This window comes from Halioglobus sp. D3-4, from assembly GCF_055809315.1.
In genome coordinates, this window is record NZ_CM147907.1 from 3,575,634 (window position 1) to 3,690,976 (window position 115,343).

The 115,343-nt window shown below is 57.0% G+C and carries 108 protein-coding genes and 1 tRNA gene (2 of these 109 cut by a window edge); 66 read left to right on the top strand and 43 right to left on the bottom strand.

Annotation, left to right across the window (positions count from 1 at the left end; translation table 11 throughout):
* The 3 genes in view from AC0L6S_RS15550 to AC0L6S_RS15560 are tightly spaced (at most 32 nt apart) and all read left to right on the top strand, a layout consistent with a single transcriptional unit that may run on beyond the window.
* Positions 1–508: the end of an acyl-CoA carboxylase subunit beta gene (locus AC0L6S_RS15550; protein WP_473425021.1), read on the top strand. 1,115 nt of this gene lie to the left of the window's left edge; only the last 508 of its 1,623 coding nucleotides appear in the window; the start codon falls outside the window, past its left edge; the stop codon is at positions 506–508.
* A 32-nt stretch (positions 509–540) separates the two neighbouring features.
* Positions 541–1,350: an enoyl-CoA hydratase/isomerase family protein gene (locus tag AC0L6S_RS15555; RefSeq protein WP_473425022.1), complete on the top strand. Its 810-nt coding sequence runs from the start codon at positions 541–543 to the stop codon at positions 1,348–1,350.
* Between the two features lie 15 nt (positions 1,351–1,365).
* On the top strand, positions 1,366–3,357 hold the full coding sequence (locus AC0L6S_RS15560) for an acetyl/propionyl/methylcrotonyl-CoA carboxylase subunit alpha (protein WP_473425023.1): 1,992 nt from the start codon (positions 1,366–1,368) through the stop codon (positions 3,355–3,357).
* Between the two features lie 14 nt (positions 3,358–3,371).
* Here the strand turns inward: AC0L6S_RS15560 and AC0L6S_RS15565 are convergent, their stop codons facing one another.
* The 3 genes from AC0L6S_RS15565 to AC0L6S_RS15575 all read right to left on the bottom strand — a co-directional run bounded on the left by AC0L6S_RS15565 (position 3,372) and on the right by AC0L6S_RS15575 (position 4,437).
* A complete protein-coding gene (locus AC0L6S_RS15565; RefSeq protein ID WP_473425024.1) occupies positions 3,372–3,536 on the bottom strand; it encodes a hypothetical protein in 165 nt (54 codons plus the stop codon).
* Positions 3,537–3,683: 147 nt separating this feature from the next.
* Positions 3,684–3,983 carry a putative signal transducing protein gene (locus tag AC0L6S_RS15570; protein WP_473428620.1) on the bottom strand — a complete coding sequence of 100 codons (300 nt, stop codon included), beginning with the start codon at positions 3,981–3,983 and terminating at the stop codon, positions 3,684–3,686.
* Between the two features lie 52 nt (positions 3,984–4,035).
* Complete coding sequence (locus AC0L6S_RS15575; RefSeq protein WP_473425025.1) at positions 4,036–4,437, bottom strand: DUF1761 domain-containing protein; 402 nt, start codon at positions 4,435–4,437, stop codon at positions 4,036–4,038.
* Positions 4,438–4,727: 290 nt separating this feature from the next.
* Between AC0L6S_RS15575 and AC0L6S_RS15580 the strand changes: the two genes are divergently transcribed.
* The 4 genes from AC0L6S_RS15580 (at position 4,728) to AC0L6S_RS15595 (ending at position 6,404) form a co-directional block, all read left to right on the top strand.
* Positions 4,728–5,000 carry a TMEM165/GDT1 family protein gene (locus tag AC0L6S_RS15580; protein ID WP_473425026.1) on the top strand — a complete coding sequence of 91 codons (273 nt, stop codon included), beginning with the start codon at positions 4,728–4,730 and terminating at the stop codon, positions 4,998–5,000.
* A gap of 100 nt (positions 5,001–5,100) precedes the next feature.
* Positions 5,101–5,454: a hypothetical protein gene (locus AC0L6S_RS15585; protein ID WP_473425027.1), complete on the top strand. Its 354-nt coding sequence runs from the start codon at positions 5,101–5,103 to the stop codon at positions 5,452–5,454.
* A complete protein-coding gene (locus AC0L6S_RS15590; protein ID WP_473425028.1) occupies positions 5,441–5,827 on the top strand; it encodes a cupin domain-containing protein in 387 nt (128 codons plus the stop codon). The genes AC0L6S_RS15585 and AC0L6S_RS15590 overlap by 14 nt, the downstream gene beginning before the upstream one ends.
* A gap of 16 nt (positions 5,828–5,843) precedes the next feature.
* Positions 5,844–6,404, top strand: coding sequence for a DedA family protein (locus AC0L6S_RS15595; protein WP_473425029.1), 561 nt, complete (start codon positions 5,844–5,846; stop codon positions 6,402–6,404).
* Here the strand turns inward: AC0L6S_RS15595 and AC0L6S_RS15600 are convergent.
* Entirely contained in the window at positions 6,401–8,302 is a 1,902-nt protein-coding gene (locus tag AC0L6S_RS15600) for an N-acyl-D-amino-acid deacylase family protein (RefSeq protein ID WP_473425030.1), read from the bottom strand. The genes AC0L6S_RS15595 and AC0L6S_RS15600 overlap by 4 nt on opposite strands.
* A gap of 431 nt (positions 8,303–8,733) precedes the next feature.
* On the opposite strand from AC0L6S_RS15600, the gene AC0L6S_RS15605 reads away from it, so the two are divergent.
* The 5 genes from AC0L6S_RS15605 (at position 8,734) to AC0L6S_RS15625 (ending at position 16,248) form a co-directional block, all read left to right on the top strand.
* Entirely contained in the window at positions 8,734–10,212 is a 1,479-nt protein-coding gene (locus AC0L6S_RS15605) for a protein adenylyltransferase SelO (protein WP_473425031.1), read from the top strand.
* A gap of 142 nt (positions 10,213–10,354) precedes the next feature.
* Entirely contained in the window at positions 10,355–11,974 is a 1,620-nt protein-coding gene (locus AC0L6S_RS15610) for a tRNA-dihydrouridine synthase (protein WP_473425032.1), read from the top strand.
* 33 nt (positions 11,975–12,007) lie between these two features.
* Positions 12,008–13,369, top strand: a complete 1,362-nt coding sequence (gene nhaA, locus AC0L6S_RS15615; RefSeq protein WP_473425033.1) for a Na+/H+ antiporter NhaA — start codon at positions 12,008–12,010, stop codon at positions 13,367–13,369.
* 66 nt (positions 13,370–13,435) lie between these two features.
* A complete protein-coding gene (locus tag AC0L6S_RS15620; protein ID WP_473425034.1) occupies positions 13,436–15,208 on the top strand; it encodes a hypothetical protein in 1,773 nt (590 codons plus the stop codon).
* 5 nt (positions 15,209–15,213) lie between these two features.
* Positions 15,214–16,248: a glycosyltransferase gene (locus AC0L6S_RS15625; RefSeq protein ID WP_473425035.1), complete on the top strand. Its 1,035-nt coding sequence runs from the start codon at positions 15,214–15,216 to the stop codon at positions 16,246–16,248.
* A gap of 29 nt (positions 16,249–16,277) precedes the next feature.
* Here the strand turns inward: AC0L6S_RS15625 and AC0L6S_RS15630 are convergent, their stop codons facing one another.
* From AC0L6S_RS15630 to AC0L6S_RS15640, 3 genes are all read right to left on the bottom strand, one after another.
* The gene (locus AC0L6S_RS15630) at positions 16,278–17,501 is read right to left on the bottom strand and encodes an OmpP1/FadL family transporter (RefSeq protein ID WP_473425036.1); all 1,224 of its coding nucleotides are present in this window, start codon (positions 17,499–17,501) and stop codon (positions 16,278–16,280) included.
* Positions 17,502–17,803: 302 nt separating this feature from the next.
* On the bottom strand, positions 17,804–19,795 hold the full coding sequence (locus AC0L6S_RS15635; protein ID WP_473425037.1) for an NHL repeat-containing protein: 1,992 nt from the start codon (positions 19,793–19,795) through the stop codon (positions 17,804–17,806).
* Between the two features lie 317 nt (positions 19,796–20,112).
* Positions 20,113–20,189 (bottom strand) — tRNA-Val (locus tag AC0L6S_RS15640).
* Positions 20,190–20,390: 201 nt separating this feature from the next.
* On the opposite strand from AC0L6S_RS15640, the gene AC0L6S_RS15645 reads away from it, so the two are divergent.
* The 3 genes from AC0L6S_RS15645 to AC0L6S_RS15655 all read left to right on the top strand — a co-directional run bounded on the left by AC0L6S_RS15645 (position 20,391) and on the right by AC0L6S_RS15655 (position 23,808).
* Entirely contained in the window at positions 20,391–21,401 is a 1,011-nt protein-coding gene (locus AC0L6S_RS15645) for a TIGR03617 family F420-dependent LLM class oxidoreductase (protein ID WP_473425038.1), read from the top strand.
* A 79-nt stretch (positions 21,402–21,480) separates the two neighbouring features.
* On the top strand, positions 21,481–22,662 hold the full coding sequence (locus AC0L6S_RS15650) for an acyl-CoA dehydrogenase family protein (RefSeq protein WP_473425039.1): 1,182 nt from the start codon (positions 21,481–21,483) through the stop codon (positions 22,660–22,662).
* Positions 22,663–22,674: 12 nt separating this feature from the next.
* Entirely contained in the window at positions 22,675–23,808 is a 1,134-nt protein-coding gene (locus AC0L6S_RS15655; RefSeq protein WP_473425040.1) for an acyl-CoA dehydrogenase family protein, read from the top strand.
* 15 nt (positions 23,809–23,823) lie between these two features.
* On the opposite strand, the gene AC0L6S_RS15660 is transcribed toward AC0L6S_RS15655, so the two are convergent.
* Positions 23,824–24,819 (bottom strand): SDR family oxidoreductase, encoded by a 996-nt coding sequence (locus tag AC0L6S_RS15660; protein ID WP_473425041.1) that lies wholly within the window; start codon positions 24,817–24,819, stop codon positions 23,824–23,826.
* A gap of 193 nt (positions 24,820–25,012) precedes the next feature.
* Between AC0L6S_RS15660 and AC0L6S_RS15665 the strand changes: the two genes are divergently transcribed.
* From AC0L6S_RS15665 to AC0L6S_RS15710, 10 genes are all read left to right on the top strand, one after another.
* Positions 25,013–25,873, top strand: a complete 861-nt coding sequence (locus tag AC0L6S_RS15665; RefSeq protein WP_473425042.1) for a class I SAM-dependent methyltransferase — start codon at positions 25,013–25,015, stop codon at positions 25,871–25,873.
* A 407-nt stretch (positions 25,874–26,280) separates the two neighbouring features.
* Positions 26,281–28,041, top strand: a complete 1,761-nt coding sequence (locus AC0L6S_RS15670) for an HAD-IB family hydrolase (RefSeq protein ID WP_473425043.1) — start codon at positions 26,281–26,283, stop codon at positions 28,039–28,041.
* Positions 28,038–30,392, top strand: a complete 2,355-nt coding sequence (locus AC0L6S_RS15675) for a glycerol-3-phosphate 1-O-acyltransferase (RefSeq protein ID WP_473425044.1) — start codon at positions 28,038–28,040, stop codon at positions 30,390–30,392. Before AC0L6S_RS15670 ends, AC0L6S_RS15675 begins: the two co-directional genes overlap by 4 nt.
* 24 nt (positions 30,393–30,416) lie before the next feature.
* Entirely contained in the window at positions 30,417–31,421 is a 1,005-nt protein-coding gene (locus AC0L6S_RS15680) for an NAD(P)H-dependent glycerol-3-phosphate dehydrogenase (protein ID WP_473425045.1), read from the top strand.
* Between the two features lies 1 nt (position 31,422).
* Positions 31,423–32,256, top strand: a complete 834-nt coding sequence (gene pbpG, locus AC0L6S_RS15685) for a D-alanyl-D-alanine endopeptidase (RefSeq protein ID WP_473425046.1) — start codon at positions 31,423–31,425, stop codon at positions 32,254–32,256.
* Positions 32,257–32,293: 37 nt separating this feature from the next.
* The gene (locus AC0L6S_RS15690; RefSeq protein WP_473425047.1) at positions 32,294–33,223 is read left to right on the top strand and encodes an aldo/keto reductase; all 930 of its coding nucleotides are present in this window, start codon (positions 32,294–32,296) and stop codon (positions 33,221–33,223) included.
* A gap of 1 nt (position 33,224) precedes the next feature.
* Positions 33,225–34,556 carry an NTP/NDP exchange transporter gene (locus AC0L6S_RS15695; RefSeq protein WP_473425048.1) on the top strand — a complete coding sequence of 444 codons (1,332 nt, stop codon included), beginning with the start codon at positions 33,225–33,227 and terminating at the stop codon, positions 34,554–34,556.
* A 100-nt stretch (positions 34,557–34,656) separates the two neighbouring features.
* Entirely contained in the window at positions 34,657–35,745 is a 1,089-nt protein-coding gene (locus tag AC0L6S_RS15700; protein WP_473425049.1) for a Rieske 2Fe-2S domain-containing protein, read from the top strand.
* A 215-nt stretch (positions 35,746–35,960) separates the two neighbouring features.
* On the top strand, positions 35,961–36,773 hold the full coding sequence (locus tag AC0L6S_RS15705) for a M48 family metallopeptidase (protein WP_473425050.1): 813 nt from the start codon (positions 35,961–35,963) through the stop codon (positions 36,771–36,773).
* Positions 36,774–36,795: 22 nt separating this feature from the next.
* Positions 36,796–38,514 carry a sulfatase-like hydrolase/transferase gene (locus AC0L6S_RS15710; RefSeq protein ID WP_473425051.1) on the top strand — a complete coding sequence of 573 codons (1,719 nt, stop codon included), beginning with the start codon at positions 36,796–36,798 and terminating at the stop codon, positions 38,512–38,514.
* 79 nt (positions 38,515–38,593) lie between these two features.
* Here AC0L6S_RS15710 and AC0L6S_RS15715 read toward each other — a convergent pair whose 3' ends face one another.
* From AC0L6S_RS15715 to speB, 3 genes are read right to left on the bottom strand one after another with little or no spacing between them, the layout of a single operon-like run.
* Entirely contained in the window at positions 38,594–38,800 is a 207-nt protein-coding gene (locus AC0L6S_RS15715; RefSeq protein WP_473425052.1) for a hypothetical protein, read from the bottom strand.
* 12 nt (positions 38,801–38,812) lie between these two features.
* Positions 38,813–39,997, bottom strand: coding sequence for an acyl-CoA dehydrogenase (locus AC0L6S_RS15720; RefSeq protein WP_473425053.1), 1,185 nt, complete (start codon positions 39,995–39,997; stop codon positions 38,813–38,815).
* Between the two features lie 32 nt (positions 39,998–40,029).
* Positions 40,030–40,959 carry an agmatinase gene (gene speB, locus AC0L6S_RS15725; protein WP_473425054.1) on the bottom strand — a complete coding sequence of 310 codons (930 nt, stop codon included), beginning with the start codon at positions 40,957–40,959 and terminating at the stop codon, positions 40,030–40,032.
* Positions 40,960–41,146: 187 nt separating this feature from the next.
* On the opposite strand from speB, the gene AC0L6S_RS15730 reads away from it, so the two are divergent.
* The gene (locus tag AC0L6S_RS15730; protein ID WP_473425055.1) at positions 41,147–42,514 is read left to right on the top strand and encodes an aminotransferase; all 1,368 of its coding nucleotides are present in this window, start codon (positions 41,147–41,149) and stop codon (positions 42,512–42,514) included.
* Positions 42,515–42,622: 108 nt separating this feature from the next.
* Here AC0L6S_RS15730 and arsB read toward each other — a convergent pair whose 3' ends face one another.
* The 3 genes from arsB to AC0L6S_RS15745 are packed head-to-tail and all read right to left on the bottom strand — an operon-like array spanning position 42,623 to position 44,588.
* Entirely contained in the window at positions 42,623–43,642 is a 1,020-nt protein-coding gene (gene arsB, locus AC0L6S_RS15735; protein WP_473428622.1) for an ACR3 family arsenite efflux transporter, read from the bottom strand.
* A 20-nt stretch (positions 43,643–43,662) separates the two neighbouring features.
* Entirely contained in the window at positions 43,663–44,136 is a 474-nt protein-coding gene (locus AC0L6S_RS15740; protein ID WP_473425056.1) for an ArsI/CadI family heavy metal resistance metalloenzyme, read from the bottom strand.
* Positions 44,133–44,588, bottom strand: coding sequence for an ArsR/SmtB family transcription factor (locus tag AC0L6S_RS15745; RefSeq protein ID WP_473425057.1), 456 nt, complete (start codon positions 44,586–44,588; stop codon positions 44,133–44,135). Before AC0L6S_RS15745 ends, AC0L6S_RS15740 begins: the two co-directional genes overlap by 4 nt.
* Before the next feature lie 220 nt (positions 44,589–44,808).
* On the opposite strand from AC0L6S_RS15745, the gene AC0L6S_RS15750 reads away from it, so the two are divergent.
* Entirely contained in the window at positions 44,809–45,390 is a 582-nt protein-coding gene (locus tag AC0L6S_RS15750) for a nuclear transport factor 2 family protein (protein WP_473425058.1), read from the top strand.
* A gap of 13 nt (positions 45,391–45,403) precedes the next feature.
* Here the strand turns inward: AC0L6S_RS15750 and AC0L6S_RS15755 are convergent, their stop codons facing one another.
* Both AC0L6S_RS15755 and AC0L6S_RS15760 read right to left on the bottom strand, forming a co-directional pair.
* Positions 45,404–47,014 carry a glycerol-3-phosphate dehydrogenase/oxidase gene (locus tag AC0L6S_RS15755; protein WP_473425059.1) on the bottom strand — a complete coding sequence of 537 codons (1,611 nt, stop codon included), beginning with the start codon at positions 47,012–47,014 and terminating at the stop codon, positions 45,404–45,406.
* A gap of 1 nt (position 47,015) precedes the next feature.
* Positions 47,016–47,903 carry a LysR family transcriptional regulator gene (locus AC0L6S_RS15760; protein ID WP_473425060.1) on the bottom strand — a complete coding sequence of 296 codons (888 nt, stop codon included), beginning with the start codon at positions 47,901–47,903 and terminating at the stop codon, positions 47,016–47,018.
* A gap of 106 nt (positions 47,904–48,009) precedes the next feature.
* Between AC0L6S_RS15760 and AC0L6S_RS15765 the strand changes: the two genes are divergently transcribed.
* From AC0L6S_RS15765 to AC0L6S_RS15810, 10 genes are all read left to right on the top strand, one after another.
* Entirely contained in the window at positions 48,010–49,146 is a 1,137-nt protein-coding gene (locus tag AC0L6S_RS15765; protein ID WP_473425061.1) for a citrate/2-methylcitrate synthase, read from the top strand.
* Positions 49,147–49,316: 170 nt separating this feature from the next.
* Complete coding sequence (locus tag AC0L6S_RS15770; protein WP_473425062.1) at positions 49,317–50,948, top strand: peptide ABC transporter substrate-binding protein; 1,632 nt, start codon at positions 49,317–49,319, stop codon at positions 50,946–50,948.
* A 1-nt stretch (position 50,949) separates the two neighbouring features.
* Positions 50,950–51,882, top strand: coding sequence for an ABC transporter permease (locus AC0L6S_RS15775; protein ID WP_473425063.1), 933 nt, complete (start codon positions 50,950–50,952; stop codon positions 51,880–51,882).
* Positions 51,883–52,770: an ABC transporter permease gene (locus tag AC0L6S_RS15780; protein WP_473425064.1), complete on the top strand. Its 888-nt coding sequence runs from the start codon at positions 51,883–51,885 to the stop codon at positions 52,768–52,770. It abuts the gene before it with no gap.
* A 3-nt stretch (positions 52,771–52,773) separates the two neighbouring features.
* Entirely contained in the window at positions 52,774–54,372 is a 1,599-nt protein-coding gene (locus AC0L6S_RS15785; protein WP_473425065.1) for an ABC transporter ATP-binding protein, read from the top strand.
* A 134-nt stretch (positions 54,373–54,506) separates the two neighbouring features.
* On the top strand, positions 54,507–55,082 hold the full coding sequence (locus tag AC0L6S_RS15790) for a YdeI/OmpD-associated family protein (protein WP_473425066.1): 576 nt from the start codon (positions 54,507–54,509) through the stop codon (positions 55,080–55,082).
* Positions 55,083–55,679: 597 nt separating this feature from the next.
* Complete coding sequence (locus AC0L6S_RS15795; protein ID WP_473425067.1) at positions 55,680–56,171, top strand: GNAT family N-acetyltransferase; 492 nt, start codon at positions 55,680–55,682, stop codon at positions 56,169–56,171.
* 153 nt (positions 56,172–56,324) lie between these two features.
* A complete protein-coding gene (locus AC0L6S_RS15800; RefSeq protein ID WP_473425068.1) occupies positions 56,325–56,924 on the top strand; it encodes a thiamine biosynthesis protein ThiC in 600 nt (199 codons plus the stop codon).
* Between the two features lie 84 nt (positions 56,925–57,008).
* A complete protein-coding gene (locus AC0L6S_RS15805) occupies positions 57,009–57,764 on the top strand; it encodes a class I SAM-dependent methyltransferase (RefSeq protein WP_473425069.1) in 756 nt (251 codons plus the stop codon).
* 132 nt (positions 57,765–57,896) lie between these two features.
* Entirely contained in the window at positions 57,897–58,436 is a 540-nt protein-coding gene (locus AC0L6S_RS15810; RefSeq protein ID WP_473425070.1) for a hypothetical protein, read from the top strand.
* A gap of 92 nt (positions 58,437–58,528) precedes the next feature.
* On the opposite strand, the gene AC0L6S_RS15815 is transcribed toward AC0L6S_RS15810, so the two are convergent.
* Entirely contained in the window at positions 58,529–59,413 is an 885-nt protein-coding gene (locus tag AC0L6S_RS15815; protein WP_473425071.1) for a TAXI family TRAP transporter solute-binding subunit, read from the bottom strand.
* Between the two features lie 100 nt (positions 59,414–59,513).
* On the bottom strand, positions 59,514–59,747 hold the full coding sequence (locus AC0L6S_RS15820; RefSeq protein WP_473425072.1) for a DUF6316 family protein: 234 nt from the start codon (positions 59,745–59,747) through the stop codon (positions 59,514–59,516).
* A 441-nt stretch (positions 59,748–60,188) separates the two neighbouring features.
* Here AC0L6S_RS15820 and AC0L6S_RS15825 point away from each other — a divergent pair, with 441 nt between their 5' ends.
* The 3 genes from AC0L6S_RS15825 (at position 60,189) to AC0L6S_RS15835 (ending at position 63,927) form a co-directional block, all read left to right on the top strand.
* Positions 60,189–61,169: an alpha/beta hydrolase gene (locus tag AC0L6S_RS15825; RefSeq protein WP_473425073.1), complete on the top strand. Its 981-nt coding sequence runs from the start codon at positions 60,189–60,191 to the stop codon at positions 61,167–61,169.
* Positions 61,170–61,186: 17 nt separating this feature from the next.
* Positions 61,187–62,767 carry an AMP-binding protein gene (locus AC0L6S_RS15830; RefSeq protein ID WP_473425074.1) on the top strand — a complete coding sequence of 527 codons (1,581 nt, stop codon included), beginning with the start codon at positions 61,187–61,189 and terminating at the stop codon, positions 62,765–62,767.
* Between the two features lie 83 nt (positions 62,768–62,850).
* On the top strand, positions 62,851–63,927 hold the full coding sequence (locus AC0L6S_RS15835; RefSeq protein ID WP_473425075.1) for an MBL fold metallo-hydrolase: 1,077 nt from the start codon (positions 62,851–62,853) through the stop codon (positions 63,925–63,927).
* Between the two features lie 12 nt (positions 63,928–63,939).
* Here the strand turns inward: AC0L6S_RS15835 and AC0L6S_RS15840 are convergent, their stop codons facing one another.
* From AC0L6S_RS15840 to AC0L6S_RS15870, 7 genes are all read right to left on the bottom strand, one after another.
* Entirely contained in the window at positions 63,940–64,350 is a 411-nt protein-coding gene (locus AC0L6S_RS15840) for a zf-TFIIB domain-containing protein (protein WP_473425076.1), read from the bottom strand.
* Between the two features lie 99 nt (positions 64,351–64,449).
* Positions 64,450–65,655 (bottom strand): iron-containing alcohol dehydrogenase, encoded by a 1,206-nt coding sequence (locus AC0L6S_RS15845; RefSeq protein ID WP_473425077.1) that lies wholly within the window; start codon positions 65,653–65,655, stop codon positions 64,450–64,452.
* An 88-nt stretch (positions 65,656–65,743) separates the two neighbouring features.
* Positions 65,744–66,919 (bottom strand): MFS transporter, encoded by a 1,176-nt coding sequence (locus tag AC0L6S_RS15850; RefSeq protein WP_473425078.1) that lies wholly within the window; start codon positions 66,917–66,919, stop codon positions 65,744–65,746.
* 59 nt (positions 66,920–66,978) lie between these two features.
* Positions 66,979–67,758 carry an acetoacetate decarboxylase family protein gene (locus tag AC0L6S_RS15855; RefSeq protein ID WP_473425079.1) on the bottom strand — a complete coding sequence of 260 codons (780 nt, stop codon included), beginning with the start codon at positions 67,756–67,758 and terminating at the stop codon, positions 66,979–66,981.
* 42 nt (positions 67,759–67,800) lie between these two features.
* A complete protein-coding gene (locus AC0L6S_RS15860; RefSeq protein ID WP_473425080.1) occupies positions 67,801–68,682 on the bottom strand; it encodes an SDR family NAD(P)-dependent oxidoreductase in 882 nt (293 codons plus the stop codon).
* 2 nt (positions 68,683–68,684) lie between these two features.
* Positions 68,685–69,656 (bottom strand): Rieske 2Fe-2S domain-containing protein, encoded by a 972-nt coding sequence (locus AC0L6S_RS15865; protein ID WP_473425081.1) that lies wholly within the window; start codon positions 69,654–69,656, stop codon positions 68,685–68,687.
* Positions 69,657–69,693: 37 nt separating this feature from the next.
* Positions 69,694–70,908: an amidohydrolase family protein gene (locus tag AC0L6S_RS15870; RefSeq protein WP_473425082.1), complete on the bottom strand. Its 1,215-nt coding sequence runs from the start codon at positions 70,906–70,908 to the stop codon at positions 69,694–69,696.
* A 136-nt stretch (positions 70,909–71,044) separates the two neighbouring features.
* On the opposite strand from AC0L6S_RS15870, the gene AC0L6S_RS15875 reads away from it, so the two are divergent.
* The 12 genes from AC0L6S_RS15875 (at position 71,045) to AC0L6S_RS15930 (ending at position 81,935) form a co-directional block, all read left to right on the top strand.
* A complete protein-coding gene (locus AC0L6S_RS15875; protein ID WP_473425083.1) occupies positions 71,045–71,668 on the top strand; it encodes a TetR/AcrR family transcriptional regulator in 624 nt (207 codons plus the stop codon).
* Positions 71,669–71,743: 75 nt separating this feature from the next.
* Positions 71,744–72,898: a CaiB/BaiF CoA transferase family protein gene (locus tag AC0L6S_RS15880; RefSeq protein WP_473425084.1), complete on the top strand. Its 1,155-nt coding sequence runs from the start codon at positions 71,744–71,746 to the stop codon at positions 72,896–72,898.
* Between the two features lie 63 nt (positions 72,899–72,961).
* Complete coding sequence (locus AC0L6S_RS15885; protein WP_473425085.1) at positions 72,962–73,960, top strand: NAD(P)H-quinone oxidoreductase; 999 nt, start codon at positions 72,962–72,964, stop codon at positions 73,958–73,960.
* A gap of 295 nt (positions 73,961–74,255) precedes the next feature.
* Entirely contained in the window at positions 74,256–74,828 is a 573-nt protein-coding gene (locus tag AC0L6S_RS15890; protein WP_473425086.1) for an NAD/FAD-utilizing enzyme, read from the top strand.
* A 77-nt stretch (positions 74,829–74,905) separates the two neighbouring features.
* Positions 74,906–76,258 (top strand): c-type cytochrome, encoded by a 1,353-nt coding sequence (locus AC0L6S_RS15895; RefSeq protein ID WP_473425087.1) that lies wholly within the window; start codon positions 74,906–74,908, stop codon positions 76,256–76,258.
* Positions 76,259–76,305: 47 nt separating this feature from the next.
* Complete coding sequence (locus AC0L6S_RS15900; protein ID WP_473425088.1) at positions 76,306–78,069, top strand: cytochrome c oxidase subunit I; 1,764 nt, start codon at positions 76,306–76,308, stop codon at positions 78,067–78,069.
* Positions 78,066–78,746: a cytochrome c oxidase subunit 3 gene (locus AC0L6S_RS15905; RefSeq protein WP_473425089.1), complete on the top strand. Its 681-nt coding sequence runs from the start codon at positions 78,066–78,068 to the stop codon at positions 78,744–78,746. Before AC0L6S_RS15900 ends, AC0L6S_RS15905 begins: the two co-directional genes overlap by 4 nt.
* A gap of 10 nt (positions 78,747–78,756) precedes the next feature.
* Complete coding sequence (locus tag AC0L6S_RS15910) at positions 78,757–79,437, top strand: heme-copper oxidase subunit III family protein (protein WP_473425090.1); 681 nt, start codon at positions 78,757–78,759, stop codon at positions 79,435–79,437.
* A gap of 9 nt (positions 79,438–79,446) precedes the next feature.
* The gene (locus AC0L6S_RS15915) at positions 79,447–79,764 is read left to right on the top strand and encodes a cytochrome C oxidase subunit IV family protein (RefSeq protein WP_473425091.1); all 318 of its coding nucleotides are present in this window, start codon (positions 79,447–79,449) and stop codon (positions 79,762–79,764) included.
* Between the two features lie 20 nt (positions 79,765–79,784).
* Positions 79,785–80,456: an SCO family protein gene (locus AC0L6S_RS15920; protein WP_473425092.1), complete on the top strand. Its 672-nt coding sequence runs from the start codon at positions 79,785–79,787 to the stop codon at positions 80,454–80,456.
* A 248-nt stretch (positions 80,457–80,704) separates the two neighbouring features.
* Positions 80,705–81,370, top strand: coding sequence for a DsbA family oxidoreductase (locus AC0L6S_RS15925; RefSeq protein ID WP_473425093.1), 666 nt, complete (start codon positions 80,705–80,707; stop codon positions 81,368–81,370).
* 166 nt (positions 81,371–81,536) lie between these two features.
* Entirely contained in the window at positions 81,537–81,935 is a 399-nt protein-coding gene (locus AC0L6S_RS15930; RefSeq protein ID WP_473425094.1) for a zf-TFIIB domain-containing protein, read from the top strand.
* 44 nt (positions 81,936–81,979) lie between these two features.
* Here AC0L6S_RS15930 and AC0L6S_RS15935 read toward each other — a convergent pair whose 3' ends face one another.
* Positions 81,980–83,023 carry a DUF481 domain-containing protein gene (locus AC0L6S_RS15935; RefSeq protein WP_473425095.1) on the bottom strand — a complete coding sequence of 348 codons (1,044 nt, stop codon included), beginning with the start codon at positions 83,021–83,023 and terminating at the stop codon, positions 81,980–81,982.
* A gap of 184 nt (positions 83,024–83,207) precedes the next feature.
* Here AC0L6S_RS15935 and gor point away from each other — a divergent pair, with 184 nt between their 5' ends.
* The 6 genes from gor to AC0L6S_RS15965 all read left to right on the top strand — a co-directional run bounded on the left by gor (position 83,208) and on the right by AC0L6S_RS15965 (position 90,731).
* Positions 83,208–84,566, top strand: a complete 1,359-nt coding sequence (gene gor, locus AC0L6S_RS15940; RefSeq protein ID WP_473425096.1) for a glutathione-disulfide reductase — start codon at positions 83,208–83,210, stop codon at positions 84,564–84,566.
* A 2-nt stretch (positions 84,567–84,568) separates the two neighbouring features.
* Positions 84,569–85,327: a sulfite exporter TauE/SafE family protein gene (locus AC0L6S_RS15945; RefSeq protein WP_473425097.1), complete on the top strand. Its 759-nt coding sequence runs from the start codon at positions 84,569–84,571 to the stop codon at positions 85,325–85,327.
* 67 nt (positions 85,328–85,394) lie between these two features.
* Positions 85,395–86,327 carry an ABC transporter ATP-binding protein gene (locus AC0L6S_RS15950; RefSeq protein WP_473425098.1) on the top strand — a complete coding sequence of 311 codons (933 nt, stop codon included), beginning with the start codon at positions 85,395–85,397 and terminating at the stop codon, positions 86,325–86,327.
* Positions 86,311–89,172, top strand: a complete 2,862-nt coding sequence (locus AC0L6S_RS15955; RefSeq protein WP_473425099.1) for a Gldg family protein — start codon at positions 86,311–86,313, stop codon at positions 89,170–89,172. The genes AC0L6S_RS15950 and AC0L6S_RS15955 overlap by 17 nt, the downstream gene beginning before the upstream one ends.
* A complete protein-coding gene (locus tag AC0L6S_RS15960; RefSeq protein WP_473425100.1) occupies positions 89,169–90,062 on the top strand; it encodes a DUF4340 domain-containing protein in 894 nt (297 codons plus the stop codon). The genes AC0L6S_RS15955 and AC0L6S_RS15960 overlap by 4 nt, the downstream gene beginning before the upstream one ends.
* Before the next feature lie 36 nt (positions 90,063–90,098).
* A complete protein-coding gene (locus AC0L6S_RS15965; protein WP_473425101.1) occupies positions 90,099–90,731 on the top strand; it encodes a MarC family protein in 633 nt (210 codons plus the stop codon).
* 55 nt (positions 90,732–90,786) lie between these two features.
* On the opposite strand, the gene AC0L6S_RS15970 is transcribed toward AC0L6S_RS15965, so the two are convergent.
* On the bottom strand, positions 90,787–91,590 hold the full coding sequence (locus AC0L6S_RS15970) for an enoyl-CoA hydratase (RefSeq protein WP_473425102.1): 804 nt from the start codon (positions 91,588–91,590) through the stop codon (positions 90,787–90,789).
* A 172-nt stretch (positions 91,591–91,762) separates the two neighbouring features.
* On the opposite strand from AC0L6S_RS15970, the gene AC0L6S_RS15975 reads away from it, so the two are divergent.
* A complete protein-coding gene (locus tag AC0L6S_RS15975; protein WP_473425103.1) occupies positions 91,763–91,951 on the top strand; it encodes a hypothetical protein in 189 nt (62 codons plus the stop codon).
* 78 nt (positions 91,952–92,029) lie between these two features.
* Here AC0L6S_RS15975 and AC0L6S_RS15980 read toward each other — a convergent pair whose 3' ends face one another.
* The 6 genes from AC0L6S_RS15980 to AC0L6S_RS16005 form a co-directional block, all read right to left on the bottom strand.
* The gene (locus AC0L6S_RS15980; RefSeq protein WP_473425104.1) at positions 92,030–93,331 is read right to left on the bottom strand and encodes a glycerophosphodiester phosphodiesterase family protein; all 1,302 of its coding nucleotides are present in this window, start codon (positions 93,329–93,331) and stop codon (positions 92,030–92,032) included.
* Between the two features lie 493 nt (positions 93,332–93,824).
* Positions 93,825–94,715: a 3-hydroxyisobutyrate dehydrogenase gene (gene mmsB / locus AC0L6S_RS15985; protein WP_473425105.1), complete on the bottom strand. Its 891-nt coding sequence runs from the start codon at positions 94,713–94,715 to the stop codon at positions 93,825–93,827.
* A 26-nt stretch (positions 94,716–94,741) separates the two neighbouring features.
* Positions 94,742–95,854, bottom strand: a complete 1,113-nt coding sequence (locus tag AC0L6S_RS15990; RefSeq protein ID WP_473425106.1) for an enoyl-CoA hydratase/isomerase family protein — start codon at positions 95,852–95,854, stop codon at positions 94,742–94,744.
* 12 nt (positions 95,855–95,866) lie between these two features.
* A complete protein-coding gene (locus AC0L6S_RS15995; protein ID WP_473425107.1) occupies positions 95,867–96,655 on the bottom strand; it encodes an enoyl-CoA hydratase in 789 nt (262 codons plus the stop codon).
* Entirely contained in the window at positions 96,652–97,812 is a 1,161-nt protein-coding gene (locus tag AC0L6S_RS16000) for an acyl-CoA dehydrogenase family protein (protein ID WP_473425108.1), read from the bottom strand. Before AC0L6S_RS16000 ends, AC0L6S_RS15995 begins: the two co-directional genes overlap by 4 nt.
* Before the next feature lie 28 nt (positions 97,813–97,840).
* Positions 97,841–99,250, bottom strand: coding sequence for an aldehyde dehydrogenase family protein (locus tag AC0L6S_RS16005; RefSeq protein WP_473425109.1), 1,410 nt, complete (start codon positions 99,248–99,250; stop codon positions 97,841–97,843).
* Positions 99,251–99,435: 185 nt separating this feature from the next.
* Here AC0L6S_RS16005 and AC0L6S_RS16010 point away from each other — a divergent pair, with 185 nt between their 5' ends.
* Positions 99,436–100,320 carry a helix-turn-helix domain-containing protein gene (locus AC0L6S_RS16010; protein ID WP_473425110.1) on the top strand — a complete coding sequence of 295 codons (885 nt, stop codon included), beginning with the start codon at positions 99,436–99,438 and terminating at the stop codon, positions 100,318–100,320.
* On the opposite strand, the gene AC0L6S_RS16015 is transcribed toward AC0L6S_RS16010, so the two are convergent.
* Entirely contained in the window at positions 100,317–101,297 is a 981-nt protein-coding gene (locus tag AC0L6S_RS16015) for a LysR family transcriptional regulator (protein ID WP_473425111.1), read from the bottom strand. The two genes, AC0L6S_RS16010 and AC0L6S_RS16015, sit on opposite strands and share 4 nt — an antisense overlap.
* 280 nt (positions 101,298–101,577) lie before the next feature.
* Between AC0L6S_RS16015 and AC0L6S_RS16020 the strand changes: the two genes are divergently transcribed.
* A complete protein-coding gene (locus AC0L6S_RS16020) occupies positions 101,578–102,162 on the top strand; it encodes a DUF4136 domain-containing protein (protein WP_473425112.1) in 585 nt (194 codons plus the stop codon).
* 8 nt (positions 102,163–102,170) lie between these two features.
* On the opposite strand, the gene AC0L6S_RS16025 is transcribed toward AC0L6S_RS16020, so the two are convergent.
* The 8 genes from AC0L6S_RS16025 to AC0L6S_RS16060 form a co-directional block, all read right to left on the bottom strand.
* Positions 102,171–103,172: a 2-hydroxyacid dehydrogenase gene (locus AC0L6S_RS16025; RefSeq protein ID WP_473425113.1), complete on the bottom strand. Its 1,002-nt coding sequence runs from the start codon at positions 103,170–103,172 to the stop codon at positions 102,171–102,173.
* Positions 103,173–103,176: 4 nt separating this feature from the next.
* Entirely contained in the window at positions 103,177–103,602 is a 426-nt protein-coding gene (locus AC0L6S_RS16030; RefSeq protein WP_473425114.1) for an HIT family protein, read from the bottom strand.
* A gap of 23 nt (positions 103,603–103,625) precedes the next feature.
* Positions 103,626–104,390: an SDR family oxidoreductase gene (locus tag AC0L6S_RS16035; protein WP_473425115.1), complete on the bottom strand. Its 765-nt coding sequence runs from the start codon at positions 104,388–104,390 to the stop codon at positions 103,626–103,628.
* Between the two features lie 68 nt (positions 104,391–104,458).
* On the bottom strand, positions 104,459–105,655 hold the full coding sequence (locus AC0L6S_RS16040) for an MFS transporter (protein ID WP_473425116.1): 1,197 nt from the start codon (positions 105,653–105,655) through the stop codon (positions 104,459–104,461).
* Between the two features lie 48 nt (positions 105,656–105,703).
* Complete coding sequence (locus AC0L6S_RS16045) at positions 105,704–106,267, bottom strand: UbiX family flavin prenyltransferase (RefSeq protein ID WP_473425117.1); 564 nt, start codon at positions 106,265–106,267, stop codon at positions 105,704–105,706.
* A 57-nt stretch (positions 106,268–106,324) separates the two neighbouring features.
* On the bottom strand, positions 106,325–108,136 hold the full coding sequence (locus tag AC0L6S_RS16050; RefSeq protein ID WP_473425118.1) for a DEAD/DEAH box helicase: 1,812 nt from the start codon (positions 108,134–108,136) through the stop codon (positions 106,325–106,327).
* A 147-nt stretch (positions 108,137–108,283) separates the two neighbouring features.
* Positions 108,284–108,670, bottom strand: a complete 387-nt coding sequence (locus AC0L6S_RS16055) for a nuclear transport factor 2 family protein (RefSeq protein ID WP_473425119.1) — start codon at positions 108,668–108,670, stop codon at positions 108,284–108,286.
* Between the two features lie 113 nt (positions 108,671–108,783).
* Positions 108,784–109,032 carry a hypothetical protein gene (locus AC0L6S_RS16060; protein WP_473425120.1) on the bottom strand — a complete coding sequence of 83 codons (249 nt, stop codon included), beginning with the start codon at positions 109,030–109,032 and terminating at the stop codon, positions 108,784–108,786.
* Between the two features lie 262 nt (positions 109,033–109,294).
* Here AC0L6S_RS16060 and AC0L6S_RS16065 point away from each other — a divergent pair, with 262 nt between their 5' ends.
* Both AC0L6S_RS16065 and AC0L6S_RS16070 read left to right on the top strand, forming a co-directional pair.
* On the top strand, positions 109,295–110,755 hold the full coding sequence (locus AC0L6S_RS16065; RefSeq protein ID WP_473425121.1) for a coniferyl aldehyde dehydrogenase: 1,461 nt from the start codon (positions 109,295–109,297) through the stop codon (positions 110,753–110,755).
* Positions 110,756–110,783: 28 nt separating this feature from the next.
* On the top strand, positions 110,784–111,047 hold the full coding sequence (locus tag AC0L6S_RS16070; protein WP_473425122.1) for a DUF3012 domain-containing protein: 264 nt from the start codon (positions 110,784–110,786) through the stop codon (positions 111,045–111,047).
* On the opposite strand, the gene AC0L6S_RS16075 is transcribed toward AC0L6S_RS16070, so the two are convergent.
* A complete protein-coding gene (locus tag AC0L6S_RS16075; RefSeq protein ID WP_473425123.1) occupies positions 111,040–111,738 on the bottom strand; it encodes a VOC family protein in 699 nt (232 codons plus the stop codon). The two genes, AC0L6S_RS16070 and AC0L6S_RS16075, sit on opposite strands and share 8 nt — an antisense overlap.
* 147 nt (positions 111,739–111,885) lie before the next feature.
* Between AC0L6S_RS16075 and AC0L6S_RS16080 the strand changes: the two genes are divergently transcribed.
* The 3 genes from AC0L6S_RS16080 to pyk form a co-directional block, all read left to right on the top strand.
* Entirely contained in the window at positions 111,886–112,695 is an 810-nt protein-coding gene (locus AC0L6S_RS16080) for a transporter substrate-binding domain-containing protein (RefSeq protein ID WP_473425124.1), read from the top strand.
* A gap of 101 nt (positions 112,696–112,796) precedes the next feature.
* The gene (gene glpQ, locus AC0L6S_RS16085; RefSeq protein WP_473425125.1) at positions 112,797–113,783 is read left to right on the top strand and encodes a glycerophosphodiester phosphodiesterase; all 987 of its coding nucleotides are present in this window, start codon (positions 112,797–112,799) and stop codon (positions 113,781–113,783) included.
* 302 nt (positions 113,784–114,085) lie between these two features.
* On the top strand, positions 114,086–115,343 hold the 5' portion of the coding sequence (gene pyk / locus AC0L6S_RS16090) for a pyruvate kinase (protein WP_473425126.1). 191 nt of this gene lie beyond the right edge of the window; only the first 1,258 of its 1,449 coding nucleotides appear in the window; the start codon lies at positions 114,086–114,088; the stop codon falls past the right edge of the window.

Below are 115,343 nucleotides of genomic sequence, written 5' to 3' on the forward strand. Positions count from 1 at the left end.
GCTGTTCCTGCAGAACACCACCGGTTATATCGTGGGCACCAAATCCGAACGCGCCGGCATGATCAAACACGGCTCGAAAATGATTCAGGCCGTGCGCAATCTGGAAGTACCGCGTATCACGATGATGACCGGCGCCAGCTTCGGTGCGGGCAACTACGGCATGTGCGGCCGGCACTTTGAACCGGACTTTCTGTACACCTTTCCCAATGCCCGCACCGGTGTCATGGGTGGCGAGCAGGCCGCGAAGACCATGTCTGAAGTGGCGCGCGGCAAAGCTGCCGCATTGGGACAGGAGCCGGACGAGGAGGCCCTCGCCCAACAGGAGGCCTTTTTGGCCAATATCTTCGACAGCCAGTCCAGCGCCTTCTATACCTCGGGCCACATGCTCGATGACGGCATGATAGACCCACGCGATTCACGCAAAACACTGGGCTTCCTACTGGAAACCGTCTGGGAAACCCGGCACCGCACTGTGCGGCCAAACAGCTTCGGCATCGCGAGAATGTAGGCGTCCATTAGACAGACACACTGGAGAGAGCAATGACCGCACTACCGCAAACGCAATACCTTATTCTCGAACGCCAGGGCAGCGTGCTGACGATATGGTTCAATCGCCCCGAGGCCAGGAATTCCCTGTCGGCGGACATGGTGGATGAACTTCACGCCGTGCTGGATGCCGCCGCCGATGACAGAACGCTGCGCACCCTGATAGTGCGTGGCAAGGGCGGCATCTTCTGCGCTGGCGCGGACATCAAGGGCTTCAAGTCTGACGCGCAGGGCGGCGAGCCCAACGAAGAAGAAGTCGCGCGCGGCAACCGCAGCTTTGGCGATCTGATGATCAAGCTCAATGAGCAGCCACAGACGGTGGTGATACTGGTGGAGGGCGCGGCTATCGGCGGCGGACTGGGCCTGAGCTGCGTCGGCGATGTCACCATTGTCACCCGCGATGCGAAGTTCCGTCTGTCGGAAACCAGCCTCGGCATTCCACCGGCACAGATCGCGCCGTTTGTGACCGAGCGCGTGGGCCTCACCCAAGCCCGCCGCCTGATGCTGACCGGCGCGCGTTTCAAGGGTGAGGAAGCGGTGCAGTACGGCATCGGCCATATCCTTGCCGAAGACAGTGCCGACATGGAGAGTAAATGCGTCGAGGTGCTGGCACAGGTCGCACTGTGCGCGCCCGGTGCCAATGCCGTCACCAAGAGTATTGTGTTTGAGGCCACCCGACGACCCCGCGCTGAGGCACTGGATTTTGCCGCGCGTGGCTTTGCCGCCTGCATGCTCAGTGATGAGGGGCGCGAGGGCGTGGCTGCTTTTATCGAGAAGCGTAAACCGAGTTGGGCAAACGACTAAACCGTGGAGAATGCAATGACACGCTTTACCAGTATTCTGGTGGCCAATCGCGGCGAGATCGCCTGCCGTGTGATACGCACTGCGCGCGCACAGGGTTACCGCACTGTGGCTGTTTACTCTGACGCCGATGCCAAGGCACCGCACGTAGTGATGGCCGATGATGCCGTGCACATCGGCCCCAGCCCGGTTAACGAATCCTATCTTGTGGCGGACAATATTTTGGCAGCGGCAAAATCCAGCGGAGCCGAGGCCATCCACCCAGGTTACGGGTTTTTGAGCGAGAATGCCGCGTTCGCACAGGCCTGTGAAGATGCGGGCCTGGTGTTTATCGGCCCGCGCCCGGACGCCATTCAACTCATGGGGAACAAGGCCGAGGCCAAACGGCGCATGATAGACGCTGGCGTACCCTGCGTACCGGGCTATGAAGGCGAGGACCAGAGCGACGCCACACTGCTGCGCGAAGGCGCGAAGATTGAACTACCACTGATGGTGAAAGCAGCGGCCGGCGGCGGCGGTCGCGGCATGCGCCTGGTGCAGAATGCAGATGAGTTGGCCAATGCCATCAAACTGGCACGGGCGGAAGCCACCTCGGCTTTCGGAAACGGCGACCTGATTCTGGAAAAAGCCATTCTCAGGCCTCGGCATGTCGAGGTGCAGGTCTTTGGCGACAGCCACGGCAACATTGTGCACCTCGGTGAACGGGACTGCTCGGTGCAGCGGCGCCACCAGAAAGTGGTGGAAGAGGCACCCTGCCCGGTGATGACAGAGGCACTGCGCGTCGAAATGGGCGCTGCCGCAGTGGCCGCCGCGCAGAGTATAAACTACCGCGGCGCAGGCACGGTGGAATTTCTGCTGGATGAACAGGGCGCGTTTTATTTTCTGGAGATGAACACCCGCCTCCAGGTAGAGCACCCGGTCACAGAACTGATAACCGGGCTCGATCTGGTTGCGCTGCAACTTCAAGTGGCACAGGGCGAGCCACTGGGATTGACTCAGGACGATGTGAGCTTGAGCGGTCATGCTATCGAGGTGCGGCTTTACACCGAAGACCCCAGCCAGGATTTTCTGCCCACATCCGGGCCCGTGGATTTGTGGTCACCCCCCGGCGGCACCGGGGTTCGCGTTGACAGTGGAATCATCACCGGCCAGGAGATTTCACCGTTCTACGATCCCATGGTAGCCAAGATTATTGCCAGCGGCCCGAGTCGCGACATTGCGCGCCTGCGCTTGATTGAGGCACTGAAGGAGACCGTATTGTTTGGCACACGCCACAATCGCGATTTTCTGGTGGCCTGTCTGGAGAAGGACTGCTTTGCGGCGGGCGAAGCAACCACCGCCTTTATCGCTGAGGAGTTTGCAGAAGGCGAGATCGCCGACATACCGCCGAATTTTACCGACAGCGCCGTGGCTGCGATTGTGGAACTGACACTGGAACACCGCGAATTGTATGACAGCAGCGTTCTGGTTGCGGCCGAATTGCGGGACTGGGCCAACGCCAGCCCGCTGGTATCACGCAAACAGTATGTACACGGCGAACAGGTCCACGACCTTTCGGTGACCCCGCTGTCGCAGAGGTGCTACCGCGTCAGTGACGCCGACAACGCCGCCGTTATCGAATTAGTGTCGCTGGCTGACAGCACTGCGCATGTCAGTATCGACGGTGTACAACACCTGGTGCGCTACCACCGGCCCGAGACGGGCAGGCTGTATGTATCGATCGACGGCCGCGCGGCACAGTACCGCGATATGATTCGGCTGGACGGCGTACAGCACGATGCCGAGGGCGGCGGACGGATTGTCGCGCCCATGCACGGCCTGCTGCTGGAGGTGCGCGTCGCCACCGGCGATGCCGTAGAGGCCGGCCAGACCCTGGCAATACTGGAAGCGATGAAAATGCATTACGAGATTGTTGCGGATACCGGCGGCGAGGTGGCAGAAGTGATGGCCACGGCCGGTACCCAGGTTGCGGCGGATGATCTGCTGATAACTATCGATATTACAGAATAAAGCCTGTCCCGCCCTCAGCGACCGGGCTCCAGGCATTTGCAGTTACTGACCGGCGGCGTCATATTGCGCGCAAACCGCATGCGCCCGCGCCCCCTCGGCGGGTTGTAGACGCCCTCCAATCCCTGCGCCGCGCAGTACTGCACACACTTTTCCTCCTGCACCGAGACCCAGTACTGCATACCCCCTCCCAGTGACACGAGTACACTCAACCAGAAAAGAAAGGGAAAAAGCCAAGGACGCATCTACCAGACGTGCTCCATCAACGGAGTCCTGACGGTAGCGCGAGTCCGGCCTGCACACAAGGCGCGGCACGGGAGCCGGTTGCGCTAGACAGCGCTCTGGCCACAGTTCCAGCAGAACTCAAAGGACTCGTCGTTCTCTTCGCTACAGCGTTTACAGACCCACGGCGCCGCGTGCTCATCACTGACCGCGCTTTCCAGAATCCTGCAGGCTATATCATAGTCACGATCGCGCACGACCCAGAGCTCAACCCAGGTATCAAACGGCGATACCTCGCCGATAGCGCTGGAGGCAAATTCATTTTTGACCGCTATCTGCAGACCATACGATTCCAGAATGTTCTTGGCGTTGGCGACAATGAATCGATTGCCGTTGGTGTAAACCATTCTCACGATAATCTACTCTTGCAGTTGACCCGCTTGCACCACGTACACCGACCTACACGTAGTATATGACGGCAGACATCAGCACCACGCTGAGCACGCGATAGCCTGCCTGTATCAGTAAGAGCCTGACTCCCCAGCCACAAAACAGGTTGTCCGAAAGCAATGCGGGGAAAATTATTAGCAGACCCAGAATAAGACCTATACCAATAGCTTCGGGCAGGCTCGCAGGCAGTATCACTGAATGCAGTACGGCCACTCCGAGCGCGGTAAGCAAGCAGGCCACAACACTACCCAGCATGGGCCCCGTTGCACTACCCAGCGTTTCCTGAGTCTTGCCGATACTCTCCATCCACTGGTTTCCAAAGGCGATAGGGCTGTACCAGAGCGCGCCCAGCACCATGCCGACAACGGTTCCCGCTACAATCTGTAGAAAACTGATATTAGCCAAGTCCATAGATTCCTCCACTGGGCAAAGAGCCGCCTGAACGGCACTCACCTGTCAGTCGACATTCATACAAACATCAAATCGCTATTCATTCATCCTGTATGCAAGGGCTGCATGAAAAGTAACCCAAGTCAGCGGTGATGACCAGACTCAAAGAGAACGGCCACACCGCAAGAGGTACTGACGTTGGGAATAATTGAGCCACACTCCGCCGACCCTCCACAGCCACGAAAAATTACAGATAGAGCTTGTCGGGCTGAATGCGTAAACTCAATCTTTTGCCTTGAGAGCTGTCTTTAATGGACTGGAAAATCTTCCTGACAATCTTTGCCTCTGTGTTTGTTGCCGAGCTGGGTGACAAAACACAGTTGGCTACGATGCTATTTGCCACAGATAAAGAAGTGGGCAAGTACACGGTATTTCTGGCTGCTTCGGCAGCGCTGGTAGTAGCCTCTGCTATCGGCGTACTGGCGGGCAGTCTGCTCGCCGAATACATCAATACAAAATACCTTCACTACATTGCAGGGGTTGGGTTTATCGGTATCGGTATAGTCACGCTGTACAATGCTTAGTATGCTCCCGCTGTTCTCGCCGTGCTTCCTACGCGGCAGGCAGCCACGGGACAGGCAGCATTCCACTGCCTACTCTAATCAAGCTTATATGAGGTGAAACATGCAACGATCCTCCAAAGCGATGCTGCTGTCGGGCCTGGTATTTCCCGGCGCCGGGCATTTCTATCTGAGGCGATGGCCGGAGGGCATTCTGCTCGCCGGTACAGCCGCCTGCGCACTGTATTTTGTCGTGTCTGTTGCCGTGAGTACCGCGCTTGATATTGTCGGCCAGATCGAAACCGGTGTCGTGCCCGCCGATCCTGACGTGATATCAGAGCTTGTCGCGCAGCAACTTCAGGCGAGTGCAGGTGCCACCAGTCTCGCCACGATTGTATTGACTGTGTGCTGGGTCACGGGGATAGTCGGTTCCTACTGGCAGGGGCGGGACAAGGTGACTCCAGATGAAAAGCTTTAATATTGCAAATGAGTTTGTCGTGCTCACCCCCGACAAACTTGCCAGCACGGTCGTTAACTCACCAACTGTATATCAGGATTTACAGCGTAACTTCGGAGAGTTCAAAGGGCATGAACTCATCGCACTCCACGAGTTTAAGCAGGACTGGCCAAGCTGGGAAATTCACCCCAACGGCGATGAAACTGTCGTGCTGCTTTCCGGTGCCGCGACATTCATTGTCAAAATCGAAGATACAGCACAAGAAGTCGCTCTGGACCAATCCGGTGACACCGTCATTGTACCGATGGGTGCCTGGCACACTGCCAGAATCAGCGAGCCAACCCGGATGCTGTTTATTACCCCCGGCGAAGGCACGCTGAACAAAGACAAATAATAGGGATTACGGATTGATGTCACTGGAAGAACTGGTCGCCAATTATGGCTACATCGCCATTACGATAGGCACCTTCCTGGAAGGGGAGACGATTCTCGTATTGGGCGGGTTTGCCGCACACCGCGGGTTTCTCGAACTGCCCTGGGTAATAGTCTGTGCCTTTGCGGGCAGCGTCATCGGGGACCAGACGTTCTTTTATATCGGGCGTAGAAACGGCGAAGGTATATTGGAGAAGCGCCCACACTGGCAGGCTAAATCCGCCAAGGTGTTTGCCATGATGCAAAAGCACCAAACCCTGCTGATCCTCGGTTTCCGATTCCTGTACGGCCTGCGCTCGGTGACACCGTTTTTACTGGGCGCATCGAAAGTATCACGCCCGCGCTTCTTTATACTCAATATGATAGGTGCCGCCGTGTGGGCCGTCGTGATTGGTAGCCTCGGCTACACCTTTGGCTATGCCATTGAAGCCGCGCTCGGCAATATCAAACGCTACGAGATGGGCGTGTTTGGCGTGATGGCGGCAGTCGGCCTCGGCTTCTGGGTGTTCCGCCTGCTGACGAAAAAACGCACGGGTTAAGCCGCCCGCGCGTCCTCCACGGCGGCTTGTCCGGCACGTAGTGCCCGGCCCAGACGCTTGCTGCCCAGTGCCTCGGTAGCCGCTCCGTCCTGCCATACCGGCTCGCCGTTGATCAGCACTGCTGTCACCACTCCCTCGGAGCGATTAAACATCTGCTTGTGCTTGAACAGTTCGCGGTACTCGAACACACGGTTGTCATTGGTATCCCAGGTTTTCAAGACTTCAGGGTTCAGCAGCACAATGTCTGCCTGCGCGCCGATATCGAGTGTGCCGACATCGAGGCCAAAAAATTCCGCCGGATCGCGGGTCAGGCGTTTCACCATGGCGCTGACTGTTTCCAGAGACTTGGCCTGCGCCAGCTTCAGGGACATCAGGTTAGCGTCAAAGAAGGCCATATTCGTGATGTGCGCACCGGAATCATTGAAGCCGGGCATCGCGTGCTTGTACATCAGAATATCCAGCGTACTGCGATTACCCTCATTGCCCACATCCACCCAGAAGCGGAACGATTTGTCGTAAGTGCGCATCATATGCAGCATAAAATCGGCGTCATCGCGAATCGGGCGCGGGAACTTCTCAAAGGCCTCGCGCTCGGCATCTGACCTTGCGGCACCAACCGCACCGTACTGGAAACGCTCCAGGCGATCATAGACGGCCTGCATACTCTCGCCATCCCAGTCCGCAACAGGTGCACCGTCAAAAATCATCAGGCGCAGATCGCGCACCACGATATTGTCCGGCATACCGAGCTTGCTCTTCAGGTGGGCGAGATTGCGACCGCGCCTGCCGTAGTGCCAGTCGGCACGGAAGCGGCGCTCGAAATCGGGGTTGTTGAGCAGCGCCATGCGCCCTTCAACATCGTCGTATTCCCTGGCAATCAATTCGCAGGTGGAATCAAGCTCTTCATACAGCGGTGAGACGATGCCATCCGACCAAACGCGGAAGTTGGTACCCAGTGCCTGAAAGTGCAAATTCCCTTTCAGCAAGCGGCTGTTTACGAGGGCTGCAAGGCCTAAAAAGCTCTTGTGTGCGCCGGGCATCAGCACAAACTCCATCGCCGACAGCGCCGATGTTTTCAACGTCTTGCCGAACAGTCGACCACTGGACAGCAGAAAATACAGGAAGGCCTTGGCCCGCTTTTCGATGATAGGCGTGGTCTGCCACACCCTGTCGTATTTGCGCAGTACTTTAAGCAGCCGCTTCATCTCACCAAAGCTGGCGAACTGCGTGGGAATACGTTTTGCGGTAAACGGTTCGCTTGCCAGATAGTGAAAGGGCAGGCCATCGGTACTCATGCCGAGATACCCCTGGTTCATACCCTCTTCCAACAATTGCTCCATACGCATCAGTTCCAGTTCCGTGGGCTCGCGACTGACGCTGTCGCGCAGGCCCATGGCCTCTATCCTGAGCATGGAATGTGGAATAAAGGCACCGACATTCGGACCCAGGGGAATATCGTCAAAGTGATCCAGATAGTCACCGGTGTTATCCCAGTGCACCGCCTCGACGCATTGTCGCAGCACGGACTTGGGGATATTTTCAACGCGGGTAAAACAATCGACAATGGGGTTCTGCTCGCCGCTCTGCTGCCGGCCAAAACAGGTGCCGAGGCTGCAGTTACCCACCAGCACCGTGGTGGTCCCGTGGCGCACGACCTCCGGCAGGCCCGGCTCCAGATCGACTTCCAGATCCAGGTGGGTGTGAATATCCAATAGGCCCGGCATCAGCCATTTGCCCTCGCCCTCGATCACGCGGCTCGCCTGCGTCGCGGGCAATTTGCTGCCGCGAGCGGCAATACGACCGTCCTTCACGGCAATATCCACCTGCTGGGGCGCTGCGCCAGTGCCGTCGAATACCAGTGCGTTGCGAATCAGGGTATCCCAGGTCTTTTTGGCCATGATGCGTCTCCTCCAGTTCGCTGATCTTTGCAGCGTATATCGCGAACCGTGTATCAAGCCACCACCAACCCCCGGCGTCAAGCCGTGAAGCCCTTCTATGCTGGCTCAGTATAAAACCGGAGCACGAGTGATTAGGCATCCCCGGGGACGCCAAAAAGCGTCCACACCCATAATCAGAGGTGGGCTCTCCGTGTACAGGCTCGGCTGGCGACGTGCCCATAGAGAGGGGCACGCTCTCCTGTCGCCAGACGCCACGGCAATGCCCAATCACTCGCACTCCTCACTACGACGCCAAAAACCGAGCCGCTACCAACCCTTCTTCGATAGATAGTCTGTTAGGATAAGACCACGCTCAGCGTGCGGTATCGCGTGAGTGCGCCGAGCACCTGTACCGCTCATCAAACCCGCTTGTTTAAGGAGGCGCTCGCGCCATGAACCCCATCGCTTTCGACAACAGCTACAACAAGCTCCCGGAGCGGTTCTATACCCCACAGGCCCCAGAGCCAGTGCCCGCACCGGGCCCGATTCGGGTCAACCGGGAGCTGGCCGACGAGCTGGGGATCGATGTCCAGTGGCTGGAATCGGCTGAAGGCACCGCTGCCCTCGCCGGCAATACGGTTCCAGAGGGTGCCGAGCCAATCGCCACTGTATACGCCGGGCACCAGTTTGGCGGTTTCAATCCGCAGCTCGGCGACGGCCGCGCAGTATTGCTGGGCGAGGTGGTGGCTGGCGATGGCCACCGATTTGATGTGCAACTCAAGGGCTCCGGCCCAACGCCCTACTCGCGCGGCGGCGATGGCCGTTCTCCGCTGGGCCCGGTATTGCGCGAGTATATTCTCTGCGAATCCATGCACCGGCTCGGGGTGCCTACCACGCGGGCGCTGGCGGCAGTGACCACCGGCGATGTGGTCGCAAGAGACAGGTTTCTGCCGGGCGCGGTACTGGCGCGTGTGGCCAGCAGCCATGTCCGCATCGGCACGTTTGAGTATTACGCCGCGCGCAAGGATGTGGAAGCGCTGCAACTGCTGGCGGACCATGTGATAGAACGGCACTATCCGCAGGCCCGGAATAGCGAAAACCCGGTACTGGCTCTGCTGGAGGGCGTCATCTCGCGGCAGGCACAGTTGATTGCACAGTGGCAGTTGCTGGGCTTTATCCACGGCGTAATGAACACCGACAATATGCTCATCTGTGGGGAAACCATCGATTACGGCCCCTGCGCTTTTATGGACGCCTTCAATCCGCAGCAGGTGTACAGCTCGATCGACCACGGCGGGCGCTATGCGTATCGCAGCCAGCCGGGCATCGCCCACTGGAACCTGTCCTGTCTGGCGCAGTCACTGCTGCCGATACTGGACGAGGACTCCGAACAAGCTGTCGCACGCGCGCAGAAAGCGATCGACGCATTCCCCGAGCAGTTTCTACAGGCCAATACACAGGGCATGGCCCGCAAACTGGGCCTGCAAGAAATCGGCGAAGCGGATACCGCGCTGGTGGAAGACCTGTGGCAACTGATGGCAGAACACGCGCTCGATTTCACGCTGACCTTCCGCGCACTGGCAGACCTCGCACACGAGCGCAACGACCCGGCGCAGACAGTCTCTGCGTTATTTGAATTTCCCGATGCGCTGCAACCCTGGCTGGACCGCTGGCGCGCCCGACTGGATCAGGATGCACAGCCGGGGGCAGAGCGCCAGGCCGCGATGGACCGCGCCAACCCGGTGTTTATTCCGAGAAATCATCTGGTGGAAGCGGCTATCGCGGCGGCGACAGACAACGACGATTTCAGCGTATTCCAGCGCCTGGTGGACGTACTGGAAAGCCCGTACCAATACCGACCCGACCTCGCCGCGTTCGCCACCCCACCGCAACCCGAGCAGGTAGTGAAGCAGACATTTTGCGGCACGTGAAATACCCACCAGATACTGGGCTGTCCGCCGCCACCAGGGGTCCGCAATGCGAGTTTTTCGCAAAGTCGTGTATAACGCGCCAAACCCGTATAATCTTGCGACTTGGCAACCGCTACACACATAGACACACGAGCTCGCTATCTTGACCATGGAATTCTTCGGCAAAACACTCTCTGGCCCGTTCACCATACCCTCGGGCATCGTCACTACAGCGACTCCCATTATCCAGTACATCTTCGACCACGTACCCGAGGTGGGCGTGGTCACAACCAAGAGTATTGGCCTGCAGCCGCGCGAGGGGAACCGCGAGCCGGTCTATAGCCAGTACGCACCCGGCTGTTTCGTCAATGCGGTAGGACTGACTAATCCCGGCGCAGAACAATCGCTGGAAGTGCTGTCAGCGCTGCACATTCCCGAGGACCGTTTTCTGCTGACATCGATTTTCGGTGGCAGCGTGGAAGAGTTTGTCGAGGTGGCAAAAATTCTCGCACCGGTATCCGATGGCCTGGAACTGAACCTGTCCTGCCCGCACGCCAAGGGCTACGGCATGGCGATGGGCCAGGACCCGGACCTTGTGCGCGAGATCACCGCAGCCGTCAAAGCGGTGGTCGACATCCCGGTCATCCCCAAACTCACACCGAATACGCCCGACATCGGCAGCATCGCCGAGGCGGCCATAGCCGGTGGCGCCGATGGCCTGTGCGCGATCAATACAGTCGGGCCCGGCTATACCGCCGCGCATGGGCACCCGGTGTTGAGCAACGGCGCGGGCGGCATGTCTGGAAAGGGCATTCTGCCCATCGGCCTCAAGTGTGTACGCGAGATCGCCGCCGTAACAGACTGCCCGATTATCGGCTGCGGCGGTGCCAGCAGCGCCGGCGATGTAAGCGCTTACTTCGACGCTGGCGCAACAGTGGTAGGTATTGGATCCGCGCTGACCGGATTGACGACCGAGGAGATTGGCACCTACTTCGAGACGCTCAGCAGTGACCTTGAGCGCGGCAGCAACCGTGCCGAGGCGCAGATCCGCTACGATATCGACATGAATTTCCGCCCCGTCACGCTCGTTGAGAACATGCGTGTGTGCGCCGATATCGCGCAGCTGACGTTTGACCGCAAGATCAATATTCAGGCGGGAGAATTCGTTTTCCTGTGGATTCCGGGGCTGGGCGAGAAGCCATTTTCCGCGCTGACCGATGATCCGTTCACGCTGGCCGTCATCGATCTGGGCAAGTTCACCCACGCCCTGATGGGCCTGCCACCAGGCACACAGGCTTATGTACGCGGCCCGCACGGTATCCCCGTAGACCCACCCGAAGATGCCAAGATTATTGCGGTAGCCGGCGGCACTGGCCTGGCCGCCGTGTACCAGATCGCCCGCGATTTTGGCAATGCCGAAGTGTTTGTCGGCGCACGCAGCGCAGAGCGCTTGTACTACATCGATGAGTGCCGCCGTGTGGCAGACGTCCATGTCGCCACCGACGATGGCAGTGACGGGTATCATGGTCTGGTTACCGAACCGCTGCGCGAGCGCCTGGAGGCGATGAGCGCAGCCGAACGCGAGCAGCTGGTATTCTACAACTGTGGACCCGCACCCATGGTGCATGCCGCAAATGCGGTGCAACGGGAATTCTGTCGTCCCGAGCAGATTTTCAGCTCGATCGATTACCTCACCAAGTGCGGTGTTGGCATTTGCGGTGCCTGTGCGACGCCCGATGGACGCCGCCTTTGTGTCGATGGCCCATTTCTGAAATCACTGTGACACACCTAAAACCACCGAGGAGTTACTCGCCATATGGCAGGTAAAGGAATCTACAACGCGCCGTGGGAGAAGTCGTTTGAACGCCTGCTGACCCCACTTGAAGAGTTCATCCACCGCCAGACCACCAGCGGCGTGCTGCTGATGATCTGCGCCGTCATCGCGCTTATCATCGCCAACAGCCCTCTCCACGACCAGTACGCCCACCTGCTGCATATCGAGATCGGCGTCACGCTCGGCGGCCAGATCTTCTCCATGTCGATCCACCACTGGATCAACGAAGCACTGATGGCGATGTTTTTCTTTATTATGGGCCTGGAGTTGAAACGGGAACTGATGGTGGGAGAGCTATCGACGCCCAAACAGGCGCTGCTGCCGATTATGGCGGCGATCGGCGGCATGTTGATTCCGGCACTCTTTTACCTGGTATTCAATTTATCCGGCCCCGGTGCCAAGGGCTGGGGCATTCCGATGGCCACCGACATCGCCTTCGCCATCGGCGCGCTGAGCCTGCTGGGCAGCCGGGTACCGAAGAGCCTTGTCACGTTTCTTATCGCGCTGGCGATTGTGGACGATCTGGGCGCGGTTGCGGTCATTGCACTGTTCTATACCGATGACCTCAACCTGATGGCGCTGGCGTACGCCGGGGTCTGTACTTTCCTGCTGCTGGCACTCAACCTGGGCGGCATCCGTCGGCCCCTGCCCTATGCCGCCATTGGTGTGCTGTTGTGGATGGCGATGTTAACCAGCGGCATCCACGCGACTATCGCAGGCATCGTGGTGGCCTTCATGATACCTATCCGCCCCAAATTCGAGCCCAATGTATTCGTCGACCGGGTGAAAGACACCTCACACAAGATGCTCAAGTCCATCACGGACCAGGCGGATATTATCAAGAACAACCGATTTCGCTCTCTGGTGACATCGCTGGGCGATGGGGTGCGCCTGGTGCAGGCACCGGCGCAACGACTGGAGCATACCCTTCACCTGCCAGTCGCTTACATCGTTATACCGATTTTCGCACTGGCCAACGCCGGTATTCCCGTCGATTTCGCCGGGTTCACGCAGTACTTTCAGGACCCCATTATGCTGGGGGTACTGGCCGGTCTACTGTTGGGCAAACCTGTCGGCATAGCGGGATTTACCTGGTTGACCGTAAAGCTGGGCTGGGCCCGGTTACCAGCCGACCTGAATATGAATCATATACTGGGTGTCGGCCTTCTCGGCGGCATCGGTTTCACAATGTCGATATTCATCGCCGACCTGGGTTTTGCCAACTCCACCGAGGATTTGCTGATGGCGAAAACCGGCATTTTGCTGGCCTCAGCGATAGCCGGGTTCGGCGGGTTTTTCTGGCTGATGATGCATACCACCAAGGACACACAAAACAAAAGATAACGCCCGCGGAGCGCATTGCCACTCCGTGGGAAAAGAGCCGCTACCACCCGCCACCAGGGAAGGGCTATGTACGCGCTTGAAATCGTAATCGTGATCGTCGCCGTCTATCTCGCGCCAGCACTGGCACTGCGCCCATCACTGGCGCTGAAACCGACAACATCGCTGGCCGTACCGTTTGTCAGTGTCTGCTGCGTCCTGATACTCCACACATGCATGACCCAGGCGGGGATCTACACGCCGATTGTTGTGCAGATAAGCTCTGGCGTGCTGGTACTGGTTGCCGCAGTGCGCATTGGTGCGCTGGCGAAAACGCATCCGGGCAGGGCATGGGGTGATTTCGCCAAACTGTTGTTTCTGGTGAACCTGGCACTGTGCATCCGGTTTGGATCAATGCTGCTAATCAAAGGTTTTGATCTGGACGACGAGGTCTACAGCTGGAATATGTGGGCGGTGCAGCACTTCCTCCAAGAGCCCATCGACTTCAGCTACACACAAGCTCCCTACCCTCAGTTATTCCCCAAACTGCTCTCCTACGGCTATATGGTTGTCGGCAACATTGAAGCGCAGACAGCGGTGAAAACCTCGCTCATCGTATTTCCTTTTGCGATTTTCACAGCGCTGGGGCTGGCCTCTAGCCGGAACGAATGGAAGTATCTGGCGCTGCACTTCGCGCTGTGCTGGTTCGCCCTGCGCGATGTGGACCTGAAACACCTCTTTGACGACGGCATGCCCGACACGATGACCGCAGCGGCCATTCTTGCCTCTATTTGCCTGCTGCAACTGTACAGACAGCGTCGGGATGATATTGAGCTGCTGTGGCTGAGCGTATCGTGCGCTGTAGTAGCCGAGCTGGCGAAACAGCCTGGGCTGGTGTGGGGCCTGTTCTCACTGCCTGTTCTAATGGCAATCGATGCGCTGCGGCAACAGGAGAGCTGGAAGCGCGTCGCCATCAGTGTGCTTCCCGCCCTAATCGCTGTGGTATGGATGCTCACCGAGGGACGCCACTTCGAGGACAACACCGACGTTGTGTCACGATCCTTCGACGACAGGGGCATACTGACACAGCTGTGGTTCTCCACGGATACCTGGTTTGTGCAACAACCCGCGCTCGCCGTGCTCGCCGCACTCGCCGTGTTCTCCGCAATCAGGGCAAAACAGGGCCGGGATATTCTGCTATTATTTGCGATACCGTCGCTGATCATGTGGTTTTTGTATGCGTCCTACGACATGCGCGCAGGCGCGCCCGCACTGGTCGTCTTTGCGTATCTGATCGCCCAGGGTAACTACGGGCTTGGCATTCGCCGGGACGATACGCGCCAACCCATTACACCACTGGCCGCTCACTATAAGTATGGCATAGCCGCCATTTTACTGGTCGCTGCGTTCGCGGAGGCAGTGTCCAACATTGAAAAACAGTCCTCACATATCGAAAATTTCCGGATCGACCAGACGGCGCGCAACAACCTGTTTCGACTGTTCGGCGATGAAGCGCCCGCGGTGTTCGCACGTGTTACCGACAACGAGGATGCCCGGCTGTGGGCACCGACGCACTACGTGTACGGCCTCTACTACGGGTATGCCGATGTCGTCAGGCCGCGCTATTCTGATGAGCGCTACTCAGCCAAAACGCTGATAAACGAACTCAGGACCGACAATCGCAATGTCGTCACCAATTCCGGGCGGGTGCCAGCAGGCCCTGCGGGCAGGATTCTCGATCGCCTTGCAACCAGGACCTGCCCGAAGCTTTTTACTCCCATCGCCGGTCCCGACAATGTCTTTGAGATCACCGTGTACGAAGTTGACACGCAGCTTCTTAACAGCAACTACTGCAGGCCATAGGCCCCATGTTTAATTCTGTCGCGCTGGTGATTCCCGCCTACAACCCCGAAGCGGCACTGATTGAGTTACTTCAAGCGTTGCTAGACAGTGGGTTCAGCAACATTGTTCTGGTCGACGATGGCTCAGAGCAACGCGGTGTGCTCGAAAAAGCGGAGAGGGAATTCCCGGCACTCGTGCTCAGGCATGCGGAAAACAAAGGGAAAGGTGCAGCGCTGAAAACCGGGTTCACCTACATTGCCGACAACCTTACCGGCGAGGTAAACACCATCATCACCGTTGATGCCGACGGCCAACACCTGCACAGCGATGTTGTCAGGCTGGCGCGCGCCGCTATCGATACGCCGGGCAGTTTGATTCTGGGCGTGCGCGACTTCCACCAATCTGTACCGCTGCGCAGCAAGTTCGGCAACCTCCTCACCCGCACCGTGTTGCGCAGGGCGAAGAATATCAGCGTCAGCGACACTCAGACGGGGTTGCGCGCCATCCCGCTGCGCTTTGCCGTCGCGTCCTGCGAGCTGGCCGCCAACCGTTACGAGTTTGAGCTCGAGTCCATCGTGCTGGCCAGCCAACAGGGTATTGCGATAGAGGAACTGCCCATCGCCACGGTCTACATCGACAACAATGACTCTTCGCATTTTCGACCCATCGTCGATTCGATGCGGGTGTATGCGGTTTTCGCGCGCTTTATCAGCGTCTCTTTTGCCTCCTTCCTGATAGACATCAGTGCCTTTGCCATTGCCTACGCGATTTCCTCGAATGTCTACACCAGCACCTTTGTGGCGCGCTCGCTGTCATCCACCTTGAACTTTCTGGCCAACAAATTTTTTGTGTTCAGGTCGCACAACAGGATGCGGGCGATCTTCGAGGCCAGTGGCTACGTCCTGCTGGTGGTGGTTGTGGCCACGCTGTCGGCGTATTTCGTGAACCTGGTGCACACCAGCACAGCGATCAACGTCATTGCCGCGAAGATAGCCGTCGATGCCGTGCTGTTTATCGCGAGTTTCCTCACGCAGAGATTCATTCTGTTTCGACGGCGCTGAACGCGATCAGCCGGGCTGCACCCGGGTGATCAGCGCCAGTTGTAGGCCAGAGAGATAGCCAGGGAATAGTGGTCCTTCGATTTACCCTCCACACGTCCCTTCACCAGCGAGGGGCCGGTGTCGATAGGAGCGCTGCCGGTATCGATCAGATTTACTTCCAGTTCGTAGTCGTCGCCATTATCAAGTTTGTAGGTATAACCCGCGCCTACACCCATCATCTGATCCAGGCTGATGCCAAAGCTGCGCTTGTCGTTGTCCACCGGGCTCTCCATCCAGAACGCACCCACAGCGGCACTCATACGAGAGTTCAGTGGCCAGGTCAGACCAACTGAAGAGACAAAAAAGTCATCAAATTTATCGTCCGGGATATCCAGATTAGCCTCGTTAAGTTGCACCGATGTCGCGCCAAACTTGGAAAACTGCACCCACATTGCGTCCCAGGTCAGCTCCCAGTCATTGTCCATGCGGTGGTACAAGCCCATGCCAGCCACCATCGGGACCTTGCTTCCCACTTCGATAGTCTGGCTCTGCAACCTGTCGATAATCCCCTCGGGGCGACGGACGTTATGAAAATCTACCGTGGAATCCAGATCGGTACTGATCTGAGAGTTGTAGCTGAGGCCAACGCGCGTGTCCTCGGAGAAAGAATAGAGCGCATGCAGGGAATACCCGACCCCGACACCGTCGGCTTTGGTCTCCAGTTTGCCATCCTCATAATCGCTGCCGAGGAAGTTGTTGTTGACCTGGGTCAGTACGGAAGATTCCGTGTACATAACCCGGACTCTGGCACCGAGCGACAGCTTGTCGTTTACCTTGTAGGCGACAGCCGGGTTGAAAGCAACGTAGACCAGTGAAAACTCATCTGAATAATAGCGTCCCGCCCATTTGCGCCCATTATTAGAGCCAAAACCCAGCGGCACATTTAGAGTGAAGCCGAGAAACCAGTCCTCGTTGTACTGGTAGGAATAGTACAGAGAAGGCGCCAGTACCGGTGTGGCGTCCTGCGGGTTGCCGCCTTCAACAGTAGTGACGTTCTCGTTGACTTCAAACGTGGAGAAATCCTGTATCAGCGCACCTTGCAGCGTTATCTGCGTGCCCTCCAGCTTCACCATGCCGGCCGGATTGGCCGAAACGGTTTCAGCGCTGTCGGCGGTGGCAAATAACCCGCTGAAGCCGGGGCCAGACGCGTGGCTGCCCGCCGCACAGAGGAAGGTCGCGACGATAAATATTGTACCACATGCAAACCGGCTCATGGTTCTCCCTGCGCTCGTGTCTGTGTATCTGAGTTGATTGATGGCGGGGGATACGTTTAGCTGGTTGCAACTGCTCTGATCACGTTATAAATCCATCTCTGTGAGATGGCAGGATCAGGCAAATCGAACAGCCGGCCTCCGCCATGACCCGGTTACCCGAGACACAGGCAGACGCCAGAACACTCGCATGAACACAAAAGGACTCCCCCGCCACATAGTAGAAAACTGGGGCATTGTGAGCAAGTGACAATCCCTGCTTATTTAATAGCATCGCGGCTGCTAAGATTCGCCAACTGCGCTACCTACAGCGGTCTCACCTGCCCGATAAGCGGTGTTTTTACCGGCTTGGCCAAGCCGTAGAAAACGACGATGCCATTACCGCCGCCGTTGGTAGACAGCTTTCTATTGGGATCGTCTGACACGACAGTCTCACCCACATTCCAGTTATTGGCGGTCCATACATTGCCTGCAGAATCGATACCGGCATCGGTCAGCATGGTGCTCACGCTGCTGGTAAAGCTGTGGATGATATCGCCGGTTTGTTTGCCGGGCGGACATTTGCTTACATCGGCACCGCACAGATAGGACACGCTCTCCCCCTGGAAGTTGGCCACCCAGACATTATCACTACCATCAACCGATACACCCCAGGGCACATTGATTTCGTGATTCTGCCCCACGTAACCCTCAGGGTTCTCCTGAGTGCCGTCTGGTTTAATCAAACTCACCAGACCAGTGGGCATCTTATCTGCGTTTTTAAGCAGGTTTTTATAGGCAATGTAGAAGCTCTTCATAATCGAGACTTCGCCTTTGGGGAACTCTGGTCTGGGGAAGTCCTTGCTCATGTTGCTCGCTACCCAGGCGTTGCCTTTACTGTCCAGGGCGATTCCACGAACACCCAATCCAACAAAGATCTGCCTGGCCTGCTCCGGGTGATCGGTGGGAAACACCGTCACGTTATCACCACGCGAATTGGTCACCCACACGCGCGACTGGTTATCCACGGCAACGCCAAATGGCGCATGCAGGCCTTTCACTTTCACTATGCGACCTGCATCGGGATCGCCTTTGGGAAAGTATTGCATCTGATCTTTGGTTGAATCGGCAATCCAGACATCGCCGTTGGGCGCTACGGCTACACCTTGGCCCTGACCTATCTGGCCATCAAGCGTAATGCCGCCTTCGGGGCCGACTGGCTGTCCGTCGAAATCGAATACGCCGATTGTGCTATTGAAAGACGACAACCACACCCTGTCGCTGCTGATCGCTGTACCCCAACCGACACCGTCAATACCCATTCCGGTGAACCCCAGGATTTCAGGCGATAATGCTTTGCCATCGGGTGCCATTTTGACGAGATTCCCACCGATACCGTTGATAGCACCAGACTGCGAGCCGGGCATCCAGTTTTGTCCGCTCCACATATTCCCTTCGGCATCAAAGGTAATACGGCCCGGGGCGTAGGTGCCGCCGCCGGTGAAGCGCAGCGACAACGCAAAGTCTTCAGGCGCATAGCTCAAATAGGGCAGGTAGGTAACATCGGCCCGGCGTTGCTCCGGGTTGGCGGTTACCGGTGCGGGGTAAGAGTCTGCGAACAATTTGAACAGGTCGCTGCTGTATTTCCAGGGCTGCCTGGCAATGCCCACAACCGCATCCAGTGTTGTGGCAGCTTCCGGCGCAAGCATAGTCACGAACCGGGTGCAGGCGGCGGCTTTAGCCGGGATAGCACACAGCGCTACCAGATTGGCCAGCGTATTGGTCCGCGCCAGCGTCGTGGATTGTGTGCTGTTATTGGCGTCCACTATCACATCTCCCCAACTGCCTGTCTGCAGGTTGGCGAAGTTGTGTACATTGCCTGCGGCAATCTGCAGAACGTGGGCGGGGCCGGCTATCGTTGTGCCATTGATAAACTGCGCATGGGTAAAGACTGATGCGACCGTGGTGAGTTCGTTCACGACCAGCGGGCCCGACCAGCTATCACCCAACACTGCCAGCAACCCCAGCTGTGCCTTTTCGGCGGTGACGTAGTACGAGGTATCCGAGTCACCAGTGCGTAGCACATCTTCGAAAGTGAACCGCCCTTGCGCATCCGTCTGCAGGGACTGGATGGCCGTTGCGGCGTCACTCGCACCGGCTTGCCACAGTGTCACAGCGGAGTCAGGTAACGCGTGACCTGCGGCCATGACGGTGCCAGTGATAGCGCTGTCACTCTCTGCTGCGGCGACATGGCTTATGAATGTTGTGGCGCTAACCAGCATTGAAATGCTGAGACTGTGCTTTAGTAGGTTCTTCATTGCGATAGTCACACTTTTCCGGTTACTACAAGAGGCATGGCCTAAACAGGCTGCGAACAATCTACTATGTCGGCACGATTGGCGGCAACTGCGAGTTGCGCACCAAAGACGTTTTTCTAACTAGTTGCCTTACAGGAGGCCGGTAACGACCCCCGAATTACCGATGGCGCGTCTTAACCCATTGCGGGTGGGATGGCATTATTAACCGGGTTTAGTGAATATCGGCGCATCACCCCTTAATGGGGAAACGCCATATCTCAGGGCATCCCTGCAATGGGGAATAGCCGAGCCGCGAGCAGAAGCGACAATCGAGGAATTGGTAGGACCAGGCGGATTCGAACCGCCGACCTCTACCATGTCAAGGTAGCGCTCTAACCAACTGAGCTATGGTCCTGTCGAGGGGAGCGCATTATATGCGGCCCGGCACATTTGCTCAACCTCCCTGTCACGCTATCGCAGTGATCGTTTTTGCCAGTCCCACCGGCACGTTGGGACACTTGATCCGTCCGGCAGGTCGCGTAAAGTGCTGTGCAACCCCGTATTACAGCCTGATCGACAGGGCCCAGTTACCAGCACGCGTTGAGGAGTACCGCTTTTGAGAGTCAGTGGAATGCTAGGTGCCGATCTGGATATGGCGCCACTGGCCATCGCTGAGCTAGAGAAGCGCGGCTACGATGCGGCTTTTACCGCTGAAATCAATAATGATCCGTTTTTTCCGCTGGTACTGGCCGCTGGGCACAGCAAGGGCATTGCGCTGACCACGTCCATCAGCGTGGCTTTTGCGCGTAACCCCATGACGATGGCGAACCTCGCCTGGGATCTGAACCAGTATTCCAAAGGGCGGTTCTCGGTGGGGCTGGGCTCACAGATCAAGCCGCACATCACGCGGCGCTTTTCCATGCCGTGGTCCAGACCGGCTGCGCGTATGCGGGAGTTTATTTTGGCGATGCGGGCCATCTGGACTTGCTGGGACACAGGGGAAGCGCTGGATTTTAACGGTGAGTTCTACCAGCACAACCTGATGACCCCGATGTTTATGCCAAAAAACGCGGGCTACGGGGCCCCCGGAGTCAATCTCGCCGCCGTTGGCCCAATGATGGCGGAGGTGGCGGGTGAGGTTGCCGATGGCGTGATTGCGCACGGCTTCACCACGGCAAAATACCTGCGGGACGTCACGCTGCCGGCGGTGGCACGCGGCCTGGCGAAATCCGGCCGAGCGCGGGAGAACTTGGACGTCAGCTTGCCCGCGATGGTGGTCGCCGGCGTGAACGAAGAGGCGTTTGAACAATCCAGAGCGGCCGTGCAAAGCCAGCTGGCCTTCTATGCCTCCACTCCGGCCTACCGGCCGGTGCTGGAGTTGCACGGCTGGGGTGAACTGCAAGCCGAAGCGCACCGCATGACGCGGGAAGCGCGGTGGGATGATATGGGCGAGTTGATCACCGATGACATCCTGCACACGTTTGCGGTTGTCAGCGAAGATATAGAGCAAGTGCCGGCGCTACTGGCAGAACGCTACAACGGACTGGCCGACACCTGGATGTGCACACTGGAAACCGGGCAGGGAGATTTACAACAGCAGCTGGTAGCGGCCGTGCAGCGCGCCTGAACAGGTGCTGTCGGCAACGGGTATCGCCCACTACAGCGCAGCAACAGCTAATCAGAACAACTGGCAGAGGACCAGAAACATGAATATAGAGTTAACCAAGCAGCAGAAGGCGCTCCAGATGGAGGTCCGCGAATACATGAAGACAGTCATGACGCCGGAGCTTTTGGAGGAGGTCAAGAACCCCGAGTTCAAGGAGGGCGGCGGCCCCGAGTTCCGCAAGCAGTATGCGCGCATGGGCGCGGACGGCTGGATCGGCCTCAGCTGGTCGAAGGAACTGGGCGGCAAGGAACTTTCACACGTCGAGCAGTATATCTTTACCGATGAGGTAGTGCGCTCCGGCTTTGCCTACCCGTTTCTGACCACCGAGGCGGTAACACCAGTGATCGCGGCAAATGCCAATGCCGAAATCCGTGAGGAAGTTGTGGGCGGTGTGAAACAGGGCAAGGTGACTATCGCCATCGGCTACTCGGAACCCAATGCCGGCACCGACCTGGCGAGTCTCACCACGCGCGCCGAGCGCGACGGTGATGACTGGATCATCAACGGCCAGAAGATGTGGACCAGCCTCGGCAATTTCGCCGACTATGTCTGGCTGGCGGCGCGCACCGACCCGGATGCGAGCAAGAAGCACAAAGGCCTCACGATGTTTCTGGTACCCACCGACATCGAGGGCTTCTCCCTCACGCCAGTACATACGCTGGGTGTGCGTACCAATGCGACTTACTACAGCGATATTCGCCTGCCGGACAAGTACCGCGTCGGCGAAGTCAACGCCGGCTGGAAACTTATCACTGGCCAGCTCAACATCGAACGGCTGTCTCTATTTACCCACGGCCAGGTGGATTCGCTGTATCAGGACGTCTGCCAGTGGGCCGCGCAGACCGATGCGCCAGGCGGCGGCAAAGTCATTGAGCAACCCTGGGTGCAACACAATCTGGCCAAGGTCAAAACCGGGTTGGAAGTGGTCAAGCTGATCTGCTGGAAACAGGCCTGGGCGATGGATCAGGGCCCGCTCAACATGGCAGACGCCTCAGTGGCCAAGGTGTACAGCAGCGAGTTCTTTGTCGAGTTGTATCGCATGTTGCTCGAAGTGATGGGACAGGCTGGCACTATCGCCAAACACTCCCCGGGGGCTGTATTGCAAGGGAAACTCGAATTCCGCTGGCGAGTGGGCGCCGTGCTCACGTTCGGTGGCGGCACCAATGAAGTACAACGCGACATTATCGCCATGGCGGGGCTTTGGATGCCCCGCACACGCTAGGAGATTCAGGCCATGGATTTTTCAATATCGGAAGAAGTAAACAGTGCGCAACAACTGGCTCAGCAGATACTGGGAGACTTTACTGAAGTCGACAAGCTCAAGCGTATAGAGCAACAGGAGGAGCGCTTCGACAAAGAACTCTGGCAAGCGCTGGCCGAAGCCGGGCTGCTGGGGCTGGATATCCCGGAAGACAACGGCGGCACTGGGCTGGGCTTTTTCAGCCTGACAACACTGTGTGAGGAGGTCGGCCGCACCGTTGCACCCGTGCCGGTTATTCCAGTGCTGGTATCCGCCGCGGGCACGCTGCGGCGCTTTGGCACCGATGCGCAGAAAGAACAGTGGCTGGGCGCCGTCGCCAGCGGCACAACACTACTGACCGCAGCCCTGGAAGAATATAACAACGACGATCCGGGTGCCCCGGCCAGCAGTGCGGAGAAAATGGACGGCGGCTACTCCCTCAGCGGCACCAAAATCTGCGTGAGTCTCGCACAGACAGCGGCGCGGATTCTGGTGTCAGCCCGGGCCGGTGATGAACTGGTTGTCGCACTGGTGGACCCGCGCGCGGCAGGCGTGTCCCTGAATGCCCAGATTGTGATGACAGGCGAAACCCGCCATGAACTGGTGATGGACAAAGTGCAGGTACCGACCTCCGACATCGTGGCCACCGGGCGCGAAGCCGTGGCTGCGATGGAGTGGACACTGCAGGCGAGCCGCACAGCACTGGCAGCGATGGCTGTGGGTGTGTGCGACAAGATGATGCGTATCACCGGCAGCTACACGTCGGAGCGCGAGCAGTTCGGCCGCGCCATCGCCACCTTTCAGGCGGTGAGCCACCGGGTGGCGGATTGTTACATCGATGTAGAGTGCCTGCGTCTGGTGACGCAACAGGCCGCCTCACTGATCGACCAGGGGCGACCCGCCGGTGAGGCCGTTGCGATGGCGAAAATCTGGTGCGGCGATGTCACGCATCGGGTGAGCCAGGCGTCGCAGCACTGCCACGGCGGCACTGGTGTCGACCGCGACTACCCACTATTTCGCTACTGCGAACTGGCCCGGCAGATTGAACTGTCCGCCGGTAGCAGCGCGCAGCTCATGGGCGAATTGGGGCAGGAAATCTGTGCGGAATACCTGGCCAAAGCCGGGTAATCCGCCGCCTTTGACTCAGGTGTAACCGTTTTCGCGGAACCATTGAATGGAGTCCGCCAAAGCGGTTTCTATCGGCGTCTGCGGCAGGCCCAGCTCCTCAACCGCCTTGGCCGGATCCACGTAGCCGTGCTGTAGCACATACATGGTGTTCTTGTAGGTCGTCATGGGAGCCCTGCCGGTCACTTTCGATAGCATCTCTACCAGCTTTGCCACCCGCAACATCACCTTGCCGGACACTTCCGTTTTGGCGACATCGGGCACTCCGGCGATCTCTCCGATCATTTTCAGGAGTTGCTTGTTGGGCATATTCCCTTCTTTATTGGCCAGTATGTAGGACTCTCCGATGCGCCCCTTCTCCATCGCCAGCACATGGCCTGCTGCCACGTCGCGCACATCCACCGCACACACGCCACCGTCCCAGTAGTTCTTCATCTTGCCCTGCAATGTGCGCAGAATCATTGTGCCGGTAGGCGTGGGCATACGGTCACCCGGGCCAAACGGCATACCGGGCATTACGATGGTCACTGGCAAGCCTTCGCTGACCATGCCCTTCACCATCTGGTGGCTGATGAATTTGGAGAGGATGTACTCACTGGCCCAGGGCCAGCTATTGAAAGCGGTTTTCTCGGTGGCGTACCCACCGTTTCCGACAATACCGATGGCTGCGACGCTGCTGGTAAACACGATTTTCTCGACACCGGCGTCCCTGGCAGCCTCCAGCATCGCGCGCGCTCCGTCGACATTGATTTTGAAGTGCAGATCCGGATCTTTGGTCCAGATCGCAAACAGCGCCGCCAGATGGTACAGCTGATCTACGCCCTGCACGGCGCGAACCAGAGACGGCGGATCGAGCAGATTGCCCTCGACGAACTCCACATCCATACCGTTCAACGGCGACCTGTCCTCGCCGGGCATTACCATTACGCGCACATCGTCACCCTTCTCCAGGCAGAGGCGGGTAACATGGTTGCCGATGAAGCCGGTGGCTCCGGTAATCAGCACTTTGGCCATTGGATTCACTCCTGTTATTAATTTTGATGGGCGACATCTTAGCAGCGATTTTCAGACCGGGCATGACGTAATCGGTCATTCTCCCGAACCGATGCGCATTGCTGAGGTCACAAAACCCTGTACACATGTTAGTGTGCACCGGACAGTTGCACACTGCAGCGCAATACAACAGCATCTTGCGGAGGACACCCCTATGTCAATGTTACGAACCTGCCTGTTGGCAACCAGCCTGATATTCACAGGCGCAACACAGGTCAGTTATGCTGGCGACCACAGCGCAGCACTGGCCGAGGTGGTGGCAGCGCGAAGTGACGATCAGAAAGCGCGCGACGGCGACCGTCACCCGATACAGACACTGGAGTTCTTCCAGCTCGAACCCGGCATGACAGTGGCCGAGGGTCTACCCGGTGGTGGCTGGTACACCCGCATACTGGCCAACTACCTCGGTGCAGATGGCACCCTCTTTGGGGTAAATTACGCGGACCGCATGTGGCCGCTGATCCGGCCCGGCAACCCGCAGTGGGCCGCCGATCGCATCGCGGCAACGGAAAAGTTCGGAGCAGAGGTCGCCACCTATACCGACAATGGCATTACCGCGCAGGGGTTTACGTTTGAATCGGTTCCCCCGGAAGTGGAAGGTACTGTCGACCGCGTGCTGTTGATACGCGCGCTGCACAATCTCAACAAGTTCGAGGAAGAGGCACAGACACGCTCGCGCGCACTGGCGAATGTCCGCAAGATGCTCAAGGACGATGGCCTGGTCGGCGTTGTGCAGCACCGCGCACCAGCTAACGCGTTTGAGAGCGGCACCAATGGCAGCCGGGGTTATCTGGACGAAGCCGCTGTCATCCTGATGTTTGAGGAGGCCGGCTTCGAACTGGTCGCCGACAGCGACATCAACGCTAACCCACTGGATCAGCCCTCGGGTGACGATACCGTGTGGCGTCTACCGCCCTCAATGCGCGGTATTGGAGATGACCCGAAAAAGCAGGCTGAAATGGCCGCCATCGGGGAGTCCGATCGGATGACGCTGCTGTTCCGCAAAGCGCCCTGACAGCCGATAACACAAGAAATAACCTAGAATTATTTTATGGTATAAAAACATATCATATGGTTATTTCTTGCGTATCAAGCGATGCTCCTTATACTGCAACGGTGGCTGTTAATTGGATGACTACCAATTGAGGGCAACCGCCACCGTTAAGGGAAAGCTGGTAAACGTTTGTCAGAGACGTTTATCGCCAGGGGACGACATCCGGTTTTTGCGGATCGGATAAACACCAACCGGGCTTGAAACAATACAGGGCTTTACCCATCAAACGCCGTTGCAACTTTCATTGCGACGGCGTTTTTTTATGCCCAGAGATTCCTCAGGCGCGCGCGACGGCAAACTTTATATCTGCCAACTGTCCGCCGGCGGCCAGAATACGCTATGCTTCCGCGAAAGAGTAAGGAAGCAACATGACCCCGATAAAAGAGCTGCTGAACGACATTGAAAATTCACCCGAAGGTCCGCGCACTGTCGCTATCTTCGATTTCGATGGCACCATCATCGCCGGCTACTCCGCCACCACCTTTATCCGGGAACAACTCAGACGCGGTGATCTGTCACCGCGCCAGTTCATAGAACTGATGCGTGCAATGACCAATTTCGGGCTGGGGAATATGGGCTTCTCGGGCATGATGGCCATCAATGCGCAGTTTATGCGCGGTACCGAGGAGGAGTCCTATAACGAGGTCGGCAGGCAACTTTACGCCAAACAGATTGCACGGCTTGTCTACCCGGAGTCCCGCGCTCTGGTGGAAGCGCACCGGGCCAAGGGGCATACGCTGGCCATTATTTCCTCGGCCACTCCCTATCAGGTGGAGCCAGCTGCAGCAGACCTCGGGATCGAGCACGTGCTGTGCACACAACTGGAAGTGGAGAACGGCAAGTTCACTGGCGGCGTGGTCAGCCCCACCTGTTTCGGGAAGGGCAAAGTGGACGCGGCGGAAAAACTAGCCAGGCAGTACCGCGCCAATCTCGACAACAGTTTTTTCTACTCCGACAGCCAGGATGACTTGCTGTTACTGGAACGAGTTGGGCATCCACGCGCGCTGAACCCAAGCACCAAACTGGCCCGTATCGCCCGCGCGCGGCAGTGGCCCATCGCGACCTTCGGCAGTCGCGGCAGACCCACCCTGACACAGTTTGTGCGCTCTGTAGCGGCCACCGGTTCGCTGGTTACCTCGTTTATGGCCGGTCTCCCTGTCTACGCACTGACCGGCTCACGGCGCGAATCGCAGAACTTTTCATTCTCGCTATTCGCCGATACCGCTACTGCGCTGATCGGCATGGATATCAAGGTCAGAGGCGAAGAACACCTGTGGTCACATCGACCTGCCGTGTTTGTGTTCAATCACCAGAGCAAGGCCGACGTGGTGATCGCTGCCAAATTGCTGCGCCGCGACATCGCCGGTGTGGGTAAACAGGAGATCAAGAAAGAGACTCCCATTCTCGGCATTGTTATGGAACTGGGCGGTGTGGTGTTTATCGATCGCGCCGATGGCAAGAGCGCGATCAACGCGATGAAGCCGCTGGTGGATGCCATGCGCAAAGAGGGGAAATCGGTAGTGATCGCGCCGGAGGGCACGCGCACCGTATCGCCAAAACTGGCGCCTTTCAAGAAGGGCGCATTCCATCTGGCGCTGCAGGCCAGCGTACCCATCGTGCCCATCGTAATACACAACGCCGGCGATGTAGCACCCAAGGGCGATTTCGTGTTCCGTCCCGCCACCGTCCAAGTGGAGGTGCTACCGCCTGTGGATACCAGCCGCTGGCACACGGATTCTATCGACGAGCACGTGCGTGAAGTGCGCAATATGTTCGCCAACGCGCTGGGCCAACCTGAAGAGCAACCCCAGCGGGCCAAGCGGGCCGCAAGCAAAAAGGCACCGCTGGAAAAAGCCGTCGCCAAGCGCAAAGCCAGTGACAAATCCAACACAAAAAAGCCGGCGGCAAAACGCAAAACGACCACCAACGCCAGGACTACAGCCAAGCGCAAGGCCAGCGACAAAGCAAACACGAAAAAGCCGGCGGCAAAACGCAAGACCGCCGCCAAGCCAAAAACCACGGCAAAGCGTAAGCCGCTGGCAAAACGCAAGACTGCACCCAAACCGGTTAAACCCAAATTGCAGGCAAGCGCCTCTACCCAATCTGCCGCAGGGAAAGAGAATAAGTGACAGCAGAACCCTCACACGTGCAACTGATCAAGAAATACAGTTCGCAGAACCCCTGGCCCGATGTTGAGCGGAGGGAAGTGCTGTTCATACTCGACACCCGCAACAGCTTTGAGCGCGAACTGCTACGCGGCTGGATTGGCCATCATGGCGACTGTGGTGCCGCCGACGTTGCACAGGTGGAGCTGGATCTACGCGATGAGGAGAATGGCATAGACAGTGCACCACTGGTCATCGCGCTGGATCTGCCACCGGAAACACTGGTAACGCCGCTGCGCATCACCTGGCTGCCCTCTGAGGCAGCGATCAATTCGGGGCCGCGGTTGCGCGATCTGGTGTTCGGTGATCCGCGCCATCCCAGCGCTTCGCGGGCGCGCAAAATACTCCGGGATGCGCCCGAGCGGATGCACCTGTTGCGCGGGGAGCCAGACACCGTGGCCAACCTGCGCGCGCGCTTCGAGCACGTCCATAAAACGGAGAACAGCGACGAGCAAAGCGAGTTTGCCAACTTCGTGGTGCGCCAGGCAGTCGTGGTACTGGATCTCGCTGAACGGCAATTGCAGGGTGGGCGCTACAAAGTCCCACGGCGGGTGGCGGAGAGCCTGATGGCAAGCCGCGGTTACAATGAGGCGCTGGATAACCTCGCTACGCAAAGCGGTAAACCCCGCGCGGAATTAATAAAGGAAGCCCGCGAATACATGACCGAAATGGTGTCGCGCCCGCGTACTTTCTGGCTGGATTTTTATGCCAAGTTCAACAAGTTTTGTCTGGGCCTGGGTTATGAGTCGGAAATTGTCTGCGACCAGGCCGACGTCGAAAAAATGCGCCAGCTAGTGCGCGAGCATCCGTCCATGCTGCTGTGGACACACAAAACCTACCTCGACGGCATGGTCGTACCCAAACTACTGTACGACAACGACTTCCCCATGCCGCATATGTTCGGCGGGGCCAACCTGAATTTCCCCGGGCTGGGTTTTCTGTTGCACCGCGCAGGTGCGATTTTTATCCGGCGCAGCTTCCAGGACAACGAGCTGTACAAAACTACGCTGCGGCACTACATCGGCTACCTGATGGAGAAGCGGTTCCCGATGAATTGGGCGTTTGAAGGCACCCGGTCACGCCTGGGCAAGTTGATGCCACCGCGCTATGGCCTGCTGAAATATGTGCTGGAAGCCTGTCACGCCACCGATGCGCGGAATATTCATATCATCCCAATCTCCATCAGCTATGACCTGATACGCGATGTTGAGGAGTATGCCACCGAGCAGACCAGCCAGGGCAAGGGCGCGGAATCACTGCGCTGGTTGATCGGTTATATCCGCAGCCTCGCGCGGCCGATGGGCAAGATTTACGTGGATATCGGCAAGCCCGTGGTGCTGGAGCGGGCGCCGGAGCCGGACGATAAACTCGCCCTGTCGAAAATTGCCTTTGAGGTGGCGGTGGAGGCTAACCACGTTACCGCTATCACCTTCCCTTCGCTGGTGACGATGAGCCTGCTGGGCGCTGCGCCCAAGGCACTCACGCAGGATGAGGTGCTCGCTGACTTGCGCGCACTGTTAAACTGGGCACAGGAGAGAAACCTGCATATCTCCAGGGATTTCGACGCTGCCTACGCCGACCAGTTGCCCAGCGTTATAAGCATTATGCTCGACGAAGGCATCGTCACCCGCTACGACGAGGGCCCCGAGGTCGTGTACGGCATTGGCCTCAATCAGCAGGCCGTGGCGAGCTACTACCGCAATACCGTAGTCCACTTTTTCGTCAACAAGGCCATCATCGAACTGGCCCTGCTTAAGGCCAGCGAAAACGCAGGGGCTGACGCACTGGATGTGTTCTGGGGCGAGGTCGACCAGTTGCGCGATCTGTTTAAATTCGAATTTTTCTATGCCCCGACTGATGAGTTCCACAGACAAATACGCGAGGAACTGGATCGCTACGATGAGAACTGGCCCTCACTGTTAAGTCAGGGCACCGTCGGCTTCACCCAGTTGCTCAATAGAATGACGCCGCTGGTCGCGCATGTCGTACTGCTGATTTACGCTGAGGCGTATTCTGTCGTCGCCGCAATGGCAGCGCGCATGGACCACGCAGAAACCCTGGATGAGGCCACCTGTGTGAGCGATGCACTCAAGTTTGGTCGCCAGGCCTATTTGCAACGCCGTATCAGCAGCGAGGCGTCCATTGGCAAACTGCTATTCAGGAACGGCTTCAAAATGTTACAGAGTCGACAGCTGACCGATGCCCGCGAGCCCGACCTCAAAGCGCGACGTCTGGAACAATCGCGCCAGTTACGCGATCTGTTGCGCCGACTGGATCTTATCCGCGCCATTGGTTCAGCCAGTCGCGGCAGCTGACACGCAGTTACAGGAGTACACATAATGAATGATCTGAACGTTGCCGTGCTCGGCGGCGGTTCCTGGGGAACGACAGTGGCATCGCTGGTCACTCGCAACGCACCCGTCACCCTGTGGGCGAGAAATCCCGAGACCGTCTCCGAAATCAATAGTAAACACACCAACAGTGTCTATCTACCCGACACCAAACTGCCCGAGAAACTGATCGCCACCAATGATATCGCCGAGGCGGTACACGAGGCCGATGTGATTGTGATGGGCATACCCTCACAGAATTTTCGCGCCGTGCTGCACGAGGTAAAAAAGCATATACGCGCCTGGGTACCCGTGATCAGCCTGACCAAAGGGTTGGAACTGGACACGCGCATGCGCATGACACAAATCATCAACGAGGTGTTGCCGGGCCACCCCGTCGGGGTGCTCACCGGGCCCAACCTCGCGCGGGAAATCATGGCGGGACAAGCGGCCGCCAGCGTGATTGCAATGGAAGACGAGATCATCGTGCAGGAGTTGCAGAACCTGTTCAAGAGCGGACTGTTTCGTATCTACACCAACACGGACATCATCGGCTGTGAACTCGGTGGGGTGTTAAAAAACATCATAGCGATCGCCGTCGGCATGGGTGACGGCCAGGGCGCAGGCGACAATACCCGGGCCGGGCTGATCACCCGCGGCCTGGCCGAAATCACCCGGCTCGGTGTAGCCATGGGTGGCCGCGCTGAAACCTTTTCCGGGCTCGCCGGCATGGGCGATATGATCGCCACCTGCACCAGCCCGCAGAGTCGCAACCGCCACGTCGGAATCCAGTTGGGCCAGGGCCGCAGCATGGAGGAGATCATCAGCGAGATGGTGATGGTGGCAGAGGGCGCCAAGAGCGCGCCAGCAGTCATGGCGCTGGCCGAACAGTACGGTGTTGAAATGCCGATTGCCCGCGATGTGTTTCGCGTGTTGTCCGGTGACGCCTCTGCCAGTCGCGCATTCCGCGGCCTGCTCCGGGTAGAAGCCGGCGCTGAATCGGAGCCAGGCTGATATGCATCATATAAAAGTATTAGCGCTGTCACTGCTACTGTGGGGACCCGCCTCTGCCATTGCTGATGAAGGCAAGTTTACCTCGCTCGCAGGCAACCCCGGGCTGCACTCCGCTTCAGCCATTGTACTGAACTCATCGGGGGACCTCATCTATGGCAAGGATGTCGACACCGTGCGTCCGATTGCGTCCATTACTAAAGTAATGACTGCGATGGTCGTACTGGACGCGGCACTGGATATGGACGAACAGATCACGATCGACGAGGCCGACAAGGACCGCATCCGCATGACCGGCTCGCGCCTGCACGTCGGCGCGACGTTAACACGCGGCGAGTTACTCTTGCTGGCGCTGATGTCATCGGAAAACCGCGCTGCCGCTGCGCTGGGCAGAACTTACCCCGGCGGCACCGGGAACTTTGTCGAGAAAATGAACTCCAAAGCTGCGAGCTTGGGTATGACTAACAGTCACTTTGCCGATGCCGCAGGGCTGGACGCAGCCAATGTATCCACCGCCAGTGACCTGGCACGTATGCTGAAGGCCGCCGAGGAGTACCCATTGATCACCGAGTCTACGACAACCACCGAGCGCGAGGTTCGCCCCTTCTCTCATCGCGGGCCGCTTAAATATATCAACACCAACCGACTGCTGAAAAACCAGGCATGGGATATAGAACTCAGTAAGACAGGCTACATCAATGAGGCCGGCCGCTGCCTGGTGATGCAGGCCAATATCGAAGGTGAGGACGTTTCCATCGTACTGCTCAACTCCTTCGGCAAACTGACACCGTTTGGCGATTCCAACCGGTTGCGCAAGTGGATACTGGCCAATAGTTAAGTTCGCTCACTAACAGACTGATACAGGGGAGAGAGTTATGATCAATCGTCGTCAGGTTTTACAGATGAGCGCCGGACTGCTGGCTTCTTCTGCACTGCGAATCAACGCCGCGACGGATGCGGGCAAAACGGTCGACCTGCCACTGATTCAACGCCCCATTCCCAGCTCGGGAGAACTCCTGCCAGTGATGGGCATGGGTACATCGCGCACCTTTGATACTGCCGCAGACCCCGAGTCGCTGACGAACCTGTCAGAAGTGATGCAGTTGTTCTTTACCGGCAAGGGCAAGGTGATCGACTCCTCGCCCATGTATGGCAACGCTGAATCGCGTGTGGGCGATGTGTTGCGCGCAATGGAAAATCCACCCCCGCTGTTCGCCGCCACCAAGGTATGGACCTCCGGCAAGGAGCGCGGCATCGCGCAGATGGAGGAATCCGCAAGACGTATGGACGTCAGGGCATTTGACCTGATCTCGGTACACAACCTGAAGGACTGGCAGACGCAACTGGCGACACTCAAGCAGTGGAAGGAGGAAGGCAGGGTGCGCTATATCGGCGTCACCACCTCACACGGCCGCGATCACAGTGAACTGATGGACGTGATGCGCAGCGAACCACTGGATTTTGTACAGTTCAGTTACAACATCGAAGATCGCGAGGCGGAGAAGACACTGCTGCCACTGGCACAGGATCGCGGCATCGCCACGATGATCAACCGGCCATATCAACGCGGCGCCCTGTTCGGAAAGTCCCACGACAAGCCGCTGCCGGCGCTGGCCGCAGAGCTGGATTGCACCAGCTGGGGTCAGTTTTTCCTGAAGTATATTCTCGGCCACCCTGGCGTGACTGTGATTATTCCGGCAACCGCGTCACCCACTCATATGGCCGACAATATGGCCGCCAATTTTGGCCGTGTGCCGGACAAGGCTCAGCGGGGGGAGATGCTGCGGATCTTCGAGGCACTCTAGTATGAACAACCGCCCCGCTACTGGTAGTCGGCTGCAAAGACTACTGGCGAAAGCCTGCGAAATACACCCCGAGGAAACGCGCACCACGCTGGTTTCTTTCCTGTTGGTATTTTTGCTGATGGGTTCATATTACATTCTGCGCCCGGTGCGCGACGCGCTGGCCAGCAACTGGACCGATGCTGAAGTCAGCTGGCTGTGGACCATCACATTTTTTATCAGCGCTATCGCGGTATCCGTGTATGGCGCAGCCATTTCCCGTATTCGCTTCCAGCGTCTGGTCCCCTCGGTGTATGGCCTGTTCGCCGTCAGCTTTATCCTGTTCTATTTCGGCGAACACGCGGTCGCTGACACCACGCTGTTGGATAAGGGATTCTATCTGTGGGTCAGCCTGTTCAGCCTGTTTCATATCTCCGTGTTCTGGAGTTTTATGGCAGACACTTTCTCCAAGGCACAGGCGACGCGGCTGTTCGCGTTTATCGGCGCCGGAGCGAGCGCCGGCGGCATCATCGGGCCGGCCACGGCATCACTGCTGGTGGGTGATCTAGGCACCGATGCGCTGTTGCTGATCGCCAGTGCGATGGTGGCGTTGACACTGCCATTGGTACACGCGATACAACGCCTGAAAATCACCGACCTGCACAATCAGGGCATCGCTCTGGAGACAGCGCAACTGGCCATCGGAGGCAATCCGCTGGCCGGCTTCGCAGAGTTTGCGCAGAGCCGCTACCTGCTCGGTATCGGCCTGTTTCTCTTCCTCTACACCGCGATCTCCGCATTCGTCTATTTCGAGTTGAAGAACCTGCTCGATATCTATGACGAGGAGGCCCGCACGCAAATCTGGGCCAACATGGATCTGGCCGTCAACAGCCTTACCATCCTGGTTGCCCTATTTGCTACTGGCCGCATCGCCAAACACATGGGCATTTCATTTACCCTGGCATCGGTACCCGTACTCATCGGGGCTGGCATGTTAATTCTGGCCGCGGCCCCCCTGGTAGGCGTGGTGGTGGCAGTGCAGATCATCCGCCGAGCCGGTAACTACGCTGTGTCGCGGCCCGCCCGAGAAATGCTGTTCACCGCGGTGGACAGGGAAACCCGCTTCAAAGCCAAGCCCGTTATTGACATCGTGATCTATCGCGGCGGCGATATGCTCAGCGCCTGGGCGTTTACCGCACTCACCCAGGGCCTCGGGTTGGGGCTGGCAGCCGTCGCACTGGTAGGTGCGGCTGTGGCAGCGGTATGGGCGCTTACCGGAGTCTATCTGGGACGGCAGTTCAATGCGATGAATCCGCCGGATGCTACGCCCGATGGAGTCCCTGAGTTGAATAGTTGAGCCGCAGGACAATCCTTTTCGCACAACTGCGTCATAGCGATACCCGCGACACCCGTAGGGTTTATACTCAGCTAACGCTTACATTCACCAGGGTGACATCATGGCAACTGCAGTTGAGTACAATCTGGGGCCCAATACCTTTCCGCGCGGCTGGTTCATCGTTGCGGAGAGTTCAGAGCTGGACAAGGGCCCTATGGCCGTGCGCTACTTCGGACAGGATCTCGCGCTGTATCGCGGCGAGAGCGGCAAACCTGTACTGTTAGATGCGTATTGCGCGCACATGGGCACCCACCTCACCGCCAGCACCAGCGCAATGATCGTCAAGAATGGCGAGCAAATAGAGGGCGACTCTATCCGCTGCCCCTACCACGGCTGGCGCTACAATTCCGCCGGTGAGGTAGACGACATCCCTTACCACGATGGGCCCTGCCCGAAATCGGCCTCTATCCGCTCATATCCCGTGGTGGATAACATGGGCTGCATAATGGCCTGGTACGACCCGGATGGCCGCGAGCCCGACTACGATGCCCCCTTCCTGCCAGAGTGGGACGATCCACAATGGGTGCGCTGGGAGCTCGATCACCTCGGCGAGCTTCCCGTACACTCCCAGGAAATTCTCGACAATATGGCCGATGTACGCCACCTCGGGCCCACGCATGGCGCGCCCAGCGAGTACTTCGAAAACGAATTTATCGACCACGTTATGGTGCAGCGCCAGGGTGGGCCGATGCAGCTCTACCAAACCTACCTTTACACCACGACCTGGTACACAGGGCCAGGCATTCTGCTGTCCAAGCAGGTCTTCGCCGACAATGTCATCTACGAGTTGATCGCTAATACGCCAGTCGACGATGGCATGACCAAGTGTTTCCACGGCTGTCTGGTCCGAGGCCGCTCGACACCGGCCAATGACGACGATCGCGAGGCTGCGAAGCAGGCACAGGCGGGTGCACTGGAGGCGTTCGGCGCAGATTTCAATGTGTGGGCCAACAAACGGCCTGCACTGAAAATCATGCAGCTGAAAACAGACGGGCCGTTCCGCACTGGGCGCCAGTGGTATTCACAGTTTTTTGCCACACCGGACGATGCCGTGAAAATTCAGGCAGAGCTGAATGGTGTCGTGCATACCGAGGGAATGCCGACACCGGCAGAGGCAAATCACGATATCGACGAGGGCTTGCCGTTTTAGCGCAGCTCTGCTTCGATGCCAGATAGCCGGGCACCACTCGGCCCGCCTCCCTCGAATTTGCAGGTCACGCTTAACGAAGGGGAGGCGGGCCGAGTGGCACCCTCTTTCACGCACAGTATCGACTTATTTGTCCACTGTCCTTTTTCCTGAAAAGCATCAAAATCTTCACTAATATGTGCGGTCTATAGCATTTGGTGCGCTGGACGGGATACCGCATGAAAAGACTACTCCTCCTACTGCTGGCAAACAGCCTGTTGACTGCCTGCGCCACCAGCCCTACCGGGCGCCCACAGTTGATGTTGATTTCACCCGAGGCGGCTGTGGTCGAATCAAAGAAGGCCTATCTCAGCACCGTGGGAGAGCTGGACAAGAACGACAAGCTCGTGAATGACCCTGTGCTCGCCAAACGAGTGGCGACGATTACCGGACGACTAGTGACAGTGGCCATTGAAAAATTTCCCTACACGGCGAAGTGGGAGTGGAGTGTCGCGATTGTCGATGAACCGGGCGTAGTAAATGCCTGGTGCATGGCAGGCGGACGCATGGCCGTGTACACGGGGTTATTCGACAAGATGCATCTCACCGACGCTGAGTTCGCACAGATCATGGGACACGAGATATCTCACGCGCTGGCCAACCATACAGCAGAGCAAATGTCGCGCGCGATGGCGACAACCATTGGGGTAGTCGCCGTCGGTGCCGTGTCGGAGCGACCTGCGCTGGCAATGGGTGGCGCGGCGCTGGCGGCAAAAATGGCACTCAGCTTACCCAATAGCCGAACGGCCGAGCGTGAGGCGGATCAAATGGGGATGGAACTGGCAGTACTGGCTGGCTACGACCCCGATGCGGCGGTATCACTGTGGGAGAAAATGGCGGCACAGGGCGGCGCAAGACCCGTCGAGTTTTTAAGTACCCACCCCGCTCCCGGCAATCGCGAGGCGGCGCTGGCAGCGATGATACCCGCGATGCGCTCTCTCAACCCGAACGGTAAACTGGCCCCTGTCCATGCCGTGCAGATACTGCAGTAGTAGTCACGCGGGAGATACCCTGTTGCCCAAAAACAACAAGCGCCAGATGGCTCAACTAGGCCGCTACTCAATGACGAAATGGCAGGCTACTGCGAAACGCCCGTTGAGAATCAGGCTGGCCCCAGCACCCATCTCGACGGTTGTTCTATTACTAGCTGTCACAGTGTTATCGGCGTGCAGCAACGAAAATGCGGGGTACTCCGAGCAGCCCTACCCGCGGCACAATGATTCGGAGCGACCTAATATTGTACTGTTTTTATTCGATGACGCAGGCTACTCCGATATGTCGGCGTTCGGCGGTGAGATACAGACACCGAATATTGAGCAAATCGTCGCAGAGGGTATGACCGTAAGGCGTTTCTATACCACAGCCAGATGCAGCCCCACCCGCGCGGGAATATTGACCGGGCTGCACCCACATGATGTGGGTATGGCGGACCTGGCCGGGAAAAAGTTCAAAACAGAGTTCAGCGCCTATCAGGGCCGCCTGCCCAGGGCGATACCCATGATCAGTGAACTACTGCAAGCAGCCGGCTATAGAACGTATATGCAGGGCAAGTGGCACCTGGGAGAAGTGAACGGTTCTCATCTCGATGGCGAAACATCCGCGCCACCCAATCAGCGGGGCTTTGATCACTTCTTTGGTTTGCTGCGCGGACAGGCGGCTCCGTATCCAACCGCCTGGAAGCACCCCTATCAACACAATGACCAAGCGCTCACTGTGGGCGATGGCTGGTATTCGATTGTCGAGTTGAACCGAGCCACAATGAAACAACTCGATCGCCAGTTTCGCGAAGACCCTGACTCCCCCTTCTTTTTGTATATCCCGTCACAGGCACCACATAAACCGCTACAAGCGCCTGAACCATTGATAGAGAAATATCGAAAAGTCTATGCGCAGCCATTGCAAGACATTTGGAACCATCGTGTTCTGCATATGCGGGAGCTGGGCCTTTTCCCGCAAGAGGCTCCGGTAGAGTTTCCATTACTCACCGCCAAAAATAAGAAAGCGATTCGCGCAGGGGCTGCCACCAGAGCTGCGATGATAGAGACTGCAGATGCTGAACTGGGGAAGCTGATCCAGCTCCTCGAGGACAGTGACAGGCTGGACAATACCCTCATTCTGGTTGCATCGGACAATGGGGCGGCATCCGAGACAGGCCAGCTAACGAACGCCCCCTTTCGAGGCGCAAAGGGCAACCTGTATGAAGGCGGACTGCTTTCGCCACTCGTTGCCCGATGGCCCGCTGGAAACATCGCCGCAGGCACTCGAACTGATGCAATGACAACATACCTCGATATCATGCCAACGTTTTTGCAGGCAGCGGACGTTGCCTACCCTGAAACCGGAGCGCAGGGTACGCCTCTGCAGCCATTGAGCGGGCGCAACTTGCTCCCCCTGTTTCGCGGCGAAACATTGGCACCGCCCGAATTTTTCTATTGGAACCTCTACGGCCAGTTTGTCGTGTTACAGGAGGGCCGGTGGAAACTTATGGGGAACCCCAACTACAGCGAGGAAAGGGAACGGGCGCAGAAAAAGCCCTTTCTCGCGTTATACGATCTTCTAGCCGACCCCGCAGAAACACAGAATCTGGCAGTCGTGGAAAAAGCGAGGGCATCATTGTTGCTGACTCAATACCAGAGGTGGGCAAAAGAGCATGGCGCTGTTCCCTTTTATCAGGTACTGGACGCCTACAGAATCAACCGTGGCAGCAAGGCATCAAAGGTGAAAAAAGATTAGAGGCTCTGCGGGTGTCCATTATCGAGCACGGGAAGATCGCAATCAGACAGCTCGTTAGCTCGCGCTCTTTAACAGACGCTCAATTTTCCCTCCCGTCAATTATCGCCTGACGCTCGCGCTCGTAGTCTTCATAGGATTGGTCATAGTTTTTCATACACTCTTCAAAGCGTACCTGAGGCAGCTTGCTGCATTCCAACTGCTGATTGTGCTGCACGCTGTTGTATACCTGTTCGTGTGTGCACGCGACGAGCGCGAGGAGAAGCACGACAATGGCGGGTAATTTCATTTGCGGTGACTCCTAGAAAGCGGGGATATCTGTCTGCGTACGCCCGAGAATTAGCGCGTGAATATCGTGCGTACCCTCATAGGTGTTTACCACTTCCAGGTTCACCATATGGCGCATCACCGGGTACTCGTCAGAAATACCGTTGCCGCCGAGCATATCCCTGGCCTGGCGGGCAATGGCCAGCGCCTTGCCGCAGGAATTGCGCTTGATCAGCGAGATCAGTTCCGGCGCAATACCTTCACTATCAAGCAACTGTCCGGCGCGGTAACAACCCTGCAGGCCGAGACTAATTTCGGTCTGCATGTCCGCCAGTTTCAATTGCACCAGTTGATTGGCCGCCAGCGGACGACCGAACTGAGTGCGCTCCAGCGTGTAATCGCGCGCCGCATGCCAGCAGGTTTCGGCGGCGCCCAGCGCGCCCCAGGCAATGCCGTAGCGGGCGTTGTTCAAACAGCCGAACGGACCTTTGAGACCTTCAACATCCGGCAGTAGATGCGCATCGGATACACGCACGTTATCCATCACAATCTCGCCGGTCACCGAGGTTCGCAGCGCCAGCTTGCCGTCGATTTTCGGCGTGCTGAGGCCGGCCATACCCCTTTCCAGAATAAACCCGCGAATCTTGCCATCGTCAGTTTTTGCCCACACCACAAACACATCCGCAATAGGGCTGTTGGTGATCCACATCTTGGCGCCGCTGAGTTCGTAACCGCCGTCGACACGCCTGGCCCTTGTCACCATGCTGCCAGGGTCGGAGCCATGATCCGGCTCGGTCAGGCCGAAACAGCCGATCCATTCGCCGCTGGCAAGTTTGGGCAGGTATTTTTCGCGCTGGCTCTCTGTGCCGTAGGCATAGATGGGGTACATCACCAGTGAGGACTGCACGCTCATCATCGAGCGGTAACCTGAATCGACCCGTTCGACCTCGCGCGCAATGAGGCCGTAGGACACATAGTCCACCCCCGGGCAGCCATAGCCATCGATGGTGGCACCCAGCAGACCCAGTTCACCCATTTCGCGAAAGATATTCACATTGGTCTGTTCGCTGCGAAACGACTCACGTACCTGGGGCAGGAGATTGTCCTGTGCGTACTGCCGTGCGGTATCGCGCACCATACGCTGCTCGCCTGTCAGTTGCTGCTCTAACCCGAACGGGTCCTGCCAGTTCAGTTGCTGCCAATTGCTGCGCTTTGCCATGACTCAATATCCCGGTGTGGCCTGCCCCAAAGTCAGGAGCGGCTTGCTCGCATGTAAAGAAATTCCAGCGCCAGAGAGGCACCAGCCAACGCTGTCAGTTGTGACTGGTCGTAAGCGGGAGACACTTCCACGACATCAAAACCGACGATGTTCAAATCCGCCAGACCGCGCAGTATGCGCAGCGCCCGCGAAGTACTCAGGCCGCCCACCACCGGGGTGCCGGTACCCGGTGCAAATGCCGGGTCGAGGCAGTCAATGTCAAACGTCAGGTAAGCGGGCGTATCACCCACCCGCTCGCGAATAGCGTCAATCGTCTCCTGCACAACCGCCTCGTTGGCCTGGTCAGCATTGATCACCTGAAACTCATGATCTTCACGATCATATTCTGTGCGAATTCCGATCTGTACAGATCGAGCGGCATCGATCAGCCCCTCTTTGGGTGCGCGGTAGAACATGCTGCCATGATCGTACTTCTCGTGTTGTGCATAGGTGTCGGTATGTGCGTCGAAGTGAATCAGCGCCAACTTGCCATGCGTGGCAACGTGACCGCGCAACAGTGGCAGGGTCACAAAGTGGTCTCCCCCCAGGCTGATGAGTGTCTTGCCTGCCGCGGTGATTCGCGTGGCGTGAGCCTCCACCTGTGCCAGCATATCGTCGCTGTCGCCGGAGGCAAACTGCACATCGCCGTAATCGATGGCCTGCAGGTGCTCATTGAGAGTGAATCCCCAGGGCCAGCGCTGCTCTTCCCAGCGCAAATTAGCGCTGGCCTGCCGGATGCCATTGGGCCCGCTGCGTGCTCCGGCGCGACCGCTGGTGCCCAGATCATAGGGGATACCCATCACCACCGCATCAAGGCCAGCACTGTCCAGATCCCGGCTGAGTGGCAGCCCCATGTAGGAGAATATATTGGCGTATGTCGAGTCATCTGCCAGTTTCACCGTTTTGTCCGGCTCTTTGCTCACCCGTCCCTCCTGTTCTCTCAGTTAAAGTACATACACTACGGCAATGACACTTTAGGCGGAATCTCAATGCAGCGCTAATATGCCACAATATGGGTCAGCCCGGTGCTGATAAACACTCCATCGCCCAGCAGCAACAATGGCCCGGTTCCGGAGTGGCACTGCGAAAAACAGTACGGAGAAACGATGTATGGACCAAACGCTTAGCACCAGTGAGTTGCGCCAGTTGGACAAGGCGCACTATCTGCATCCCTTCACCAATCTGCGCCAGCACAGCCAGGACGGCGGACGCATCTTCTCCCATGCCGAGCACGTCTACATCTATGACAGCGACGACAATAAAATGCTCGATGGGATGTCGGGGTTATGGTGCTGCAACCTCGGTTACAGCCAGAGCAGTATCAAGGACGCTATCTACACGCAATTGAAGGACATGCCCTACTACAACAACTTTTTCCAGTGTGCCAATGAGTCCGCGGTAAAGCTGGCGCGCGCTCTGGTGGAGGTGACTCCCGCCCAGTTTAACCACGTATTCTTCACCAATTCCGGCTCCGAGGCTAACGACACTAACCTGCGTCTGGTGCACCGCTATTATAACCTGCTGGGCAAACCCGAGAAAAACCTCATCATCAGCCGGCGGAACGCCTATCACGGCTCCACCATCGCCGCCGCGTCGCTGGGCGGGATGGATGCGATGCATCAGCAGACCCGTGGCCTGGACTACATCCATCACATCAGCCAGCCGCATTGGTTTGAGGAGAGCGCCGACGAAACACCGCAGGAATACGGCATCCGGGTTGCGCGCGAGCTGGAACAGAAAATCGAGGCGTTGGGAGAAGATCGGGTAGCAGCCTTTATCGCCGAGCCGGTGCAGGGTGCCGGTGGCGTCATCATACCGCCCGACAGCTACTGGCCCGAGATCAAACGTATCCTGCGCGAGCGCGACATCTTGCTAATTATGGATGAAGTGATTTGCGGCTTTGGTCGCACCGGCCAGTGGTTCGGTTGCCAGACCTTTGATCTGGAGCCAGACCTGATGACCTTTGCCAAAGCAGTGACCAACGGCTACCAGCCACTGGGCGGCGTGATGGTAGGTGACAAGGTCGCCGACGTGTTACTGAGCCAGGACGGTGAATTCGCGCACGGCCTGACCTACTCGGGACACCCTGCGGCGTGCGCGGCAGGGCTGGCGACACTGGATGTACTGCGCAAGAAAAAAATCGTCGAGTCGACCGCCGACACGCTCGCCCCGTATTTTCAGGAGCGACTGCGCAGCCTGAGCGACCACCCCATCGTGGGAGAGGTGCGCGGCCTCGGAATGCTCGGGGCAGTAGAACTGGTGCGCGACAAACACTCGCGTGAGCGATTGGCACCCGAGGCGGAAGCCGCCGTGTATTGCCGAAACCAGGCCAATAGCGCCGGCCTGATGGTGCGCCAGACCGGCAATGCGATGATCACCGCACCGCCGCTGATCTGCAATCGCAGGGAGATCGATAATCTGGTAACCATGCTGGCCGAGGCACTGGACCGCACAGCGCAGCACTACGGCATCCGGTGAACACAGCCTCGATTGCAGCCGGTATCAACGCGCCGGTGGCTGCCGGCCCATTCTTGCCAGTCGATAGTAGCGCACTGTAGATTGACGAGACAGCAAAGGGCATTTCCATCACGGTGCAAATTTGTGCCGCGTTTTATTGGCTATCGCAACCAGTGACAGCATCACCGGCACCTCCACCAACACCCCCACTACCGTGGCCAGTGCCGCACCCGAGTTCAAACCGAAGAGGCTGATGGCCACCGCCACTGCCAGTTCAAAGAAATTGGACGTACCAATCAATGCGGCCGGTGCTGCCGTGCCAAAAGGCACCCGCCACAAATACCCCCAGGCATAGGTGATAATAAAGATGCCGTAGCTCTGAATCAGCAGCGGAATGGCGATCAGCATAATCACCAGTGGTTTATCAATGATGGTCTGGGCCTGAAACCCGAACAGCAGGATGACGGTCGCCAACAAGCCGAGCACAGAGACCGGCTTTATTTTTGCAGTGAAGCTGGCTATCCGTTCGTCGTTACCGCCGTTCACCAGAACACTTCGCGTGGCATAACCGGCCGCCAGCGGAACAATCACGTAGAGGATGACAGACAACAGCAGCGTCTCCCACGGTACTACGATGTCGGTAATACCCAGCAGGAAGGCGGCAATCGGCGCAAAGGCGAACACCATGATGATGTCGTTCAGGGAGACCTGTACCAGCGTGTAGTTGGCGTCGCCGCGCACCAGCTGGCTCCAGACAAAGACCATGGCTGTACACGGTGCTACGCCCAGCAGAATCATGCCGGCGATGTATTCTTTTGCCGTCTGCGGGTCGACCAGATCGGCAAAGATATATTCGAAGAACAGGATGCCCAGTGCCGCCATCGTAAACGGCTTCACCAGCCAGTTTATAACCAGCGTGATGCACAATCCCTTGGGCTTCTTACCCACATCTTTTAGTGAGGCAAAATCAACATTGACCATCATCGGGTAGATCATCACCCAGATAAACAACGCCACGACAAAATTGACGCTGGCGTACTCAAAACCCGCTATCGTCCTGAAAGACGCGGGGAAGGCCACACCGAGGCCAACGCCCGCTGCTATACACAGCGCCACCCACAGCGACAGGTAGCGCTCGAACAACCCCATAGGTGACGAAGATGACTGCATTAACAGCAGTGTCCGGTAGCGGCTTTTGCGGCTGGGGCTGTTGACGCTTCGTCGCTGGCTTCGGGCGCGCAACAGGCATTCTCGGCGGGCTCATCAGCAGCTCCAAAAAAACGTGCTTCCCCCATCGTTTTATACGCCTCCCAGGCAATACCTGAGGGGTCTTCCACCCAGGACTTGTCAGAGCGTGCGTAGCAACAGACAGTTTCGCCTTCGTCAAACAGGGACAGGTCGGCGCTTTTCAAGCGCTCGCGCAGTTCGTCGAGCTCGCTGTCCTGTTCAACCTGTATGCCGAGGTGGTTGACGCCTTTTTGTTCAACACGGGTAGAGATGGCAAAGTTCAGGCAGGGGTCATCGAGCATCCATTTAGCATAATCCGTTTCTGTCTTGGACGGCTGTGCGCCGAACAATGCGCTGTAAAACTTTATCGACTGATCAAGGTGCTCGACGCCGACGTGAATATGCATGCGTTTCATACGTGTGTCTCCTGTTGCTTCTTCGGATCACAGCAATCGGCCAGCTCGATAATGGAGCAACCACTGCCCTGTTCCTGATGAATACTCGCAAATTCTTCGCTACAGCAATCTTTCACCATGAAGTTAATCAGGGCGTGAATCGCTTCGTAGTTTGCAAAGTAAATGATGGACCTGCCCTGACGCCGGGATTCAACAATCCCGGCGTTAGAGAGGTGGTTGAGGTGGAACGACAGTGTGTTGTGCGGCGTACCCAGCCTGTCACTGAGGTCGCCCGCTGGCAAACCGCTCTGGCCGGCCTGCACCAGTAAACGGAACGCCCGCAATCGGGTTTCCTGCGACAGGGCATCGAACAACGGGACTGCATCGTTTATATCCATATGTCCAGAATAGTCGACATATTGGATTGCGTCAACACCCCACAAGAAATAAGGCAGACGAAACTCCCGGGACATTCTCCCTCTGGCGCCGGGCACTGGGTTAAATAACTGGACCAATTGGCAGCGTTAACCCCATCAGGCATGAACCGACGAGAGCATGCTGTGTAGTCTGTATTCCAAGCCCGTACAATCTCACGAGCGTCGCAGGCAGCGTACAGCAGTGGTTGAGAAAATCCCGACCCAGTCGGCACGCGCCTATCACTAATTGGCCTTTCATAATTAAGAGGAATTCAGCATGAGCGAGCGCCAGGTACTGAACAAATCCAATCTGGGCATTCAGGACGGCCTGCCCCTGCAGGCGAGCGAGGGCGGCATAGAGGAGTTGCGCAAGGATATTCAGCGCCTGATGGACATAGAGGCTATCAAGCAGCTGAAACATGCCTACTTCCGGTGCGTGGACACCGCCAACCTGGAAGAGTTGGGCACCCTGTTTCACGAGGATGTCACCGTGCATTTTCGCGGCGGTAACTACGAATGGAATTTGCAGGGCAGAGAGGAGTACGTCAATGGCATCGGCCAGTCGTTCAGTAGAGAGGCCGTAGGGCAGCACAACGCACACCATCCAGAAATTCAGGTATTAAGCGATACCGAGGCCACAGCCATTTGGTATCTCGCGGACAATATGTGGATTCTCAATCACAATGCCAAAACCCACGGGACTGCGCTCTACTGGGACCGCTACCTCAAGGTGGATGGCAAGTGGCTGATCAAGGAAACTAACTACGAGCGTATTTACGAAATCAATGAAACACTGGAGACACGTCCCAACCTGAGCTCACACTACCTGGGCGTGCACGGCACTGAGCCACAATTCTAGCGCGAGCCTGTTCTCAACCCAGAGACTGCAGGTACTCCTGCAGTTTCTCGTCTGATTCCTCGCCAAACAGGATATCGCAGGCCTCGCGTAATCCTGGCGCGCAGGCGATATCTTCCTTGCGTATAACAAGGTCGATTTTAGAGCGACGGCGCATGAAGTCTTCGAGTTTGACGATCATCTCCCGGCGAGCGGCCAGTTCGATTTCACAGCGCGTGTACTCGGCATTCTCGATCAGCAGGCGGGCGCAGCTCTCATCCTCGCGAATGCGCTCCAGCAAACCAAACGCACTCTCGCCATAGCGACGCCAGAATCGTTCTGACAGTGGCTCGGGCGACGATGGATCTGTCAGGGCATCCAGCCCCATTAACCGCGCCTGCAACATGAATTCCTCACGCAGTTGTGCACCCGGCTCGCCGTACCAGCGGCTTTTCATATGCGGCACAGCGATACCCAGTCGTACTATCCACTGCGCGATTTCGTCACCCACATTCAGACAGTCAGTGAGCTTGCCGCCGAAAATACTGAGGTGCTGTCGCGCCTCATCGACCTCGATCACATGCTTGCGCGATAGCTGCACCCAGTCGGCCTCTCCCCCCTGCCCCTTGATTGCCAGCGGTCGCACGCCCACGCGTTCGGCAATAATGCTTTCCCGGGTGAGTGGCGGGTCCATATCCAGCAGTGCGTTAGCATTGGCCAATATAAAATCGCGATCTTCGTCAGTCACCTCCACAACCGGTGATTGCACCTGCGTATCAGTTGTGCCGATACAAGTTTTAGGGCCCATCGGTATCAGGAAGAACAAGCGCCCGTCACTGGCAAAAAAGGTCAGTACGCGCTTGTTGTCGGTGATCTGGTCCACGATGAGGTGAACACCCTTGGAAAAGAGGTGGTGGTATTCCGTCTGCTCGCCGGCCACCTCGTTCTGCGCATCGACCCAAGGGCCGCAGGCGTTGATGATCGCCTTCGAACGAATTTCTATCCTCTCTCCACTGATGACATCACGCGCGCTGGTGATCCACTGGCCCTGCTCCCGCACCGTATCGGTGGATTCGACATAGTTGGCCGCAATACAGCCAAAATTCAGGCTCTTGCGAATAAATCCAAAGACAAACCGCGCGTCGTTGTCATACAGATAGCAGTCTGAATATTCCAGACCTCCCGCCGCCTCGCTGGTGTTCACAATCGGCTCTGCATTCTCAATCACGGAGGCGCCAAAAAAGCGCGGTGCGCGTGTTACGAAGCGGCCCATGATCCAATAGAGAATACTGCCCAGGTACACAAAGAACGGCGGGAAGCGGAAGCCGCGTGCAATGGTGGTCAAAAACCGGATCTCTTTCACCGTGGATGGATACGCACGCATCAACCGGTTACGGGATTTACACAGTTTATTGACGAGCAGGAATTCCAGGCTCTCGAGGTATTTGATGCCCCCCCACGCGAGATTGGAGGAATTGGAGCTGACACCACCGGCGAAATCCCCGCGATCAATCAGGGCGACTCGGACACCACGCCCCGCCAGCGAGGCAGCTGCGACGGCGCCATTGATGCCACCGCCGACAATCAGCACATCAAACGACTGATCAGACAGTTTTTTCAGGTTGCTGTTGCGCAGTGTGGCAGTCATATCACAATTTCCAAAAGCGCTGGCAGAGCGCGACAAAGTTCGTGCCACTATCACTTAGGGTGCTGCGGGCGCGATAGTAGATTCCTACCTGTTTGTCGATCCGCCCAAAAGACACGTCATCCATGATACGAAAATCTGCGCAACTCGGATGCTCCTCGAGCAATTTTCTGTCGATAAAGGTAACACCCATCCCCTGCGCGACCATATGGATACGCAGTGAGAGGCTGCTGACTTCCCAAACACTGCTGAACTGATCCCGCAGCCGCTGGATCGAGGGGCGCATATCCGGGTTATCGAGGGCGGATGCGATCAGCGGTGTTAGCTTGAGCGCGCGCTCATCGCCGTTGATCATATCCTCGTAGCGCGCATGCCTGGGGCTTACCACGAGGTGACGCGAATCCCGGTAGAGCGGCACGGTATGAAAAGGAGCCATGTCCTTCTGAAATGGCCCAAGGCCCAGTTCCGCGTTGCCTGAAAGCACTGCAGAGATGATACTGCGCGACGGCATCTCGGCTACTTTCATTGTTGTGCGTGGGTTTTCCTGATAGTAAGCGCTTATTAACTCTGGTGCATAAAAGCGATTCAGCGAAGCGCTGAGTGCCAGGCTCAGCGTCTCGGTTTTGCCCTGCTTCAGTTGCAGTATGTCCTCCAGTGTCTGCTGCTCGTCGCGCAGCACATCCACCGCGTGCTCAAACAAACGCTTGCCGACATCAGTAAGCCGCAGCTCCTTGCCACGCTGCACCAGCGGGGCCTCCAGCTTGAATTCGAGCCCGGCAACAGCCTGGCTGACGGCAGACTGGCTGATATGCAATGCCTCCGCCGCGCGCTTAAAACCCCCTTCTTCTATCACGGCACGAAAGGCCCGCAGCTCACTGTTCTCCAAGCGCATATCAGTTCTCCTAATACAGTGATAAGTATAATTAACTCAACTGATTGCAGCCCGCCCCCTATAATGTGAAAAAGTACCACTTTCGAGCACAGACCGAGTAACGATTATGTCTACACAAGAACCCATTTTTTCCACTGACCTGGCTGGCATCACCGTTGGCGAGACGGCGATCTCGGACGTTCAAGGCGAAGTCGGCCTTCTCAGCTACCGCGGCATCGATATCAACGAGCTGGTCGAGGGACCCTTCCTGCACGTGATGTGGTTGGTGCTGTTTGGCGAAATGCCCGATGCACAACAGCAGAGCCGCCTGAAAACCTTTATGTGTCGGCACAGCAAGCTGAGCCACGCGGAGATCGATCTGCTGAAACACATTCCACGGGATCTTCACCCCATGCTGATGCTACAGGGGCTGGTGCCGCTGCTGACACTCCCCGAAGAGTTGCGGCTGGACGTTGAGCCCGATGCGGAATACGGTCTGTTTCTGGCCGCCAAAATCTCAGCACTGGTGGCCGCGCACTATCGCCTCTCGCAGAACAAAGTCATCCTGGCGCCCGAACCGGGCAAGCGCTTCCACGAAAATTTCCTGACCATGTTCAGCGGCACGCCCCCGACCGAGGAACAGCGGCGCATGCTCGACGCCGCGCAAATCCTGCAGATGGAGCACAGTTTCAATTGCGGCACCTTCGCCGGTCGCGTCTGCGCCAGCACTCTGGCACCGATACAATCGAGCATCTCCGCATCGATCGGCACGCTATTTGGCAAACTCCACGGCGGTGCAGATCAGGCAGCTCTGGAAATGGCGATGGAAATCGGCAGCCCCGATAAGGCCGAGGCCTATGTCACCAATGCGCTGGCCAACAAAGAAAAGATTATGGGCATGGGCCACCGCGAATACCGCACTGTAGATCCGCGCGCCAAGATCCTCAAGCCCATGGCAGTGGAACTGTGCCAGGATGCCGACAGCAAAAATCTGCTGGCGACACTGGTGGCGGTAGAGGAAGCCTGCCAGCGCGCATTTGCGGAAAAAGACAGGGAAATCTGGGCCAATGTAGAGTTCTACAAGGGCGCGGTATTTCACAGCCTGGGTATTCCGACGCACTTCTTTACCGCGATGTTTGCCATGTCGCGCGTGTACGGTTACATCGCGCACTTCCTGGAATTCCGTCGCGACAGCCGCCTGATACGTCCGCGCGCGCGCTACGTCGGCCCCCCCGTCGGCAGCCATAAAAAATCTGCCGCCTGATTTTAGGCGCTCAACACTCTAGCTCAACCACCCTCAGCCTGCAGCGCTGAGGGCATGCACAGCGCAGTTATTACGCGAAAGTCACTGGCTACTGAGGTTTACTGTCGCTATGCTGGCGGCTGTTATCCGGCGCTTGTGCACGTTACGGGAAATAAGCTGTCAATATGCGAATGAGCGCATCACGATTTCTGCTGTCTGTCATCACAGCCCTGAGTCTACTTGCCTGTGGCAGCGGCGAGTCAAATGTCGTGCAGGGCAACCGCGAGGGTATTCTCCACGTCGGCAACGGCACTGAACCGCAGGGGCTCGATCCCCATGTAGTGACCGGCATTCCCGAGAGCAATATCGTCAAAGCACTGTTCGAAGGATTGGCCGTCAAGGACCCACATACACTGGAATCTGAGCCCGGCGTCGCACAGAGCTGGGATATCAGCGACGACGGACTGACTGTCACGTTCCATCTCAACCCCCAGGCCCGCTGGTCGAACGGCGACCCGATGACCGCAGAGGATTACATCTGGTCCTGGCAGCGAGCGCTGAGCCCCGCAATGGGGAACCAGTACGCGTACATGCTGTATCCGCTGGTCAATGCGGAAGCCTTCGCGACAGGAAAACTGAATGACTTCAGCAAGGTCGGCGTAAAAGCACTCGATCCTCTCACGCTACAGGTCACACTGAACGCACCGACGCCCTATTTCATACAACTGATGGATCACTACAGCACTTTCGCAGTTCACCGGCCCACGATCGAAAAGTTCGGCAAGGCGACCGACCGCTTCACGCCCTGGACGCGTGTAGACAACATCGTCGGCAATGGCCCCTTCCGGCTGAAGGAATGGAAGTTGAACCGCCGGATCATTGTCGAAAAAAGCGACACCTACTGGGGTCGGGACAACGTGGCGCTCAACGGCATCGAGTTTTACCCGGTGGAGAATATCGCTAGCGAGGAACGCATGTTCCGTGTTGGGCAGTTGCATTACACCAACAGCATCCCGCTGGACAAAATCCCGGTGTACCGCGCGATGGAAAACAGCCCGTATGCCAATGCGCCCTATCTCGGCACATACTATTACCTTCTCAATACCAATGAACCGCCGCTCGATGACGTGCGAGTGCGTCGGGCCCTCTCACTGGCGGTGAATCGACAGTTACTCAATGACAGCGTTTTGCACGGCACTAACGTCCCGGCCTATGGCATCACGCCACCGGGTACGCTGGGCTACCAACCGCCGAAAATTTTCGAGTACGATGTCGCGCGCGCCCGCCAACTGCTGGCAGAGGCAGGCTATCCCAACGGCGAGGGCTGGCCGGGGCTGGAACTGATCTATAATACCAGCGAAAGCCACCTCAAAATCGCTGTCGCTTTACAGCAGATGTGGAAAGACGCTCTGAACATTGACGTGACACTGGCCAACCAGGAGTGGAAGGTGTATCTCGACTCTGTCGACCAAATGGATTTCCAAATGGCGCGTCGCGGCTGGATCGGGGATTACGTCGACCCGAATAATTTCCTCGACCTGTTCCTGTGCAATGGCGGCAATAACAGCACCGGCTTTTGCGACCCGGTCTATGACGACATGATCACGCAGCAGGCACCGCGCGCCAAAACACGCGAGGAGCGCTATGCGATTTTCAAAGCCGCAGAAACTCGACTGATGGAACAGATGCCCATCATTCCGATCTACACCTATACCAGCAACCATCTGATTCACCCGAGCGTGCAAGGCATGCCGTCCAACCTGATGGATTACGTAAACTACAAGTACGTCGAGCTCGACGGCGACACACAGACGGCGCAATAGCATGTGGCGGTTTATCGGTTTTCGTGTGCTGCAATCCATTCCGGTACTGCTGGTGGTTATCACCGTCACGTTCTTTCTGGTGCGCATCGCACCGGGCGGGCCGTTCTCTAGCGAGAAAGCCGTGATTCCCGAAGTGAAAGCTGCGCTGGAAGCTCAGTATCGCCTGAACCTACCGATGTTTGAGCAATACACCGCCTACCTAGGCGATCTGGCGCAGGGCGATTTGGGTCCATCTTTTAAATACCCGGGACGCAGTGTCAACGAGTTAATCGCCGCCGGTTTTCCCGTCACCGCAGAGCTTGGTCTGTACGCGCTATTGGTAGCCATCAGCATCGGCGGCATCGCCGGTGTCATTGCCTCACTACGGCGCAATACAGCACAGGACTATATCCCGATGTCGGTGGCGATGATCGGTATCTGCGTGCCCTCTCTGCTGATGGGTCCAATACTGATACTCGTCTTCGGCATCTATCTGGAGTGGCTGCCGGTGTCGGGCTGGGGTGACACTCCCGGTGACAAGATACTGCCTGCCATCACGCTGGGTTCCACCTATGCCGCCTACATCGCCAGACTGAGCCGCGCCGGTATGCTGGAAGTGATGTCGCAGGATTACATCCGCACGGCGCGCGCCAAGGGCCTGCCCGAATGGCGGGTGGTGGTGGGGCACGCATTGCGCGGCGGCATGATTCCCGTGGTCGCGTTCCTTGGCCCGGCGTTTGCCGGCCTGCTGTCGGGCTCATTTGTTGTAGAAACCATTTTCCAGATTCCGGGCCTCGGGCGCTTCTACGTGCAGGCGGCGTTTAACCGCGACTACACAATGATTCTCGGCGCGACCGTGTTTTTGGCCACGCTGATTGTGGTATTCAACCTGCTGTCCGACATCCTCGCAGCCTGGATGAACCCCAGGTTGCGCAGCCAGTACGGAGAAGGCTAGATGAGTACGCCAGTGATCACCGATATAGCCCAGGCCGAACAGGGCACCTCACTGTGGCGCGACGCCTGGTTGCGCTTGCGGCGCAATCGTCTGGCCGTGTTTGGCCTTACCGTACTGACATTCTTCGTACTCATCGCGCTACTCACGCCCTGGATTGCACCCTACGGGTATGCGCAACAACAACTGGAACTGGGCGCCACGCCGCCGTCAGCACAGCACTGGCTGGGCACGGACATCTACGGACGCGATCTGCTCACGCAAATTATGTATGGCGGCCGTATTTCCCTGGCCGTCGGCTTTATCGCCACAGCGGTAGCGCTGCTGATTGGCGTGACCTGGGGCGCAGTGGCCGGTTACGCTGGCGGCAAAGTGGACGCTGTGATGATGCGGCTGGTGGACATTCTCTATGCCCTGCCCTTCATGATATTTATCGTGTTACTGATGGTTGTGTTCGGGCGCAATATGCTGCTGCTGTTCCTGGCCATCGGCGCCGTGGAGTGGCTGACAATGGCGCGTATCATGCGCTCCCAAGTGCAGTCATTGCGGCAGCAGGAATTTGTGGAGGCGGCGATTTCTCTGGGCCTGTCACCGGCCACCATTATCCGCCGCCATCTTGTGCCGAACGCACTCGGCCCGATTATCGTATACACCACATTAACCATTCCCAGCGTGATGTTGCTGGAGGCATTTCTCAGTTTTCTCGGCCTGGGCGTACAGCCACCGCAAACCTCATGGGGGTTGCTGATTTCCTACGGCGCCGAGTCCATGGAAGAGTACCCCTGGCTGCTGCTATACCCCGGCCTGGCCTTGACACTGACCCTCTTCTCCCTGAATTTCCTCGGCGACGGCCTGCGCGATGCGCTCGACGTACGCGGCGCGAAGGACTGACACATGCTGACCGTTGAAAATCTGGGCGTCAGTTTCGTCACCCGCATGGGCACCAACAAAGCGGTGGACAATATCAGCTTCACCGTGGAGACGGGAAAAATCACTGCGATAATCGGCGAGTCGGGCTCGGGAAAATCTGTCGCCTGCTACAGCCTGCTCGGGCTCGTGCCACAGCCTCCCGGACGTATCGACAGCGGGCGCGCACTGTTTCACGATCAGGACCTGCTGCAAATGAAACCGGAAGCGCTGCGCAAGATTCGCGGTCGCGATATTGCGATGGTCTTCCAGGACCCGATGACCTGCCTCAACCCGTACATGACAGTCGGCAAGCAACTGATGGAGCCCCTGCTGTATCACCACAAGGTCAGTACTGAGCAGGCGCGTGCGCGGGCCCTGGAGTTGATGGAAGAAGTGGGCCTGCGTGATCCTGCGACCACCTTCGACAACTACCCGCACCAGTTCTCCGGTGGCATGCGCCAACGCATCATGATTGCGATGGCGCTGATCAATGAGCCACAACTGCTGATCGCGGACGAACCCACCACCGCACTCGACGTCACTATTCAGGCGCAGATTCTCAAGCTGCTGGCCTCACTGCAAAAAAAACATGATATCAGTGTGCTGTTTATCAGCCACGACCTCGCGGTAGTCGCCGACATCGCAGACCAGATCGTAGTGATGCAGGAGGGCCGCATCGTCGAAACGGGCAACCGAGACGACATCTTCCGCAACGCTCAACACCCCTACACCAGGAAACTGTTAAACGCGATTCCTCGCGGTGGTAAGCCGGTGGAACTGCCGGTTTCAGAACCGCTGGTGACAGTGCGGAATCTCTGCACCTGGTTCCATTCCGGCAAAGCACCAGTAAAAGCCGTAGACGATGTCAGCTTCGATATATTGCGCGGCGAAGTCCTGGGTCTTGTCGGCGAATCCGGCAGTGGCAAATCGACGATTGGCCGCTCGCTGCTACGCTTGGTACCTGTCACCTCAGGGCAGGTAGAGTTCGACGGCATCGACGTCACAGCACTGCGCGGACGCGAGCTGAAAAACATGCGACGCAGAATGCAGTTTATTTTCCAGGATCCCTTCGCCTCGCTGAATCCGCGAATGACGGTATACGACACACTGGCTGAGCCGCTGTTACTACACAGCCTGGAAACTCGCAAAACGGTGGGCGCACACGTGCTGCGCTTGATGGACGATGTCGGCCTGGCCCGTGCTTTCGTGCGCAAATATCCTCACGAGTTTTCCGGTGGTCAACGCCAGCGCATCGCGATTGGCCGTGCACTCGCGACCAGGCCGGAATTTGTCGTCGCAGACGAACCGGTATCGGCGCTGGATGTAACCATTCAGGCGCAAGTACTGGAACTGATGCGGGAACTGGGGAGAGAATACGGCCTTACCATGCTGTTTATCTCTCATGACCTGGCGGTAGTTCGCCAGTTGGCGGATCGCATAATCGTGCTGAACAAAGGCCAAGTGGTAGAGCAGGGGCGCACCGAGGACTTGTTTGTGCGACCGCAACAATCATATACGCAGCAGTTATTGCAATCGATACCTGGAGGGGCATTAATGGACATCAATAGCACTGATGCCAGTTAGAGTGCACTGTAGTAACACCCAATGATAAAGCGTAGTTCCCTGGTTGCCTCGCGCTCTCCGGGGCGAGATATTCTTCACCAATTCACCGCAGCCACTAAAGATCAGTGCCGATAGGCGTAGTCGAGCGTAATTCAATGCCTGAACCAGATCCATTGCACATCATGACATTTGCAACACCGGAAGATCTCGCCGCGTGGCTCAAGGTGAATCACTCAACTAAGCGCGAATTGTGGGTGAAAATATTCAAGGTGCATTCAGGCGTTAAGAGTGTTAACTGGAATGATGTGGTGATAGAGGCACTATGCTGGGGCTGGATTGACGGTGTAAAAAAATCAGTCGATGAGCAGACCTATCTTCAGCGAATCACCCCCAGAACATCGCGCAGCAACTGGTCTAAAAGGAACACAAAACATGTTGAACGTTTGACAAGCGAAGGCCGCATGCAGGAAGCAGGCCTTGTGCATGTTCGTGCAGCGAAAGCGGATGGCCGCTGGGAAAAGGCCTATGTGGTAAGTGAAATAGAGGTGCCAGGTGATTTCCTGGCAGCACTGGAGAATCAGCCTCAAGTAAAACAGTTTTTTGACACACTGAATAAATCGAGTCGTTACGTTATCGCCTACGGCTTAACAAGTGCAAAGAAGCCCGAAACCAGGCACAGGCGATTTACAAAGTATATGACGATGCTTGCCAATCAGGAAAAGCCCCAATAAAGAGTGGTCGGCGTACAGAGTCGGCGACTGCAATCCAGAACCCTGTCCCTTGCGTCATAACCATGGCCGAGCAATTTTGACAGCAGCCTAAGTGCACGCTAAAAGACTCACCGAGTATTCACGCATACACATTTCGGAAATCGACGCACCGACTGCCCGAACTCCCCAGCGCTCACTATCTTGATCAATGTGAGCATGAAAAACCAGAAAGAATGACATTTGAAGGTGACTGATATATAAGTAGTTGTTCACGCAAGGGGTGGTTGCAATGCCAGTACAGATCACAGTTGCTGTATGTTACTCCACCGCAAGAATTAGCTGTCCTGTGGCACGAACTTAATATCGCGAGGAAATCCGATGTTAACTCCTTATGTAGTTGTCTTGGTCTGGATCGTCAGTGGTGGTATTGCATGGCGAGTGGCTACTAACCGCAGTGGCAACGGACTACTATGGACAGTCATCGGCCAGGTATTTGGTCCCCTGTCCCTCCCGTTCGCTTTTCTTGTCAAGCCCCAAGCGTCGTAAATGTTTATGCCCGACCTGTTCCCAGCTCGGAATATTTTCGAGCAGTACGCTGCCGACAGCAGGTAAGTCCCGATGATCACGCTCAGGGAATTTGTTCCAAGCGATTCAGCTTCGCTTGTATCACTTCTGAACAATCAGAATGTGACCAGATATCTCTCGACCCGAATGCCCTGTCCCTACTCCGAAAGTGATGCGGATTGGTGGATTTCCACCGGCAGCAAGAATGGCCTCATCAGAGCCGTAACGGTTGGAGAAAATCTTATAGGATGTGTAGGGGCCGAACCTGGTTCCTTTGAAGAATCCAGGAGCGCAGAAATCGGTTATTGGATTGGCGAGCCATATTGGGGCTGTGGCTACGCTACAACAGCTCTTCAACAACTCACCAATATGATTTTTTCTGACACTGATATCGTTCGAATTGTCGCGCCTGTCTTTAGCCCGAACATGGCATCGATGCGAGTTCTGGAAAAAAGCGAATATGAACTGGAAGGGATTTTTCGAAAAGGCTGTTATAAAGACGGGCGCTATTATGATAAACATATCTTTGCCAAAGTACACTCATAGCAGACTCATTCAATGTCACATCCCGCTGGATCCCCCTATCGGTCGGCACAGTATTTGAGACTTATACGCGAACGCGAAAACGAGAAGCAGCAGTAATTGAAGAATATTCCCTCCGCCTCTTTTAACCCACCCCACTACCCTTTGGATGCAAACATGAAATTTCCCTATATTCGAACTGTTCAAATCACATCATATCTACTACTAGCGCTGGCAGTTACGCAGGGACTTTATACCGCTCTCCATATCGCCGAGGTTAGCGTTCCACGGCAACTACTATGGGGTCTCGAAAGTCTTCTATTCACCATTCTTATAGCGTTTGCCGGAGCTGCGATGGTGCAGGCCAAACACTATCAGGTGGGATGGTCTGCGATTGCATTCAGTGCGGTACTCAACCTGGTGCAAGTAAGCGTTGGTCTAACCATGTTCGGGCCCTTTCGAGAGGCCGCCAGTCAGCTTGAGGCACTTGGACCTATGGCCGGGGCAGTCGTTGCCCTATCCTTTATGATCTATTACGCGGCAAAACTCCTGCTGGGCTTTGCCGCACTCATTTTCGGGGTTGCCAAGATGTCCGGGGGAGCCAAGTCATTGGGGGGACTAACTGCGCTGGTTGGTGTTGTTGCCATGTTAGCCAATGCGATTTTGATTATGTTTGGTCGGGATGCTTTTTTACCTTCCGCAGTAGCTGGGGCATCGGGCGTCCTCGCAACCTTGCTTCTCGCACTATGCTTAACGAGTGTTGCTCGCGAAGACTAACGGTTGATAGAGAAGAGCCCTGGACTCCAGCGCACAAGTGATGTGACTACAACAGTAAGACTATGAAAGCAGAAGGGAACATTAATGAACCAGTTTGACTTGCTCATAGATTTTCACAAAGGCAGTCAACGGCAAGGCCCTGGAGGTATTGCAGCGACAGAACAGGCGATGAATATCGCCGGCCTGAGTGAGTTTACGCCATTGACCATTGCCGACATTGGCTGTGGCACAGGAGCCTCAACGCTGGTATTAGCTCGTCAGTTAAACGCTAAAGTTACAGCAGTAGACTTCTTTCAGGAATTTTTGGATGTCCTAGCTTCACGCGCACAGAGTGAGGGTGTCGAAGACAAAATCACTCCGCTTCGCGCAGCAATGGAGCAACTGCCGTTTGATAAGGAGGAGTTCGATGTTATCTGGTCTGAGGGCGCCATCTACAACATCGGTTTTGCAAAGGGCATCGCCGATTGGAAGCGCTATCTTAAGCCCGGTGGGCTGCTTGTTGCCTCAGAGATTACCTGGCTTACAGAAGAGCGCCCCAACGAGCTTCAAGATCACTGGAACAATGAGTATCCCGAGATAGATACGGCATCAGCAAAGATCAAGCTGCTCGAAGAGAACGGCTATACACCTATCGGGTATTTTGTCCTGCCAAAACATTGCTGGCTCGATAATTACTACGAGCCAATGCGCATGAATTTTGATGCCTTTCTGAGCCGGCATAGCGATAGCGCAGGGGCTCGCGCAATCGTTGAGGCGGAGCGCCACGAAATGGCACTGTACAAGGAATATGAAGCGTATTTCAGCTACGGTGTGTATATCGCCAGGAAGACCAATGCGTAAACGTCAGCTATTATTTGAATGGGAGGCTCAGAAAAGGCGGAGACTAGTAGTCGTTGCACTGTCTCACCACAAGAGGCCCTGAAAGCACGCAGCGATTAAGCTGCCAAACAACCGGGTTCTAGCGGATACACAATGACCCAACACGAATACATATTTGTCACCGTCTCAATTGTGATTGGCCTCGCGATCACGCGCCTGCTGCACGTTATCGGCGATTTGATCCGCTACCATCATCGGGTCAAATTCCACTGGTCAACAGCGCTCTGGGGCATGAGCGTAATGACCTTCATCCTCCAGTTGTGGTGGATCGGGTGGGGATTGAGGAATTTCGATGGATGGTTATTTTTCCATTTTCTAATTCTGATTCTCGCATCAATCTGTATCTATGGTGCCGCTGAAATGGCGCTTCCTGATCCGGATGACGGACAGTTCGACATGCTGGAACACAGTCAGAGCCTGGGGCGCTTTTCGGCAATGTCGATGTTGATTTACTTCCTGATCGGCCCCTACGTCAACATTTTTATGTTTCAGAATCCGGTAGGGTTATCGATTGCGATTCCGGCGGCAGGTATAGCGTTGATGATTATGGTGATTGCCATACCGCGCTGGTTCAAAGGCATTTCCATCATCTTTGGCTTGTACTCGATGGCGGTGTTATACCTTACCGCATAGACTTTGCACGAATGGGCACAAACTTGCGTGAGATGCTGTCTGACCGGCACAACAGGCCATGACAAAAGCCCGTAGCTTCGTGGCAGTGCCAATTACTGCGTAGGATAAATCTCCATCCAGTGATACAGCATCAGGTCACTCAGCTTGTTACGCTGCTCGATAGTGAGTTTTTGCTTGTTGCCCAGCAGCACACCTCTCATACAAAGGGTTCTGACCGGCTCGTTGGGTTCCGGCATAGCGAGTTTCATAGTGCGGTAGATCTGGCTGCCGTTCCACATACTCTGCATAAACATTTCATCGTTCAGTTCCACAAAACGGTACTGATCACTGTTCGCCAGTGCGTAATCGACTTCAGCCGAGTGCGCTCGCGGGCGGTGTACCACCATCACAGCATCCACCTGAGCTTCGGGCGAGTTCATCTTCTGCATGGCTTGCAGCGTGTCGCCATAGACCACGCTGATATCACCCATACCGTCTATTTCACTTTGCATGTAGTCGAACGTTGAAGCCACTCCGCTGGTGGGGCTGGAAATACCCAGACGCAGATTGGTCGCCGCACGAAGGTCTTCCTCATCGCGAACCTTGCTGTCGACACCGGTGACAATAAACACGCACTCCTGGCCGATGCTTTCCATTAACTCCAGCTTTTCAACCTCCCCGGGGCGGTCATCCAGATAGGATTGAGCAGCGTCCGCCTGGGTAAACGCCAGATTGACCAGGCTGGCATCGTCCAGAAGCTTCTCAATGTTCTCCAGCGAGCCTGAACTGGGTACAACCTCCACCGCCAGCGCGACTCGTTTGGCGGCTACTGACTGCAAGCGTTTCGCCGCGCTCCAGTACCCGCCTCCCTCCTGGCCTGAGCTCAACACTACAAGATCAGTGACAGGCTCATCACCAGGCTCCTGGGCGGAGAGAGAAACCGATGCGCCCAGTGCCAACAGGCAGACCAACAGCGTTCGGGGAAACAGACGATCCATAAGCATTCCGGTGATTAGTCGCAAACAGTGCTATCAAGCCTAGCAGGGGCTGTGATCCGGGGAAAGTGCCAGATAGTGCAGGAGGCTCGCGGCAGCGACCTTAACCCACCTTCTTCTGCTGGACAGGTGAGGACCGCAGTACCTCCTGAAAGGGGAGCAGCCCAGAAGTAACCAGACGGATGTACACTTCCAATTGCGTAGACGCTTCCAGTTCCTCCTGAAAAGGGCCCACCGTATCGCCTTCACGGGTTCTGAAAAACCAGTTTCCCTTGTCCATAAACATACGATTTGTACGGGAATTTGCCTCAGGGTTACTGTTGTTTAGCTGAGTCATTTTGGCCGCTCCGATAGCTTCCACGTTGTTTTGTTTACCTACTATAGACGCGGTTCGATGGAACTGAAGCGCGAACTGTGCGCCAAGTCTCAGAACACACAATATTACCAATATGGGTCATAGTCGGAAGGCGGATGTGCCAGATTTGGCATGGGAGCAATGTCGGCGACTGACAGCACACTGGTGCAGGATGCTCTTGGCACCCACGCGTTTCCTGTGCCACCCGTCGCCCGACTTGGGGGTATCTGGCTTACCCGACACATGATCGAATAAGACAGGAAAATATCAGCTTTGATGCTATTGAGATACGCACCGGAAACGGGGAGTATAACCAGTCTTTGCGCTCAGTGATGATCACGATTCTGCGGCTTTCTGGCCTCTATCGTCATTGCTGCACGCAGCGAGCGCGGCACACTATTGCCATCGGGAGGAGAGACACGAATGAGCTACAACTACGATCCGGAGCTGGCGCAGATGCTGGAATTGCTGCCAGACACTCCGCTGACGATGAGCGACCCGCAACAGGCCAGAAGCAATTTTCAGGACATGGTATCCTCCCTGAACGCCGACCTTGATACCAGCGGCGTTGACATTGAAGACCGGGGAATTCCGGGGCCAGCGGGCGCACCCGAAGTGCCCGTGCGCATCTACACCCCCCAGGCCCTGTCCGGGCCGGTACCGGGGATACTGCATATTCACGGTGGCGGCTTTGTCATCGGTAACCTCGACAGCGAACACGGCACCTGCATCGCACTGTGCAGGGGATTGGGTGTGGTTATCGTCTCGGTGGACTACCGACTGGCACCAGAGACGCCCTACCCGGGAGGACTGGAAGATTGCTATGCCGCGCTGCAGTGGACGAGCGATAATGGCGCCGATCTGCAGCTTGACCCCGAGCGACTGGCGGTATTCGGGCAGAGCGCTGGCGGTGGGCTGGCAGCGGCACTTGCACTGCTGGCCCGGGACCGCAAAGGCCCGTCGATCTGCTTCCAGTATCTGGGCATACCCGAACTGGATGATCGCCTGCAGACGCCCAGTATGCAGCGTTTCGTCGATACGCCGATGTGGAACAAGCCCAATGCCGAACTCAGCTGGGATTTTTACCTGGGCGACCAGTACCAGCGCGGCGCGGACGATGTCCCCTATCACGCCGCCCCCGCCCGCGCCGAGGATTTGTCCGGCCTGCCACCAGCCTATGTAAACACCATGGAGTTCGACCCGCTGCGCGATGAGGGTGTGGAGTATGCACTCAAGTTGATGCGCGCAGGCATCGCCACAGAATTACACTCCTTTCCCGGAACGTTCCACGGCTCCAGTCTGTTTTCCTCTGCGCAAATTAGCCGACGCGAGTCCAGGGAAATGTTCACCGTACTGGGGCGCGCGCTACAGATCGCGGCTCAGGAATCAAATACCAATACCTAATAATTACTGGAGACACTATGACCACCGAAGCACTTCGCGAACAACCCCTCATGGCCCACCTGCTGATTGATGGGCTCAACCGCTACCACGATGAACCCTGCCTGTTTCTGGGCGACAAGGTAGCCAGCTATAGAGATGTGCGCGAACGCGCCAGCCAGATGGTACAAGCGCTGCAATCCAAAGGCCTTGGGGTCGGCAGCAGAGTGGCTGTCATTTCCGCCAACCGCCCGGAGGTGCTTGCAAACATCGCCGCGATGCAACTCACCGGATGTGTCGGTACGCCGCTGCATCCGCTGGGGTCGCTGGACGACCACGCCTATGTACTTGAAGCGGCCGAGGTGGAGACACTGATATTTGACGCCTCTGTGTTCGAAGAACTGGCAGGCGCCCTGAAAGCGCGCGTGCCGGGCCTCAAGAACCTGCTCGGCTTTGGCGCCAACGCTATAGGTGACGATTACCTTGCACTTGCGGATCAATTCTCGCCCAAGCCACTGGTCGCTCCAGACATCAAGCCCGACCAGGTCTCTTCCGTAAACTTCACAGGCGGCACCACCGGCAAGCCAAAAGGCGTGATGAGCACCTACAGCGTGACTGCGGCTATGACGCAAATTCAGCTGGCCGAATGGGAGTTCCCTGAAGAGGTCCGCATGCTGATGGCAACCCCATTGTCACACGCGGCGGCGGCCTTCTTTATTCCTGTGCTGCAGAAAGGTGGCGCTTTTTATGTGATGCAGGGGTTCAGCCCCGATGAGTTTTTCGACATGGTCGAACAACACAAAATTACCTGCACGATGCTGGTACCGGTGATGCTCTATTTCCTGCTCGATTCGCCGCGCTCCGCTACCGCTGACATGTCCAGCATGGAAACGATATTCTATGGCGCCTCACCCATGAGCCCTACCCGGCTTGCAGAGGGAATCACCAAGTGGGGCCAGATCTTCTACCAGTTTTTCGGCCAGTCCGAATGTCCAATGGTTATCGCCAATATGCGCAGGAAGGACCACGATCTTTCCAAACCGCATCGCCTTTCATCCTGCGGACGGCCCACGCCCTGGGTGCATATGAGCCTGCGTGATCCCGATGGCAATGAGGTAGCACCTGGTGAGGCTGGCGAGATTTGCGTGCGTGGCCCGCTAGTGATGAAGGGCTACAAAGACATGCCTGAACAGACTGCCGAGGCGTTCGCTGGCGGCTGGCTGCACACGGGCGATGTCGGCAAACTGGATGAGGACGGCTTCCTCTATATCGTCGATCGCACCAAGGACATGATTGTCACCGGCGGCTTCAATGTGTTCCCGCGCGAGGTGGAAGATGTGCTGGCCACCCATGAGGCCGTCGGTCAGGTGGTGGTGATCGGTGTGCCCGATGAACAATGGGGCGAGGCAGTGAAGGCTGTCGTAGTACTCAAGCCCGGCTTTGAGGGCAGTGATGAACTCACCGCCTCCATGCAGGCGCTGGTCAAGGAAGCCAAAGGGTCGGTCCAGTCGCCCAAGTCGATAGATTTTGTCGAGGGTATTCCGCTGACACCGGTAGGTAAGCCGGACAAAAAGGCTGTCAGGGCACAATACTGGACAGATAGTGAGCGCGGGGTGAGTTAGCGCAAGCTGTCATTCCGCTGTTTCGGGGCTACAATGTGTCCGGCCAACCGGCTTCGTTATGGACACTAGAGGGTTAACTCTCCATGCTTGAATCCAGTCCCGAGCAGTATCGCGGCCTCACCTATCCCTTCTCGCGCGGCGCCAGCCCGACACCAGGTGAGCCGCAGCAAGTTGCCGAGGGCGTCTACTGGGCGCGGTTTGCGATGCCCATGTCACTGGATCATATCAACCTGTGGCTGCTGGAAGACGAGGACGGCTGGACCGTGGTGGACACCTGCCTGGACATCCCCGGCGCACGCGACACCTGGGAACAGATCTTCAGCGGCTTCATGCAGGGCAAGCCGATCAAACGGGTCATCTGCACGCACCTGCACCCTGACCATGTAGGTCTGGCGGGCTGGCTGACCGAGCGCTTCGATTGCGATTTGTGGATGTCGCGCGAGGAGTTCCTGATGTGCCGCGCAATGAAGGCGGATACCGGGCGGGAGGCCCCAGAAGTGGCTATCCGCTTCTACCGGGCGGCCGGTTATGACGACGAGCAACTGGATCGGTACCGCAAAAAATTCGGCAACTTCGGCCGCGCCATTGCGCCGCTGCCGGACAGTTTCCGCAGACTGGCGGACCGGGAAACCATCACTATTGGAGGCAGGTACTGGCAGGTTATCATCGGCAGCGGACACTCCCCCGAGCATGCTACGCTTTACTGCCCGGCTCTCAAGCTGCTGATATCCGGTGACCAGGTGCTACCGAGGATCACACCGAACGTCAGCGTGTTTCCAACCGAGCCCGAAGGTAATCCGCTGAATGAATGGCTGCGTTCCAGCGCACGCCTGCGGGAAATGCTGCCCGATGACCTGCTAGTGCTCCCCGCCCATGAGGCGCCCTTCTACGGACTACACGTGCGCCTCAACCAATTGATCGAGGGCCATAAGAACGATCTATCGAGCCTGTTTAACCACCTTGAAAAGCCTCAGCGGGCCATCGATTGTTTCCCCGCCCTGTTTCGCCGCAATCCCGAGGGGGAATCACTGGGCTTTGCAACAGGAGAAACACTGGCACACTTGAACTGTTTGCTGGGCAGACGCAGGATCACCCGCACCACCGATGCACAGGGTGTGCATTGGTACCGGCAGAATCCCGAGACCGGGGACAGCGACTGACGGTTGACCCAATCAGGGGGCTACGTTAGCGCGGTTACCTTTGATGAGACTGCGGAATCGATCCAGTATCGATTCGAATTTGAAATCCTTGAACTCGCCAGCATCCATAAACAGGCCGTGCTCGGGGCAGAGTTCATACCAGATATGTTTTTGCTTGGGATCGGCAGACTTTTCCATTTCCTTGCCGCAGCGCGGGCAGTTGATATCAGAGTGGCTATCCCACTTCCACCCTTCCTTCGCATCACCGATATCTACCAGGTGACCATCCTTGATATCCTTCAACCGATAAACTTCATCCTCATCAAACCACAGCCCCATGCAATTGGTGCAGCGGTCAATGGTGATGCCCTCGTGAGTGATCTCCTCCATGCCGTGTTGGCACTTAGGGCATTGCAAGCTGTGTTTTGAAGCATCATATTCCATATTCACTTACTCCATCGCAATACGGGTTCTCATTATAGGCGCGAATGTGACAGTTGCCACCATAATCCTTGATCGGGTCGCCAAAGGCAACGGCTGGTGCTACCCGGCGATCTTGTTCAGGATCAGCAGTACGCTTTCACGATCGAGTAGCCTGGGCACCGGATAGGCACTGCCCTCCTTAATGGCCAGCTGGCAGATCGCGTCAAAATCCTCGTGCTTTATCACATCCATCTGCTCGGGAATGCCGACCTGCTCACGCAGGTCCTTCACCGCCTGAATAAACTTGCCGGCCAGCTCAGCAGGAGGCTCACCTTCGCGACCCACACCGATCAATACGGCCAGTTCCGCCAGACGCTGCTGCGCTTCGTCGCGACAGAATTCCAAAATATGCGGCAATACCAGCGCATTCGCCAGACCGTGTGGAATGCCATACTTTCCGCCCAACTGGTGAGCGATCGCGTGTACATTACCCACATTGACCTGGTTGATCGCGAGGCCGGCGTAATAGGCCGCCATTGTCATCGCACTGCGCGACTCGAGGTTCTTGCCATCGCTGCATGCGGTCGCAAGGTGCTCGAAGATCAATTTGACGGCCAGCCGGGCGTCCTCCAGCCGTGTGCCGCGGTCCCATACACCGATATACGCTTCGATGCCGTGGGTCAGCGCGTCCATTCCGGTGGCTGCCGTGATGTGCGGTGGCAGGCCTACAATCAGCTCGGCGTCCAGCGCGACCGCTGTGGGTAACAGGGCATCGCCCATGATGATGCTTTTTTCATGCGTCACCGAATCGGAAATGACCGCGCCCATTGTGGCCTCGGAGCCGGTTCCCGACGTGGTGGGAATGGCGTAAAGCTTGAGCACCGTATGCTTGATCTTGCCCATACCTACCCAATCGGTCGGCGAGGCATCACTGGTGGCCGCAGCAGCAATGATTTTGGCCGCGTCCATGGAAGAGCCGCCACCAATCGCCAGCACCACCTCGCTGCCCTGAGCTTTGGCAATCGCCGCACCCGCAGTGACCTGATCGAACGTGGGGTCAGGCAGTACGCCGTCGTAATAGGCGACATCCACATCCGCCGCCAGCAGTGCCGCAATGGCCTTGTCGACAACGCCGAGGTCGCGCAGTGGCTTGTCCGTTACCACCAGCACCTTTTTGACACCGGTGTGAATGATATGGTCGCACAGCTGGCGCGAACTGCCACTGCCGGCAAACGCGGTATGTCGCATTGGTGCCGAGAACCGGACAACCACGGTCATAATCATCAGAAGCAGGGCGTGCAGCTTTTTACGAAGGAACATTGGCATGGCTTACTCCAGCGGCTGGCGGATTCCCCGGATTGGAAACCCGGGAGGGCATACTAGCAAAAAAATACGGCCGCGCCTCTTTTTGGTGCTAGCGGAATCTCAGTGCGGCCGGCGTGCATATTATCAACAGTGCCGCGACTACCAGAATACCAGCAAGCGCCAGCATCACAACATCGTAGCTCCCGGTCTGGTCGAAGACATAGCCCGCCAGCGGTGCGCCGGTCAAACCCAGCGGCAGGAACAGAGGCATCTGCGCGCCGGTGACCTGGCTGATAATCGCGGAGTCGAAGTACCGGCTGTTTAAATACGAATGCATGGGAATAAACGCCCCATTGGCCGCCCCCAGCATCACCAGAGCGACTATGACTTGCCAAGTATCGACACAGAAATACAACAGCACCAGCCCGACGACCTGCATCAGCAGCAGAGCTGCCGCCAGCCACTTCACGGCGTTGCGAACGGCATCGCCCTGCCAGGCCAGGCAACTTTTGCCCATCAGGCCCGCGAAACCGGAGAGCGCCAAAAACCACCCGGCATCGGCAACACTGTATTCCCTGCCAAGAAAAAACGGCGGGAAAATGATGGACACCACTATCATGACATTCAAACCCAGAGCCACCGATAAGCCGATCAGCCAAAAAGCTCGGGTGCGATAGAAGGCCCTGTCGATGGGCACATCACTGGTGCTTGCCGTTTGCACCACTGCGCGCGGAGCTCCGGCAACAATCATCACCCACAGAATGACCAGTAACACTACAGCGAGTAACTGCAGGGCCTGGCGCCAGTTGAGGTATGCCAGCAGGCTGCCAATCAGCGGCGGCAATACCATTGCCGCCACACTGATGCCGATAGCGCCCAACGCGAGCGCCCGCGCTTCGCGGCCGGGATACAGCTTCACCAGCATGCCGTTGACGACCACCGGGCCGTACATCGACATACCCAGCGAGAACACCAGGAAACCCACCGCGACCCACAGTAAGGATGGTGCCGCACCAATGGCGATCAGTGCTCCCATCGAAAGACTGGCACCCGCCAACAGAATATTGCGAACCGGTAGCCGATCAGCCATCTTGCCGATCAGTGCGCCCAGAAATGCCGGCACCAGCAGCAGAGCGACCGGGCCGGTATTTAGCACAGCGGCGCCCACGCCGAACTCCTGCGACAGGGGGTCGACAAAGAACCCGTAAATACTCATAACACCGCTGCCGAACGCCATGCAGCACATGCCCGTGAGTGCGGGAAGCCAGGTTTTTATTGTTTGCATCTTGGCGACTTACGAACCCCCACCATTACGGGGAGGGTTCGTAATTGCTATTGCCAACCTCAGTCCCGCTTGGGCCCGCCGTTGGTGCCGGGCCAGCGTGAACCCGAGATCGTGTCAGCATACGGCAGGAATTTCTCCGCATCGAGCTGGCCAGCCAGCGTCATCTCGCGATCGAGGAAGGTCGGCCACCAGAGGTAGGATGCCAACTGCTCACGCATCGGCAACAGCGTCGTCAGCGGATCCCAGGGGCTGTCGCGCAGCGTCAACGTGCCTTCGACCTCTTCGCGCCAGGCTGTGCCGTACTCACTGCGCACACGTACCACATGCGGCGGAAAGTCAAAGCCAGTAGCGGGACCACCAACGCTGACCGCACGCGAATACTTCAGCCAAAACTCATTCTGCTGGAAGGGCTCGCCGGGATCGGATGGGCCTTTGGAAAAGCCCTGAAACTCAACGAAGGTATAGCCCTGATGGGTGCAACGCGCTTTGACCTGCGGCCCCAGACGATAGAACTCGGTAGTGCAGGGATACTTCGGTTGCCCGTTGGTTTCCTGGCTGACGAAAATCGCCGACTCCTGGTCGATGCCGTAACCGAGTGTATATTCACCTGCCACACCGTCATAGACAGCATCCACACTGGTGACGATGCCGTACTCGGGCTCATCGGGCACCGGGAAGTTATAGATGGTGAGATTGACGTTAGGCTCTGCGCCGGGCTCGATGCCGGGCGGCAACAACGCGGCAATTTTATCCGGGTCCGTCCGGTACTGGATTTTCAGCATGGGCCAATTGACGATATCGCCAGGGTTGCCCTGGGGTGCACTGGATTCATTACTCATTATCGTTACCTTGTAATAGTAGAGTGAATTGTCGTTGCTGGATTACGCACCCACCATATTGGGCACTGGGGTTTCACGGTTGAGAATCATCTCGGCGCGCGAGCGAATCTTGTCGTCGGTTTCAGGCGTGGTGGCCAACAGCCAGAAAGCGTCTTTCTTCAGTCCTGCCACTGCCATTTCCGCCACTTCGTCCGGGTGTGTGGTTTGCAACTCGATCCCGAACTCCTCGCACATTCTCTTCATATCTTCGACTGAACTGATGCCGGACTCATTGCCTTCGACATCTTTTTTCAGTTCCTCTGGCCGCACCCTGCCGGAGTTGAACAGACCGGTATCCACCACATGCGGGCCGGGAAATAATGCGCTGACTTTTACCGGGCTCTGCGCCGCTTGTACCTGGTAGTGCAGGTTCTCGGTAATGGCGTGCACAGCAGCCTTACTCGCCGTATAGATGGGCTGATCAGGGTAGACCAGCAGCGCGCCATTGCCGGAACCAGTCACCACAAAATGAGCTTCCTCGTTGCGAGCGACCAGTCGTGGCATGAAAGCACGAATGGAATTGATCACACCCCACATATTGACGTTAAAGCACCACTGCCAATCCTTTTCGGAGTAGTCCCACATCGCGCCCGACTCACCGGCACCGATGCCGGCATTGGCGAACACCAGGTCGATCTGCTTGAACACAGACTCGGCTTTATCCGCGAGATCGTTCAGGCTGTCCACCGAGGTCACATCACAAAACTCGACAATCGCCTCTATGTTTTCTGCCGCGAGGTCCTCGGCAATCTGTGCCATCGCGGTCTTGTCGACATCACCCACCGCTATTTTTGCCCCGAGCCGCCCCAGCGCAAACGCAAGAGAGCGACCGACACCGCTGGCACCGCCGGTAATGACTGCCACCTTATTATTGAAATCCTGCATTGTTACGCGATCTCCCGCTTGTCGTTGGAAGTGAGATAGAACTGGCGCACCCATTTGCGGAACATCACTAGCGTCTTGTCCTCCTTGCAAAATACGGGGCGGTGCTTGTGTACCTTGTTGGCCCAGATCGGATAGTCATCACTCAAGCCGGAAATAATTCCCTCCATAACATCGTCACCCACGGCATCTTCGATCTCGCGGCGAACAATCAGGGTCCAGCGCATCATCGTCTCATTACGATTGAGCGGTTGGGCGCTGTTATACATGATCATTTCGGCGCCGGGCCCATAGCTGGTGCGCACCATTGCAAATCCGGGGCTGTAGGTAGTGGCGTGCAAATGTCCGGGATAGTCCGCATCTGTCATTTCAGAGTGCAAGTGCATGGTTCGCCCGTCAGCATCAATAGTAACGTTGGAGTCGGGGACAGCCTTCTGGCCATGAACAAACTGAAAATGCACCGGATCACAGGAATTCTCGCAAATATCCTGCACATGCGCCGGCACCCTGTGCTCGGTATAACGCGGCGATGTCCAGTTTGGATCGCCCAGTTCGGGCAGTTCGGGCAGTGGCCACTGCGGGCCCGTATTCTCTGGGTGAAACCAGATGTACACCTCGCCGTTTTTCTCCTGTGTATGCCAGGTACGCAGTCGCGCGCGCTCGGGAATCTCATCGCAATAGGGAATTTCCACGCACTTGCCATCGGTGTCGTAGCGCCAACCGTGAAATGGACAGCGTACCGTCTCTCCCACGACTCGCCCCTTGTGCCCGAGGTGGGCACCCAGATGGGGGCAGAATGCATCCTGCACGACGGGCAGACCTGAACGGGTGCGATAGAGCACGAGTTCTCGATCAAATGCCTGCACTGGCTTGACCTCTCCCACCAGTAGTTCGTGCGATCGTGCAACGGAATACCACCCCATGGGGAAATCCGGGGTGGCATTGGTTTGGGATTCACATGCTTCTACGATTGTCATAGAACCTCTTGGAAAAATTATTCCTGTTACTGATGGATTAACTGAACAGCTCAACGGTTGGCCCAATGTCATCGGCCACGTTCTGCAGGTGCTGCCGGTCCAGCCCGTAGAACGCTATCGCATTCTCACCGAGAATTTTGCGCCCGTCAGCTTCTGGGAAGTTGCTGAAGTTGTCCTTGAAGTACTGCGCGGTATTCGGCCAGCTACCCTCAGGGTGGGGGAAATCGCTGCCCCACATCACTTTCTCAAGGCCGACTTCATCGCGCATATCGAGATCGGGACGCAACACACAGGAGGCGCCGATACCGATATTGCGTGCAAAATACTCGCTGGGTTTCAGCGACAGGTGTTTGCGGAAGTTGCCCAGCTTCGCGGAGATCTGCCCCTCGGTGTAATGGAAGTCCATCAGGCGCAGCCAGGACGGCAGCATGAACATCGTGCCGCCTTCAACAATCATCGTTTTAAGCCTTGGGAAGCGCTCGAACACACCGCCCCAGATCATGAAGGTCAGCGGGCGGTACAGCCACCACATCACTTCCGACACATAGATGCCCATCGCGCCGGGCATGTCGTCGCTCTTGTCCTCTACCGGAAAGCCCGCGCCGAAGTATTCCTGGTGTGGGGCTGGCCCCGAGTGAAAGTGAACAATCACTTCAAGCTCCTCACACAGCGCCCAGAAGGGGTCGTATTTCACGTGGTGATAGGCGTCATGCTCACCCCACAGCGTGGGGATCATCACCGCTCGCAGACCGTTGTCCACGCACCAGCGCACCGCCTCCACTGCCTGCTGTACATCCCACAACAGCGGAATCGAGGCCACCCCGATATGCCGGGCCGGGTCGTTGGCGCACCACTCGGCCAGCCAGCGATTGTGGGCCATGGCGCCGGCCCACTGCAGATCGGGCACCATGTCGCGCGGTGACAGGCCGAGACCGGCACCGAAGGGCGGCGTGTTTTTCTCGGTGATACCGTCCGGGAAAATGACCTCGGCGGCGATGCCATCTTTGGCCAGCATCTTCAGGCGCTCCTGATAATCCCAGGCGCCGGTCAATTCCTGCTGGATGGGCGCGCGCCAGGCATCGTTGATCTCCTTGATCAGGAAAGTGGACTCGGCTTTCTCCATCATATCGACAGTGATGGGCACAGCCATATCCATCATCTCGTGATACTTTTTCTCCACGTAGGGTTTGTAATCGGCTATGGGCAGGCCAGCGTGGCAATCCGTGGACACCACGATCAGACGTTCAGACATTCCAGTACCTTCGTTGCTGTTCGCTATATTGCTATTGTTCGGGAGCAGCCAATAGCTACCCAAATGAGCAATCTTGCACATTTGTATACAAAATAGTTTAATGGTTGAACGAATGCAATAGTCTTACGGAAATTTCATGGACACTGTACAGACACCCCTGGGGCGTCGCGAAAAACGCAAACTGGAGATCCGCGCCCGTATCGAAGAGGCGGCCTATCAACTGTTTCGGCAACAGGGCATCGAGGAGACCAGTATTGAACAGATCTGCGTGCAGGCCGATGTAGCCCGGCGCACCTTCTACGGCCACTTCCCCAACAAGCACGCCCTGCTCGGTGGGCTCGGTATCTCCCGGCTCTACGATCAGTTAGAGCCCATGCTGCGTCTGCTGATGGAGAACCACCAGACCACCCGCAACCGCCTCGAAGCTATGATCGACTACATCGAATCGAATTTTGCCGGCTACGATGATATCGACCGCCAGCTTATTCTCCTCGCCCCTTCCCTGTTCGCCGAGGACAGGGAGCGCCAGCGAGAAATCGGTGATTCCGCGATGAGCAGTTTTGTCCGGCTGATTGCAGCCGGCGTGGAACAGGGCGATGTGGAAACGGCGTTCTCTCCCGAAATTCTCGCCGCCATGGTCGTCGGCACACTCAATATGCTGACTATCAGTTGGGCCATGGACAGTGACTACCCGGTGTTCGCCAAGTTGGAAGAGGCCCGGGGCATGTTTGAACACCTGATCTGCAAAGACACCGCTTAAGACCTGTCCCGCCATTGCGAGTGCGTGGCAAGCGCGCCACCCTTGCCATCCTGTTTCACAATCGGAGAGCACACCATGGGACCACTTCAGGGCCTGACCATCTTAGAAATCGCCGGTATCGGACCGGGGCCTTTTGCCGCGATGCTACTCGCTGACATGGGCGCCAATGTCATCCGTGTGGAGCGTCCGGGCGGCAGTATGTTTGCCGCGGCACACAATCCCAAACTCGATTTTCTCAATCGCAACAAACGCTGCATCAGCGTCGACCTGAAGAACCCGGCCGGCGTGGACACAGTACTGAAGCTGTTGGAAAACGCGGATGCGCTGCTGGAGGGAAACCGCCCTGGCGTTATGGAGCGTCTGGGATTGGGACCGGATGTCTGCCTCGCCCGGAACCCCGCGCTGGTGTATGGACGCATGACGGGTTGGGGCCAGGAGGGCCCGATGGCAGGCGCGGCCGGACATGACATCAACTATGTCGCACTCTCCGGTGCACTACACCCGATAGGGCGCGCCGGCGAAAAGCCCGCAATCCCGTTGAACCTGGTCGGGGATTTTGGTGGTGGCGGATTGATGCTGGCCTACGGCATGGTCTGTGCGCTGCTTGAAACCAGGGTCTCAGGCGAAGGGCAGGTGGTGGATGCGGCGATGATAGACGGTGCCGCCACGCTAATGGCCAGCACCTTTGCCGCCAATCAGTCGGGCTTCTGGTCCGATGAACGCGGCACCAATTTGCTCGACTCCGGCGCGCATTTTTACGAGGTCTACGAAACGGCAGACGGCAAATACATTTCGCTGGGCTCCATCGAGCCGCAGTTCTACGCCGCACTGCTGGAAAAACTGGGCGAGGATGCGACGCATTTCGAAAACCAGTTCGACATGAAAAACTGGCCGGCGATGAAAGAACGCATGACGGCAATCATCAAACGCAAGGCACGCGATGAATGGGATGAAATATTTGACGGCGTGGATGTCTGTTACGCGCCGGTGCTGTCGATGCATGAAGTGCGGCATCACCCCCATCATCAGGCGCGGGAAACATTTGTAGACGATGGCGAGGTGTGGCAACCTGCCCCGGCACCGCGCTTCAGCCGCACACAGGCAGAAATTCATCGCAGCGCCGCGCGCATCGGCGAGCACAGCGACGAGATTTTACGTGAGTTCGGCTTTAGCGAGGAGCAGATCGAAGCATGCGTCGACAACGGTGCTGTCCATCGCTATTCGGCCTAGGCTAGACTAGGCCCTGCCCCGTGCGTGTGCAGCCATGCGGCAAAAGATAAAGGATGTACCCGAATGAGTGAAGCAACACCTATCCCCGAGCACTGCCGTTACGTTGCGGTCGACGAGGCACACAACCTGGGCATTGAGCACGGAGTAGTGCCCGCGCCACGCGCCGGGGAAGTGCTGATAAAAGTACATTCCGCCGGCCTCAATCGCGCCGATCTCCTTCAGCGCAAGGGTTTGTACCCGCCACCGGAGGATGCCTCCCCGGTGATGGGACTGGAAGTTGCCGGCACCGTGCAGGCACTGGGTGAGGGCGTCAGCAACTGGCAGGTTGGCGATCGTGTCTGCGCGCTTACACACGGCGGTGGTTACGCCGAATATGCCGTCGCGCCGACGGGACAGTGCATGCCCATTCCCACCGGCTTCAGCAAGGGCGAAGCCGCCGCCCTGCCAGAGGCATTGCTGACCGTCTGGCACAACCTGTTCCAACGGGCCAAATTGCAACCGAGTGAAAGAGTGCTGATACACGGCGGTGCCAGCGGCATCGGCACACTGGCGGTGATGATGTGCGCGGCGCTCGGCATCAAGGTCTATACCACGGCCGGCACCAGTGAGAAGTGCCAGGCGCTGGAAGCGCACGGGGCTACCTGTGCAATCAACTACAAGAAAGAAGACTTTGAGGAAGTGCTCACCGGGCTCGGCTTCAAGGACAAGGTCGATGTGATACTCGATATGATAGGCGGTGACTACATCCAGAAGAATCTCAACCTCGCTGCGCCGGAGGGTCGCATCGTCAACATTGCGTACATGAAAGGCTTCAAGGCCGAAGTCAATTTTGCTCCGCTACTGATGAAACGTATCACCATGACAGGATCCACACTGCGCGCGCAGACCTTCGAGCAAAAATCGGTGATGGTTGAAGAGATACTCGAACATATATTTCCGCTGCTGGAGAGTGGCAAAATTAAACCGCTGATCGATAGCATCTACCCGCTGGAGCAAGTAGAACAGGCACACGAGCGTATGCAGAGCGGACAACACATGGGCAAAATTATCCTAAAAATGTAGGTGTTTTTAATCGCTATTCGTCTATTAGTACTGCTGCTTGTAGCAAAATAGTCTTAAAAGCGCTTCTTACGCATCATTCAGATCATCAGCTTTCTAAAAAAATCCCGTTTATACCCTCTTTTAATACCTTTATAGGCTAAGTGGCAATGCACGATATTCCGCAAAGGGATAAAAATCGTCTGCCGCCAGAACGCCCGAACCCGCGCGCTAGCTTGGCATTTCGCTGGTGCTATACTCAAACTGAATGTCGAAACGGCCTTCAACCCGCACTTATAAAACTGATAGGGGAAGCGATATGAAACGCCATTACTACATCAGTGACGACCTCGACGATCTGGAACTCATCGAACAACAACTGGAGCAGGCTGGCGTTATCACGCCGCAGATACACGTGCTCAGCGAGGATGATGCGGGGGTAAAAGCACACCATCTCAACGAGGTAGAAGCAGTACTGCGCAAAGATGTCGTCGGTGGCACCGAGCGTGGCGCGATAGTAGGTGTTATCGGTGCGGCACTGATACTCGGTGTCACATGGGTCACCGGCATCGCTGAAGTCATTACCTGGGTACCACCGATTTTCCTCGCGGTGATCGTGCTCGGCTTTTGCACCTGGGAGGGCGGCTTGATTGGTATACAGGCACCCCACTCCGATTTCATTCGCTTTCGCGACTCCCTGGAGGCGGGTAAACATGTTCTGATGGTGGATGTCAGTGAAGCGCAGGAACATATTCTGCGCGAGGTCACCAACGAACATCCCAAATTGTCACCCGCTGGCGAAGGGGCCGCAGCACCCGGCTGGTTTATTGGTGTCCGTGGCAAATTCGAGCAAATGATAAAGGGAACGGCCTGGCGCACATCAGTGAAATAGTGAACACACAATAAAAGCTGTATTCCGAAGTACCTGGTACGCCGGATTGCCTGCGGGCGACCGGACAAGGAGTTGGCATGAAGATAGTGGTAGCGCTGGTTCTGCTGGTAGTCATCTCACTGCTCTTTCATTGGCTAAGTCCGTGGTGGATGACCCCTCTGGCATCCAACTGGGGCATGATCGATACCACTATCGATGTCACGCTCTATATCACTGGTTTTGTGTTTGTCGCGGTCAACCTGTTTATGGCCTGGGCCATTTTTCGCTTCAGGCACGACCCACAAAGACGCTCTCACTACGAGCCGGAAAACAAAAAGCTTGAAACTTGGCTAATCGCCATCACCACGGTAGGCGTTTGCGCGATGCTGGCACCGGGGCTGATCGTGTGGGCAGATTTTGTGGATGTCCCGGAAGGTGCTGACGAAGTTGAGGTCGTCGGCGCACAGTGGCAGTGGAGTTACCGGTTCCCCGGTGCCGATGGTGTATTGGGCGAGGTGGATTCCCGATTTGTCAGTTCTGAAAATCCCTTTGGCATGAGCAGCAGCGACCCGGCCGGCAGAGATGACATTCTGGTTGACAGCAACGAATTACACCTGCCGATCGATCGACCGGTGAAACTGCTGTTGCGCTCCAAGGATGTGTTGCACAACTTTGCAGTGCCGCAATTTCGCGTGAAGATGGATCTCGTACCGGGCATGGTCACCTATGCGTGGCTAACACCCACTGTGGCAGGCAAGTACGACATTCTCTGCATGGAATTATGCGGTATCGCACATTACGCGATGCGCGGGCATGTCATCGTCGATGAGCCAGCAGATTTTGATAGCTGGCTGGCGCAGCAACCTACCTGGAGCGAACTGCAAGCCATACCACCAGGTGATCCCATCGCCGGTAAAGCCAGCTATGCCACCTGCGCAGCTTGTCATGGGCAACAGGCCGAAGGCAATGCAGCAATGAATGCACCCAGCCTTGCAGTACTTCCTGACTGGTACATCACGCGGCAACTTGAACACTTCAAACACGGCATACGCGGCGCCAATGAAGCCGATGAATACGGTCGCCAGATGGCTCCGATGGCCAATATGTTGCCCGATGCCGCCGCCATCCGGAATGTCAACGCCTACATCGCAACACTCGAGCCAGTAGCAGCAGAGGCAACACTGAATGGCGACCCGCAAAGGGGCGCGGCATTTTATACCTCCTGCGGCGCGTGTCATGGCGCACAAGCGCAGGGGAACTACGCATTGCAGGCACCGCGACTGGCCGGTCAGGATGACTGGTACCTGAAGCGGCAGCTGGAGAATTTCCGCCTCGGTGTGAGAGGCGCACACGATGGCGATACCTACGGTCACCAGATGGTACTGATGGCCCGCTCATTGCAGAACGAGCAATCAATCAATGATTTGCTGGTGTACCTGAACACGCTGTAAAGCGACGCGCAGACAGCGTACAGGCCAGGCAAGCGAGGGTAGATAGTATGCAAAATGTGGCTATAGCCGACCAGCCCGATCATCTGCACGATCCGCAGACATTTGTTACCAAGTACATCTACAGCCAGGATCACAAGGTCATTGCAATTCAGTATAGCCTGACCGCGGTTTTTGTCGGGTTGGTCGCCCTCGTCCTGTCCGGCCTGATGCGACTGCAACTGGGTTTCCCCGATACCTTCGACTTCATCAACCCCAGCGACTACCTGCAGTTTGTCACCATGCACGGCATGATCATGGTGATCTACCTGCTAACGGCATTACTACTGGGCGGTTTTGGCAACTACATGATCCCGTTGATGATCGGCGCGCGGGACATGGTCTTCCCGTTTATGAACATGCTCAGCTTCTGGTTCTACCTGCTATCGGTGATTGTGTTGCTAGCCAGCTTTTTTGTACCGGGAGGACCCACTGGGGCCGGATGGACACTGTATCCGCCACAGGCCATTCTCGCCGGTACGCCCGGCTATGACTGGGGCATCATCCTGATGCTGGCCTCGCTGGCGATCTTCATTGTCGCGTTTACGATGGGCGGGCTGAACTATGTCACAACGGTGTTGCAGGCGCGCACACACGGTATGACCCTGATGCGTATGCCGCTCACCATCTGGGGCATCTTCACCGCTACAGTACTCGGCCTGCTGGCGTTCCCGGCACTGCTGGTGAGCGCTATTATGATGATGCTGGACAAAACGCTGGGCACCAGCTTCTTCATGCCGGCACTGGTATCGCTGGGAGAGAACCTCGATTACTCCGGCGGCAGCCCGGTGCTGTTCCAGCACCTGTTCTGGTTCTTTGGCCACCCCGAAGTGTACATCGTTGCGCTGCCTGCCTTTGGTATGGTCTCCGATGTCCTGGCCACGCACGCACGCAAGAATATCTTCGGCTACCGCATGATGGTCTGGGCCATTGTCGGCATCGGTGGCCTCAGCTTTTTTGTCTGGGCACACCACATGTATGTCAGCGGCATGGACCCCGCATTCGGCTTCTTCTTTGCCACCACCACGCTGATTATCGCAATTCCCACTGCCATCAAGGTCTACAACTGGATACTCACGCTGTATCGCGGCAATATCCACCTCACAGTTCCCATGCTGTTTGCAATCGGCTTTATATTTACGTTTACTCACGGCGGACTGACCGGCCTGTTCCTCGGTAACGTCACCATCGACCTGCCGTTATCAGACACCTATTTTGTAGTCGCCCACTTTCATATGGTGATGGGCGTATCGCCTATCATGGTGCTGTTTGCCGCTATCTATCACTGGTACCCATTGATCACCGGCAGGATGTTCAATGAGCGACTGGGCAAACTGCATTTCTGGTTCACCTTCCTCGGCACCTATGCCATCTACCTGCCGATGCACTACATCGGTTTTCTGGGTGTACCGCGCCGCTACTTTGCAATGGGCTCGACCGACTTCATACCAGAGTCTGCGCAGACCCTGAATGCCAGCATCACAATCTCGGCACTGATCGTCGGTTTGAGCCAACTGATCTTCCTGTACAACGTGTTCTGGAGTATCCGCCATGGCAAGCCGGCCGGCCACAACCCCTGGGGCGCTACCAGCCTGGAATGGCAGACACCGGACGTTCCCCCGCGCCATGGCAACTGGGGGCCGGAATTGCCCAGAGTCTATCGCTGGGCTTACGACTACTCAGTGCCCGGTGCCGAGCACGACTTTATTCCACAAAATCATCCTGTCAGCGAAGCAGAACGAACGGCCGGTGAACACGAGGAGCACAAGTCATGAATATCGTGAGAATGCTGCGTGATAAACCGTGGCTGCACCCGAGTGCTGCCGCCACTGCAGCACAGTACAGCGGCCCCAATACCACTGCGGCAATGCGCGTTCTACTGCGTTTCGTCCTCGCCATTGTTGGAGTTCTTTTCTTTCTGTTCATCATCACGTTTCTGGCCCGTTCCCAGTATCCGGATTTCGAAGCGCTGGCCGGCCAACCGTGGCAGCCCTTTACCGATCCCTCGCGACTCTGGTTTAACACTGCGTTATTGGCCTGTGCCAGCCTCACCATTCAATGGGGGTTGGGTGGTGCCCGCTCGGGAAAACTGAACGTGTCGGTGGCCGGTATCAGCGCTGCCGTCTTTTTTACAGTGCTTTTTCTGGTGGCACAGTTTGATCTGTGGCTACACCTGCAATCCATGGGCTTCTACATGGCGGGCAATCCGGCGAACAGTTATTTCTATCTGCTGACAGCGATTCACGGCCTGCATCTGATCGGCGGGCTTCTGGTGCTTTCCAATGTGGTATTTCGCGTGTGGTATGACAACAACCCCGAGTCACTAACCGCGCCACTGCAGTTATGCACCACCTACTGGCATTTCCTGCTGGGGGTCTGGTTGGTGTTGTTCGCACTGCTCACCAGCAGGCCGGAAACTATCAATGCACTGGCCGCAATGTGCGGATTCTGAGAGTCACGCCATGACGATACAGACAGACAAGAGCAGCAGCTACGCAGAGCCCGGCATCGACGGCATGGTGTCCGACTGGTCTGCAGACAAGCAGAACTTCGACCTGCCCTGGGGCAAGTTGATGATGTGGATATTCCTGCTCAGCGACACGTTTATTTTCAGCGTTTTCCTGACCGGCTATATGAATGTGCGGTTGTCGCAGACCGACAACTGGCCCAACGCCAGCCAGGTGTTTGCCCTGGAAATTGCCGGCGTTCACCTGCCGCTGATACTCATCGCCATCATGACGTTCGTGTTGATCACCAGTAGCGGCACCATGGCCATGGCAGTGAACTGCGCCTACAACAGGGACAGGCGTAAGACCGTAATACTAATGGCGTTGACGGCGCTACTCGGTGCATCATTCGTCGGCATGCAGGTATTTGAGTGGTCCAAGCTTATCTCTGAGGGCGTGCGACCCTGGGGCAACCCATTCGGTGCGGCCCAGTTTGGTTCGGCGTTCTTTATGATCACCGGGTTTCACGGCCTGCACGTCACCGCCGGTGTGATTTACCTTATCGTCATCGCGCGGCGGGTGGCGCGCGGGTACTACGAGGACAAGGGCTACGCCATTGTTGAGATTACCGGCCTCTACTGGCACTTTGTCGATCTGGTATGGGTTTTCATTTTTGCTTTCTTCTATCTTTGGTGAGGTGAGATCATGAGTGAGACAACCGGCCAACAACACCCCATCGGGATCTACCTGAAGATCTGGGTGCTTCTGTTCGTACTCAGTACTTTTTCCTATCTGGTCGATTTCTTTCAGGTGCAGGGTTATCTGCGCTGGACATTGATATTGATTTTCATGTTCCTCAAAGCTGGCTTCATTATTGCGATTTTCATGCACGTGGCCTGGGAGCGACTGGCCCTGAAATATGTACTGTTTGTGCCGCTCTCTGCGATCGCAGTGCTGATCGCACTGATGGCCATCGAGGGCGATTATACGTTCCTCACCAGAGAAACCTTTTTCGACCCATAGGCTGTATCTTGATGGTAAGCATGTCTGCACGCGCGCGAATGCTGATGGGTTTTCTGTTAGCCAATATTGCTATCGTGACTGTGGCAGCCATTGTTCTGCTCAATCGCCCGGCGACGCCACCACACATACAGGGTGTGCTGTTACCGCAGGCCCGCGCACTGCCCGAGTTCCAGCTGGTTGATCACCACAACCGCGAGTTTACGCGCAGTGACCTGCAAGGCCGCTGGCATCTGGTTACTTATGGCTTCACCACCTGTCCGGATATCTGTCCCACCACTCTGACTCAGCTCGCCTCGGCAAAACGCTCGCTGCAAAAGCAGGGATACCCTGATCTTCAGGTGCTGTTCTATACCGTCGACCCGGCGCGGGACACGGTTACGCAGCTTGCCAGTTATGCGCCTTACTTTGATCCGGATTTTATCGGCCTGACCAGCACGCAAGGGAACGATCAGAACATTCCCTTTGAACAGGGTCTGGGAATAGTCGCGCGGCTACTTCCGCTGGAGGGATCGGACATCAACCCGGCGGATAACGAGTATCAGGTTGTGCACGGCGTGAAACTGTTTCTGATAAACCCCGATGCACAGCTGCAGGCCATACTGGACCCGGACACCAGTTTCTCCGGGGTGCATTCTTTCAGCCCGGATACCATCACGCGCGACTACCTGGCTATCCGCGCTTATCTCGACTGACGCATAGCAACACCTTCTCATCACGGCTTGACTGTAACCGCCGCTCGGGGCCAGTACCCCGCAAAACCAGAGTTTTCATTGATCGATCTGCTGGCAGCTATGCTTGATCCGGGTACACTATCCGTGGTACCGCCATGTTGGGCCTGCACCTGGAAAAGCAAGCGAGACTTGATGGGCACATAGCCCTGGAATTCTCGCAGGACATTGGTTTTCCATACTATCTATCTCTACAAACTCAGGACCGTACAATGAACGACCCCGCTCCCACAGTAATTGACTACTACACAGACATTCTTTGCGTCTGGGCCTGGATAGCACAACCTCGGCTGGAGGAATTGCATGATCGCTGGGGTGCTCAGGTCGAGGTGCAGCTTCGCTATGTAGATATCTTTGGCGACGCCTACAGCAAAATTCGCAATCGCTGGGGTAAAGAAGACGGCTTCGAGAAGTTCGGCGCACATGTTTTTCACGCGGCTGAGCCCTTCGAGGACACCCCTGTAGACGCGGCCATCTGGACCAAAGCCAGGCCCCGCTCATCATCACCGGCACATCTGCTACTGAAGGCGGTGGGGATAGTCTGCGGCGCCGCTGCAGTAAAAACCATGGCTCTGGACATCCGACGCGCATTTTTTGTCGAGGGAAGGGATGTCGGCCATCTCGCCACTCTGCTGGCGCTCGCCGGGAATCACGGACTGGACAGCGAGGCGTTGGAGGCAGCGATGATGGATGGTAGAGCGATGGCCGCACTCAGCACAGATCAGCAAAAGGCCCGCGAGCTGAGCGTGCAGGGAAGCCCGACGTGGGTTCTGAATGAGGGCCGGCAGATACTTTACGGCAACATAGGTTATCGCATACTCAACGCCAACATTGAGGAGTTGCTGAAACGACCGGGGCCAGAAGCCAGCTGGTGCTAACTGCGCGAACCAGCATGCGCGCCACAGCGCTTGCCGACAGAGACTTTCTCGCCGCTGTCCTTGCTCTGACAGTGAGCGCGTATGATAATCGACAGGTTGATCGCGATAAAACACATGCCCTTTCGAGTACTAGAAAACAACTTACGGCAATCGATGGAGAGCCCAAATGGAATATAACCCGGACGTACACAGCATAGAGTGTCCCAAGTGTGGTCATGGCATGGAGGAAATATCCTATGGCGCAGATTTATTGATCGACCGCTGCACCAACTGCCAGGGTTTGTGGTTCGATCAGGGCGAAGCAGATCTGCTGAAAGGCAAGTGGATGGGTGAAGCGCTAGACACCGGCAAAGCCAGCAAAGGTAAAAAATGGGACAGCGTGAAAGATGCTGCCTGTCCGCGGTGTGGCGTCACCATGGAAAAGGCTGCCGACCCCGACCAGCCACATATCTGGTACGAAGTCTGCAAGGAACACGGCATGTATATGGATGCCGGGGAATTCACTGATTACAAGCACGAAACCCTGGCCGACTGGTTCCGCAGCCTGATCAAAGGGCTGCGCTGAGCGTCGCACTGCTATGCCGGCCCCGGCAGGGGCCGGCCGGCTCTTCACCAAGTATAACCCAGGCGGAATTTGTAAGTCTGATCCAGACTGTCTACATCGTCTACCGCACCTGAATCATACTCAAACAGCACCTCAACTGCGGCCTCGATCTGCCACAATAGCGGATAAGACAAGCCGAACGTGGAGTTCACGATCACGTCTGAGGTGTCCTTCAGGTTCCAGATACCATTCTGATTGAAATACAGCGAGGAATTCCCACCAAGATAGTCACTGGAGGCCTGGATGCTCCAATTGCTGGCGCCGTATTCATCATCGTCCGCTAAATTGTACTCCTCAGAGACATAGGAGAAACCCAGTTCGCCCTGCAGAGAGAAGACCGGCTTGTCATAGAACTGACGGCCGAAGTAGGGGCCTACCAGATAGCGAAGATCAAGATCCTGGAATTTGTCTTTTTCCGCCTGCACCAGCATACCGATGTAGTTCGGGTCTTCGAGGAAGTAGTCATACTTGCCGCTCACACGCCAGTTGTCGGCAGTCTTGGTGCCATTGGCCTCATCCAACTCACCACTGGCCTGAATTGTGTACCTGTCATCTACGCTACGCCATTTGGATTCAAGCTTGTAATCCAGCTCATCGGTGTCGGTGTTGCCGCGCTGCCTGACCAGGGCAAACCCAAGACTACCGGTCCAGCGATAGCCCTGACCCAACTCCCAGGGCTCGGGATTCAGCACCATCAAATCATCCAGCGGATACGACTGCCCCGGCTCGGACAGCACCAGTTCCTCCTCTGTGATAACCAAGCTCGAATCTTGCTCTACGTTTTCATCGGCGAGCAATATGACCAAAGGCTCCAGTGTGTTTACCGATTTTATCTGGTCGAGATGCACATCGATTGTGCCGGCAAAGTCTGTATCGATGGTTACCACGCCATTTCTGGAGCTGGTCACCGTACCCAGTATGCGCGAACCATTTTTCAGCAGCACTTCATCTTGCCCGACCGCGTCGGATTCAGCATGGGCCAAAAACGTCACTAATATGGCTGCGAACAGAGCGAGCGCTCTGTTTGGCAGAAACTTGTCTAACTTCATGGTTATTTACCTGTCCTTGCTTGCGTGGGCGCTATGATAAGAAAAACACCCAGCCCTATCCAGCAAGTATTGAATTATTCTCATTCATAATGGTTATCCACCACAGCAATGTATGAACAGCAGTCAATAGACGCACAAGCGCACCGGGGCTGGTAGACTTGCCAACTATTTGGAGGATTTCGATGTGAGCAGCTTTGACTACGATTTGTTTGTAATTGGCGCGGGCTCTGGCGGAGTACGTGCAGCCCGCATGGCCGCGGGCTTTGGCGCTCGCGTCGCCATCGCAGAGGACCGCTACATGGGTGGTACCTGTGTCAATGTCGGCTGTGTTCCGAAGAAACTCTACGTCTACGCAGCGGAATACGGCAAGGGCTTCAAGGACGCGCAGGGCTTTGGCTGGCAGAACACTACACCGCATTTTGACTGGGCGACGTTGCGCGATAACAAGAAAAAGGAAATTTCACGCCTGAATGCGATCTACCAGAAATTACTGGACGGAGCGGGCGCAGAGGTGTTCGATGGGCGTGCCCGTATCGTCGATGCGCACACAGTAGCCATTGGTGAATCGCACTATACAGCAGAAAAATTACTGATAGCGACGGGTGGTTGGCCGCATATACCCGACTTCCCCGGCAGCGAATATGCGCTTACTTCGAACGAAATATTCGATCTGGACAGTTTTCCCGAACGGGTGGTCATTGTTGGCGGCGGGTATATCGCCGTGGAGTTTGCCGGTATCTTCAATGGCCTGGGCGCGCAGACCACTCAACTTTACCGCGGACCGCTGTTTTTACGCGGGTTTGATACGGACATTCGCGCCCACGCTTCCCGGGAGATTGCAAAAAGTGGTGTAGATCTGCGCTTCGAAGTGAATGTAGAGTCGATAAGCAAAGGAGCGGGCGGGCTGAGCCTCCAGCTAACCGATGGCTCGGTATTAGAGGCCGATGCTGTGTTGTACGCCACCGGGCGCAAGGCCAATCTCGAAGGGCTGGGCCTTGAGAACGTCAGCGTCAGCGTGAATGAACATGGCGCCATTGATGTCGATGAACACTACTGCACTGCTGAGCCCAGTATCTTTGCGCTGGGCGATGTCACCGGTGGTATGGAATTGACACCGGTCGCCCTGGCAGAGGGGATGGCCTTCGCCAGACGCCATTTCGGTAACCTGGACAAACCGGTGGCGTATGACTTCATACCCACTGCGGTTTTCTGCCAGCCCACTATCGGCACCGTAGGTTTTACCGAGGTGGAAGCGCGAGCGGAGTTCGGCGACATCACCCTGTTCAAATCCAGCTTCCGCGCGATGAAGCACACACTCAGCGGCCGCGATGAAAAGGCGTTTATGAAAATCATCGTCGACACCGCCACAGACCGCGTTGTCGGTGTGCACATGATGGGCCCGGACGCCGGAGAAATCGTACAGGGCATCGCCATCGCCATGCGTGCGGGCGCCACCAAAGCTATTTTCGACTCAACCATCGGTATCCACCCCACCACGGCAGAAGAGTTTGTCACCATGCGTGAACCCTGGCTGGAAGACTGAGAGTGGAGTTCGAGCTTTGGCAGATCGGTCTGATCGCTGTCGTGGGTGTGGCCAGCGGGTTTCTCAATGTGGTCGCTGGTGGCGGCTCCCTGCTCACTGTGCCCGTGATGGTTTTTCTGGGCATGCCTGGCCCGGTTGCCAACGGCACTAATCGCATCGGTATCCTGGCGCAGAACATCACATCCGTTGTGACGTTCGCGCGCTCGGGTTTCAAGGACTTTAAACTCAGCCTCACGCTTTCCGCATGCGCAATTCCCGGTGCCGTCGCCGGTGCGCTGTTAGGAGTGAATCTGGAGGGGGTCTGGTTCAACCGTTCGCTGGCACTGATAATGCTGGGTGTCATGCTGATAATGCACTTTGATCGAAAGCCTGCTGAACGTACCCGGGACTACCAGCCCTCCAGCCGACAGTTGCTACACGGCCACCTGCTGATGGTCGGTGTGGGTTTCTGGGGCGGCTTTATTCAGCTCGGCGTGGGTTTTATCATCATGCCTGTGCTCAACCGGGTCATGGGGCTGGATCTGGTGCGCACCAATATGCATAAGGTGTTTATCGTCGCCGTATACACCATTGTCGCCCTGGCGATCTTCGCTAATCAACTGGAACTCCTGTGGCTGGTGGGTATCGCGCTGGCCGTCGGCAATTCGATTGGAGGTTATCTGGGTGCCCGCTTTGCCATAAGCAAAGGTGAGCAAATGATCCGGCGCGTATTGAACCTTGTACTGGTAGTTTTTGTGATTAAGCTACTATTCGATTTCTAGTAGTGCAATAAGTTAGTGCTATACCATAGCAGTTTGCCCAAACGCTCTCATAACGACTATCAGCTGTATGATTGAAGTACAATCGCTCACCCGACTCTACGGTACGACCACTGCCGTAAAGAACGTGTCCTTCGAAATTGGCAACCGTGAAATCGTCGGCCTGCTGGGCCACAATGGCGCCGGTAAAACCACCGTGATGAGAATGCTCAGCGGGTATCTGGAGCCCTCTGATGGCCGTATCCGCATCGACGGTGTAGACCCGACCGGCGAGTCCCGCGAAGTACAGCGTCATCTGGGCTACCTGCCCGAGAACCTGCCTGTCTATCCACAAATGATGGTCGCCGACTACCTGGACTACGCAGCAACGCTGAAAGGAATAGCGGCCCCCCTGCGCTTGGCGGCAGTGCGCGATGCGCTGCTGGCTACAGATCTGACAGAGAAAGCGCTGGACCCGATACATGTGCTGTCGCGCGGTTTCCGTCAGCGCGTCGGCGTCGCACAAGCCATACTGGGACAACCCAGGTTGTTGATACTCGATGAGCCGACTAACGGGCTGGACCCGGATCAGGCCGAACATATGCGACGACTGATCAAACGACTGGCGCGACAGACCACGATAATATTGTCCACGCATATCATGCAGGAAGTAGATGCCGTCTGTGACCGTGTACTGATGCTTCGCAACGGGCAGCTCGCGCTGGACCAGAGCCTGGACGAGATCCACGACAGCAGAATACTCGTTCTGCGCACCAGTAAAACCGAGCAACCGCTGGCCACGTACCTGAAGAATCTCCCGCAAATTGCGTCTCTGGAGGCGACCGGCACCGATGACGGCCTGTTGCACTTTGATCTCCAACTGCATCCAAACGCCGACCCCGATACCGCCGCAAACAATATCGCGCAATGTGTACTGAACACCGGCGCAAAGCTGTACCAGTTGCAGGTTGTGCCGCGCGATCTGGCCACTGTCTTCCGCGAGGTGAATGACAGTGGCGACTAATTCCATCACGCGCCGCGTGGCTCAAAAGGAAGTTCGGCTGTTCTTCTCATCGCCGGTAGCATGGCTGTTTCTGGCTACGTTTGCGGCGGCCACCGGGTTCATCTTTTTCTGGGTTGAATCATTTTTCGCCCGCAACATCGCCGATGTTCGCCCGCTGTTCGAGTGGATGCCACTGATGCTGATCTTCCTCTGTGCCAGCCTGACTATGCGCATGTGGAGCGAAGAAAGGCAGCACGGCACACTGGAACACGTACTCACGCAACCCCCGGCGCTCTGGCAGTTCGTGCTCGGTAAGTTTCTGGCCTGTTTGACGCTGCTACTGATAGCACTGGTAAGCACACTGCCGTTACCGATCACGGTATCGCTCATTGCCAACCTGGATTGGGGCCCGGTTTTTGGAGGCTATCTTGCCACTGTTTTATTGGGCGCCACCTATCTCGCCATCGGCCTGTTCGTATCAGCTCGCACAGACAACCCCATTGTCAGCCTGATCACCACGGTCGTGATATGTTCAATACTGTACCTGCTCGGCAGCGCTACTTTCACAGAATTCTTCGACGACAGAACAGGCGAACTACTGCGCCTGTTTGGCAGTGGAGCGCGGTTCGAAAGCATCAACCGGGGCATCATCGATCTGCGCGACCTGCTGTATTACCTCAGCCTGACACTGGCCTTTTTGGCACTCAATGTGCTGGTGCTGGAGAAATTGCGCTGGGCAAAGCGCGCGGGCTCGGCGCGGCAGCGGCACTGGCGCACGGGCATCGCACTGTTACTGGGCAATCTTCTGCTGGCCAATATCTGGCTGCCCGAACTGCCTGCAACGCGCGTCGATATGACGGAGGGCGAATTGTTTTCCGTCTCCCAACCGACCCACAACATTCTCAATGAACTACAAGAACCACTGCTGATACGCGGTTATTTCAGTAGCCAGACACACTCCCTACTGGCGCCACTGGTACCGCAACTACGGGATCTGTTGCGCGAGTATGAAGTCGCAGGCGAAGGCAAGGTTCGCGTGGAGTTTGTGGATCCCGCGCTGGATCCGGAAGTGGAGATCGAAGCCAATACGCGGTACGGCATCACGGCCACGCCTTTCCATATTGCGGACCGACACCAGTCCTCTATGGTCAACGCCTACTTCAATGTACTGGTGGCCTACGGCAGCGAACATAAGTCCCTGGGGTTCGCTGATCTTATCGAAGTGCACACCTCCCCCAATGCCACTACTGAGGTGAAGTTGCGCAACCCGGAGTACGATATCAGCCACGCCATCAAAAAAGTCATTTTCGACTACCGCTCCGGCGCCAGTCTCTTTGACGGTATCGATGAGCCAGTGGAGTTTATCGGCTATGTATCCGCCGACGATCGCCTGCCAAAACAATTGCGGGAGTACAAGAAAGCCATAATCGCGCAACTCGAAGTAGCGGAGCAGAGTTCAGATGGCAAGTTCAGCGTGCGGTTCATTGAACCGGAGACTCAAGACGGCAGCGTCGCCGCCCGCATCGCCGAACAATGGGGCTTCAAACCCATGACAGTGCCAGAGCGAGGCACCAATTCATTCTACTTCTATATGACGCTGGCCGACTCCAAGCAAGTGGTGGAACTGCCCGCTGAGAATTTCGACCCCGCATCGTTTCGTCTGGTTCTGGATTCCGGCTTGAAGCGATTTGCACCGGGATTAACCAGAATCGTCGCCCTGGCGCTGCCGCCCGGCAGCCGCGCTGCCGGGCAGGGCGGAAACGCAGCAGCTACGTTCAAAAACCTCGAGCGCGCCATCACCCGTGATTACAGTATTCGCTTGGAAGATCTCTCTGATGGCAGCGTGACACCCGAAGCCGATATCATGGCGGTCGTAGCCCCGCACAAGCTCGATGAGGATTCACTGTATGCGATCGACCAGTTTTTGATGCGCGGAGGAACCGTTATCCTCTCGACCTCGCCTTTCACTGCTGATTCCAGCGGCGGCGAGCTAAAACTGCGCGACCGGGATAGCGGCCTGCAGGAATGGCTGGCGCACAACGGCCTGCATATAGAGAAGACCCTGGTGCTGGATTCGCAGAGCTCAAGTTTTCACGGCCCGGTTTCGCGTAAATCAGGCGACTACGACTTTCAAGAGATACAACTGATCGACTACCCCTATTTCATCGACTTGCGCGCACCCGGACTAGCGCCAGACCACGCGGTGACAAGCAGCCTGCCGCAGATGACAATGGCGTGGGCCTCGCCTGTCACGATACAACGCGACACCGGCCGGCGCGTCTCGGTACTCCTGAAGAGTTCCCCAAATGCCTGGCTGCGCAAGAGCAAAGATGTCACACCGTCACTGGATGCCGAGGGACGCAGTAATCTACAACCACCTGCCGCCGGAGACAGAACAACTGGCACGCCACAGCACATGGCCTCTCACAACCTGGGTGTGGTGATGCAGGGCCGCTTCACCTCCTTCTTCACGGGAGAGAACAAACTTCGGGACGAAGACTCCCGGCCCAGGGACATACTCGACCGATCACCGGAGTCCGCGCGCATCGTGTTGTTCTCCTCCAACGATTTTATGAATGACAAGGTTCTGAACAGCCTGGTCGCAGTGAGCGGCACCAAATATCTGGGGCCACTGAACCTGTTCAACAACACACTTGACTGGGCGCTGCAGGATGAACAGTTACTCCAGATACGTGCGCGCGCCCACTTCAACCGCACCCTTCCGCCGATGGAGCGCCGGGCGCAGCTGCTTATTGAGTACTTCAACTACGGGTTCGCGCTGGCGTGGTTATTGCTGCTGGCAGTGTTCGCATGGCTGCAACGTGTGATGTTGCGCCGACGATATGCCAAAGGCCTGACCCGGTGAATCGCTGCGGTAAAATACTGCTTGTCCTGCTGCTGATACAGTGCGCGGTTGTCGCCGCCTTGTCCTGGCCTGAGACCTCACAAAACCAGTATGAGAAACAGACGTTCGCACCCTTTCCTGTCAATGCAATCGATGAATTGCGCATCGGTGATGAGTATGACAATGAAGTAGTGCTCAAGCGCTCCGGGGACAGGTGGCAGCTGCCCAATATGGAGAACCTGCCTGCCAATAAAGAAAAGGTCGAGGCGTTATTGCAGCAGATCACAGCCAAGTCCGGCAACTGGCCGATTGCCGACTCCCCCGCTGCTCGGCAGCGCTTTCAAGTGGCTGACTACTACTATCAAAAACGACTGAGCCTGTTCTCCATTGGCGAGAAGCTGGGCACTATTTATCTCGGAACATCACCGGGGTTTCGCAAAATCCACGCGCGCAATGATAAGCAGGATGCCATATACAGCATCACCCTTGACCCCACTGGCGCCTCAGTGGTTGAAAACGCCTGGATCGATAGGCGATTACTGCAGGTTAGGGCTCCGTTGCGAATCGATACGGACCTGTACAATCTCTACTTCGAAAGCGGCAGCTGGCTATCCGCCACTGGTAGTACACCCGATGAGCAGGAACTCGCACGCTTGATCTCTGCCCTGAAAAACCTGCAGGTTGAGGGTCTGGCGGATGAAGACTTACAGCGAGAACTGTCCGCGACGGAAGCAGATCTGATGCTCGACATACAGAGTCTCGCGGGCGATGTTACACTCAAGCTCGTCAGCCTGGGTGGACATCATTACATTCACAGTAGCGAGTTCCCTCTGTTCTTCAAATGCAGTGCCTATGATTTCAATCAGCTGACGGATGTAGATGCTCGCCTCATCTCGGGCGAATCCTTCTAACATTGCATAAGTGCCGTATGCGGCATCGGAGAAGTCATGGATTGGGATATCGCGATAAAGGAATTCATTACGCTCTGGGTCGTCATCGACCCAATCGGCACTATTCCGGTATTCCTTGCCGTAACGGCTGGCCTCAGTGTCGCCCAACAACACTCCATTGCAATAAGAGCAACGCTGATTGCTGGACTGATCCTGTTTTTGTTCATTGTCGGCGGACAGTTGCTGATGGAAGGCCTGAATATTCATCTGGAGTCATTTCAGATTGCAGGCGGTATCATTTTATTTCTCTTCGCTACAACGATGATTTTCGGCGACGGCAAACCGGCAACAGAACAAAAACTATTCGATGGCACCGTCAGCCACCTAGCGGTATTTCCTCTGGCAATACCTTCACTCGCCTCGCCGGGCGCGATGCTCTCTGTGGTGATGCTCACCGACAATCACCGATATTCTATTGAGCAACAGGCGGTGACAGTGGCCATGATGGGTGCCGTGGTGGCGTGCTCACTGGCGCTGTTGTTAGCCGCCGCCCCGATCCAGCGCATGATAGGCACGGCCGGCGCCAGTATCATCAGCCGCGTAATGGGGCTGATTCTGGCGTCAGTTGCTGTCGACAATATCCTGAGCGCCGTCGACACCTATTTTAAGCTGGGCCTGCAGGCGGGCTAAGTCACCGGCGGCACTTCGCAACCTCCTGTGCCGCGTCCGGTGAAGATTGTCCAAGCTAATCCTTATACTCGGGTGCCCGCCCCTCCTTGCGCGCCCGGATTGCCTCATCGAAGTTCTTGGTCGTCATGCGCACGAAGAGTTGCGCGTGGCCCTCGTGATTCATATGTGTATGTAAACTGCCCGCATCGATCCCCGCCCACAACATCTGCTTGCTGAGCTCCACACCCAGTTGGCTGAAGCCGTTGATGCGCTCGGCGATGGCATAGCACTCCTGCAGCAGCTCGTCCTGTGGCACAACTTTGGACAGCATACCGATACGCTCAGCCTCTTCAGCGTCGACATCCCGACCTGTCAGCATGATTTCAAAAGCGCGGCTGGTGCCGATCGCACGCGGCAACATATAGCTTAGACCCAGCTCGGCAGAGGTGAGGCCGTTGTTGATACCTGCCGGGCGGAAATAGGCAGTTTCCGAAGCAATGCGAATGTCCGTCGCCATTGCCAGGCAGAAACCACCGCCGATGGCCGGGCCGTTGATGGCGCCAATGACCGGCTGATGCATATCGTGGATGGCCTTGATGACATCATCCAGAATACGCATGGCGCGGCGTGCGATACCGGGGACCGTGAGACCGTTAAAGATATCGAGCCAGCCCGGGTCCTGCAGATCGGCCCCCGCACAGAAGCCTTCACCAGCACCTGTCACAATAACCACGCGGGTTTCATTGTCGAAGCTGACTTCTTCCAGCGCCTCCTTAAACGGCACCATGACGTCGAAGGCCATCGCGTTCATTCGCTCCGGCCGATTCAGGGTGATAAGCGTGATATAGGGACGGGGTTTCTCTACAGTTACAAATGACATAACTAAGCCTTAAGTGTGCGTTTTTTAGTCCGCTCAGACTACACCGTAAAATTGGGCTAATCTATGTCGAATCAGGTCACTTCAATGTCTTCATTTGCACAGTTGTGTAATTTTTTCTATGCGCGACGCAAAGCTGCAACGCATGCTAGAGTGTATTCTGGAGGTATTTCCTATGCGAATTCTCGGACTTATTCTAGCGCTAGGCGCGATTGGTTGGGCGCTGTACCAGATGGCTGGCGGTGATGAGGCGGAGACTGTTATCCCGGCCGAACACCAGCAGGCCATCGATAAAGCCAAGCAGCTTGAACAGGCGATGAAAGACGCCTCGCAACGCAATATGCCGGAAGCGGAAAATAACTAAGCAGAATCGCTTTGGCTGAGGAGCGCAAACGGTCTGTTTGCGCGCGCCCGACTGCGCAGGAAGAGGGCCAAATAGGCATTATAAGCTCATGCAGTTGGCGTAGTAAGTCACCGTGCCGGGCCAGTCCGAGAATACACCTATCACGCCAACTTCTCGCGCCAGCACATCGAGCACGGTGAACACGTCGCCGTCATTGTTCACGACACCGGGTTGTGGTTTCTCACTATCCTGATTCAAACCATTCAGGGTTTGATAATAGTAACCGCCACCCTCCGCCAATGACCCGGAGCGTTCCATTGTCCAGGTAATGATATTCAGACCCACAGCTCTGGCAGCCCTGGCATAGGCCGATGGCACGGCCACCCCATTATGTACATCCAGTAACATCCACAGCGGTGGCGCAATAGTCTTCACGCCCTGATCAGAAAGTGCCTTCATATCGGCTTCAAGCGCGGTGAAATCGCGGGTATCAAAGCTGTCTGACGGCGCTCGGCCATCAAGCAACACCGCCCGCTCTCCATATTCTGGCGTTTCGTTCAACCAGAACAACACATCGCTGCGACTGAAGGATTGCGGCCTGACGTATTTCGCCGCAATACCGGCATCCTGATACTCTCGAATCATCTTGCGAGCATAGTCCTGCTGCGAGAACCCCCGAAAGGGCATGGCGACTTCGGGCGCTTTTAACTCAGGCGCCATCTTTACATTCATACTGTGGAACAATTCAATGCTCTGCCGATGAGTCATCAACGTGCCGCGACTGGCATAGAGGTCGGTACGCCAGGTTTCGGTGCCGCCGAGATATTCTACGGGAGTCCTGGCACGGGGATTACTTCCATGCATTTTACCTCGCAAGGTTTTGAACTCGGCCACGGTAATATCGCTGGTACAGCATTTGGCGGTCGCAGGGGACTCCATCTCGCCAGTGCTGTCATACACGGCTGGTTGGAAGGGCTCGCGGCATTTCTTTCCAAGATCAGTTGCGACGATGTCAGTCGTGGTGTGCAAGTCACACTGGGAGTGTCGACAAACCAGTTCCATGTCACTGGTAAATGTCACATCGCACTCGACAATACCTGCACCCATTCGCGCCGCCGCCATATAGGATTCGCGTGTATGCTCGGGAAACTGTAGCGCCGCGCCGCGGTGTCCTATGGAAAATTCTGTCCGCGTAAAGGTGTTCGCCCCACAGGCCTGTAGCGTTTTTTTCAGCGGGCTCTCGTCCATGTCATCGAGCAGATAATAGGCCCGCACGCCCACCTGTATCGTATCGTTGGTAAGCGTCTCATCGGGGGAAGCCTGGGCGTGGACAGGGAAATTTGCCAGCATGACTAGTGCCAGTGTAAATGCCCCTACAAGTGAACTGATGCTCTGTGCCATAACGCCTCCTCTTACCAACTTCCCAATATCATTAATGCCCGAGTCCGAATAGTCCACTCATTGTGTTACCGCACTGTGATAGAACGCGCTGTCATGGGCTTACGCCATAACTCCCGCGAGCACTATGGAGATACCGACAGCAATGGGAACTATGGCGACATCCAGGATGGGTTGGTCGAATTCTTGGTAGGCGATTTCAGTATTGGTGCCGCTATCGAGCCAGTAGCGCGAGTAACGCCTTACGAACTGGACAAAGATATTGCACACACCGCAATGAATTCGGCACCACTGAGGTCGGCGCACGGGAGAGGCACAACGTGCCTGGCTTATCGAAATTCGTGAAAAGCTCACGAGGAACGCAGCGGGCGCGGAAATTCTATAGGTGGTTGCACCATCAGTGTAGTGCCACCCAGGGCGACCTGCAACGCTAACAACCGCTGTGAAATTACACGCTCATTCCCGGTACAATAATGATCGCAGTATAGCTATTGCACTACGCTTGGAACTGCAATCTGCGCAGTATGCTGGAAAAATCCCGCTGTCCGTTGCCCGCTTCCTGATGCTGGCCATAGAGTTCCCGCGCTAACTGCCCCATCGCATTATCAACCTCACACTGCTGGGCAATCTCCATCGCCAGCCCCAGATCTTTCACCATCAGGTCCACCATAAAACCGGGTTTGTAATCGTTGCTGGCAGGTGCTGTTGGCATCACCTCGGGATAGGGGTTGTAGACTTCCAGTGACCAATTGCGGCCCGAGCTGGCGAGCATAATGTCGGACAGCACTTTCGGATCGAGGCCATTGCGCGCACCCATTTCCAGCGCCTCGCAGGTGCCTATCATATGGATGGCCAGCAACATGTTGTTGCATCCCTTGGCCACCTGTCCGGCGCCCGCTGGCCCGGCGTGAAAAATATTCTTGCCCATGTCCTTGAGGATCAATTCAGCTTTCTCAAACGTCGCTGCATCACCGCCGCACATAAATGCCAGCGTACCTGCTGCGGCAGCTGCCACGCCACCGGATACCGGGGAATCCATAAAGCCGATACCGCGCTCTGCCGCTGCCTCACCCACCTGACGCGCAGTCGCGGCATCGATCGTACTGCAGTCCAGAATTGTGGTACTGCCATCGAGTTTCGCCAACAGGCCGTCATCGCCGAGATAGGTGGCGGCGACATGCTTGCCGGCGGGCAACATTGAGATCACATAATCCCTGCCTATCGCGGCCTCAGCGGCACTGCCAGCGACCTCAGCTCCCGCCGCCTGCAGTTGCTCACAGGCCTGCTTCGACAAATCGAAAACAACAACGGTATGCCCGGCCGCGAGTAGATTTTTTGCCATGGGGCCGCCCATGTTGCCTAAACCGATAAATGCTACATCTGCCATTGCTACTGTCCTTATAGGAATACGACTTACAGATCGGCCAGGGGATTTTCATCCCATGGCGCAGAGAAAAAAGTGTCAAGCACCGGCGGCGGGACATCGCGGGACGCGCGATACAGCCACGATGGGTTGCGATCCTTGTCTATCAACAGCGCCCGTACACCCTCGGCGAATTCCGGGTGTCGCACAATGTTTGTCGCCAGGCGTATTTCGCTCTGAAAGCACTCTCTCAATGAGGCGAGACGCATCTCACGTAACTGCCGCGCAATCCACAGGGCCGCCAGTGGCGAGCCATGTGCCAGGCTCGCGCTGGCTTTGGACAACCAGGGATCCTCTGTCTGCAGCGACACAATATTGTCGATGATTTCGTGGATGTCATCGCCGTCACACAGCGCGTTGATCACCCCCAGATGCGGCTCCACCTGACCCTCTGGGCACTGCGCTTTGCTCGCGTCCGAAAATGGCCGCAGCGCATGGCGGACCAGCGCATGGTTGCGCGCGGCCGTGCTTTCCCAGCTTTGCTGCAACAGGCTCTCCAGCACATCGGCTTTAGACTGACTTGCGATAAAGCGATCCGCGATGCCTGTGTAGATCGCATCGGCAGCATTGATAGAGGCACCTGTCAGCGCCAGAAACTGTCCGGACTGTCCAGGCATATGATTGAGAAACCAGGTCCCGCCCACATCGGGAAACAAGGCGATAGTAACTTCCGGCATCGCGATCCGGGTTTTCTCGGTCACCACCCGGTGTGAACAACCGGCCATTACCCCGAGCCCGCCGCCCATCACTATGCCATGGCCCCAGCAGATTATCGGCTTGGCATAGGTGTGCAGGGTGTAGTTCAAACGGTATTCACGCGCGAAAAAATTTTCTGCGTACTCGCACGGCCCACCGGGCGTGGCCACTGCAGACTTGTGCAGCGCCTGTACATCGCCCCCAGCACAGAACGCTTTGTCACCCGCGCCCTCGATAAAGATGGCTGCGATGTTATCGTCATCGCGCCAGGCGTCGAGTTGCGCCTGCAACAGGTCAACCATTTCCAGGTTCAACGAATTCAGGGTCGCCGCGACGTTCAATGTTACGCGAGCGAGCTTGCGTGCACCGGCGGGCAGTTCCTCAAACAAGATGGGGGCTTCAGACATATCAGATCCCCTTTAACCGTTTTTCCACACGGGTTTACGCTTCTCCAAAAACGCATTCACACCTTCGCGCTGATCCTCGGTAGAAAAAAGCTCGACGAAAAGGTCGCGTTCGCCTTCAAGGCCAGCGGCAATAACCGTATTGCGGCCGCTGTGCAGCAACTGCTTACAGAAAGTCACGGAGGTCGGGCTCTGCTCGCCCACCTGTGCGGCCATCGCCAGCGCGCGCGCCAGTACCTCACCTTTGGGAACCACCTGTTCCACCAGGCCAATGCGCTCGGCAGTCTCTGCATTGACTCGCTCACCGCACAGAATCATGCGTTTGGCCCAGCCTTCGCCGACCAGCCACGACAGGCGCTGGGTGCCGCCCGCGCAGGGTAACAGCCCGACCTTTGCCTCTGGCAATGCCATTTGTGCCTGCTCCTCGGCGATGCGGATGTCACAGGCCATAGCCACTTCCAGACCGCCACCCATCGCAAAGCCGTTGATCGCCGCAATGGAAACTCCGCGAAAATCAGCCAGTGTTTCAAACGCCTCACCGAAATACTGTGCCATGGCCCGCGCTGTCGATGGATTGCCGTCGGCAAACAATTTCAGATCGGCACCGGCTGAGAAAAACTTCTCGCCAGCACCTGTCAGAACCAGCGCGTAGATGTCTTTCTCGTCATTGAGTTTTTCTACCAGCGCCTTCAACGCGGGCAGGCTCTCCACATCCCAGGTATTGGCTCCCGGATTGTCTATCGTGATGAGCGCAGTGTGCTCCTGTATGTCGACTTTTAACTTGGGCGAAGTGCTTAAACTCACTTGATAACCTCCAGTGCAGAATCCATTAACAACCGGCGGGCCACAATCACCCGCATGATTTCGTTAGTCCCTTCCAGAATCTGGTGCACACGCGTATCGCGCACATGCCGTTCCATCGGGTACTCCCTGATATAACCGTAACCACCGAACAACTGTAGCGCATCGTTACACACATTGAAGCCCACGTCGGTGGCAAAACGCTTGGCCATAGCGCAATAGGTTGAGGCCTGTGAATCCCTGGTATCGAGTTTGTAAGCAGCCAGGCGCACCATCTGTCGCGCCGCCACCAACTCCGTCAACATATCCGCAAGCTTGAACTGTACCGCCTGAAAATCTGCGATTGCCGTATCAAACTGCCTGCGTTCACGAACATAGGCCGTTGCCTCTTCCAGCGCCTGCTGAGCAGTGCCAACACTGCAGGTGGCGATGTTGATACGGCCACCGTCCAGACCTTCCATCGCAATTGAAAAGCCCTGGCCTTCGGCGCCCAGCCGGTTCGCGACGGGTACCCGCACATCCTCAAAGGTGACGGTCGCCGTGGGCTGCGCGTTCCAGCCCATCTTATCTTCCTTCTTACCGTAGGAAATGCCCGGTGCGTCCGCCGGGATCAGCAGTGCGGAAATACCTTTGGGGCCGGCATCTCCGGTGCGCAACATCACTACTAGTACATCTGTATGTCCGGCACCCGAAATAAAGCATTTGCTGCCGTTGACGATATACTCATCGCCATCGCGCGTTGCGCTGGTGCGCAGGGAAGCCGCATCAGAACCGGCTCCCGGCTCTGTCAGGCAGTATGAGGCCAGTTTTAGTCCGGCGGTCAGATCGAAGCACCACTGTTCAATGACAGCCTCGGTGCAGTATTTGCCGATCATATTGGTGGCCATATTGTGAATCGTGAGGAAGGCCGCGGTGGCTGTGCATCCCATCGCCAGTTCCTCGACAATCAGGCTGGCATCGAGGCGCCCCATGCCCAGGCCACCGGCAGCCTCGGGCGTGTACATGCCCATAAAGCCCAACTCGCCAGCTTGGCGCAATGCGTCTTTGGCGAAGTGTGCCTCGGCATCCCATTTCGCTGCATTGGGCGCCAACACACCCTGTGAGAATGCACGTGCGCTGGCGGCGAACGCCTGCTGATCTTCCGTCAGGGAAAACTCCATATCTGGCTCCTTGTTGTGGGTTGCCGCGCTAGAATTTGCCCATCACAGAACCGAACAGTTCCTCGTCTGACGGAATGACCTTGGTGGTTGCCAGCGGTTTGGATACCCAGGTTTCGTTCACCAGATCACGCCAGGTGATGTTGTGGTTGATGCTATTGCCGCCCCAGGACCCGCAGCCGAGGGAGAATGTCTGACGCATACCGTTCCACAGATTGCCGCTGTTGGATGCCGCCTGCGGCTGGTTCACCATGACCCGGGAGGTGCGCGTGGCGTTTGCCAGTTTCATAATATTTTCGTCATTATTAGAGTAGATACCGCAGCTGTGACCCTGGCCCTGATAGGCCTGAATCCTGTTGGTCATCTCGATGGCCTCATCGATATCCTTGACCTTGTACAACGCCATTGTCACGGTCAGCTTCTCGCCGGAGAAGGGGTAATCGGGTCCAGCACCGGTTTCCGGGACGATCAGGAATTGCTTGCCCTCGGGCAGGTCGATGCCCGCTTTGCCAGTGATGTTCACGGCGGGTTGGGCCACAATGTCCGCATTGAGATGGCCGTCGTGCCAGAGTACCCGCTGCAGCCTGTCCTTGTCCTGACCCTCGATGACATGGCCGCCCTCGTGCTTGAGCTTCTCCAAAAATTTATCATAGATCGATTCGAACACCAGCACGGCATTGTCCGATGAGCACGAGGCCGCGAGATCCAGAGTCTTGGAGATACGGATTTTGTCGGCTGCATCATCCAGATCAGCGGTATCATCCACAGTGATCACCGCGTTACCGACACCGACACCCAACGCCGGTGTGCCGGAAGAATAAGCAGCGCCCACCATTGCCGCACCGCCGGTGGCCAGTATGCGGTCACACTGGCGCATCAGCTCATTGGTTTTGTCCAGCGACGGCACATCGATGCTCTGTACCAGATCTGCCGGAGCGCCCAGTGCCACGATGGCCTCGCGCATATAGTCACAGATTTTCTTGTTCGTCAATTTGGCACGTGGATGCGGCGCGATGATAATGGCGTTGCGCCCTTTCACCGCCGATATCGATTTGATAACCGGCGTGGCTTCAGGGTTGGTCGAAGGGGAGAGCGCGCCTATCACACCGACAGGTTTAGCGATTTTGACGATGTTACGCTCGGGATCTTCTTCTATCACGCCCACGGATTTGTCGTTGATGATATCCATCAGCGTGGCTCGCGTTTTGCGGTGGATCTTCAGGTACTTGCCCTCGTAGTTGCCGAGCTGGGTCTCTTCCACCGCAAAGTGGGCTATCTCTTCCGAGCGATCTTCGCGGGCTACAGCCCATACCATTGCCGTAATCAGTTCGTCGACCTGAGCCTGGGTATAGTTTTCAATTTGCTGCTGCGCCGCGTGCGCGCGCTCAATCATGGCTGCCACTTCTTCACGCGCTTCAATGAGCTCCTGCGTGTCTTCCATTGTCTTGTACTCCACTGTTATTGGTAGGCACGCTGGCGTGCACACTGGATAGATTAGCTGATCAAAATGTGTGCATCAGACTACCGATGCCTACGGCGCCGTCCAAGGGAGGAAATTGCGCAAGTTATGGACTATATTGCGATATCATAGAAATCCATATACCAACCCTCGCAACAGGCGTCCCGATGAGCGCACCCTCCCAATGGCCATTGCCGGAAAATGGCATCCGCTTCCTGACACCCGCATTTATGGTCGAAAAGTTGGCGCGACACCCACTGACACAGGAGTGCTATCCAACGGCCATGGGCTTTTATCCCAGCGCCGACAGACACCGTATGGAACGCCTGCGTCACAATGACAACCTGTTGATTTATTGCGTAGACGGCAAAGGCCACGCGACCACTGCCAACTGGCGGGGAACGATCGAAGCCGGCGAGTTGCTGTTGCTGCCGCAGGGGATCGCGCACCAGTATGAAGCGGACCCCGAGACACCGTGGACGATATACTGGCTGCATTATCAGGGCAGCGGTGCGCAGTTGTTCAACCAGTATCTGGAAAACCGCGAGGGCGGGCTGCCGGTGATTGAGGCGGGTATCTCGCCGCAGCTGGTCGCGCACTTTCGCGGCTTGCTAGCCGTGCACCGTACCGGCTACAACACACGCGCCTTCATCAACGCGGCAAACCAATTGCGCCATCTGTTGACCAACATTGCGCTGGAAATTCGACGCGCAAAAGCAAGCAGTCAGGACAGTTTCGATCTGGAAGCAGTGCAAAACCTGATGTTGGACCACATCGGGCAGTCGCTGGACCTGGACACGCTGGCCGCGGCCGCTAATCTCTCCAAATACCACTTCAGTAACAAGTACAAAGGCCTGACCGGCTACTCGCCCATCAAGCACTTCCTCAATATGAAGATGGAGCACGCCTGCCACCTGCTGGACTCAAGCCAGCTCAGCGTGAAGGGCGTGGCGGGTGCTCTGGGCTACGATGATCCGCTGTACTTCTCACGACAATTCAGCAAGACCATTGGCCTGTCACCGCGCGCCTACCGCCGTTCCGTGCGCAGCTAGCCGGAAATTTTTTCCGGCTTCACCAGGTCCGGAGACCTGGTGAGGTGTTTCATCAACAACGCACGAATCCACTGATGTGGAGCACTGCGCGCGGTGCGCGTGTGCCGCATCAGCGACATTTTGCCGCGGTTGCTGCTATTGGTGTTGCGAATGAGGCGCTGCAATTCTGCCGGCAGCTCCTGACCGAAGATGCGCTCGCGGTACAGCCCACCTTCCTGAAAACCGGCATTCGCCACCAGCAGCGCGTCCGTGTGATTCAACACGCCGACCGCAGAGGAGAACTGCGTGGTCTCCAGCACAATATTTCGATGCATACCATTCTGACCCAGAACATCATCAACCATGCTGGTGTTCTCCCGTGTCAGACCGGGGAGGTACAGGCGCAAGTGCGGGTAGGCCAGAAAGTCATCCAGGCTAATCTCCTTCGTCGTCAGCGGGTGATCGACGCGCATGTAGCAGCGCGGCTCAATCGCGGCAATCGGCTCGGCCAGAATATCCCGCTCCGTCTCCAGCGCCAGAAAGGCCGCAAAATCAGCGTCGCCCTTTTTCAACTGCTCCTGAAAGTTCGGCGGTACCTCCGCCATGATGATCTGCACATTGGGAGCGGTTTCGGCCAACTCTGCCATCAGGCTAGGCAACAGCGATTCACACAAAATGGGTGGCATCAGTAACTTGAAGGAACCGGCGTAGGTTTCCGGGCTGAATTCCGCGTCGCCGAGCACATGCTCGATGGTTTCCAGTAGCCCGGGAAGCTCCGCCCCCAGTTCCTCAGCACGCGGCGTGGGCACCAGTCCGTGCGAAGTTCGCGTGAAGAGTTCGTCCTCAAACGAATCACGCAGTTTCTGCAGTGTTTTACTCAGTGCCGGCTGCGACACAGACAGCCGTTCGGCCGCGCGGGTCACATTGCGCTCTTCCAGCAATATTTGCAGCGCCACCAGTAAGTTCAGATCAGTTCGAATCAGCCTGCGCGAAATCATAGTTGCCGTCCAGAAATAACTTATAGTTATAGCCTAACATTAACAAATGGACAGAGGTAAATCACCCCATAAATTATCGCTCCCGCAAATGTCTGCGGTCGCCTAAGACTCCACCCGAGAGCAGCACACCTCTTCCATCCGGGCCACTGCCGGTTGCAGGTACTGATAGCTCACTGCTATGTGGCCGAGGTCAACACCACCTGCTACCATAGCGTCCGTGGCGCTGCCGTGTCGTCAGCCGCCGACCTTTTCGTCGACCACTTTGCCTCTGGGGATAACCATGCGAAACACCCTCATTCTTGCCTATATGATGCTGTCACTTGCACTTGTCTCCTGCAGTGGTGTCGATATCCAACACAGCACAGCTGACAAGTTCAGCGCCGGGAACTACCACTACTACAAGTGGCGCACAGAACCACTGCCCACTACAACTCGGTCGAACGATCCTGTGTACGCCATCGACCCCGTGATACGGCGCGAAGTGAACGCCGACCTACAGAGCAAGGGTTATGTTCTGGACCCAACCCGCGCACAGTTCACCGTGGATTACCTCTATGCCAGCGGCATGCAACAGGGGGAGCCCAGCCAGTTGGCAAGTAATATCACACCCTATCCCAGGGTCACACCCAACCGCCAGGTGAACCAGGCCACAGTCGACAACGCCATTGCACTGGGTGGGGTGAAGGAGACAAACAATATAATCCTGCAGTTCAATGACCTGGCCAGCAATCGGGAGGTGTGGCAGGCCACAATGAGCAAAGTCGTGGAAGACGCCAACAATGTCGACGCATCGCGTCTGGACGAGAACCTCAAAAAATACCTGGCAAGTGCGCTGAAGACCCTGCCACCGGCAAGCCCGCAATAGTCTGGCAACTACTGCGCCGTATACACCCCGGGATTAACACAGTGCAGCATCGGCTGCCCCTGCAGCGCTGCGGCAGCATTGCTGACAGCCAGCTCCACCATCTTCGCTCGCGCCAGAGTGGTCGCACTGCCGATATGGGGCACGGCGACCACGCGCGGGTGGCGTAACAGCGGATCATCCATCGAGATCGGCTCGCGCTCAAACACATCCAACCCCGCCGCATAGAGATGGCCATTTTCCAGTGCCGCCACCAGTGCCGCCTCGTCGACAATGCCCCCCCTGGCCGTGTTCACTAACACCGCACCGGGTTTCATTGCGGCAATCTTCGCCGCATCCAGCACATTCCGCGTCTCCTTCGCGAGCGCGAGATGCACGCTGACAAAGTCACTGCGCAACAGCAACTCCTCAAGCGACACACTGTCGACACCGGGCACGTCGCGCCCCGAGGGCGTCCAACCGAGCACGCTCATGCCGAATCCCGCTGCCCGCCGCGCCACGGCCTGCCCGATGGCGCCAAGCCCGATAATGCCAAGCGTCGCGCCACTGACATCCTTGCCGAGAAAAAAATCCGGGGACCAACGCGCATCGCGACCCCAACTTCCCTCGCGGATATAGCGATCGCCTTCCGCGACTCGCCTGGCCGCCGCCAACAGCAGAGCGAACGCCGTATCAGCTGTGGCATCAACCAGCACGCCTGGGGTATTCCCCACCGGGATGCTGCGGCTGGTCAGTGTCTCCACATCGATATGATCGACCCCGACGGAGACACTGGAAACGAACTCCAGCTTGGGCATGGCATCCAGTAGTGAAATATCGATAGCATCTGTCAGCAGGCAGATCAGGCCGCCGCACTCGGCGAGTTGCCGAGATGATAGCGCCTGTGACAGAGGCTGCCCCCCCTGCAGTATCTCCAGCTCGCACAGCGGTGCCAGCGCCTGGAGCCGCTCAGCCGGCAGCGGGTGTGTGACCACCACACGCTTACGCTCAATTCTGCCGTTGCCGGTAGCCATAGCGCTATAGTGTCTCGGGCACCAGCCCCGTCAAAGTGACAAGCCGCGCCTGCCAATCACGCAGCTGCTCGGCGCTGTAGGGCTCACCCTCGGGCAGATTCCCCCAGACCGGTTGCGGCCAGCAAGCGTCGCCACTGTGGCGCCCAATGATATGCAGGTGCATCGCCGGTACCACATTGCCGAGGCCGGCAAAGTTCACCTTGTCGAACCCCAGTTCCTGCTTGATGAATGCCGACACGGACGCGCATTCATCAAGCACCTGCCGTCGCTGTGCATCGGGCAGATCCAGAAAATCACCCAACGGGGTTTCTGGCACCAGGATAAACCAGGGCAGGATAGCGTTGCGGTTCAACAGTAATGCCGAAGCCGGCAACCTGCCCAGATGGTGGCAGTCCGCCAACAGTTGCTGCGCTATTTGATGGTCTGCCAAAACAGCTCTCCCGCGCTTTGCAATTAAATCGTCATGCCGCCATCGACGACGATACACTCGCCATTGGTGTAGCTGCTCGCATCCGACACCAGGTAGAGCACGGTACCTGCCATTTCACTGGGCTCTGCGTGTCGACCCATCGGAATACCCTGCACCGCCATCTGGTAGATATCGTCGTTGCTAAACAACGCGCCGGCAAATTTCGTTTTGGTCAGGCCGGGCAGTAAGGCATTGCAGCGAATGCCCAGCGGCGCGCACTCCTTGGCAAATACCTTCGTCATATTGGTGACGGCCGCCTTGGTGATGGAATAGATACCCTGCATGGGTCCGGGCTGCAGTGCGTTGATCGAGGCGGTGTTAACGATAGCGCCGCCGCCGTTATCGCGCATCAGTTTGCCCGCTTCAATAGACATGAAGAAATAACCGCGAATATTCACCTCGACGGTTTTATTGAACGCGCCGAGATCGGTGTCCAGCACGTGACCGAAGTAGGGATTGGTCGCCGCGTTATTGACGCAGATATCCAGCTTGCCGTGTGACTGGGTGATGTGCGCAAACAACTCGGTGATCTGATCCATATTGCCTACGTTGCAGGCAAACGCCTCCGCACTGCCGCCCGCCGCGAGGATACCCTCGGCCACAGCGGTGCAATCATCGATCTTGCGACTGGAGACAATCACATGCGCACCCTGCTCGGCCAATAGTTTGGCTATCTCTTCGCCAATTCCGCGACTCGCGCCGCTCACCAGTGCAATTTTACCGGTCAAGTCAAAAAGTTGTGTCGCCATAGTGCTGTGTCCTGTTGCTATTGAGTTGATTCGAGATGCCGCGAGTTGCGCGGTGAAATACTACGCTGTTACACATCCACATGCACATCGTAGTCGGCCCCGTCGGCCTTGTGCCGCGCGTATTGCACACAGGCCCACGCGAGGTAGAGGGACACGACCCCCGCACTGCTCAACCAGGCTCCGCGATAGCCCGCTGTCGCCAGTGTCACACCTGTCAGTAACGGGCCCACGACACGGCCCCAGGATGATGCGGCACTGGTAATGCCCATCATGCGCCCGCGAACCTCCAGTGCGGTAGTGCGACTGACAATGGTATTGAGCAGTGGGATGCAAATGGTCGCGCCGGTCATGGCAACATACACCGAGCAGACCATCCCCAGCATGCTGCTGGCAAACGCAGCGCTAAGCAGGCCCAGCAGCAGGGCTGAAATGGACCAGCACAGCAACCGCCACTCCCCCAGCCATTTCACCAGCGGGCTCAGCAAACCACCCTGCACGATAACCATGAACGCACCCTGAATGCCGAATACAATGCCGACCTCCCGCGCTGACCAGCCCAGTAAATCGCCCATCCACAGCGGCACAAGGTAGGTGACCGCACTGACAGCAACCTGATGCAGGACATACTGCGATACCAACAGCCGTGTTCCCGTCTGCCGCAGCAGTGCATAGTTGGACAGTGTTCGGGTTGGCGTATCAGCGCTGTGACTGCCCTGGCGTTTTTCGCGCGGCAGGGACTCCGGCAGGAAAACGGCGGCGGCGGCGATCGCCAGCAGTGACATTACGCCTGCCACCATGCACGGCAGGGTAAAACTGGCGCTGGGCCCCGACAACAGGCCACCGAGTACCGGGCCCAATACAATACCCAGGCCAAACGCGGCGCCTATCAAACCCATGCCGCGCGCACGATTCTGTGGCGTTGTCATATCTGCGATCATCGCGGAGGCGACGCCGAAGTTACCCGCCATCAACCCCGCGAAGCCGCGCGCGACATAGACCATCCACAGCTCTGAAGCCAACCCCAGCATCACATAGGAACAGGCTGCGCCGGCGAGGCAGATCATCAGCACCGGCTTGCGGCCAATACGATCCGAAAGGCGCCCCCAGACGGGGCCGCAGAAGCCGGCGCAAATGGCATAGGTCACCAGAATCAATGCAATATCCATTTTGTCGGCGCCCAGTGTGGGAGACAAGAACGGCAGAATTGGAATCACGATGCCGAAACCGATCAGGTCGAGCACGATAACGCAGAACAGAATGGGCACTAGACGGGAGCCCCTTTTGCTGTGGCGCGGTGAAACAGGTGCACTGAACTAGTCACCCTGCCAGCGCTTTACCTGATCGAGCTGCAGATCAAACAGGTCGAGCGCGCGGCCGACGGTTTGCGTCACCATGTCATCCAGGGACTGTGGACGCGTGTAAAAGGCCGGCACCGGAGGGGCGACCACCGCGCCCATTTCCGATAACTGCGTCATGGTGCGCAAGTGACCCGTGTGCAGCGGCGTTTCACGCACCATTAACACCAACCGTCGGCGCTCCTTGAGCACCACATCGGCCGCGCGGGTGAGCAGGGTTGAGGTCACCCCGGCAGCTATCTCCGACATTGTGCGCACCGAACAGGGCGCAATCAACATACCGGCCGTGGGAAATGAGCCGCTGGCTATAGAGGCGCCGATATTATTGCTGGAGTGAACCTCGCTGGCGAGGGACTCGAGCTCAGCCAGTGGCATATCCAATTCGTGGTGCAGTGTGAGTTTCGCGGATTTACTCATCACCAGGTGTGTCGCCACACCGGCCTCACGCAGCAACTGTAATGCGCGCACGCCATACACTATGCCGGACGCACCGCTGATACCGACGATTATAGGCTTGGGCATAGCACCATCTCCGCTGACCTGAATCCCTGTGACTCTAACAAATGTCGGGGCACAGCGTCATTTCGCCGGCCGTTCACGCGCCGTGGGTTCGGCGCCGTCGTGTGGCGCACGGGCCCTGTTTTTGGGCTTACCCTTGTTCTTGTCTTTGCCCTTGCGCGGCTTGCGCTTTGCCTCCCTGGACGGCGCTGTTTTGCCGCCGGGCTCCAATCTGGAAATCTGCAGGCGCTGACCGCTGACCCACACGGATTTAAGGTGCTTGAAAAGCTCTTTTGGCATTCCCTCTGGCAGGTCTACCGTACTGTGGTCATCAAGGATTTCGATGCGCCCGATGTGCTCGCTGTCGATGTCCGCTTCGTTGGCTATCGCGCCGACGATATTCCCGGGTTTGACGCCGTGGGTGTGACCCACCTCAAGGCGGAAGCGCTCCATGCCCGGTTCCGGCTTGTCAGTGTCCCGGCGCGGCTTATCCGCTGATGTGTCCGCAGCTGTTTTGCGCGGCTTTGCTGCTCGCGCTTCGTTGCGCTCACCTTTGGCCGGTGCCGCGGTGGCTTTCTCCTGCAGTGGCTTATTGCCCTGGGCCAGCACACCCAGTGCCGCGGCCACCTCCAGCACCGGCACGCCGGTTTCGTTTTCGTACTCCTGTATCAGGTCGCGGAAAATCTGCAGATCCGCAGTCTCCAACGTCTCGGAGATGCGCTGCTTGAACTTGCCGACCCGTTTGTCCGTCACTTCTTCCACCGTCGGCAGGGCCATGCGCTCTATGGTTTTGCCAGTGGCTTTCTCGATGGCTCCCAGCAGGCGCCTTTCACGGTTAGCCGCGAACAGGATCGCATCGCCGCTGCGACCGGCGCGACCGGTGCGCCCGATGCGGTGAATATAGGACTCCACATCGGAGGGAATGTCGTAGTTGATGACATGGCTGATGCGCTGCACGTCAAGGCCGCGCGCCGCGACATCGGTGGCGACGACGATATCGAGCTTGCCATTCTTCAGTTTTTCAACCGTCTGCTCGCGCTGTTTCTGCGGTATATCGCCGTTCAAGGCCGCCACTGAATAACCGCGCGCGGCGAGTTTATCGGCCAGCTCCGTCGTCAGAATGCGAGTGCGGACGAAGATTATCATGCCATCGAATTCTTCAACTTCCAGAATGCGCGTCAATGCGTCGATTTTTTTCATCCCCGCCATCATCCAGACGCGCTGACGTATCAGCGCTGTCTCAACCGCCTTGACCTCAATTGCGATCTCTACCGGGTTGCGCAGGTGGCGCTTGGCGATACGGCGGATGGCATCCGGCATGGTCGCAGAGAACAGTGCGATCTGGCGCTCCTGCGGCGTCTGTTCCAGAATCCATTCGACATCGTCGATAAAGCCCATACGCAGCATCTCGTCGGCCTCATCCAGCACCAGCGATTGCAACTCGGACAAATCCAGTGAACCACGACGCATATGGTCCATGACGCGGCCCGGCGTGCCCACCACCACGTGCACGCCGCGCTGCAACTGGCGAAACTGGCCGCGGTAGTCGGAGCCGCCATACAGGGGCAGCACGTGAAAGCCCTTCAGATGCCGCGCATACTTCTGGAAGGCCTCGGCAACCTGAATCGCCAGCTCCCGTGTCGGCGCCAGCACCAGCACCTGAGGCAGCTTTTTCTTCAGATCCAGGCGCGCCAGTATCGGCAGGGCAAATGCCGCTGTCTTACCGGTGCCGGTCTGGGCCTGACCCAGCACATCAACCCCTTCCAGCATATAGGGAATGATCCGGGCCTGAATGGGCGACGGGGTTTCGTAACCCACATCCACCAGGGCCTGTTGTATGGGGGCGGGCAATTCCAGCTGTGCGAAACTGCTTGCCGCTTCGGGAGAGGACATGTTGTAACCTTGACGTGTGAAGAGGAGCCCCCTGCTGCAGGCGGCGGGAGATTATACAGGGATTTGGCACAGCTGTCCGGTGCGGGCCATCGCAGTGTGCTGACCGCCCTTCCCGAACTACACTGGCCCGCTTCTACACGAGCGGCGTTACTGGGAGGACAGCTCCTCCAGCATTGCGCGCATTTTGGCGTGCAGCAAATTAATCGCTTTAAGGGGTCTTACCATGACTTTGAACTCGATGATTTTGCCGGACTCATCAAAGGTCATGATATCGACTCCGTTCACCATAATGCCGTCCACTTCACAAGAGAACTCCAGTACGGCGTGCTGTGCCGTGACAACCTCTTTGACGTAGTGGAAAGAGTCATTGAAAACGCTTAACGCGGCCGTGAGGTACAGCGTGGTCAGTTCTCGCCCCTGCTGCGGTGTGTGCACAACCGGTGAGAGGAATACACAATCCTCCGCCAGCACTTCATCCAGGCGTGCCGTATCCTGCTTGCGCACGATGTCATGCCAGATTTCAAGGGTATTCATAACGGCGGTTCCTCGTCGGTTGATGCGTAGGGGCGAGCGGAGAATAACAGTTTAAGCCCGCTGCGAGCGAGTCGGCTGACACGCGCGAGCATTGTGGAAAACAGCGCCGGACACTAGAGGTCGGTTTCCTGCACAAACTCCCGCTCTATTTTCTGTTGCAGCTCATACCGGGTGACACCCGTTGTCTTCTGCGTCTCGCGCAGGCGCTGCTGATACCGGCCTTTGCGATAGAACTTCACCAGTTGCGCGAAATGTTCGCGCTCGGTTTCCCCGGCAATGAGCTCTTCAATGAACGCGATATCGATCCCCACGCGGTAGGCAATGCGGCTGGGGCGGATTTTGTGGGCATGAAATTCCGCCACAATATGGATTTGCTGCGCCCGCGGGTAGGTACACCTGCAGGAATAGCCATACGGTGGCGAAGGCGTGCGGGTATCAGGTTGTAAGTCATCCGGATTCATGAGCACTTAATAGCAGTTCGTAAAGGCAATGCCAAGTTTGAGCCGCGCACTGCGACAATTGGCCACAAATGACCCTGCAATTCGATTAATATTCATCCGGCACAGGGCTATACTCCACAAGATAATCACACTGCCAATTGGCACCAGTCCCGAGGACCTGATCATGAACGCTCCCGAGCAACCTGTCAGTCACAGCGATATTGAACAGCAAATGAAAGCCACGCTCGATATGCAGCGTGAAGATTACCTCAAGGAAGGTGTCGTCACCGCGGAGACTCGCATCGATCGCCTGCAACGCGGTGTCGACGTATTGATCAAACACCACGCCAGAATTGTAGACGCTCTGGACTCGGACTTTACCTGCCGCCCTCGCGAAGTGACGCTGCTCACCGATGTGGGTGCCGGCATCGCGCCGATGAAGCACGCGATCAAGCATTTGCGCTCGTGGATGAAACCGGAAAAACGCCCCACCATGTTCCCCTTCAATCTACTGGGTGGACGCTCTCGTATCGAATACCAGCCGCTGGGTGTAGTCGGCATCATCGCGCCATGGAATTTCCCGGTCAATATGGTGTTCGCGCCGCTGGCAGGCGTGTTGGCCGCCGGCAACCGCGCGATGATCAAGCCCTCCGAATTCACCCCGGCGACCTCCGCCCTGCTGGCAGAAATGATCGCCGAGGCCTATGACCCGAAAGAGATTGCCATGTTCGATGGTGGGCCGGAAGTGGGGCAGGCGTTTTCCAGCCTGCCCTTTGACCACATGATCTTTACCGGTGCAACCTCCATCGCGCGCCACATCCTCACAGCAGCGGCACGCAACCTGGTGCCAGTCACGCTGGAACTGGGCGGCAAATCACCAGTGGTGATCTCACGCAGTGCCGATCTCGAGAAGAGCCTGGGCCGCATTATGATGGGTAAAACCATGAATGCGGGGCAGATCTGCCTGGCACCGGACTACCTGCTGGTGCCTGAGGAAAAGCTGCACGAAGTCATTGCCGCCGCGCAAAAAGCCGTCACCCAGATGTTCCCCAGTATTTTGGAGAATCCGCAGTACACCTCTGTAATCAACGAGCGTCACTATCAGCGGCTCAATGGCTACCTTGCCGAAGCCAATGAACGCGGGCAGAAGATCATCCCCATCAACCCCGCCAATGAGGATTTCAGCAAGCAGCAGGGCACGCTGAAAATCCCTCCCACGCTAATACCCGAGCCGGCCGATGACCTGCGCATGATGGAAGAGGAGTTATTTGGGCCGCTACTGCCTATTCGCACCTACAGCAACTTTGAGGAAACCATCAGCTACATCAACAGTAAACCTCGTCCCCTTGCCGCGTATTATTTCGGCGAGGACAAGCAGGAGGAAGCAGCCCTGACCAACCGCACCACCTCCGGTGGCATGTGTATCAACGATGTGGTCATGCAGGTCGCACAGGAAGACCTGCCGTTCGGCGGTGTCGGCCCCAGCGGCATGGGTGCCTACCACGGCTTGAAGGGGTTCCAGACTTTCAGCCACGCCAAATCGATCTATCGGCAGGCCAGCTTCAATGTCGCCAAGCTTGGCGGCATGTTGCCACCGTATAGCAAGGCCACTGAAAGCACGATCAAAATGCAGCTGAAAAAATAGCGCCCGTTTCGTTTTCTACGGAGAAAGTATGCGACGAATACTGATAATCACCAGCATGCTGGTCCTGGGTGCATGCAGCGCGGAGCCCGGCAGCGAAAAGTGGTGCGAGCAAAAGAAAGAGCAATCCAAAACGGAATGGACCAGTTCTGACGCCGTCACGTTTGCCAGCAACTGCCTGCTCGACAGCACCACCATCGGCTCAAAAGAGTGGTGTGAGAACATGTCCGACAAGCCCAAGGGCCAGTGGACAGCCGATGAAACTGCCAGCTACACCAAACACTGCATTATCTAGCGCCTTGGATCAGCAGGGTTGGAATTCCCAAATTGTGGCTCTTGAGCGTGGCGACCAGGGTGCCGGGCTTTCTGCCATCACGGGTTGCTGACGTCGCCACACCACGTTCACGCAGCACCTGTACAAAACCCGCCAGATCGCTGCACTGGTAAGCTACGCCCCAGAATGCACTGGGTGTCGCCTCACCGTCCGCCGCTTCAATGACTTCCAGTGTCAGTTTGCCAGTGCGGAAAAACAGCATGCGCCCGCCCCACTTCGGCACGGTTTTGTCCAGCGCCAGGCGAATCCCGAGTTGATCCCTGAATAACCCAAGGCAGGCCTGCGCATTGTCGGTGCGCAGTACCACATGATCAACGCACAGGCCGGCGCACTGCGCCTCGGGATAGTCCCGGCGAAAATCCAGCGTGGCGCTGCCGTCGCAAAGACGGAGATCCACGCCCAGCGGATTGGCAACGGCACTCTCGGCACCCGGCGCATCAGCTGCGCTGAACACAATCCCCTGCAACTTCGCGCTCGCACCGGCATCCTCGATCAATTCGATGACCGTATTGGAAAGCCCCCACCAAGCACAACGTGTCTTGCCGGCAGCCAAGTGGATGTGGGGCGTCGCACCCAGCAACAGCTGATAATCTGCGACAGCCGCTTGCAGATCGGGTACTGCCAATACTATTCGGTCAAACTTGTCCGCCACAGGATCTCCTCCGGGTCAGCTGCGTGGATTCCATGATAAAAGGTTTTGGCATCCTTGCCGATCAGACTTACACTGGTTAGGCTTGATCGGATAACAATCGCATCTGCATCAACTGCGAATTAACAATTAATCGAACGGAGAACACTGATGTCCAAAGCAATCAAACACGTTCTACTGGCAGGCGTAATGACGCTGCTGGGAGCACTTCCCTTTCATGCCCTGGCTGGCGACACACTGGAACGTGTCGTCGATTTTGAGGTGTTGAAAGTGGGTATGTCCGGCAATCAGCCACCGATGACCATGACCACCCGCGAAGGCGGCCTGATGGGCTTTGACGTCGACCTCGCCCAGGCATTGGCGCTGGCGATGAATGTGAAACTGGAAATCAAGACCATTCCATTCGGCGAACTGATAGCGGCACTGGAAAATGACGAGATCGACATGGTGTTATCCAATGTGTCGATCACCCCGGCCCGCACCGAAATGGTCTCTTTCGTCGGTCCCTATATGATGTCCGGCATGTCTATCCTGACAAAAAGTGAGGTGCTGGGCACCATCACCTCTGCCGAGGAATTTAACCGTTCGAACCTCAAACTGCTGGCGCTGAAAAATTCTACCCACGCCAATTTCATCAAGAAGGTTGCCCCGGATGCCACTCTGATCGAGTTCGGCAGCTACGATGAGGGCGTGGCCATGCTAATTGAAGGCAAGGCAGACGCGATGGTGGCGGACATGACCCAGTGCATACTCGCCGTTATGCGCTACCCTGACTCAGGGCTGACCACACTGGAAAAGCCACTGACCGTCGAGCCCATCGGGATCGCTATCAACAAAGAGGATGTTCAGTTTTTTAATCTGGTCGACAACTACCTCACCGCCTATGAAAAAACCGGCGTGTTGAACCAGCTGCGCAAGAAATGGTTTGAAGACGACTCCTGGATTGCCGCACTGCCCTGATTACCGGGGTTAAATCTCGCTAACAGGAAGGGCGTGGATATTCTATCCCGCCCTTTTCTGCTTCTGGCACCGTATCACTGGCGGTGAGGTCATAACATCTCATGAACAACCCCGATCCCATTATCATCGCGCATCGCGGTGCCAGCGGTTACCTGCCGGAGCATACGCTCGCGGCCAAGGCACTGGCCCATGCAATGGGCGCCGACTACCTCGAACAGGATGTGGTGCTGAGTCGGGATGGCACAGCCCTCGTTTTACACGACATTCACCTGGACAGCACAACCGATGTCGCGCAGCGCTTTCCCGGTCGCGCTCGCAGCGACGGGCGCTTCTATGCCATCGATTTCGATATAGATGAAATACGCCAGCTGCGCGTACACGAGCGCACCCATCTCGATGCCGCTCGCAATGGCAGCGCGGTCTACCCGCAACGTTTTCCGGCCGAGCACGCACTATTTACTGTACCCACGCTGGCCGAGGAATTACACATGCTGGCCGGGCTTGATCACAGCCGCGGCTGCCAGACCGGCGTCTATATTGAGCTGAAGTCGCCCCGCTGGCATCTCAGCGAGGGGCTGGACCTGTCGGCTGCCCTGATCGAGGTACTCGAACAAACCGGCTATCGAAATCGGCCCGAGCAGGTATTTCTGCAGTGTTTCGATGATCAGACACTGCAGCAGTTACAACGTGAACTCAAGGCCAGCCCCCTGCCGATGATTCAGCTGATTGGCGAGAACAACTGGGGCGAGGACAGCGCGGTGGATTATGATTACCTGCGCACGCCACAAGGGCTGGATCATGTCGCGAGTTACGCCCAGGGTATAGGGCCGTTCATTCCACACATTTTGCTCGGCATGGCGGCAACCGGAGAACCGCAATTCAGCGCTCTTGTTGAACACGCCCACACGAGAGGCCTGCAAGTACATCCCTATACGTTTCGCCGCGATGAGTTGCCGCCGGGTATCGGGAGTTTCGAACAGCTACTGGACATCTTCATCCGACAGGCGGGGGTCGACGGGCTGTTTACCGATTTCCCCGACCTCGTTGCAGACTACCTGAAACTGCAGAAAATTGGCACACCCAGCTAGCGCGGCCCGCGCCTGTGGGCATTGCAGCGAAGGGACTCGCTTGCCAGCCTTACACCTGCCCAGTCGGATTGGGTGCTTTGCAAGACCCGCCCCCGCAGTGATGACCCCTACCTTTTTTGCTGGAATACTGCGGTGTGGAGTGGCAGTATTCCACGCGGCCGGGCGCTCTGGAACAGGCTCCCGGCTGCAGGGTCCTTTTTGTGGCCCCATTGCGATATGGCGTACACTGCATGCCGGTATCGGGCAGATCCTAGAAGGTTGGCCATCACAGGCTGGCCGCACCACCCACAACGAGAGCAGATGTGAATCCAAAGCACCTCAGACGTACCAAAATAGTCGCCACCATTGGCCCGGCCAGCGAGTCGGAGGACATGATCGCCAAATTGATCGCGGCCGGCGTCAATATCTTTCGCCTGAACTTTAGCCACGGCACCGCGGATCACCACATTGTTGTCGCCGCGCGCATTCGCAAGCAGGCCAGTATTGCCGGTGTGTACGTGGGCATAATGGCCGACTTACAGGGGCCCAAGATTCGTATCGGCGCCTTTCGCGATGGCTCTGTCGAACTTGCCGCCGGCGACCGCTTCCGTCTCGATCTGGACCTACCCGACGGCGAAGGTGATTTTCGCGGCGTGGGCCTTGAATACAAGGAGTTGTGCCGCAGCGTGACAAAGGGCGACATCCTGCTGCTCGACGACGGGCGGATTCGCTTGCGTGTGGATGATGCGGATGCCAGCACAGTGGACTGTACCGTGGTAATCGGGGGAACGCTGGGTTCACGCAAGGGCATCAACCGCCTCGGGGGCGGCCTCGCTGCGCCCGCGCTCACCGCGAAAGACCTCACAGATATCGACAGCCTGAGTGAACTCAGGCCCGACATTGTCGCGGTATCTTTTGTCTCCAGTGCAGAGGACATATTCCAGACCAGAGGACTGCTGCAACAGCACCAGTTGCAACCGGCCATTATCGCCAAAATCGAGCGGGCAGAGGTCGTCGCCGACGAGGACACGCTCAGCGACATAGTGCGGGCTTCGGACGGCGTGATGGTCGCGCGAGGCGATCTCGGTGTCGAGGTTGGCGACGCACAGCTGATAGGCATCCAGAAAGCACTGATTTCCCAAGCGCGTACCATGGATCGGGTGGTTATTACCGCGACCCAGATGATGGAATCCATGATCAACAGCTCTATGCCAACCCGCGCAGAGGTTTTTGACGTCGCCAATGCCGTCCTCGACGGCACCGATGCCGTTATGCTGTCGGCGGAAACCGCAGTCGGCAGCTACCCGGTGGAAGTGGTGCAGGCCATGGCGGACGCCGCGCTGGGCGCTGAGCGCCAGCCCGTGTCCAGAACCTCCAGGTTCCGCCTCAACAGGGCATTTGCCAATGCTCAGGAAACTATCGCAATGTCGGCGATTTATGCCGCCAACCATTTCGATAATGTACGCGGCATCGCCTGTCTGACCGAGTCTGGCACGACCCCGCGATTGATGTCCCGGCTCAGTTCCGGCCTACCCATTTTCGCGCTGAGCAATTTGAGCGAAACGCTACAGAAACTCTGTT

Bases quoted from the DNA above. Each gene is read 5' to 3' on its own strand.
- AC0L6S_RS15935 (WP_473425095.1), bottom strand. From the start codon at position 83,023: ATGAAGTTAGACAAGTTTCTGCCAAACAGAGCGCTCGCTCTGTTCGCA.
- AC0L6S_RS15925 (WP_473425093.1), top strand. From the start codon at position 80,705: ATGAACGACCCCGCTCCCACAGTAATTGACTACTACACAGACATTCTT.
- AC0L6S_RS15565 (WP_473425024.1), bottom strand. From the start codon at position 3,536: ATGCAGTACTGGGTCTCGGTGCAGGAGGAAAAGTGTGTGCAGTACTGC.
- AC0L6S_RS15845 (WP_473425077.1), bottom strand. From the start codon at position 65,655: ATGCCAATGTTCCTTCGTAAAAAGCTGCACGCCCTGCTTCTGATGATT.
- AC0L6S_RS15605 (WP_473425031.1), top strand. From the start codon at position 8,734: ATGAACCCCATCGCTTTCGACAACAGCTACAACAAGCTCCCGGAGCGG.
- AC0L6S_RS15770 (WP_473425062.1), top strand. From the start codon at position 49,317: ATGAGCGCATCACGATTTCTGCTGTCTGTCATCACAGCCCTGAGTCTA.
- AC0L6S_RS15775 (WP_473425063.1), top strand. From the start codon at position 50,950: ATGTGGCGGTTTATCGGTTTTCGTGTGCTGCAATCCATTCCGGTACTG.
- AC0L6S_RS15860 (WP_473425080.1), bottom strand. From the start codon at position 68,682: ATGCAGGATTTCAATAATAAGGTGGCAGTCATTACCGGCGGTGCCAGC.
- nhaA (WP_473425033.1), top strand. From the start codon at position 12,008: ATGGCAGGTAAAGGAATCTACAACGCGCCGTGGGAGAAGTCGTTTGAA.
- AC0L6S_RS15830 (WP_473425074.1), top strand. From the start codon at position 61,187: ATGACCACCGAAGCACTTCGCGAACAACCCCTCATGGCCCACCTGCTG.
- AC0L6S_RS16005 (WP_473425109.1), bottom strand. From the start codon at position 99,250: ATGGAAGACACGCAGGAGCTCATTGAAGCGCGTGAAGAAGTGGCAGCC.
- AC0L6S_RS15920 (WP_473425092.1), top strand. From the start codon at position 79,785: ATGTCTGCACGCGCGCGAATGCTGATGGGTTTTCTGTTAGCCAATATT.
- AC0L6S_RS15825 (WP_473425073.1), top strand. From the start codon at position 60,189: ATGAGCTACAACTACGATCCGGAGCTGGCGCAGATGCTGGAATTGCTG.
- AC0L6S_RS15730 (WP_473425055.1), top strand. From the start codon at position 41,147: ATGGACCAAACGCTTAGCACCAGTGAGTTGCGCCAGTTGGACAAGGCG.
- AC0L6S_RS15695 (WP_473425048.1), top strand. From the start codon at position 33,225: ATGAACAACCGCCCCGCTACTGGTAGTCGGCTGCAAAGACTACTGGCG.
- AC0L6S_RS15840 (WP_473425076.1), bottom strand. From the start codon at position 64,350: ATGGAATATGATGCTTCAAAACACAGCTTGCAATGCCCTAAGTGCCAA.
- AC0L6S_RS15970 (WP_473425102.1), bottom strand. From the start codon at position 91,590: ATGTCATTTGTAACTGTAGAGAAACCCCGTCCCTATATCACGCTTATC.
- AC0L6S_RS15915 (WP_473425091.1), top strand. From the start codon at position 79,447: ATGAGTGAGACAACCGGCCAACAACACCCCATCGGGATCTACCTGAAG.
- AC0L6S_RS16015 (WP_473425111.1), bottom strand. From the start codon at position 101,297: ATGATTTCGCGCAGGCTGATTCGAACTGATCTGAACTTACTGGTGGCG.
- AC0L6S_RS15875 (WP_473425083.1), top strand. From the start codon at position 71,045: ATGGACACTGTACAGACACCCCTGGGGCGTCGCGAAAAACGCAAACTG.
- arsB (WP_473428622.1), bottom strand. From the start codon at position 43,642: ATGGGGTTGTTCGAGCGCTACCTGTCGCTGTGGGTGGCGCTGTGTATA.
- AC0L6S_RS15580 (WP_473425026.1), top strand. From the start codon at position 4,728: ATGGACTGGAAAATCTTCCTGACAATCTTTGCCTCTGTGTTTGTTGCC.
- AC0L6S_RS15855 (WP_473425079.1), bottom strand. From the start codon at position 67,758: ATGAGTAATGAATCCAGTGCACCCCAGGGCAACCCTGGCGATATCGTC.
- AC0L6S_RS15815 (WP_473425071.1), bottom strand. From the start codon at position 59,413: ATGGATCGTCTGTTTCCCCGAACGCTGTTGGTCTGCCTGTTGGCACTG.
- AC0L6S_RS15715 (WP_473425052.1), bottom strand. From the start codon at position 38,800: ATGAAATTACCCGCCATTGTCGTGCTTCTCCTCGCGCTCGTCGCGTGC.
- AC0L6S_RS15805 (WP_473425069.1), top strand. From the start codon at position 57,009: ATGAACCAGTTTGACTTGCTCATAGATTTTCACAAAGGCAGTCAACGG.
- AC0L6S_RS15780 (WP_473425064.1), top strand. From the start codon at position 51,883: ATGAGTACGCCAGTGATCACCGATATAGCCCAGGCCGAACAGGGCACC.
- AC0L6S_RS15635 (WP_473425037.1), bottom strand. From the start codon at position 19,795: ATGAAGAACCTACTAAAGCACAGTCTCAGCATTTCAATGCTGGTTAGC.
- AC0L6S_RS15890 (WP_473425086.1), top strand. From the start codon at position 74,256: ATGAAACGCCATTACTACATCAGTGACGACCTCGACGATCTGGAACTC.
- AC0L6S_RS15660 (WP_473425041.1), bottom strand. From the start codon at position 24,819: ATGGCCAAAGTGCTGATTACCGGAGCCACCGGCTTCATCGGCAACCAT.
- AC0L6S_RS16025 (WP_473425113.1), bottom strand. From the start codon at position 103,172: ATGGCTACCGGCAACGGCAGAATTGAGCGTAAGCGTGTGGTGGTCACA.
- AC0L6S_RS15595 (WP_473425029.1), top strand. From the start codon at position 5,844: ATGTCACTGGAAGAACTGGTCGCCAATTATGGCTACATCGCCATTACG.
- AC0L6S_RS15670 (WP_473425043.1), top strand. From the start codon at position 26,281: ATGACCCCGATAAAAGAGCTGCTGAACGACATTGAAAATTCACCCGAA.
- AC0L6S_RS15880 (WP_473425084.1), top strand. From the start codon at position 71,744: ATGGGACCACTTCAGGGCCTGACCATCTTAGAAATCGCCGGTATCGGA.
- mmsB (WP_473425105.1), bottom strand. From the start codon at position 94,715: ATGGCAGATGTAGCATTTATCGGTTTAGGCAACATGGGCGGCCCCATG.
- AC0L6S_RS15700 (WP_473425049.1), top strand. From the start codon at position 34,657: ATGGCAACTGCAGTTGAGTACAATCTGGGGCCCAATACCTTTCCGCGC.
- AC0L6S_RS15980 (WP_473425104.1), bottom strand. From the start codon at position 93,331: ATGGCACAGAGCATCAGTTCACTTGTAGGGGCATTTACACTGGCACTA.
- AC0L6S_RS15955 (WP_473425099.1), top strand. From the start codon at position 86,311: ATGACAGTGGCGACTAATTCCATCACGCGCCGCGTGGCTCAAAAGGAA.
- AC0L6S_RS16055 (WP_473425119.1), bottom strand. From the start codon at position 108,670: ATGAATACCCTTGAAATCTGGCATGACATCGTGCGCAAGCAGGATACG.
- AC0L6S_RS15765 (WP_473425061.1), top strand. From the start codon at position 48,010: ATGTCTACACAAGAACCCATTTTTTCCACTGACCTGGCTGGCATCACC.
- AC0L6S_RS15800 (WP_473425068.1), top strand. From the start codon at position 56,325: ATGAAATTTCCCTATATTCGAACTGTTCAAATCACATCATATCTACTA.
- AC0L6S_RS15835 (WP_473425075.1), top strand. From the start codon at position 62,851: ATGCTTGAATCCAGTCCCGAGCAGTATCGCGGCCTCACCTATCCCTTC.
- AC0L6S_RS15585 (WP_473425027.1), top strand. From the start codon at position 5,101: ATGCAACGATCCTCCAAAGCGATGCTGCTGTCGGGCCTGGTATTTCCC.
- AC0L6S_RS15655 (WP_473425040.1), top strand. From the start codon at position 22,675: ATGGATTTTTCAATATCGGAAGAAGTAAACAGTGCGCAACAACTGGCT.
- AC0L6S_RS15600 (WP_473425030.1), bottom strand. From the start codon at position 8,302: ATGGCCAAAAAGACCTGGGATACCCTGATTCGCAACGCACTGGTATTC.
- AC0L6S_RS15690 (WP_473425047.1), top strand. From the start codon at position 32,294: ATGATCAATCGTCGTCAGGTTTTACAGATGAGCGCCGGACTGCTGGCT.
- AC0L6S_RS15900 (WP_473425088.1), top strand. From the start codon at position 76,306: ATGCAAAATGTGGCTATAGCCGACCAGCCCGATCATCTGCACGATCCG.
- AC0L6S_RS15620 (WP_473425034.1), top strand. From the start codon at position 13,436: ATGTACGCGCTTGAAATCGTAATCGTGATCGTCGCCGTCTATCTCGCG.
- AC0L6S_RS15575 (WP_473425025.1), bottom strand. From the start codon at position 4,437: ATGGACTTGGCTAATATCAGTTTTCTACAGATTGTAGCGGGAACCGTT.
- AC0L6S_RS15865 (WP_473425081.1), bottom strand. From the start codon at position 69,656: ATGACAATCGTAGAAGCATGTGAATCCCAAACCAATGCCACCCCGGAT.
- AC0L6S_RS16020 (WP_473425112.1), top strand. From the start codon at position 101,578: ATGCGAAACACCCTCATTCTTGCCTATATGATGCTGTCACTTGCACTT.
- AC0L6S_RS15755 (WP_473425059.1), bottom strand. From the start codon at position 47,014: ATGACTGCCACACTGCGCAACAGCAACCTGAAAAAACTGTCTGATCAG.
- glpQ (WP_473425125.1), top strand. From the start codon at position 112,797: ATGAACAACCCCGATCCCATTATCATCGCGCATCGCGGTGCCAGCGGT.
- AC0L6S_RS15930 (WP_473425094.1), top strand. From the start codon at position 81,537: ATGGAATATAACCCGGACGTACACAGCATAGAGTGTCCCAAGTGTGGT.
- AC0L6S_RS15740 (WP_473425056.1), bottom strand. From the start codon at position 44,136: ATGAAACGCATGCATATTCACGTCGGCGTCGAGCACCTTGATCAGTCG.
- AC0L6S_RS16050 (WP_473425118.1), bottom strand. From the start codon at position 108,136: ATGTCCTCTCCCGAAGCGGCAAGCAGTTTCGCACAGCTGGAATTGCCC.
- AC0L6S_RS16000 (WP_473425108.1), bottom strand. From the start codon at position 97,812: ATGGAGTTTTCCCTGACGGAAGATCAGCAGGCGTTCGCCGCCAGCGCA.
- AC0L6S_RS15870 (WP_473425082.1), bottom strand. From the start codon at position 70,908: ATGTCTGAACGTCTGATCGTGGTGTCCACGGATTGCCACGCTGGCCTG.
- AC0L6S_RS15705 (WP_473425050.1), top strand. From the start codon at position 35,961: ATGAAAAGACTACTCCTCCTACTGCTGGCAAACAGCCTGTTGACTGCC.
- pbpG (WP_473425046.1), top strand. From the start codon at position 31,423: ATGCATCATATAAAAGTATTAGCGCTGTCACTGCTACTGTGGGGACCC.
- AC0L6S_RS15790 (WP_473425066.1), top strand. From the start codon at position 54,507: ATGCCTGAACCAGATCCATTGCACATCATGACATTTGCAACACCGGAA.
- AC0L6S_RS15990 (WP_473425106.1), bottom strand. From the start codon at position 95,854: ATGTCTGAAGCCCCCATCTTGTTTGAGGAACTGCCCGCCGGTGCACGC.
- AC0L6S_RS15625 (WP_473425035.1), top strand. From the start codon at position 15,214: ATGTTTAATTCTGTCGCGCTGGTGATTCCCGCCTACAACCCCGAAGCG.
- AC0L6S_RS15975 (WP_473425103.1), top strand. From the start codon at position 91,763: ATGCGAATTCTCGGACTTATTCTAGCGCTAGGCGCGATTGGTTGGGCG.
- AC0L6S_RS15665 (WP_473425042.1), top strand. From the start codon at position 25,013: ATGTCAATGTTACGAACCTGCCTGTTGGCAACCAGCCTGATATTCACA.
- AC0L6S_RS16035 (WP_473425115.1), bottom strand. From the start codon at position 104,390: ATGGCGACACAACTTTTTGACTTGACCGGTAAAATTGCACTGGTGAGC.
- AC0L6S_RS15750 (WP_473425058.1), top strand. From the start codon at position 44,809: ATGAGCGAGCGCCAGGTACTGAACAAATCCAATCTGGGCATTCAGGAC.
- AC0L6S_RS15680 (WP_473425045.1), top strand. From the start codon at position 30,417: ATGAATGATCTGAACGTTGCCGTGCTCGGCGGCGGTTCCTGGGGAACG.
- AC0L6S_RS15885 (WP_473425085.1), top strand. From the start codon at position 72,962: ATGAGTGAAGCAACACCTATCCCCGAGCACTGCCGTTACGTTGCGGTC.
- AC0L6S_RS15795 (WP_473425067.1), top strand. From the start codon at position 55,680: ATGATCACGCTCAGGGAATTTGTTCCAAGCGATTCAGCTTCGCTTGTA.
- AC0L6S_RS16080 (WP_473425124.1), top strand. From the start codon at position 111,886: ATGTCCAAAGCAATCAAACACGTTCTACTGGCAGGCGTAATGACGCTG.
- AC0L6S_RS15785 (WP_473425065.1), top strand. From the start codon at position 52,774: ATGCTGACCGTTGAAAATCTGGGCGTCAGTTTCGTCACCCGCATGGGC.
- AC0L6S_RS15910 (WP_473425090.1), top strand. From the start codon at position 78,757: ATGACGATACAGACAGACAAGAGCAGCAGCTACGCAGAGCCCGGCATC.
- AC0L6S_RS15745 (WP_473425057.1), bottom strand. From the start codon at position 44,588: ATGTCCCGGGAGTTTCGTCTGCCTTATTTCTTGTGGGGTGTTGACGCA.
- AC0L6S_RS15590 (WP_473425028.1), top strand. From the start codon at position 5,441: ATGAAAAGCTTTAATATTGCAAATGAGTTTGTCGTGCTCACCCCCGAC.
- AC0L6S_RS15630 (WP_473425036.1), bottom strand. From the start codon at position 17,501: ATGAGCCGGTTTGCATGTGGTACAATATTTATCGTCGCGACCTTCCTC.
- AC0L6S_RS15950 (WP_473425098.1), top strand. From the start codon at position 85,395: ATGATTGAAGTACAATCGCTCACCCGACTCTACGGTACGACCACTGCC.
- AC0L6S_RS15570 (WP_473428620.1), bottom strand. From the start codon at position 3,983: ATGGTTTACACCAACGGCAATCGATTCATTGTCGCCAACGCCAAGAAC.
- AC0L6S_RS15555 (WP_473425022.1), top strand. From the start codon at position 541: ATGACCGCACTACCGCAAACGCAATACCTTATTCTCGAACGCCAGGGC.
- AC0L6S_RS15650 (WP_473425039.1), top strand. From the start codon at position 21,481: ATGAATATAGAGTTAACCAAGCAGCAGAAGGCGCTCCAGATGGAGGTC.
- AC0L6S_RS16045 (WP_473425117.1), bottom strand. From the start codon at position 106,267: ATGCCCAAGCCTATAATCGTCGGTATCAGCGGTGCGTCCGGCATAGTG.
- AC0L6S_RS15820 (WP_473425072.1), bottom strand. From the start codon at position 59,747: ATGACTCAGCTAAACAACAGTAACCCTGAGGCAAATTCCCGTACAAAT.
- AC0L6S_RS16065 (WP_473425121.1), top strand. From the start codon at position 109,295: ATGAACGCTCCCGAGCAACCTGTCAGTCACAGCGATATTGAACAGCAA.
- AC0L6S_RS15810 (WP_473425070.1), top strand. From the start codon at position 57,897: ATGACCCAACACGAATACATATTTGTCACCGTCTCAATTGTGATTGGC.
- AC0L6S_RS15895 (WP_473425087.1), top strand. From the start codon at position 74,906: ATGAAGATAGTGGTAGCGCTGGTTCTGCTGGTAGTCATCTCACTGCTC.
- AC0L6S_RS15905 (WP_473425089.1), top strand. From the start codon at position 78,066: ATGAATATCGTGAGAATGCTGCGTGATAAACCGTGGCTGCACCCGAGT.
- AC0L6S_RS15760 (WP_473425060.1), bottom strand. From the start codon at position 47,903: ATGCGCTTGGAGAACAGTGAGCTGCGGGCCTTTCGTGCCGTGATAGAA.
- AC0L6S_RS16010 (WP_473425110.1), top strand. From the start codon at position 99,436: ATGAGCGCACCCTCCCAATGGCCATTGCCGGAAAATGGCATCCGCTTC.
- AC0L6S_RS15850 (WP_473425078.1), bottom strand. From the start codon at position 66,919: ATGCAAACAATAAAAACCTGGCTTCCCGCACTCACGGGCATGTGCTGC.
- AC0L6S_RS15560 (WP_473425023.1), top strand. From the start codon at position 1,366: ATGACACGCTTTACCAGTATTCTGGTGGCCAATCGCGGCGAGATCGCC.
- AC0L6S_RS16070 (WP_473425122.1), top strand. From the start codon at position 110,784: ATGCGACGAATACTGATAATCACCAGCATGCTGGTCCTGGGTGCATGC.
- AC0L6S_RS15720 (WP_473425053.1), bottom strand. From the start codon at position 39,997: ATGGCAAAGCGCAGCAATTGGCAGCAACTGAACTGGCAGGACCCGTTC.
- AC0L6S_RS15965 (WP_473425101.1), top strand. From the start codon at position 90,099: ATGGATTGGGATATCGCGATAAAGGAATTCATTACGCTCTGGGTCGTC.